The organism is Clostridium sp. 001, assembly GCF_019056555.1.
GTDB classification, from domain to species: Bacteria; Bacillota; Clostridia; order Clostridiales; family Clostridiaceae; genus Clostridium_B; species Clostridium_B ragsdalei.
This window is the reverse complement of record NZ_CP020473.1, coordinates 1,210,387-1,325,729: the sequence shown is the minus strand read 5'-3', so window position 1 is coordinate 1,325,729 and position 115,343 is coordinate 1,210,387. Positions and strand designations below refer to the sequence as shown.

The following is a 115,343-nucleotide window of genomic DNA, read 5'->3' as shown; positions in this document are numbered from 1 at the left end:
GGGGATTAAATGGAAATTATACTGCATCTCAAGCTATACTAAAAGGAATATCAGAAGATGGTGGATTGTTTGTTCCAGACAGCATACCTTTTGTGAATGAAGAAGAATTACAAAAATTTAAAAATATGACTTATAAGGAATTAGCTTTATGCATAATTGGAAAGTTTTTCACTGATTTTACTGAAGATGAGTTGAAGAAGTGCATAGACCTAGCTTATGACAATAAATTTGAATCAGATGAAATAGTACCTGTAAAGAAAGTTGGGGATGTATTTTATTTAGAGTTGTTTCATGGACCAACTTTAGCTTTTAAAGACATGGCATTGTGTCTTCTACCACATCTAATGCAGGCTGCTGCAAAAAAGCAAAATTTGCATAAAAAGATAGTTATACTTACGGCAACTTCTGGAGATACTGGGAAGGCAGCACTAGAGGGTTTTGCAGATGTAGAGGATACAAGAATAGTAGTGTTTTTCCCTGAAAAAGGGGTAAGTGATATACAAAAAAGACAGATGGTTACCCAGGCAGGCAAAAATACTAAAGTTATAGGAATAAAGGGAAACTTTGATGATGCCCAGACTGAAGTTAAGAAAATTTTTAATGATGAAGAATTAAAAAAAGAATTGGATGAAAAGTCTTATATGTTTTCTTCTGCTAATTCCATAAATATAGGAAGGCTTATACCTCAAGTAGTATATTATTTTCATGGATATATGGAACTTTTAAGGAAGGGGCAAATAAAATTAGGAGAAAAGATAAATTTTGTAGTTCCTACAGGTAATTTTGGAAATATACTTGCAGCCTATTATGCAAAAAAAATGGGTTTGCCTATAAATAGACTTTTATGTGCTTCAAATGATAATAAAGTATTATATGACTTTTTAAAAAGTGGAATCTATGATGCTGAGAGAGAGTTTATAGTAACTATATCTCCTTCTATGGATATACTCATATCCAGTAATCTTGAAAGATTCATATATGATATAAGCGGAAATGATTTTTTAGTTGTACAGGGGTTAATGAAAGATTTAAATAAAAATAGAAAGTATAGTGTAAGTGAAAATATGAAAGAAAAATTAAAACTGCTTTATGGTGGATTTGCAAGTGAAGGAGAAACACTTAATTCTATAAGTGATGTTTTCAAAAGTTACCATTACTTAATGGACACACATACTTCAGTGGCTTATTCCGTGTATAGAAAGTATTTGCAGGATACAGGAGATGACACAAAAACCATTATTGTTTCTACTGCAAGTCCTTTTAAATTTACAAAATCCGTAATGAGTGCTTTAGACGATAAATATAAGAATCAAAAAGATTTTGACCTTATAGAAGTAATGAGCAAAACTGCTTCTCTCGAAGTTCCTAAACCTATAGAGAAACTAATGAAAAGTGAAGTTATTCACAGTACTGTATGTGAAAAACAACAGATGAAAGATGAGATTAGAAAATTTTTATTATAATTAAATGTAAATTCTCCCTTCTTTACAAAAAAATTTTTACATATAATAACAAAAAATATACATCAATATAAGTATAATAGTGAGTCGAATATTGAAAATTAAGAGTATAAATATTCGATATATAATGTATGAAAATGCTAGGATGTATTTATAAACAGTAGTATAATATAAAATTAGAAGGTAGTTGAAAATTAGTGTTAAATTATTTTTTGTAGAGAAACTAATAAAATAGTATGAGCAGTTTATATAAATTTATAATACTATAGTATGAGGAGTTGTTGTATATATTCATGAGGAAAAATTTTCTTGTGAATATACAGAAGTTTAGCACTTAAAAAATTTTTAGGACGGTAGTCCTTTGGATTATAAAGTCTTATGAATATTTACAGTAGAAGTAATAGATTCCGATTTTTACTGGAAATTATACGGAAAAAATTTGCATAATAAAAGCATCCTTTTTATAATGGTTTTGCTGAAAACTAAAAATAAAAGGATGCTGATAAAATGAGTAAAAGTTATTTAAAACAATTACTTACTTATATTAATAAAGTATATGATATAGGTGAAAAAATCAATAGTTTAAAAGATAAAAGAGTAAAATCTCCAGTAAAAGTTTCAACAATAGTTTTCGTAGTGTTATTTGGATTCATGCTTCAAATAAGAAGTTTCAATAGATTAGAACATTGGATTGAAAAGAATAAATTTAAAAAAGTGTTACCTAAAAATACTAAAATGCTGCACATTGACGCAGTCAGGCGGTGTTTAAGTAACTTTGATATGGATGGCTTGAAAAACATTCATATCAGCATAATAAAAACAACTATAAAAAACAAAGTATTTCGAAATGGTACTATTGATGGTTTAAAAGTAGCTGCCATAGATGGTGTAGAGTTATTTGAAAGTACTAAAAAATGTTGCAATAAATGCCTTTCTCGAGAGAATAGAGATGGAACTACCCATTATTTTCATAGATCTGTAGTGTGTGCAACAGTAGGATCAGACCCACATATTATTTTAGGTCAAGAGATGCTTGAACCTAAAAAAGATAGTTCAAGTAAAGATGAAGGTGAAATTACGGGTAGTAAACGACTAATTAAGAAGTTATATAAGAAGTATCATCATTTCGCTGACATCATAGTGGCTGATGCTCTTTACTGTAAATCTACTTGGATAAAAGAAGTTCTTTCTATAGGAATGGATGCATTGGTAAGAGTAAAAGATGAAAGGCTGCACATTGTAAAAGATGCATTAGCCCTATTTAAATGCCGGGAGGCAGATAAAGATTGGACTGTAAAGGAAAATGTAAATACCTATAGAAAGATTAAAGCGTGGGATGATGATAATTTTCAAATGTCTGATTCAAGTATAGAAGTAAGATTCATAAAATTTATAGAAGAAATTCATACTGGAGATAAAGCAGAAATTAAAGAAGAATGGATCATAACAACAGATAAATTTATATCAGTAGAAACTTTATGGAAAATAATGCATAAAAGATGGGATATTGAAAATAATGTATTTCATCAGTTGAAAACTGAATGGCATTTAGATCATTGTTTTCTTCACAGTTCTACAGGGGTAGAGACAGTTTTAATGTTTATGATACTAGCATTTAATTTAATGCAGTTATATTTTTTTAGGTGTATCAGAGGTTTTAGGAAGAAAAAAATGCTCCAAATAGATATTATTGAAGATATAAAAGATGAAAGATTTACTATAGAAGATGATTGGGATAATCCACTATTCATAAAGACGTAATTTTAAAATAAAAACTGGAAACTTTGCATTAAGATTTTTAGGGGTAGGGGAGTGTATAACAATTTTTACGATCTACCGGTTTAAGGGCTTACCAGACCTTTAAATAAGTGTAAAAAAATATAATTCCAGTAAAAATAAAATTTTCACTGGAATTTAGGTGCTAAATCTCTGGTGAATATATACTTTTATAGACACAATTATAGAAAGTATTTTTAGCTTAGATATGTATTTTTAATAGGGGAGAGTTTTATGTTGACGTCATTATCAGATGAATATAATCAACTTAAAAGTGAGTATGAAGGTTATCAAAAGATGGCTGAAGGAATTATACAAAAACAAAGCATGAAGATTATAGAGTTAGATAAAAAGCTTGATATGTTGTCTCTGATAGTTGAGATAAGTCAGTATATAAACAAAAGAATAGGTAGAGGAGAAATAGTTTCTATAATAAATGATATAATGATAGGAATTCTAGGGGTAACTTATTCAAGCGTATATCTTTTAGAAAATAGAAAACTTCAATTAAAATCTACAAATTTGCCTAATACAAAGCATCATTTTAGTATTAGCGATTACAATAAAGGAAATATAAGTAGTCTAAATGCTAGTATAGTAAATTGTGTTGATAATATATATATATATGATAATATTCAAATTCACTCTTCCATACTCATGCCTATATATTTAAAAGATAATCTTTTAGGTGTTATTGTAGTTGAGCACCATATATATAACTATTTAAATGATGAACATGTAAAGTTATTAACTGCACTTACCAATCAAATAGCCATATGTATAGAGAATAATAAACTTTATAATAAAATAAAGCAAAATTCTCAAAAGGATTTTTTAACGGGACTATTTAACAGAAATTATTTTTTCTCGGTTATAAAAGAAAAAGTAAAAAACTGCGGTAAAGGTTTTGCTATTGTAATGATTGACATTGACGATTTTAAAAGTTTTAATGATAGATTTGGGCATCAATATGGAGATAGGGTTCTGAGAAAAGTAAGTGACATAATAAAAGATAGTATAAGGGACGAAGATATGGTAGCTAGATATGGAGGAGAAGAGATTATAATATATATGTATAATGTTACAGATTCCATGTCTGTATATGAGAGAATGATAAATATAGGAGATATTATAAAAAAGAAAGCTGTAGAGTACAATGAAGCCTCGTCTTATGTAACGGTTTCAATGGGTATAGCAATATGTACAAATAAGAATAAAGACGTTGAAGGTGCAATAAGAAGGGCTGATATGAACTTGTACAGAGCAAAAAATTCTGGAAAGAATAAAGTGGTTTATTAAATAGACAGAGCTCTTGGCATCAGATGGAGTTTTGACTCCATCTGATGCTTATTAAACAGGCTTTAGTACTTAGAAAGGCGTTATCCTTTAGAGGGAAATCTTCAATGAATTTTAGTAAGGTGGTAGATATGGATACAAATTGGACAGAATCTCAAAGAGAAGCTATTTTTACCCCCAAATGTAATTTGCTAGTATCAGCAGGTGCAGGAACTGGTAAGACAGCAGTGCTAGTGGAGAGAATAATACAGGAAATAACAAGTATTGATGAAGATGTGGATATAGATAAGTTATTAGTTGTTACCTTTACAAATGCAGCAGCTTCTGAAATGAAAGAGAGAATAGCAGAGGCAATTTCTAAACTGTTAGAATCAAATTATGGATCAAAAAATCTTCAAAAACAGCTTACACTCTTAAATCAGGCTAATATAATTACTATACATGCTTTTTGCCTTAAGGTTATAAAAAGTAATTTTCATTTAATAGATTTAGATCCTAATTTTAGAATATGCGACAGTACAGAAGCAGTTCTTTTAAAACAGGATGTACTTGAGGAACTTTTAGATGAGAAATATGATATGGAAAATACAGAATTTTTAAAACTTGTAGACGGTTTTAAAAGTAAAAATGATATTAAACTTAAAGATATGGTACTTTCCCTCTATGAATTTTCAAAAAGTAATCCATGGCCTGAAAAATGGTTAAGAGAAGCGGTAGAAAATTTTAATGTTGAGGAAAACTTTGATTTTGGAAATACCTCATGGGCACAAATGATTATGCACAGCCTAAAGGTAGAAGTTAAGGGATGCAAGGATAGAATAGAAAGAGAACTTACCATAATCCAAAGCGTAGAAGGACTTGAGCACTATGAAGATACTTTTAAAAAAGATTATGAAAATATAAAGGAATTATCGCTTTTAAATTCTTGGGAAGAACTAAAAGAAAAGTTTTTACAATTAAGTTTTGAAAAGCTTTCCACTAAAAAAGTAAAAGATGACGTTAAAGAAGTGAAGGAAAGGGCTAAGAATGTAAGGGATGAAGTTAAAAAGAAGTTAAATAGTATAAAAGAAGATATATTTTCAGGTTCCGATGATATATATAAAAATATGCAGGAAGTATACCCTATGATGGAGTGCCTGGCTTCTCTTGTAATAGAGTTTGATAAAAATTACAGCTTGAAGAAAAGGGAAAGAGGGATACTGGACTTTAGTGATATAGAACATTTTTGCCTTGAAATATTAACAGATAAAGATGAAGAGGGAAATATAGTTCCTTCAGAGGCAGCTTTAGAATATAGAGGATATTTTGAGGAAATATTTATAGATGAATATCAGGATAGCAATGAAGTTCAAGAAGTTATAATGAATATGATAAGCAGAAAATCAAAAGACTCAAATTTGTTTATGGTAGGAGATGTAAAGCAAAGTATATACAGATTTAGACAATCTAAACCTGAACTTTTTTTGCAGAAATATAATAGTTATTCTGAAAAAAAGACGGCTGAAAACAGAAAGATAAAATTATCTGAAAACTTTAGAAGCAGAAAAGAAATAATAGAAGGTACTAACTATTTATTTAAACAAATAATGTGTAGAGAAGTAGGAGAATTAGATTATACGGATGAGGAATGCTTAAAAAGTTCAGCAGATTATGAAAACTCATCTGTAAACTATAGTGGAGATATAGAGCTTAATATAATAGATAAAAAAGAAGAAAGTGAAGAAATTCAAGAAAATGAAGAAGTTTTAGATAATGTTCAGGTAGAAGCACGGCTTGTAGCAGAAAAAATAAGTGAGCTCATAAATGGTAAAGAAGAAGTAGAGCCACTAAAAGTATATGACAAAAATACGAAGTCCTATAGGAATGTAATGTATAAAGACATAGTAATATTAATGCGTGCCACGCAAAATTGGGCTCCTACTTTTGTAGAAGAACTTAATAGTTTAGAAATACCTGTATTTGCAGATATATCTGCCGGATATTTTGAGAATATAGAAGTAAAGACGATAATATCAGTACTTGAAATAATAGATAACCCACTTCAGGATATTCCACTTGTAGCTGTGCTTAGGTCTCCTATAGAATCATTCTCTCCAGAGGAACTTATAGATTTAAGAATGGTAGATAGAAAAATGCATTTTTATGACATATTAAAGACAATTTCGGAAAATGACTGTGAATCAGATATATCATTAAAGCATGTGGGAAATAGATTGAAATATAAAGTAAGTGAATTCTTGAAAAGACTTAATAATTGGAGAAAAAAAGTAAAGTATATGCCAATAGATGAATTTATATGGCATCTTTATACTGAAACGGGCTATTACGGTTTTATAGGGGCTATGCCTGGGGGAATTCAGAGGCAGGCAAACCTAAGGATGTTATTTGAAAGAGCAAAACAGTACGAGAAGAGCAGTTACAAAGGACTTTTTAATTTTATAAATTTTATGAACAAACTTAAAAATAGCAGTGGCGATTTAGGAAGTGCAAAAATACTAGGAGAAGATGAAAATGTAGTCAGGATAATGAGTGTTCACAAAAGCAAAGGACTTGAATTTCCTGTAGTAGTACTTTCAGGTACAGGAAAAAAGTTTAATTTGATGGATATGAATAAAGGGGTACTTTTTCATGAAAAGTTAGGCCTTGGACCGGATTATGTAAATGTAAAAAGGCATATATGTTATCCTACTGTTATGAAACAGGTACTTAGAAAAAAGCTAAAAGTAGAAACTCTTTCAGAGGAAATGAGAATATTATATGTTGCCTTTACCAGAGCAAAAGAAAAACTTATAATAACTGGAATGGTAAATAATATTGAAAAAACAACTCAAAGATGGTGTGAATGTGCTTCTTATAAAGGAGATAAACTTCCTGAGTACTCGCTTATAAGTGCTAGAAACTTTTTGGATTGGATAGGGGCTGCACTGGCTAAACACCCATGTGGAAAGCCTATAAGAGAAATTTCTAAAGGTGAAGATAATTTAAATCTAGTTATAGGGGATAATTCTACATGGAAGGTAAATATTTATAAGAAAGATGATTTTAGAAGTGTATCTCAAGAAAAAGAAGATGTAGATATACTGGGTAAAATTGAAGAACTTAATTTAGCTGAATATGATGGACAATATATGGATAAAGTTGATAGAAGACTTAACTGGAAATATAAATATGAGGAAGCTTGTAAGATACCTGCTAAATTTTCTGTATCAGAGTTAAAGAGAAGATTTGATTTGACTGATATGGAAGATGGCGTGAATTTGATGGAATCGGTACAATTAAAAAAACCACTTTTTTTAAGAGAAAAAAAAGGTATGACAGCTGCTGAAAGGGGAACTCTTTTGCATTTAATCTTGCAGCATATTGACATAAAAAAAGTTAATTCTTACGATGAAATAAAAGAACAGGTAGATAGATTGGTTCAGAGAGAATTTATAAGGGAAGAGGAAGTTAAGTCAATACCCCTAGGTAAAATATTGAAGTTCTTTTATTCTGAAATTGGAAGCAGAATGAAAGAGGCAGAGAATATATATAGGGAAACTCCATTTTATATGGAAATAGAAAGTAATGAATTATATAAAGAGCTTCCAGATAAAATATATAAGGATGAAAAAATAATTATTCAAGGAATAATAGATTGCTATTTTGAAGAAAATGGAGAATTAGTGCTTATAGACTATAAAACAGATTATGTAGATGATATAGATAATATAAAAGATAAATACAAACCCCAAATTTATTATTACGCAAGGGCACTTGAAAAATTAACTGGTAAGCAAGTAAAAAATAAATATCTCTACTTATTTTTCAACAATAGCTTAATTGAAATGTAAATATACGCTTACCTTTTAGAGGTACAGATTATAGTCAAAATAGATGAAATAATCTGCTCTTTACTCATGCTTTAAGATATGAAACAGTAGGCATTCTACATAAAGTTTTAACTTTATTATATAGAAATTCTGACTAAAAAATAAACTTATGCGTAGAAATATTTTACAATAAACAAGTACATTTAAATATTTTGTATATAAGTCTTAGTAGAAAATTTATGAAAAAGCTTAGGACTTTTGAATTGTCTGAGGTACGAGTTTTCAAAAGTCCTTAGGTTTTTGTGAATTTTTTGCTTAGACTTATCAAAATATTTAACAGTACTTGTGGTTGTAAAAATATTCGGAGCATAAGTTTATTTTTCGTCTAGGAGCTCTATGTGATTATAATTTAAACTTTTGAACCATTTCATTTAAGTTTTGAGCCATCTCTGCTTGACTTTGTGCTGTAAGAGAAATCTGATTTATACCTATTGAGGATTCACGAGTACCTTTTTCTATAGAATCAGTGCTATTAGATGTTTTTAATATATTTTCTGTCATGCTTTGAATGGCAGTGCTTACTTGATCCGTGGTTGCGCTTAATTGTTCTGACATTGCAGCTACCCTTTCAGATATAGAACTTATAAATTCAGAGTCCTTATAATATTCATTACTCATTTCTTCAAAATTTTTAAATTCTGGAGCTATATTACTTTGTACAAAGTCCAATATATCATTGCTGTTATTTGAAAGATTTTTAAAAGCATATTGAACTTTAGAAATTGTATCTTTAATATTTGCCACTGCTTTTGAGGATTGTTCAGCCAACTTTTTAACTTCTTCTGAAACTACGACAAATCCTTTTCCCTGTTCTCCAGCTCTTGCTGCTTCAATAGCTGCATTAAGTGCTAGAAGATTAGTTTGCTCTGCAATTGCAGCGATGGTATCTGCCATGTTATTAATGTTTTCTACTACTTTTCCATCTTCAATGGCTTTAATTATATTTCCTTGTTTTTCATGATATATATTATTTATTTCTATTAAGGAGTCATTTATATGTTTTTTGAATTTAGCAGCTTTATCTTTTGAATTAATAGAAGCTTTACTGCTGTCATCAGCATTTTTTGCTAATTCATTTACACTAGAACCTACTTCCTGAACTGAGGCACTTATTTCTTCACAAGAAGCACTATTTTCTTCAAGTTCATTTAGTATATTTTTTGTATCATTTTCTATACTTTCAAATTTTGCTGTTATTTCTTGTACTGATGCTGAAAGCTCTTCACTTGAGGCACCCATTTCTTCAGAATTGTTTGTGATTTTTAATATAAGATCTTTTACATTTCTTTGAGCTTTATCAAGTTCATTAATAGCTTGTCCAAACTCATCTTTTCTTTTTAAATTGTACACATGTGATAAATCATAATTACAAAGATTTTTGCCTAGAGTTACTATTTTGGATAATGGATCATTTATGTATTTAGCTGTAAATAGACCTATCAATATGGACAATATAAAGCCTATTAAAGATAATGTGATACTTAATATATTTACATAGTTAGATACATTATTGTTATTAACGCTTGTAATCCTTGAGGTTTCGACAGTACTCTTTATAAGGCTGTCAACGCCTTTAAAAGTATTTGTTTCAAGAGTAGACATTTTTTCAACTCCTGATTCAGCATGAGTATAATCTGAGTTAACTGCAAAATTAGTTGCAATTTCAGTAACACTCATATATTGTTTAACTTGATTTTGAACAGAGGACCATTCTTTCTTTTCTGAAGATGTTAAAGACAATTTATTATATTCCTGTATATGTTGATTTATAGTATTTTTAGCTTTTTTCATATCGCTAATTGCAGAGCTTTTTTGATTAGCATTTGTTTCATAAACTAATTTTGTAAGATCTGCACTCATCTTTGTTAAATTTTGTTTTGTATCAGTAAGAAGGTAAATACTTTTAAAATTTTTATCATACATATCTTGACCTTTTGTATTGATTAATTTAATGCTGGATGTTCCTACCATGCCAACTATGAAAATAAACATGGAAATGATTATAAAAGATATAATTAGTCTGGATTTTACATTTAATTTTTGTAAAGTGTTCATTTCTTATCTTCCCTTCTAAGTTACAATAAATTATTGTGTTATATTTTGTTGAGTATATTTTCCAACATGAAACTTAAAATAAACTTAAAGTGAAGATAAATTTTATAAATATAATTTAAATATAAGTATTAACACTTTTTGATATTGTTAATACTATAGTAATATGATATTAAATTGATGTGGAGGGTCAAATTTGGAGGATAATAATAAGTTTGAGATTACTATGGAAGTAATAGAAGAATGTTTACAGGAATGTTTGGAAAATAGTAAAGAAAACAAAGAAAATCAAAAATCAAGTCCTGTTAGTACCAAATAGCAGGACTTGATTTAAATATTAATTAATAGAATATTTTTTTTCTAATTTTCTAAAGGCCATAACTAAAACTGAGGTTAAAATAAGATATAGTATAGCAGCTATTATAAAAGGAGTAATTGTAAAATCACGAGTAACTACTTCTTTTGCTGCCCTTAGAAGATCTCCCACACCTATAGTTGCAACTAAAGCAGAATCTTTTATTAAATTGATACTTTCGTTACAAACAGGAGGAATTACATTTCTAATGGCTTGGGGAATTATTATCTTTATCATAGTTTGACAGTAATTCATACCTAGAACTTTAGAAGCTTCAAATTGTCCTTTGTCTATTGATTCAATGCCTGACCTAAAAATTTCTGCCAGATATGCGGCATAATTTATAGTAAAAGCAATGCTTGCAGCTGCTAAGGGAGATAACCTTATGCCAATTACAGGAAGACCAAAATAGGTGAAAAACAATTGTAAAAGTAAAGGTGTTCCCCTAAAAGCCCAGGTGTATAAGCTGAGTATAGCCTTTATGGGTTTGATTTTAGATATTTTCCCTAGAGCTACTAGGCATCCTAAGGGTATAGAAAAAATAGCCGTTATAAAAAATAGTTGTATAGTTATTAAGCTTCCACTTAGTATAAATCCTGTAATGTCCATGATATCAGACATATAAATCACATCCTAACCAATTATTTTGCAATTATATCTTTACCAAACCATTTTTGAGATATTTTATTTGCTGTTCCATCTTTTTTCATTGAATCCAGTGCCTCATCAAGTTTATTTTTAAAACTTTCATCTGTTTTTCTTATACCAACACCGTAGTCTTCTTTGCCGAAGTTATCTTCAAGTATTTTGTATAAACCAGGTTTCTTTTGCAAATAGTATCTTCCAACTACTTCATCTACAACAACTGCATCTATACGACCTTGGTTTAAATCAAGTAATGCTTCTGTATTATTAGAATATTTTCTAATATTCTTTAGAGATTTTGCTGTAGCAGCGTCTGAATTCAATGCAGTTTCACTGCTGCTCCCCATTTGAAGTCCTACTATTTTACCTGATAAATCTTTTTTATTTTTTATGTTAGAATCGTTTTTTACTACAATTATCTGTTTGTTTTGAAGATATACTTTTGAAAATGCTATTTGCTTTTTTCTTTTATCAGTTATAGTCAAACCATTCCATATAACATCTATGTCTTTGTTATTTAAGCTAAGTATAATGCCATCCCATTCTACTGGTTTAAAAACTACCTTTACTCCCATTTTTTGTGCAGCTGCTTTGGCCATATCTATATCAAATCCTACGATTTGACCTTTTTCATCTCTAAAGCCCATTGGAGGAAAACTATCATCTAAGCCAACTACAAACTGACCTTTTGATTTTATATCATCCCAGGATTTATCGCTTGATTTCTGACCTTGTCCACATCCTGTAAGCATTATTCCAAGCAAAAATATTACCAAAGTTAAAATTCCTAATTTCTTTTTCATTTCACAGACCTCCCAATTTATATTAAATTAATTATAATAAATATTATAGTTTACCGTGCTAAATTTGTAAACTAGTAAATTAATTATAGCTATAAAATATTACGTTTAATAATGATGCTGTAATTGTATTGGAAGTAGTGTTGTCATTAATGAGAAACGTTAGTTTACAAATGGAGGCATACAGATATTTCTGTTAAGTTATTTTGATTTATTGCATGGTATTGGTACGTCATTTAATTGGAAGTAGTCTTCGCCCCATTTACAAAGAGATTTTACTATAGGAACAAATGTCTTACCGAGTTCAGTAAGTGAGTATTCTGTCTTAGGAGGAACCACAGGATAAAGAACACGATTGATAATGCCGTCGTTCTTCAGTTCTTTTAACTGGTGACTGAGCATTTTTGGTGTTGCCTGTGGAATACACTTCTGAATTTCATTGTACCTTAACGTCTTATCAATCAGTTCATATATGATAATGGCTTTATATTTTCCTCCAACAATATCCATTGCCGCTTCTACTGCGCAGTTATAACTTTCTAATTTAGCTTTATCCATCTTATATCTCCTTACTATCCAATAGTATAGTATTAAACCAAAAGTATAGTATATAACAAAAAAGTGCATTATTGCTAAGTTGATCATTTACGATATAATTATAGTTAAACCAAGAAAGGGTGTCAATTCATTGAGAATATGACTATTTGAAGATTAAAAATATAATCTATAGCAGCATGCTGTCTGTACTGACAGTATGGGCATATAGAATAAGGAGGAAAAAATGAAAGTTTTATTATTGAATGGTAGCTCAAGATCTAATGGATGTACTTATACAGCATTAGCAGAAATTACAAAGGTTTTGAGAGAAGAACAAATTGAATGCGAGATTGTCCATATTGGTAATCAGCCAATTCGTGACTGCATTGGCTGCAATAAATGCCAGGAATTACACAATTCTTGTGTATTTGATGATGATGGGATCAATGAGTTATTGAAGAAGGCAGAAGATGCAGATGGCTTCATATTCGGTACACCGGTCTATTTTGCGCATCCTAGCGGACGATTGTTGTCGGTTTTAGATCGATTATTTTATGCTGGATCATCTGTATTTAGACACAAACCAGCTGCTGCTATTTCATCAGCAAGACGTGCTGGAACTACAGCGTCTATAGATGTACTGAACAAGTACTTTACCATTGCAGAGATGCCGGTTGTGTCATCTACTTATTGGAATATGGTGCATGGCTTTACTCCTGAAGATGTGAAGAAAGATTTAGAAGGATTACAGACCATGCGTAACATTGGAAGAAACATGGCATGGCTTCTTAAGTGTATTCAACTTGGTAAGGAACAAGGTATTAACATTCCTACAACAGAAAAATCTGCTTGCACAAATTTCATCCGTTAGTGTTTTTATAAATTTCAATTTATAGTGGGGTATTGAGTATTATCTCAATACAAGAAGTATAATTAAAACTCTCTTTGTACTATAGAATAATCTTTGTTGAGCCGGGTAACACTAGCTCAACAAAATAGTTACTAAAGTAATATTAGCTCAATGGTTAATTTCCCTTCTATAAAATTTAGTAGTGTAATCAATAAAACGCTGAGTTGCTTTGGTAACATAAATCTTTTTGCTATAGGCAATGGAGACTTCCCGTTTTGGCATGGGGCAGTTAAGTTTATAAAAGCGAAGATTTTCTGCATTAGGGGAACACTTGACAAGGGTATCTGAAATAAAAACGGCTCCAAGCCCCTTTGAAGCAAATTCAAAGGAAGTCATCTGTTGATTAAATGACATCTTTACTAATGGTTCAATATGATAATAATTAAAAATTGCCTTTGATCTTCCGAAAATTTCATTTGTTGGCTCTAGCAAAAGAAAAGGAAAATTCCCCATATTATATAGGTCAATGGCTGGTTGATTCTGAGAAAGATGTTTGTTTGCTCTGATTTCTTCGGATGTCATGCCGCAAGCAAAAATTTTCCTATCTATAGAAAGATTCAGAGGTATGCCAAGTAAAACTTGGTTTGTAAATAAAGGAATGGATTGAAAGATTTTTTCTTCAAACCAATTAGTGTCTAAAATTAAATCAATGCTTCCATCTGCTAGCATACTTTTAAGTACTGGAAGAGATGCTTCTTTTGCAGCAATTTCAATTCCTGGATATTGATTAAAAAAACCAACAATAAGTTCAGGAAGTAAGTAGGTCATAGATATAATAGCACCACCAATTGTAACTTTTCCAACTTTGACTTCATTTAAGTTTTGAAAGTAATCAGTGCATTCTTGTTCCATTGATATAATTTTTTCCACTTTCTGCATATATATGCGCCCTGCATCAGTTAACTTAAGTGGTGATGTTTTTCGCTGAAATAAAGGTTGGCCAATTTCTTGTTCCAGTTTACGAATTGCAATACTTAAGGCTGGTTGCGTCATATGTAAATTTTTTGATGCCTTTGAGAAGCTTCCACACTTATAGACTTCATAAACATAATTCATGATTTGAAACAATTTCTTCACCTCTACATAAATCAAATTTATATATTAATTAAAATACATAAATTTGATTATATATCAAAAAAATGATAATATCAATTTATTAGTAAAATTTATGAGGAGATTGAAAAATTGGATGATAACAAAATTAAGATACCAAGGCATATTGCTATAATTTGTGATGGAAATGGTAGATGGGCTAAAAAGAAAGGTTTTCCTCGAACTTTTGGTCATAGAGCTGGTACAAAGCCAATTGAAAGTATTACAAAAAAATGCTTCGAACTGGGAGTTGAAGTACTTACTTTCTATGTTTTTTCTACTGAGAATTGGAGTCGTTCTGATGAAAAAGTAAATTTCTTAATGAAGATTTTTGGGGAATTTTTTATAAAATTACGTAGTAAAGCTGGAGAAAATATTAGGGTAAAGCATATTGGTACTACAAATAATCTTTCTTCTGAATTAATAAATGAAATTAGAAAGACAGAAAACTTAACAGAAAATAATTCAGGTATGATATTAAATATTGCGTTAAATTATGGAGGACGTTCGGAAATAGCAAATGCTGCAAAAAATATGATGTATGATATAGATGGTGGAAACCTTAATGCTTATAAAATAAACGAGGAGTTAATTAGCAATTATATGTTTGCTTCAGGATTGCCTGATGTTGATTTAATTATTAGAACAAGTGGAGAAATGAGGATAAGTAATTTTTTGTTATGGCAGTCTGCTAAGGCGAAGTTGTGGTTTACGAATGACCCTTGACCAGATTTTAAATATGAACATTTAGAAAATGCAATTAAATACTATAATGCAATAAATTCATAGTATTATTAAAGAAACTTTTTTAGGAGTTCGCTTATAGTACATTATCAACACTATTCTTTAACATAGCCTAATTAAAAACATAAGCAGATTTCTAAGCATCAGATGGAGTTTTGACCCTACCTGATGCTTAGAAATCTTTTTATTGTTTTTTCCTTTTGTCAAAAGTATCAATTTTTTCTTCAAGAGAATTTAAAAAATTTTTCAAGAAAGACTTTTCTGTATCGGAAGCATCCTTTAAAATATCATTAACAATGTCATCAAAATTATTATGAATTTTTTTATGGTACATATTGGCTGTTTCACCTTTTGGTGTTAAACGGAGATTCAACCTTGAAGAATTACGAGGATCAACTTCTTTAATTATCATACCCTTTTTTTGAAGTCTCATGATTATTTGGGAAACTGCTCCTTTTGTCACTCCCAGTTTTTCTGCAAGACCACTAACATGAATACCTTCATTTTCTTTTATAGCTCTGATCATATGAATTTCAGCGTAAAAAAGAGGAGTATCTGTTCCATAATAATTAGTTTGTTTATCAAGCTCAGAAAGTTTTACACCTAATCTTAAAAGCATGTAGCTAATTTCTAACTTATTATCAAAATTAAAATTCATCATATTATTAGGGTATAGCATATAAACACTTTTGTCAATATAGGGGTTAATACGAAAGAGAAATTTCAAGTAAAAAAGTTAAGTATTGCTTGACAATAGAGTATAGGTGCTATACACTATCTGTATAGAAAATATGAAACTTCAATTTGTTTAATAAATAATCGAGAAATGAAAAGATGAGGGGGGTGGGTTTTATTATATTTAATAAGAAATTTCTTATATAAGGCGTATAGCACCTATACTTATAAATAATGAAAATTAAGTTTTGAATCTTGGATACTTTAACAGCAAATTGAAGCAACAATATATTTTTAAATATAGCGTATAGTATATATACACTTAAGAAAGGATATGATATTTTGAATTTGAATAATGAAAAACTTAAAATGATGCGTGATGAGAAAATCTCTAAAGTATTATTGAAAATGGGTATACCTACCATGATAGGCATGATGGTTTCTGCACTTTACAATGTTGTGGAAGCTTACTTTGTGGGTGGCCTTGGAACCAGCCAGATGGGGGCAGTGTCCATTACATTTCCTATTGCGCAGGTCATAGTAGGACTTGGTATGACATTTGGTAATGGCGCTGCATCTTATATTTCCAGGCTTCTTGGGGAGGAAAATGAAACTAAGGCAAATGAAACAGCTTCTACTGCACTGCTTTCTAGTTTAATTGTTGGTATCATTTCCATAGCTGTATCTCTGTGTTTTCTTGATAATATATTGATAGGTCTTGGAGCTACAAAAACAATATTACCCTATGCAAGAGAATTTGCAGTTATATACATTACAGGTTCAATTTTAAATATATTTAGTGTAACTATGAATAATATTGTAACATCTGAAGGAATGGCAAAACTAACAATGACTTCTATGCTGCTCAGTGGTATTTTTAATATTATATTAAACCCAATCTTAATCTATTCTTTAGGTTTTGGAATCAAGGGGTCAGCTATCTCAACTGTTATATCACAAGCTTTAGCTTCTATTTTATATATCTGGTATATGTTAAGTAAAAAAGGCAGTCTCAGGTTTTCTATATACAACTTTAGATTTGATGGTACAATTTTTACTCAAATTTTTAAAGTAGGAATTCCAATTTTGGTTTATCAACTTCTGTCAAGTGCTTCAATGGGGCTTTCTAATACTGCTGCAAGCAGTTATGGTGATTCAGCGGTAGCAGCCATCGGAGTGGTAACTCGTATTATGGCACTTGGAAGCTATGTTGTGTTTGGATTTATGAAGGGCTATCAGCCGGTTGCAGGATACAATTATGGTGCAAAAAACTATGATAGGTTAAATGAATCCACAAAAGTATCACTTAAGTGGGCAACGATATTCTGTGCTGCAATTGCACTTATTCTGATTATGGTTCCTGATCAGATCGTGTCGCTGTTTTCTAAAAATGATGCAGTGCTCATTAATATAGGAGGCAGGGCACTTAGGGCAAATGGAATTATATTTATTTTGTTTGGATTTGAACAGGTATATATGTGCTTATTCCTTGCTCTTGGAATGGGAAAAGAAGGCGGAATTCTCAGTATTAGCCGTCAAGGAATGTTTTTTATCCCGGCTATTTTGGTTATGCCGCAATTTTTGGGGATCGAAGGCGTAATTTGGGCACAGCCTACAGCAGATTTACTAACTGTTATTTTAACAGCACTATTTATGCTTGGGGTAAACAAAAAATTGAATAATTTTATGAATCAAAAAGAATATTTAAATTAGTGTACAAAATTTAAATTTATTTTAATTACAAATTGAAAGTTGTAATTTGGACTACAAGAAATGCTGTGTATTTAGTGAAATTAGCTGGAATTAGAATAAAAGAAATCAATGAGGTTAGGAAACGTTTTTTAGTACCATTTTTTAAATTTGCTTGACATGGAAAGTTAGGGGTTGTACAATTTTGAATTGTCGTTATCAATTTAGATGAGGTGTTTATATGAAGTATATTTGGCAATTTGGAATTATTATGACAGTTACCTTTATTGGAGAAGTATTAAAATATATCATTCCTTTACCTATTCCTGCAAGTATATATGGTTTGATTCTTATGCTTTTTGCATTAAAGAAAAATATAATTCCCATTGAAGAAGTAAAAGAAACTGGAAATTTTTTGATAGAAATTATGCCGCTAATGTTTATACCTGCCGCGGCTGGTTTATTAGTTTCATGGAAAGCACTAAAGGATATATGTATTCCAGTTATCCTGAGTACGATATTAATTACAGTAATTGTGATGGTAATCGCAGGAAAAGTTACACAGCTTATGATTAGAGTTGAGAGAAGGAGGAAAAGTTGAAAGAATTATTATGCAATTCGGCATTTTTTGGAGTATTGGTTAGTATTATTGGATATGAAATAGGATTATTTCTTTATCAAAAGTTTCGTAAGGCAATTTTAAATCCATTGCTTATTTCGATTGTATTTGTAATGGCTATTTTAGTTATTTTTAATGTAGATTATAAAAGTTATAATGATGAAGCAAAATATTTGAGTTATTTGTTAACTCCTGCTACGGTATGTCTGGCAATACCACTATATCAACAACTTGAATTACTAAAAAGCAATATAAAAGCTATTATGGTAGGAGTTTTATCAGGAGTAATATCAAGTCTTGGGAGTATATATTTGTTTTCCACTCTTTTCCGATTTACACATGAACAGTATGTAACATTATTACCAAAGTCTATTACTACTGCAATTGGTATGGGAATTTCAGAGGAGTTAGGTGGAAATGTAACAATTACAGTAGCAGTTATTATTATTACAGGAATATTTGGAAGCATGCTTGCTGAAGTGGTTTGCAAGATATTTCGCATTAATGAACCAATTGCCAAAGGAATTGCTATTGGAACTGCTTCTCACGCTATTGGAACATCAAAAGCAATGGAAATGGGAAAAGTTGAAGGAGCTATGAGTAGTGTGGCTATAGTAGTATCTGGTTTGCTAACAGTAATTGGTGCATCAATATTTGCTAATTTCATGTAGAGATGATACTTATAGAATAATAACTAAATTATGAGAATGTCAAAGATATCTTTAAAGATGATATTTACGAAATAGTTCAAAAGATTCTAATGCTCATGGAAGAAGTTTGTTTTCTATATAAATTTTGCCATCATATTATATGTAAGTTTATTTTTTACTTAGAATAACTGCGTAGGATTTCTAAGTAAAAAATAAACTTATACTCAACAATAAATTGTATTAAGGTTAAGAATTGAGAGTGGAAAGTATTGAATGAGAATCATCTATAGCTATTAATTCTTAACTCAAGTTTCAATTTTCAACTCTCAACTCAAAAAGCTTTGATTATATTAAGTAAAAATTTTATATGTGCGAAAGTTGAGTCCTTAATTATTCTGTATAAGCTTATTTTCCTTTTATAAGAGCTGTAGTGTTATTTACAAAGAGCCTTACTAGCGGCAGTTATATCGCTTTTGCCTAAGATGGCAGATATAACTGAAATACCGTCAACTCCAGTTGACAATACCTCTTTAAAGTTAGTTTCATTAACGCCACCTATGGCAACAGCAGGTATATTTATACTGTTGTATATTTTACGGAGACCTTCTATACCTATAGGAGTGTCTATATCTTTTTTAGTTCCTGTGAAAAAAATTGTACCTATTCCAATGTAATCTGCACCCTTTTTTTCTGCCTCTAAGGCTTCATTCACATTGCCTGCAGATATTCCAATTATTTTATCCTTACCTAATATTTTTCTAGCTGTGTTTATAGTCATATCGCTCTGACCAAGGTGAACTCCATCTGCATCTACAGCTTGGGCTATATCAAGTCTGTCATTTATCAAAAAAGGAACTTTATAGTGATCAGTTACTTTTTTTACTTCCTTAGCAATTTCGTAAAATTCTCTTGTGGAGGCATCTTTTTCTCTAAGCTGAACCATGGTTACCCCACCTAAAATTGCTTCTTCTACAGCTTGCTGCAGGGGCTTGTCTTTTAAAAAACTTCTATTTGTAACAAGATATAAACTATAATCTATTTCCAAATTATTTTACCACCTTTCTTTAATTTTTCTTCGCTTAATTCATATATGGAATCTATTAGCTTAACTCTAAAAGTTCCAGGAGCTTTTGCTGCTTTGTAGGCTTCTTCACCAGCTATATTCATTGAAAGTATGGCACTTACAGTAGCTATAAATTTATCCTCAGAGGCACCTATGGCAGCACCACATAATGCTCCAAGCATACAGCCTGCACCAGTTATTTTAGTTAACATTTCCACCCCGTTTTGAATTACAACACTATTTTTACCGTCTGTTATAAAATCTTCTTTGCCAGTTGCAGCAACTACACAGTTGTACTTTTTGGCTAAAGCTACAGCTGAATCCAAGGCTCCTTCTCCATTATCTAAGGAATCTACTCCTCTTACGTTAGAAGATTGTCCTGCAAGAAATTTAATTTCACCTACATTTCCTTTTATAACATCTACTTTACCAACTTGCATAATTCTATTTATAACTTGAGCTTTCCTTGGTATAGCAGCACAAGCTACAGGGTCAAGTATTACAGGTATATTGTGGATTTTTGCAGAGGTACTTGCTAGGATTACTGCAGCTTCCTGTTCTTTTGTGAGGGTTCCTAAATTTATATATAGGGCAGAAGATATTTTTACAAAATCAAAAACTTCATCATAAGCTTCACACATGGCAGGAGAAGCTCCATAAGATAATAGAATGTTTGCACAGTCATTTATAGTGACACTGTTTGTAATACAATCTACAAGAGGTACTTTATTTCTTACCTGTGTTAATACTTTTGACACACTGTCTAAGTTTAAATTATCCATTTTTCATACTCCTTTATATTAGAAATCTGTTTATTTGAAATCTACATCAGCTTTTTTATATAATTCAATGAAATGTCCCACGGGACCAACGCCACTTCCTATGGAAAAGGAATTTTCTATAGCCTTAGTTATATATTGCTTTGCAAGATATACGGATTTGTCAGTACTTTCACCTTTAGCCAAGAAGGAGGCTATGGCAGAAGATAAGGTACATCCTGTTCCATGAGTGTTTTTAGTATCTATTCTATGACCGTCTATGTTTAATATTTTGTTTTCATAAAGAAGAACGTCGTTGGCATCATTGCATCTGTGGCCTCCTTTTACAAGCACGTTTTTAGCACCTAGCTCTTTTATGCTAAAAGCTGCTTTTTCCATGTCGCTGCTATTTTTTATTTTCATTTCTGTCAGAACTTCAGCTTCTGGAATATTTGGAGTTACGACGTCTGCAATGCTTGTCAGATCTTTTATAGCTGTTTGTGCTTCAGGTTTTAAGAGAAAGTAACCACTTTTTGATACCATTACAGGATCAATTACTATGTTTTTAGCTTTGTATTCTATTAAAAGCCTCTTTATTACAGATATGGTTTTGCTGTTTGAAACCATACCAATTTTTACTGCATCTACTTGTATGTCATCAAATATAGATCTTATTTGTGCTTCTACAATTTCAGGAGTTACATCCATTACGTCCTGTACTCCTATGCTATTTTGAGCTGTAACAGCAGTTATGACACTCATACCATATACGCCAAGGGCACTCATGGTTTTTAAATCAGCTTGTATACCAGCTCCACCACAGCTGTCAGAACCTGCAATTGTTAATACCTTTTTCATTTTTACCCCCCTAATTTAGTAACTTTAAAATTAATATCAATTGAATTTTACTTAGTGGGAGTATTACAGTAGGCAGCCATCAGGTCAAAATAAAAGGTATATGCAGAAAAGCATATACCTTTAAAATCAAAAATATGTAAGTTGCTTCCCTACGCCAGTTTTATCTGGATCAGGTTCAAAGGGTTAGAGAAAGATCTCTTCTCAGCCTTGCAGCACCCCCACAAAAGTATTAAGTTTTATACATTAATTTTACTACAGTGATAAAAATTTGCAATATGAAATTTTAATATTTACTTCATTGACTAAGTTTCCCCATATGTACATAAATGGAATGTGGGAGGGTGTTAGCAATAGCAGCCGAATAAAAGTTTTTGCAGTACGTGTGATATAATGGCATTAATTGAAGATTTTTGTTACAAAACAAATTAATAAAAATGATAGGATGTGTTGATATGGAAAAGAAAAGAATTTTAGTCCCATTAGATGAAACAGAGAGAAGTATGCATTCACTTGACTGTTTAAAAAAATTGTTTTCCAGAGATGAAGTACAGTTAACTCTTATGTATGTATCTGAAATAGTTATAGTAAATGAAACGGGTGTATCAAATAGCATGGTAGATATGGCAAGGAAAAAAGGTGAAAACATCTTAGATAGAGCTGAAAGAAAGATTCAAGAATATAAACCTGAAAAATATTGTGTTTTTGGACGTGTAGCAGATGAAATACTGAAAAAGGCAAATTGTGATGAATTTGATATGATAATTATGACTAAATCTAATAAAAAGGGTTTGGCTAGAATGATCGGATCTGTAACAAGTAAAGTATTAAAAAATTCACAGGTTTTAGTTATGATTGTTCCAGAATAAAAATGGTTTAAAATAGCCATAATGTTGTACAAGCATTATGGCTATTTTTATCTGCATATTAAAATATTTGTCTGGGACTTGGAATTATAGGTGATTTTATTTAGAATATTTTTATTGATTTTTTCACATACTTTAATGAGCATCCTATGAATTGTTTGAGGTATAAGTTGAGTTTTGTTTAGAAACTCTATATCAGGAAGGTGTGTAATTAATGTTTGTTCCACATAGAGTTATTTTTGAAAAAGGTACCCTAGAATATTCTCTGGGAAATGAGATATATAATAGATTTAAAAATGATGACAAGGTGGAGATAATAAAATTGTCTTCAAATAGAGTTATGTCAGCTGTGCCAGGAAAAGATATATATGAAAAGTACAGGGAAGGTAAAAAAACTTTAGTTGTGGGTGTAAAAAAAAGCTTGAAATTTCAAAGTTGTAAGCCTTCGGCACATTATCAACTGCCCTTAGTTAGTGGATGTATTGGACAGTGTGAGTACTGCTATTTAAATACACAATTAGGGGAAAAACCTTTTGTGAGAGTTCATGTCAATGTTGATGACATCTTAAAACAGGCTCAAAAATATATAGATGAAAGAAATCCTGAAATAACTGTATTTGAAGGTGCTGCAACCTCCGATCCAGTTCCTGTGGAGCCGTATACCAATTCACTTAAAAAGAGTATAGAATACTTTGGAGATCAAAAGCTTGCAAGATTTAGATTCGTAACAAAGTACAATGATATAGATGGATTTTTAAACATAAATCATAATGGTCATACGGAAATAAGATTTAGTTTAAATACAGATAAGATAATAAAACAATATGAGCATTATACAGCTTCAATGGAAAAAAGAATACAATCTGCTTTTAAACTTGCTGAAGCAGGTTACCCTATAGGTTTTATAATAGCACCTGTATTCATATATGAAAATTGGAAGCAGGAATATGAAAAAGTTTTAGACATGTTATATGATAGAATGCCTAAAAATTTAAAGAATCCTATTGGATTTGAAGTCATATCGCATAGATATACAACTAAAGCTAAAAATATCATACTACAGGTATTTCCTAAAACGACGCTGCCAATGGAGGATAGTGAAAGAAAATTCAAGTATGGTCAATTTGGATACGGTAAATTTTTGTACACGAAAGAGCAAATGGAAGAAATTAAAACCTTTTTTGAAAGAGAACTTTCAAGTAGATTCTCAAAAGAAAATATAAAATACATTATATAAACGGGAGAATTTTAATCATGCAGGAATTAGAAAATGTAGTTAAAATAGAGGATGCAGAAGTTAGATATGATAAAAAAGTTGTATTAAGAAATATTAATATGGATATAAAAAGAGGAGAGATAGTTGGACTTTTAGGACCTTCTGGTTCAGGAAAGACCACTATTGTAAAATCTATTATTGGAATGAAAGAATTATCTAAAGGATTTATTGAAGTACTTGGTGAAAAAATGCCGTCTCTTGGTGTAACTTCAAGAATAGGATATATGGCACAAAGTGATGCACTGTATGATGATTTAAGTGCAATTGATAATATATTGTTTTTTGGAGAACTCTACAATATTAAAAAAAGTATTATAAGAAAAAGAGCTAAGGATGTTTTAAAACTTGTTAATTTGGAAGAGCAGTATAAGTATCCAGTTAAAAACTTTTCAGGTGGAATGAAGAGGAGATTATCATTGGCTATAGCACTAGTACACAGACCTAGATTGCTCATTTTAGATGAACCTACAGTTGGCATAGATCCTGTTCTTAGGAAAAAATTCTGGGATGAATTTTATAAAATAAAACGAGATAAGGGAACTATAATTATAACTACACATGTAATGGATGAAGCATATAAGTGTGATAGACTTTTTCTAATAAGAAATGGAATTGTAATAGCAGAAGGAAGTCCAGATAAAGTAATAAAAAGTTCTGGTGGAAAAACTATTGAAGATGCTTTTCTATACTTTAGTTCTTTAAAGGAAGAGGTGTAGATATATGAATACTTTTTCTGTAGCAAAAAGAGTTATAAAACAAATCTTAGGAGATAGACGATCTCTTGCATTATTATTTGTGGCACCAATATTTGTTCTGTATTTGCTAAGTATAATGTTGAATTCAGGTATAGATAAGTCCAATTTAGAAGGAATAAATTTACCACAAACACTTATGGAATCACTTAAAAATGAGACAAATATAGTGGAGGTTAAAGATGAAAATAAGGCTCTTGACAGAGTAAAAAATAATGTTATAGATGGACTAGTTAAATTTGAAAATGATAAAATTATAGTGACTGTTGAAGGAAGTGATATGGCAGTTTCAAATTCAGTTAAAAAAGCAGTTTCAAAAGCTTTTAACGAATATATGCATACTAGTATTGCATCAAATCCAATGCTGAAGCAGCTGGGTTTTAGAATGATTGATAGTGAGTATAAATATATAAACGGTTCTGAGAATATGACAACTTTTGATACGGTTGCTCCGCTGATGATGGGATTTTTTATATTCTTTTTTGTATTTCTTATGGCAGGGGTATCTTTCTTAAGGGAAAGAATTAGCGGTACATTGGATAGACTTATGGCAACACCTGTTAAGAGAATAGAAATTGTATTAGGATACTTTTTAGGGTTTGGTATATTTGTTATGTTTCAAACTCTAGTGATTCAACTGTTTATGGTATATGGTCTTGGCATTATCATAAAAGGAAGTCCAATTTTAGTTTTACTTGTAAATGTGCTGCTGGCAGCAGGATCATTGACTCTTGGAACTTTACTTTCTGCATTTGCTAAAAATGAATTTCAATTATTTCAATTTATTCCTATAGTCATAGTACCTCAAATATTGTTTTGTGGATTATTTCCCCTTAGAGAAACGCCAATATGGGTAAATATACTTTCTAAAATATTTCCACTAACATATGGTGCAGATGCCCTAAAGGGAATTGTGCTTAGAGGGTATGGACTTTCGAAAGTTTATATGGATATCTTAATACTTTTGGGTTATGCACTATTGTTTATAGTATTAAACTCATTGGCACTAAAAAAATACAGACGGTTATAAAGAAATTGCTCTACTTAAATTTATTATGTTAGCATCAGGTACATAGTCTTCTATTATTTTTCTTGCTATATTAAACCAGCTTAAACAGCTGTCAAGGACTATGGAGTCACTTGTTACAATTCTGCCCATTTTGGAGAGAAGAGGGTCTGCATTTGGTATTAATTCTATTTCAACAGGAATATTCCATTTAATTGAATGTTCAAGTATAAAATTTTTAAGTCTGCCCGAATTTGAAACTCCAGAATCAAGAAAAAATTTAACCTTTGGTATACCTAAAGTAATAAATTCCTGGCCAATTAAATTTAAGGCTAGGTGGGTTTTATCTACAATACTATAAGTTCCCCTAAGTCCTGCTATATCCCTTATGGTACTATCACTGCATAATATTAATATTCCTTTTGAAAGGGCAACTTCTAAAGTTATTATAAGGTTAAATCCGTCTATGTATATGCAGTCCTCAGATATGCATGAAAAAGGCAGACATTTTGATTTCCTTTTTTCGCAGCTTACTTTAGAAGAGGTTGAACGCTGAAGAGCATTTCTCTGTCTTAGTGAAAACTGGTAATGATTACCTACCATCTCTATAATTGAATGCATTTTGTAACCTCTATCAAGTAACCAGGATACTTCTACCTGTGCTTTTTGAAGTTTCAAAACGGATTCTTTTGAAAACCATCTATTGTCACTGGGATCACTTCCTCTCCTAACTGTTCTCAAATTATAGTTCATTTTTAAAACCTCCTTTTGAGATTAATCTTCATAAAATCTTCATAAAATTAATAGGCAATTCTTAAAAAATATCTTGTAAAATCAAATTGAAAGTTAAGAATTACAGATAATTTATTTATGTGTATAAATTAGAATTTAATTCAAAAATTTGTATGCATTCAGTACAGGAGGATTATAATGGAAGATATACATATGAGCAGATATTACAGAAACATGACACTTGCAGCAATGTTAATTAGCATATTGTGGGTTATTTTAGTAAATACCCAGCCATTTTCAGATTTTGCATACTACAATAGGATTGCAAATCAAGTGGCAAGTGGAGGTCAATGGGGAGATACTTATACCTCTGTCGGGTATTCCATTGTTCTTGGATTTATATATAAAATCTTTGGGAACAACTTAGCTTCAGCAAAAGTTTTTAATTTGGTTTTGACATTTTTAAATTATGGAATGTTTTATATTATACTACAAAAAGCAAATTTAAATGAGAAAAGGCGTAAAATTATTTATGGGTTATTTGTATTTTTCCCAAGCAATATTTTCTATAACAGTGTTTTGGCAACGGAAATATTATTTACCACTATATTACTTTTTATAACACTAATATATTTTCACGATATTAAGTACAAATATGTAATAATTGGTGTTTTAACAGCTGCTGATGCTATGGTAAAACCATTTTTTATGGTGTTCTTTTTTGCTATATTCATATTGGAGATATGTTTAAGGATGAAATTTAAAGATGTTTTAAAACATACAGCTGTAGTACTCATAGTTAGCTGTGTTTCTATATCTCCATGGATATATAGAAATACTAAGTTAATTGGTGAGTTTACATCTATATCAAACAACTCTGGAATAGTACTTTATATAAATAACAATTCTCAAAATAAATCTGGTGTTTGGATGGATGCTAAAAATGTTGAGAATTCTATTGTCAATACTAAAGAATACATAAATGCAAATGCTACAGAAAAAAATAAAATGCTGTCTAAAGCAGCTAAAAAATGGATATTAAGTCATCCATTATCCTTTGTAAAGTTAGGTTTTACAAGATTATTTAAGACCTATCTTGATGGAGGTGATTTATTTTACAGTTTAAATGGAACAAATTTAAATTTGTTCTTTAAAATATTATTTGCAGTTTATACTTATATAGCAAGGTATGTAATATTTATTCCCGCAATAATTTTAATGCCTTTGTACAGTGTAAAAGTAATTAGAAATTTGATTAAAAAAAGAGAAATTGATTCATACTCTCTATATAATTTAATTTGCTTTTACATGTTTTCTTGTGTTTACTTTATAACAGAGGGACAGCCGCGTTATTCATTTCCATCTATATTTATAGTTGTTTATTTTTTCTCATATTTTGGTGAGAAAATAAGTATGCCATTTGTTAAAAAAAGTAAAAGATTAGGCAAATAAAGTGTTGTATAATAAAGTGATTCTTAGGTTCAGATGGAGTTAACTTTATAAGGATGACTTTTCTTTAGCTGGACTTTAAAAGAACTTATCCAGGCGCGGAGCAGTGCTTATCCCCTACTTTGGTATAAGAATTCTTATATAATGATGATACTGTGAAAGAGTGTATATTAAGCTTTAGAGTGATTGAGAAAGGTGTTTCTTGATAGTATAGTAGCAACATCAAAGGATAAATTGCAGGCTAAAGATAATAAGATAAAAAAGTTCTATGAGGAAATTAAAAGAAGATAAGAAAGATTTAATTGTTCAGTTGGTTGATATGGAAAAATTGAAAGATGAAAATAAAAGAATAAAGAAACATCTAGATAAAGTTAAAAATATAAAATAAAGTTAAAATTATATTATAATGTGATAAAAATAAACTATTTAAATGTTATAATATTTAAACAGAAGTTTAGCACTTAAAAAACTTTTAGGACGGTAATCCTTTGGATTATAAAGTCTTATGAATATTTACAGTAGAAGTAATAGATTCCGATTTTTACTGGGAATTATACGGAAAAAATTTGCATAATAAGAGCATCCTTTTTATAATGGTTTTGCTGAAAACTAAAAATAAAAGGATGCTGATAAAATGAGTAAAAGTTATTTAAAACAATTACTTACTTATATTAATAAAGTATATTATATAGGTGAAAAAATCAATAGTTTAAAAGATAAAAGAGTAAAATCTCCAGTAAAAGTTTCAACAATAGTTTTCGTAGTGTTATTTGGATTCATGCTTCAAATAAGAAGTTTCAATAGATTAGAACATTGGATTGAAAAGAATAAATTTAAAAAAGTGTTACCTAAAAATACTAGAATACTGCACATTGACGCAGTCAGGCGGTGTTTAAGTAACTTTGATATGGATGGCTTAAAAGTAGCTGCCATAGATGGTGTAGAATTATTTGAAAGTACTAAAAAATGTTGCAATAAATGCCTTTCTCGAAAGAATAAAGATGAAACTACCCATTATTTCCATAGATCTGTAGTGTGTACAAGAGTAGGATCAGACCCACATATTATTTTAGGTCAAGAGATGCTTGAACCTAAAAAGGATAGTTCCAGTAAAGATGAAGGTGAAATTACGGGTAGTAAACGACTAATTAAGAAGTTATATAAGAAGTATCATCATTTTGCTGACATCATAGTGGCTGATGCTCTTTACTGTAAATCTACCTGGATAAAAGAAGTTCTTTCTATAGTGATGGATGCATTGATAAGAGTAAAAGATGAAAGATTTACTATAGAAGATGATTGGGATAATCCTTTATTTACAAAAGTATAATTTCAAAATAAAACTGGAAATTTTTTATTAAGATTTTTGGGATAAAGGGTACGTATATCTGTTTTTAAGACCTAACATTCTGGTGACTTACCAATTATTTAAGTAAATGTAAGAGAATACAATTCCAGTAAAAATAAATTTTTTACTGGAATTTAGGCGCTAAATCTCTGATATTTAAATAGTTTATTTTACATATAAATGGATATAATATTAATAAATCATTCTTATATCGATATTTAATGCGATGAAATAAATGGTAACCATTTATAAAAATTATGTAGAATTTATTGCAATAGAAATTTTATGTGTTAAAATTAATTAAAGAAACGTTTTAGTTAAAAAATCATATACTAGAAATAGGTGTTGATATGGGAGTGGAGAACTTATTACAAAAATCAGAGGATAATTTTAAAACTGCGAGCTGGGCAGAAAGTAATAACTTTTACGATGCTGCAGTTAGTAGATATTATTATTCTCTTTATGAAAAGATAATTTATATTTCAAAGAAAAAAGGATTTTATACAGAACCACCAAAGGGTCAGGATTCACACGTTTTTATTATTAATCAATTCACTAATAATTTATCAAGTACTCTTCCATCACAAGATACAGCAAAATTGTCTTCTATGTTTAGGTTAAAAAAAAGTAGAGCAAAGGCAGATTATCGTGAATATAAGATAAATAGCAAAAATGAATTTAATTTAGTATTTAAGTTTTTTTTTAATTCAATTAACGAAGTTTTAGATAATTTAATATAAAGGGGGCATAACTATGGAGACTAGATCCCATGAAGATTTAATAAAAGTTTTTATTAAATCAATTAAGCAGAAATATTCAAATATTATAATTGATTATGATTATGATGAAGATGAAGATATATATGATATTTGGCATAATAATGAGACATTACAGTTTGAAAACGAATCATTTTTGGATTTTGTTGGATCTAAAATGAAGGAGATTTTCTATAATAATGACATGTTCAATTTTTCTTTTGGATATGATTATTTTAAAGCAAAAAGTTTAGAACCTAGTTATAAATTACAAAGGGACACAATAGTAAACGCTGATTCTATCATTATAAATAGTAAGTTGATGTCAGATATAAACAGATTTTCTTATAGTATTAATTTAGAAAAAGATACTATATCAAATATAAGACCAAAGTTTATGTTTACTAGCAGTAAAGGACTTAGTACATTTGAATTTTATAGTGAAGATCAAAATACTGTACTTCATGAGTCAACTCTGCTGTTGACTCATGTTAATAAAGAAGATCAAGAAATGGGGTTAGCAGCATAATGGACAAGAATAAACAGCCTGGAATAAGATTTGATGACATTATATTAGTTAAGGAGAATTTCTGGAGAGATTATAATGTTCCCCAAGATTCAAAAGTAGATTTTCAAATCGGAACAGGATGGAATATGAATGGTAATAGCTATTCTGTTGAACTTTCTTCAACTTTAAGACTTATTAGTGACGATAAAGAAGTGTTGAAGTTAGAAAATACATTTGTTGGAGCATTCTCAGTAATAGAAGGCAGTGAAAACATGGATATTGAAGATTACATAAGGAATAATTCTGCAGCACTTATGTTTCCATATATAAGGGAGCATATATCAACAATGACTCAAAAATCTGGAATAAAACCAATATTATTACCACCAATAAATATCTTAGCACTTATACAGCATAATTAAAAATAAGAAAGTATATCAGTTTATGATGTACTTTTTTGTTTAATAAAAATAATATAGTTAAGGCTTCTTCTAAACAAGGTGCTTCTGAATGCATTGATTTGAGATTGACTTTAACAAGGAAAATTCATACTCAAGTATGTCTTTAAGCAATAGAAAATACTTAAAATAGTCGCTAAAGCACATTTCTAAGTTTATAGATAGTCCCTCTATGTTACACTAAGGAATGTGGTTAACGCGAAATGCAGAATGCAATATTCTTTTTGTAAATTATCAGCGTATTATACATAGAAAATAGTATAAAAAGAAAGGAAGCGAATTTTAGTGAAGGTTGAGTACTTAATATGCACTTTCCCACTAAAGATAATTTATGGATAGTACTATACTAGTAGTGGATGATGATAATGATATTTTAGATATAATAGAAATTTATCTAAAAAATGCTGAATTTAATGTTATCACTGCGGAAGATGGCTTGATAGCAATGGACAAGCTTGAAAAAAATAATATAGATTTAATAATACTTGATATAATGATGCCCAATCTTGATGGTATACATGCATGTCTTGAAATTAGAAAAAAAGAAAAGATACCTATAATAATGCTTTCAGCTAAAGATGATTCAAGCAGTAAGATATTAGGATTAAATGTTGGAGCAGATGACTATGTTGCTAAGCCATTCAATCCGCTGGAATTAGTTGCCAGAGTCAAATCACAAATTAGAAGGTATTCTGAATTCAATATGGAAAGATCACAGTGTAAAGAAGAAATTGTTATAGATGATATGATAATAAATATTGCATCTAGAGAAGTATTTATTGGAGAAAAGTTAATAGAACTTACACCAATTGAATTTTCAATTCTAGAAGTACTTGCAAGAAATAGGGGAAGGGTTTTAAGTACGGAAAGTATTTATGAAAGTGTTTGGAAAGAACCTTTTTACAATGCCAAAAACACAGTTGCAGTACATATAAGAAATATAAGAGAAAAGATAGAGATAAATTCAAAGGATCCCAAATACATAAAAGTTGTTTGGGGGGTAGGTTATAAAATTGATAAATAAGATAAAGAAGATTGCATTTAAGAGCATATCAAGGGAATTTTTGATTATAAATATACTTAGTTTTGTCACACTTATAATTGGTATAAGCGGTGCCCTTAGTGTTATAATGCAGGATACAAATAATCCTCAAAATATTGTAAATGCATCAAATGACATTTATGTTCAGGTAAATAGGTATGTGCAATCTACAAATACTGAAGTTCAAAGTTATATAAATAATTTGGCTGATGAGAACAATGTAAATATAGCTATTACTGATATCAAAGGTCGCATAATTTTTAAATCAAGTGAAGTAGAAGTCAAGTATATTGATCTGGATAATATAAAAAATATTATACTTAATACCACTCCAAGGGATGGAGATGTAGTATATCAGGTGTATAATATAAATATATCAGGTAATAAATACATACTTGTTACATGGAAAAGCACAGGTATGTATCATAATATTTTTAGATATACGTCAATGATACTAATTCCAATAATTATTTCACTTGGAATTGTATATTTGGTTTCATATAGAAAAACCAGGTATATAAAGTACATCTGTAAGGGAATAGTGAAAATCTCCCATGAGGATTTAAATTATAAGTTGGATAAAAAAGGTATAGATGAGCTCGGAACTTTGGCAGATGAGATAAATAACATGTCACTTAATTTAAATAATATGATAAATCGTGAAAAGTCTGTCCAAAACTTTAAAGATGAGCTTATAACCAACATATCACATGATTTGAGGACACCTCTTACCTCATTAATGGGGTATTTGTATTTGATAAATGATAAGAATGTTTCTATAGAAGATAAGGAAGTATACAGCAAAAAATCTATGGAGAGAGCGGAAAAGCTAAAAGTTTTAATAGAGAACTTATTTGAATACTCAAAACTGGAAAGTGGAGCAATAAATCTTGAAATACATAATGTAAATATAATTGAAATTGTAGAACAAATCATAGGGGAACTTTCTATAATTGCAAGCAGGTATCAAATAAGTTTTGTAAAAAAATATAGTATTACAAAGTTGAACTTAAATATTGACCCATATCTCATCAGCAGGGTATTTCAAAATATTTTATCGAATGCTATAAAGTATAGTGTAAAAAGTAGTGAAGTCTATATAGATATTGTCAATAATGTAAATGATACTATAATTAGTTTTCAAAACTTATCAAGTAGAGAGTTGTCCACTGAAGATATGAATAAAATATTTGACAGATTCTATATGGGGGATAAGTCTAGAAACTCTCATAAAAACAACTCTGGATTGGGGCTTGCTATAGTTAAAAATATTATGGATTTGCATGGTGGAGAAGTTTGGGCCGAAGGTAATGATAATATTTTTAAAATTTATATTAAGTTAAAAAATAATTCATCTAAATTTACTGTTGGCAGTGGCACCTATGGTATAAATGAGCAAAAAAAGACAGGATTTACATGAAAGGTTAATATATAATATAGGAAAAGGTTTAAGGAGGTAGGTATTCTAAAATGAATTACAATGCTTGTATTAGGAAGTCTATTGAATATATAGAGCATAATTTAAATAGTAAAATAGAACTTGAAGATATTGCTCACAAAGTCTTCCTGTCAAAATATCATTTTCATAGAATTTTTCATTCTGTTGTTGGAGAACCTGTAGCTGAATATATAAGAAGGAGAAGGCTTAAAGAGGCTGCAAATGAGCTTTTAAATACAGACAATAAAATTGTAGATATAGCATTAAAGTATCAGTTTAGTTCTCAGGAATCTTTTACAAAGGCCTTCAAAAAACTTTATGGAATGCCTCCAAGAGAATTCAGAAGAAATAGAACTGCAAGTAGTATTTCTATGGCAGCTTAATATTTATACGATGCCAAGAACTTTATTTATTAAGACAATATTTTTATGAGGTGATTTGAATAATGAGTTATGTACCAGTAGTAATTGATCATACAAATGCAGGAGAACGTTCTTACGATATATTTTCAAGGCTTTTAAAAGATAGGATAGTAATGTTAAATGGTCAGGTAACAGATGAAGCTGCAAGTTCAATTGTGGCACAGCTTTTATTTTTGGAATCAGACAATCCTGACAGTGATATCAATTTTTATATAAATAGTCCAGGAGGATCTATTACGGCGGGAATGGCAATATATGATACGATGCAGTATATAAGATCAGATGTATCCACAATATGTGTTGGTATGGCTGCTAGCATGGGTTCATTTTTGCTTGCAGCAGGGGCAAAAGGAAAGAGATTTGCTCTGCCAAACAGTGAAATTTTAATACATCAACCTTCTGTATACGGTGGAATGCAGGGTCAGGCCACAGATATAGAAATTCACACAAAATGGCTTTTAGGAATAAAGAAGAAGATGAATAGATTATACAGTGAAATGACAGGTAAACCTATTGAAAAGATAGAAAAGGATGTTGAGAGAGATTATTTTATGTCAGCTAAAGAAGCTTTAGATTATGGATTAGTGGATAAAATCCTTTCAAAATAATTTTTTAAACAGCAGCTGCATAATGAAGGAAACTTCATTATGCAGCTGCTGTTTTTTATTTGGACATATATTTATGTTATATATATGTCCAAATAAAATATACCTTGACAGGTGAGGTATACTTTTATATAATGTAACTAAATTATTAAAGTAATTTAGTTTACAATTTAATATGCTGTAAGGAGTGAGTAGATGTCTATAACTTCAGATGTTATAAGGGGGCATACAGAAACCATAATTTTGGCGCACTTAGTTGAAAAGGACAGTTATGGTTATGAAATCAATAAATTTATAAAAGAAAAGACAGATAATAAATATGAACTTAAAGAAGCAACTCTTTATTCCGCTTTTAGAAGGCTGGAAAAAGCTTCTCTTATAACTTCTTATTGGGGAGATCAAAATACAGGAGCAAGAAGGAGATACTATTCTATAACAGAATTGGGAAAAGAAGTACTAAAGCAAAATAGGCTAGATTGGAATGAATCAAAGGAATTAATAGATAAGTTAATTAATGGAGGTAATTAAAATGCATGAAAGATTGAGAAAAAGTGTAGAAGAATTATTTGAAAATGCACCTAAAACTCATAGAGCAACAGAGCTTAAGGAAGAGCTTTTAGCTAACCTTATAGATAAATATGATGATTTGGTGTCTTCAGGAAAAGATGAAGAAGAAGCCTTTAAAATAGCTATTTCAAGTATAGGTGATGTGGATGAACTCTTAGAAGGGTTAAAAGATAAAAATATGTTTGATTATAATGAAGAGCAAAAATATCGCAGGAAAAATGCACTTGTATTGTCTGTATCTGTAGGGTTATATATTATGAGCATAGTGATTTTAATGATTCTAAATCAAGTCTTTATGGTAAATGATGTTGTATCTGTAAGTATTATGCTTACAATAGATGCTATTGCAACATGTCTTATAGTTTACAATCATGCTTCAAAGCCTAAATACGTAAAAGGAGACGATACTATCGTGGAAGAATTTAAGCAGTGGAAATCTTCAAATGACAGCCAAATGGAAATTATTAAATCAGTTAAATCTATAGCATGGCTAATTATAGTTGCCCTATATTTTATATTGAGTTTTGTTTTTGATGCTTGGGGATATTCCTGGGTTATATTTATAATAGGTGCTGCCGTAGAAAAAATTATAACTTTGAGCTTTAAATTGAAGGAGTAGGAATATGAATAGAAATAAAAGCTTAATAAAAGTATTAATTGTAATGTGGGCTGTCATTGCAGCAGCAGGCCTATTTTTCTTAATATATGGATTTTCTCACGGAGAGGGTTTCCCAATATTTGAATATGGAAATAGAATAACAGGTGCTAGGTATGTTGTACAGAAAAGTGAAAGCACATCTGTAAATAACTGTGATAAGATAAGCTTGAGATTTTTTAGAGGAGATGTGATTGTACAGGCAACAGATGAATCAAACTTAAAAGTTGTACAAAGTGCATCTAGAAAGTTAAAAGATGGAGATAAGTTTGTAATAGAAAAACAGGGAAATGACATTGAAATTAGAAGGAGAGATGAAAATAAAGTTTTTCACAATAAATTTGTCAATATATTCGATGGATTTAATAGGAATGAAAAAATAGAATTATATATACCTAAAAGTTATGTTAGGAATTTAGATATAAGTACAACTTCAGGGGATATATTATTTAACTCTGATATGAAATTGAATGATATAAATTGTATACAAAGTTCTGGAGACTTTAGGATGAATAATAGTATTACTGCAAATAATGTTGGTATAAAAACAAATTCGGGAGATATAGATATAACTAGTCTAGATTCTAAATATTACAATATACAAGTTTCATCAGGAGATATATCTGTAAAGTCTATTTCGGGTTCAGGAGATGCTAAAGCCATATCAGGTGATATAAAAATGAATTACAAGTCCATTGATGAGTATGCTAAGGCAAGTTCTACTTCTGGAGATGTGAAGATGGTACTCCCCCAAAATTTGAGTTTTAAATTTGAAGCAAAGTGTACTTCTGGAGATATAAAGGGAGATTTTCCATTAACCTATGAAAATAATAGAAAAAGCAAGGCATCTGCACAAGTAGGAAATGGTCCATATAAGACAATAAATGTAAGTACAGTATCGGGTGATATAGATATTTCAAGCAAGTGATGAATATGAAGAATAAAGAATAAAGAAAAGGATCAAATAAGATATTGGGGGTGGAAAGGCTTGGATATTAGTGATTTCACAAAATTTGCAAATATATTTGAATATAATATATATATTTTTGCAATTGGATTTATGTTTCTATGTGAATTTATAATATGGATATTTGCTTCAAGTGGAAATAAAAAAATAGGAAAAAATCTGATAGAGGTTCAATTTGGTTAATAGTTCTAGGATATTGGTTAAGTATTTATGTAAGCTATTATTTTACAGGCTCAGAAGTAAGTGAATTTATAAGAAACCTTGCATTTCCACACATATTTTATTATATGGGCATTTTCTTAATAATAGCAGGCACTATAATTAGGGCTTATTCTGTGTGGACATTAAAAAAAGCATTTACATTATCAGTACAAACAACATCTGACCAACATTTAATACAGAAAGGATTTTATCGATATGTAAGAAATCCTGCTTATACAGGAAGTATACTAAGTCTTTTGGAAATAGCATTTTCATTGAGAAATATATTGGCACTTCTAGTTGTTTTGGCCATTTGTGTATTATGTTATGGGATTAGAATAAAAGTTGAAGAAAAGGCATTAAGGGAACAATTTAAAGAGGAATTTGAAGTTTACTGTAAGTGTACGTATTGCTTATTTCCATTTGTGTGGTAAGATATGAGGACTTGATTAGTTTACAAAAATTGTTTCGCAAACTGATTAAGTCCTCTAAGTGTATTATCAGTACAGGTAACTTTTTAGTATTAGAATGAGTATATGCTTTGAATAAGTCTGAAACAATCATTTACTTAATACATTAAAGTAAATAGGAAGGAATTCATTTTCCGTATTTGATTTTTCAATTAATACAGGATTATTAATTGATTCATAAATTAGTTTAATTGTCTTAGAAAGATCAGTGTCCTCTACTCCAAAAATAATATTGGATTCACAAGATGGCTGTATAATTATTTTTATTTTAACATTTTGGTTAGATAAATTTTGAAAAATCCTATGGATAATTTGCCTAAATTTATTTATATTTCTTATAATTATTCCGACTAAAGATATATTATGATTTATAGTTATGGAACCTGGATTAAGCTGAGTTTCTATTTTACTAATAAAAGAACTTTCACATTTACGTAATTGGAAATCTGGTACAATTAATGATACAGAATCTGAATTAAAAGATAAATGTTCTATAGAAATATTATTAGTGTTTATAATGGAAAATAGATTATGCAAACCATCATTTATCAAATTGAGCTTTTCCAATGTTACTATTGAAAAATTTTCTTTGCCGGATATTCCAGCAATAGTATTTTTATAATCTTCATCGGGTAAATTATCAGATATAAGAGTACCAATGTCCTCTGGATTATTGGTGTTTCTTATATTTATTGGAATTTTACTTTCCTCAGCTGGAATAATTGAATCTTCATTAAGAACATTTGCTCCCATATGAGAAAGATTTTTTATTTCTTTATATGTCATGTTTCTTATATTTTTAGGGTCTTTTACAATCTTTGGATTTGCCATTAACACGCCGGATACATCAGTCCAGTTTTCATATATAGAAGCATTCATAACACTTGATATTATGGAACCAGTTATGTCTGATCCTCCTCTTGGAAAAGTTTTAATCGATCCATCTTTATTAGAACCATAAAAACCGGGTATTACAGCTTTTTCTATATGGGAAAGTTTACTCAAAATTAACATTTTAGTAGCTTCTTTATCTAACTGGCCATTTTGTTTAAATGAGATTATATCTGAAGGATCTATAAACGTAAAATTCATAAATTTTGAAAAAATTAAACCATTCAGATATTCTCCACGGCTTAAAATATAGTCCTTAGAGGCACCGTTAAAAAAATCATTTTTTATACCATATAAGAATTTTTTTATATCTAAATCTAATTTTAAATTATTACATATAGAAACATATTTTCCTTCGATTATATTGAAATAATTTTCAAATAGATTTTTATTGTCAACACAACAATAGCATTTATATAGAAGATCTGTGACTTTATAATCTTTTTCAAAAGTTTTTCCTGGAGCAGAAACTATGATATATCGTCTCCTTTTATCTTGCAAAACGATTTCCTTTACTTTTTTAAATTGTTTATCATTAGCTAGTGAGCTTCCTCCAAATTTAGCAACTATTAATTTATTCATTTTTAAGGTCTCCTATGAATTATAATTTATTAAATCAGATTTTTTTATTATAGCTTTATTATATTATAGTTTAGAATTTTACACTTTTTATTGCTTTTAATGCTAGAAATATTGCTAAAAATGCTTTTGAATAAAGTACTATAATATTTTATGCAATTTAAAGGCAGAAGGTATCTGTAAAAATTCAATTGGTTATTTTCATTTATATTGTAAAATGTTATCAATTACAACATTTTACAGTATGTGCGCGCTTTTTAGGTAAGAATGATTATTTTATATTTGTTAATAGAATATGATATTGTGAAAAGGTATACAAGGACTTTATAAAATTTTGTTAATAATTTGACAAGATTTACTTTATAATTTTATGAAATTATTATTAATCTAGAGGCATATTTAAAAAATATGAATTACAAACTATAAATAATGTGTCTTAAAGTGGTTTTATATTAGTAAAAATGATATAATCATATAAAAATTGAAGACAATATGCATTTAACTAAAAATGCAATAATTATTGATTTTTAGAATTACTAAATATGAAATCAACTTTAAGGGGGTAAAGGTATGATTTCCATTGATATTATGCTATTTATTGATAATGATAATATTCTAAGACATGTGAAATTTGGAGATTTAACGAGAACAGATAAGAGAATATATATTTTAAAAAAATATATAGGAAATGAAATCACTAGTTTTTTAGATATAGATTTGAAAATAGATAGTGGTTATATAAAATGGGGGGAGTTATTTCTTAGATATTTTAAAACTGAGAATTTTACAGGCAAAGGATACATTTTATACATAACTCAGGCAGAAAGTGATGAAGATCTATATAGGGCGGCTTTTGACTGCTTATCAGAAGGAATGCAGATATATGATAAAAATGCACATCTTGTATTTTGCAATAAATTTAATGAGAAAATTGAAAAGATGGATAGAAGAAATATAATTGGAAAGCATTTATTGGATATTTATAGTTTAGAGGAAGATTATAGTACGATTTTAAATACAATGAAAAAGGGAGAAGCTATAGTAGATAGATGTGATAATTTTAAGAATAATAAAGGTGAAATAATTTCAACGATGAATTCAGGTTATCCTTTATTTTTAGGAAGTAATTTAATTGGAGCTGTTGGGTTAGTACAAGATGTGTCAGTTTTTCAAAAGTATAGGGAGAAAGCTGCAATTTTTAAGAATTTTATAGATACTAAAAAAAGTAATCAATATTTAAAGTCCCCAAAAAAGTACTATGCATTAAAATATTATAATTTTGATGATATAATTGGAAAAGATGAAAATTTTCTTAGAGCAATTAATTTAGCATGTAATGTTGCTGAAAGAGATTGCTCTGTACTTATATATGGGGAGACTGGTACTGGCAAGGAATTATTTGCACAGAGCATTCATTCTGCTAGTAAAAGAAAATATAAGGAATTCATTGCAGTAAATTGTGCGGCTATCCCTGAAAATTTAGTAGAGGGTATATTGTTTGGTACGGAAAAGGGAGCCTTTACTGGAAGTTATGATAAGAAGGGACTATTTGAACAGGCTGAGGGCGGTACATTATTTTTAGATGAGATTAATTCAATGAGTCTTCAAATGCAGTCTAAACTTCTTAGGGTTTTGCAGGAGAAAAGTTTTAGAAGGGTAGGAGGAAGCAAAGATATTGAAAGTAATGTAAGGATCATTTCATCTACCAATGAAAAACCATTTTCATTGATTAAAAATGGCAAGATGAGAAGTGATTTATATTATAGAATAAGTACAATAACAATTAACATTCCTCCACTTCGGGAAAGAAAAAAAGATATTGAACTATTGGCACAATTATTTATGAAAAAATTATGCCGTAATTATTCAAAAAATATAAATGTAATGTCGGAGGAAGTTATCAAGGTATTTAAAGAATATGATTGGCCGGGAAACGTAAGGGAGCTGCAGCATTGTATTGAATATATATTTAACACTATAACTCAGGATACTATATATATAAGTGATTTACCTCAATATATGAAAAAGAAAGCTAGCAGGAACTGCAAAAAAGGTTTGCAGCATAAAACACTGGAACAGATACTTAATGAATATGAAAGAGAAGTAATAAAAACTGCTCTTAGAAAAAATAAGAATAATGTTACAAATACAGCAAAATGCCTGGGAATGAAGAGGCAAAGCCTGCAATATAGAATGAAAAAATATGGATTATAGATGCATAATGATTTTGCACTTTTGCAAAATCATTATGCATCTTTTTTAAAATTCTAGGATATGAAAATGCAATAAGTTAGAATAAAACCTGATATTTTCAGCATTTTTAATATATTCACGCAATACTGAAGTTGGCATGGCTTTTGCTATAAATTATTTTATTAATTAGATACAAAATATAAAATAAGGCAGGTGTTGGATTATGTTATTATCGAGTTTTGACAATGTAGTTATCATTCTATGCTCAATTTTACTAATTTTTATTGGTTGGTATTTTTCAAGGGCAGTAAAAGACATGGAAAGTTTTTATTTAGGTAATAGAAGTCTTCCATGGTCACTGACTGTTGGAGCACTGGTTGCAACTTGGTATGGTGGAGTTGGAACAATTGGAACAGTTGAATATTCAGCAATGTATGGATTATCTGTTTGGGTTATTTGGTGTGTTACCTCCCATTTAGGGCGTATGCCATTGGCGCTTTGGGTAGGACCTAAAATACATATTAGAACAGACATTACAGTTCCTGATTTACTGGAGAGTGCATATGGCAAGGGAGTTGCAGTCCTTGGTGCTATATTAATGCTTACGTACTGCACTCAAATAGGTCAGTTAACATCATTTGGGTTTATAGGAAAGGTTGCCTGGGGAATTAATAATTTTACGGCAGGTATAGTATGTATTGTAATGGTTATTGTAATTGCAGTTTTAGGGGGACTTATGGGAGTTGCAGTTACTGATATGTTAATGTTTTGGTGTATGTGTTTTGGACTTACAATGGTACTGCCTGGACAATGGGATAGTGTTGGCGGATGGGCTGGACTTCAGCATGCATTATCTAAAACTCCAGCGTTAATGGATCCATTAGGTGGACTTACGCCTATGAAAGCTTTAATGCTCTGTGTACTTTCATTTGGAGTTTATGCCGATCCAACATTTTACCAAAGATTTTCTGCATCAGATTCACCAAAATCAGGAAGACGTGCACTTCTATCATGCTTTGTTTTGTGGGTTTGTTTTGATATTGTATTAACTCTTACAGGACTCATTGTTAAGGTAAGGTATCCAAATATGGTACCTGGAGAAGGATATATAAAACTTGTATTAGGAAGTTTACCTCAAGGAGTAAGGGCATTATTCATAATCGGCCTTGCAGGTTCAATAATTTCTGCACTGGATGGATATTACCTTTCAGGTGGAGCAACTCTTGCAAATGATATATACGGTAGAATTAAAGGAAATGTTACGCAGGACAAACTGGTTCTACTTACAAGAATAGGTATAATAATAGAATCAGTAGCAGCATTATCAATTGCATTTAAATTTACTACAGCACAAGATGCGTTTATATTTGTAAGCAGTATCTGGATGGCAGCAGGATTTGTCCCAATAGTTGGTGGACTTGTTTGGAAAGGTAAGAAAACGGCATTAGGAGGTTATCTTGGGATACTTGTAGGGGGATTTGCATTTGCATATTTTAAGTTATTTCCTATTAAGGCTTTCAATGTGGAAGCACTTGTTGTTGCACTGCCATTGTCTTTAATAGCATGGATTTTAGGCAATAAGTTTGGTAAGTCTATTCCTGAAAAAGTAGCTAAGGAGGTAGTATAATGTCAAAGAAAAATGATAAACTTGAAATTTCCTGGTTTGGAATTGATGGGTTTCTTGTATTGCTTTATTTTATAGTAGTAGGGGTAATTTATTATGCAATTTCAGCTCATAATGACTTTATAGTGGGAAGGTTAATTCCCTATGGGATTATGATTGCTGTAACTTTAATTTTTATAAATTATCTTGGAATAATATTTAAATTTTCTAGAAAGTCTAAAGGCAATAAGGAAAAATAAATTTTTATTAGGAGTAGATATTATGGATATAAGAGCATTCCCTATTAAAGTTGAAAAACAAGAAGCAGAGAAAAGAGCTCAAGCTATGGGAGGAGTTTTATGGAAAGTTATATTTTTAAATAAAAAGCTTTCTGAGGTTAGAAAACATTTTGTTGAATTTAAACTTGTGACCCTTGAAATTATCCATAAACCAACAGTTATTGAAAGAATGGTATCAAAAAAAGCTCATGAAAAAAAACAAACAATTACTTTGCTTGCCAATGGATCAACAGGATCTGTTTCATGGGTAGATAGTATGCCTGACATAATTGAATTAAAGGAAGTTGATAGTAATGCTATTCAACTGTCTGATAAAGATGATGATTATCTTATATTAAAAGCAAGAAAGCTTGCATTAAAAGTTGTGCACAGGCATGTCGGAGGAATACCAGAATTCAAAGTTTTAAAAATAGAAAGTGTTTTTAGACCATATTGGGTTGCTCTTTATGGTGATGTGGCAGAAGGCAATAAGGTTCGATATATGCCTATTGCAGCTGATGGATGTGGATCACATAGGAGTATGTAACTAAGATGAAGAGGTGATACTATTGGAATATGAAGATGAGAAAGACTGTATTCAATATGCAAAAAAGTTAAAGCAGGTAGTTATAGGATGTAAAGATATTACTCTTGAGGAGTTTATAGCAATATCAAGGTATAAGGCAACAGTTATATTATCAGATGCTTTTAGAGAAAGAGTTACTAAATCGAGAGGACTGGTAGAGAAATTTTTAAAGGAGAAAAGAGTTATATATGGTTTAACTACAGGATTTGGTGATAACTGTGATAAGATTATTGAGCCTGAAGATGCAATTATTCTTCAGAAAAATATACTGAGATCCCATGCTTGTTCAATAGGGGAAGCATTAGAAGGGGAGTGTGTTAGGGCAATTCTATTAATGATGATTTTGAATATGGGACAAGGTTATTCAGGAGTAAAACTGGATACTATTGAAACTATAGCTAGCATTTTAAATAGTAATATAGTTCCATTTGCGCCCTGTCATGGGTCAGTAGGATATCTTTCAGTAGAAGCACATATCAGCTTAGTTCTTATAGGTGAAGGTAAGGCTTTTTATAATGGCAAACTAATAGATGGTTATGAGGCATTACAATTGGAAGGGATAAAACCAGTTGAATTAGGTTGTAAGGAAGGACTTGCTTTGGTTTCCGGAACTACTTCGGTTACTGCCCTAGCTGCATTGGCAATATACGATGGAATAAAGGCTGCAAAAACTGCAGATATTATCGGAGCAATAAGCCTTGAGGCTTTAAGGGGAACTACAAGAGCATTTGACCCTAGACTGCAGTCTGTAAGACCCCATGAGGAACAGAACATGACAGCTAGAAATATTCTAAGGATACTTAAAGACAGTGAAATTGCCATAAAATATAAAGATTATAGACTTCAGGATGCGCTTTCTTTAAGATGTATACCTCAGCTGCATGGAGCAGCTAAAAAAACTCTAAAAGATGCTGCAAAAACAATAATTACTGAAATCAATTCCTGCTGTGATAATCCTGTTATATATCCAATTAAAGATGATGGTGTTGCACTTATGGGTTGTAATGCAGATGGATCATATGTTGGAATTGAAGCAGATTCCTCATGCATTGCTATGACAAGCATTGCCAAAATGTCAGAAAGAAGAATAGATAGGCTTGTAAATCATCATATAAGCGAATTGCCGGCATTTTTAATTGAGAAGACTGGACTTAATAATGGTTTTATGATTCCACAATATACGGCTGCAGGACTTTTAGGGGAGATGCGTATATTGTCAACACCAGCAAGTATTGATAACACTCCAACATGTGCAAATCAAGAAGATTATGTGAGCATGGGTTACAATGCTTCAAGGAAAGCGTATAAGTGTGTGGGATTATTGGAAAACATATTATCCATTGAGTTATTAAATGCACTTCAAGCTGTTGAGTTTCTAAAACCACTAAAGATGTCTACGGCAACAAAATCGGTGTATGATTTGATTAGAAAAGTTGTTCCTAAGATAGAAGATGATGAGCATTTATATCCTTATATTGAGTATATAAATAATCAAATACATGAAGGCAATATTTTAGAAGAAGTTGAAGATGTAATAGGTGTTTTGGAAATTTAAAATGTAGGCCTTAATATAATAAGGGCATGAAAGTGAGCAGGAAACTTTCATGCCCTTATTATATTATAAGAAAAATGTTATAATCCAGAAAGGGATGTATATGAAAAGGCAGTATCAAATAGAATTATAAAAAGATCTCGTTTTAAAAGTTAATTTTATATACTATAATGAACTTTGTATAAGAATTGGATTTATGTTTTGAAAAACAAGGTGGAAAGTAAAACTAATTTAAAAATTTTTTGTAGGAGAAATTTAATGGAAAAAAACTTTAAAGCTATGGTAACTATTTTTATAGGATATTTCTTATTGTCACTGTTTTCTAATACATTATCACCTTTTATAACAACTATAAAAAGTACATATAATGTGTCATCATATGTCATTGCATTTATACCATCAGTAGTATACTGTGCCGCACTTATAACAAATATTGTAGGGGCAAAACTTATGCCGCGGCTGGGAATTAAAAATGGACTGTATCTGGGAATTGTATTTGAAATTTTTGCAAGTCTTATAATTGTATTTTCCAAATCATTTTATGTTATTTTAACTGGATATTTTATGGCAGGATTGGCAACCGGGATGGCATGCTTGTATTTGAGTACGATGCTTTCACTTCTTCCACAAAAATATCAAAAATTTAGTTTTGCAAATGCATGCTTTGGATTAGGTGGAATTTTAATTTTGCCAATAGACAGATTTATATTAAAGATGGGTATAAAATTTAATTACACATATATTATTCATATATTACTTATATCTTTTTATATTATTCTTGTGTTAAAAATGGATAGAAGGACATTTTATAAAAGTAATTCTAAATGTAACACTTCTTTTTCTATATTAAAAAATCCTATGATTTTATTGCTTTGTATTGCAGTATTCTTCTATGTCGGAGCGGAGATCTCAACTACAAATTGGACAGGAACTTTTCTTGAAAAATATTATGGAATTAGCAAAATTGAAGTACCAAATATACTTTTAAGTTTTTGGATTTTGTTTACTATAGGAAGGAGTTTAGGAGATAAATTCTTAGAAAGAGTTGGACAACTTAGATTTCTTTCCATATCACCTTTAATATCAATTTTTGGAATTATTATTTTACTATTTGGAAAAAGTAAGCTTCAAGCTTTAACAGGATTTGCAATTATAGGGATATCAATATCAATTATGTATCCTGCACTTCAAGGATATATTGTGCAGCATGTTACTGAAAAAAATATACCTTCTGCATCTGCTGTTACTATGATTTTCAATAACTTGGGAGCTACATTTTTAACCTATGTAATAGGTTTTGCAGGTGGTATAAAAATAACTTATGTATTTATAATACAAATATTGTTTTACATATACATAGCATTAATTTCTGTGTACTATAGAATTTTTAAACCTGGTAAAGTTTAGGTTTTGAAAAAACATTGCATTTTAGATGATTTTTGCTATTATGTTAATAGAGATAAAAACACAGTTTTGGTTGGTAGTCCAAAACTTGGCTTGTACTTTATAAGTTAGCAGTAACCTGCCCTCCTGGGGTTGTCCATTCTCTAGATTTTTTATTTGTTAAACAGGAGGAATATAAAATGACAGCTAATATTAAGCTAACAGTATTTTTTGAAGAGCCATTTTGGGTTGGCGTGTTTAAAAGGTGGGATTCTGATACAATATATCTTTCAAGGGTTGTATTTGGTGCTGAACCAAAAGACTATGAAGTATACGACTATATACTAAAAAATTTTAATGATTTAAAGTTTAGTAAACCGTTGGATATCAATTATTCTGATAAAAGCATTGATAAAAAGATAAATCCTAAAAGACTTCAGAGAAAAATTAAAAAAGAGACTAAAGACAATGGTATAGGTACAAAAGCCCAAATTGCCATGAAGCAGCAATATGAAGATTTTAAACTAAAAATAAAAAAGGTTTCAAGAGAAAAAAAGGAAGAAGAAAAAGAGAAAAAATTTAAATTAAGGCAGCAGAAAAAATTAATGAAGCACAGGGGACATTAACTAGCATTGCCCAGCCTTTAATGCGTTTTAGAGGTTTTTAAAATTATTTTACTGCTATTTGATGCTGTTGAAATAGTATCTACAGAAAGGGTTTGAGCTATTAAAACCCTTTTTTTATAATCATAATGGAAAGTAAGCTTGACATTATAAAAAAACAGTAATATTCTAATATTACAAAGTCACTTCCCATTATGATTGGAGGAATGTAACAGCTAATAAAACTTTATAGAAGCTTATATAATATTCTTCAATTTATACAATGTTTGTACTATAGTAAATTCAAGAGGTGATTATATGAAATATTATTCTATTGGTAAGTTTTCAAAATTAATAGGTAAAAACCCGCAAACATTAAGAGAATGGGATAAAAAAAGTATATTAAAACCACATCATGTTGCTCCAACAGGGTATAGATATTATTCACAAGAGCAACTTAATCATTTTTTAGGTATAAAAGGTATTGAAACTAAAACTAAAAAAGTAATTGGATATTGTAGAGTTAGTTCCCACAAATAGAAAATCTATGTAATAAATATGGAACTACTATTGAAATCATAGACAATACTGAAAAAACGGAGGAACAGGAATTAGTCGAAGATTTAATTCAAATTGTTACAGCTTTTAGTTGTAGATTGCAAGGCAAAAGAACGAATAAAGCAAAGAAGATGATTAAGGAGTTGTTAGAGAATGATTCTGGGGAAGAAGGTTAGAATATTTCCAACTAAAGAGCAAGAACAAAAATTATGGCAATCTGTTGGTACTGCAAGATTTATTTATAATTGGACACTTGCAAGGCAAGAGGATAATTATAAAAATGGTGGAAAATTTATATCAGATAATGATTTGAGAAAAAAAATAACAATACTCAAACAAGATAGTCTAAGTTGGCTAAATGAAGTATCTAACAATGTGGCTAAACAAGCTGTTAAAGATGGTTGCGATGCTTATAAGAAGTTTTTCAAAAAGTTAGCTGATAAGCCAAGGTTTAAGAGTAGAAAAAAATCTAAGCCATCTTTTTATAATGATACATTAAAGCTTAAAGTTAAAGAAAATTCGGTGTTAATTGAAAAGGTTGGTTGGATAGATATAAAGAAAAATACAATGCCTATGAACTGTAAATATACTAATCCGAGAATAAGTTTTGATGGAAAGTATTGGCTCATATCAGTAGGTATAGAAAAAGAAAATCCAATAGTAGAATTAACAAATGAAAGTATTGGTATTGATGTTGGGGTAAAGGATTTAGCTATATGTTCTAACGGAATGACTTTTAAAAATATCAATAAGACAAAAGTTGTAAAGCAACTTGAAAAAAGGCTACGTAGATTACAACGTAGGGTATCTCGCAAATATCTAAAAAATAAAGAAGGGAGTAAGTTTGTCAAAACAGGTAATATTATAAAAATCGAAAAGCAGATTAAATTACTTCATAGAAAATTAGCAAATATAAGAAGTAATCATATTCACCAAGCAACGAATAAGATAGTGAAAACCAAGCCATCGAGAGTTGTTATGGAAACACTTAATATTAAAGGAATGATGAAGAACCGATATTTAGCAAAAGCAATAGCAAAACAATGTTTGTATGAGTTTAAAAGACAAATGCAATATAAATGTGAGTTCAATGGTATTGAATTTGTAGAAGCAGACAAATGGTATCCTTCATCAAAAACTTGTAGTGAGTGTGGACATATAAAGTCAAAGCTTTTACTATCTGAAAGGACATATATATGTGAGGAATGTGGTTGTGTTATAGATAGAGATTATAATGCAAGTATCAATCTATCAAGATATGAATTAGTAGGCTAATCACTTAAAAGATACTACTAATATGTACCATGCGTTGTATGGGAATTTAAGCCCTCGGACTATTATATCAAACCAAAGTAGCTTTATAGTAAAATGGGATAGGCTGAACAGGGAATTAAACAAGCTTTATAGAGTTCTATAATGTTTTGGCAACGGCATTAATTTGAAAAACAGGCTTGAAGAAATTAGAAAACAACATGGTATCACACAAGAAGAGCTAGCACAAAAATTGGAAGTATCAAGACAAACAATTGGATCACTTGAAAATGGACGTTATAATCCATCTATATTGCTAGCTTTTAAGATTTCTAAATTTTTTAATGTGAGCATTGAAGAAATATTTATTTATGAGGAGAGTTCAGAAAATGAAAACTTTTAATTATGTATTTATTGTGGCAGTAGTTGTAATGTTACTTAGTTCAGCAGTTGGTATGTTTTTTGTAGGTGGATATACGTCTAAAACTATACCTTTAATTCTTATGGCAATGGCTGTGGCTTCAGTTATTAGTAACATACATTATAAATTTATTTTGAAACAAAAAGATAAAGATGAGCGAAATATTGCCATTGAAAACAGAGCTAAGGCAAAAGCTTTTGATGTTATGGAAATAGTATTTGGCATTCTTGTAATTGCATATGTTTTTTTTAGAGCTAATTTATTTATAATTTTTCTTGTGATTGCAGCATATTTGGTTATTTTTGCAGTCTATATGGTATGCTTTTCTAAATATCACAAGGAAATGTAAAAAGTAACAGATAGTGAAAGTAAAAACTTATTAACAATGAATAATAAGATGGTAACTTTGATTAAACTAACTAGTAACATATATAGATACAGGCTTATTTTGATAAACAGAGTTCTTGGCATCAGATGGAGTTTTGACTCAACCTGATGTTTAGAAATCGTTATCCAGGGACGTAGCTGCCCTTTACTCTCACTTGGATAAGTGAGAGTATTAGAGCAGGTAGTCATCGGATAAAAAGCTTGAAAGATTAAAGGGATAAAAAGCATTTGTGAGGGGATGAGTGAAGGTTGAAAAAAATTGAAAGTGAAATGAACAAAAAAAAGTGGCTGATACTGATTACAGTTGTTTCTGCTACATTTATGTCAACACTTGATGGCAGCATTGTAAATGTAGCACTGCCGGATATGGCATCTAAATTAAATGTAGGAATGTCAGGTATTACATGGGTTGTTACCAGTTTTTTAATAACTGTTGCAGCAACTATTTTAATATTTGGAAGGCTTGGAGATATGATAGGAAAGACAAAAGTTTTTAAATTTGGAATCGTCATTTTTACCATAGGTTCGCTGCTGTGCGGGCTTACAAGTTCACTGCCATTACTTGTAACAGCAAGAGTTATACAAGCAGTAGGAGCATCAGCTACGATGGCTACTAATCAGGGAATCATAACTCACGTTTTTCCGGCTAACGAGAGGGGGAGGGCACTTGGAGTTTTAGGTACATTTGTGGCATTGGGTTCTATGGCAGGTCCTCCAATTGGGGGAATTATTGTTTCTGCTATAAGCTGGGAATATATATTTTTAATAAACATACCAATAGGAATAATTGTATTTATACTTACATTGAAGATATTTCCTAAAGTCCATACTACTTCTGATGAAAAACTAGATATAAAAGGAGCTTTACTATTTGTAGTAGCTACAGTTTCGCTGTTTGGAGCATTGGGACAAGGCCAGGTAAAGGGATATGACAATGCATTTATAATTTCAGCTTTTGTAATTTCATTTATAACTTTCGTATTGTTCATTATAGTAGAACATAAAATAAGCATGCCGATTTTGCAATTGAGTATTTTTAAAAACAGTTTATTTTCAATAAGTATAATATGTGCTTTTATTTCATTTATTGCAATTAGTGCATCCAATATAATACTGCCTTTTTATTTTCAGGATACATTGAAATTTTCGCCGGCAGCATCTGGAATGCTCATGATGGTATCTCCTATTGTTTTGTCTGTAGTGGCTCCCTTTAGTGGATACATGTCAGATAAAATTGGATCTGAAATACTTACCTTGTTTGGGCTTAGTTTTACAAGTTTGGGGTTGTTTTTCATATCCAGTTTAAATGAAAGGTCTTCTGTAATTTTGATTATAGCTTATATAGTAATTATGACTCTAGGAAATGGAATGTTTCAATCTCCTAACAATTCGCTAGTTATGTCTACTGTTAGTAGAGATAAGCTTGGAATAGCAGGAAGTGTAAATGCCCTTATTAGAAACTTAGGATTTGTTCTAGGTACATCTCTTTCCACTTTATTACTTTACAACAGAATGAGTTACAAAATCGGGTACAGAGTGGTGGATTACATAAAAGGCAGAGATGATGTTTTTATTTATGGCATGAGATCAGTGTATATAAGCGTTGGCATTATGTGTTTATTTGGAGTTTTGATAACCGCATTAAGACTTTACTATAGTAAAAAATTAAGGGGATTATATATGAAAGGGTGATTTTGTATGAGTTATAGAGTTTTGATTACGGAAAATATATATGAAGAAGGCAAAGAATATCTTAGAAGTCGTGGGTATGAATTAAAAATGGCTTCTGATATTTCAGAAAATGTTTTGGTAGAGGAAGTAAAAGATTGCGATGCAATATTAGTTAGGATGGCAAATATTACTGAAAAAATTATGAAATCAGGAACAAAGTTGAAAGTCATATCTAAGTTTGGTGTTGGAGTAGATAATATAGATGTTGAAGCTGCATCAAGTCTTGGAATAAGAGTTACCAATTCTCCTGAATCCAATAAAAACAGTGTTGCTGAGTATACTATGGGACTTATATTAGTACTTGCAAAAAAACTACTTATTTATGATAGAGAACTTAGAGATGGAAATTTTGAAATAAGAAAAAGTTTTGGAATGGATCTTGAAGGTAAAACCCTTGGAATTATAGGTGTTGGTAATATCGGAAAACTTGTTGCTTTAAAGGCCTCAAAAGGGTTTGGCATGAAAGTTATAGGATTCAAGCGAAATATAACTTCAAGTCAAATAGATAATATAAAACTTACTGGAGATTTAGATTATGTACTTAAAAATTCTGACTTTTTAAGCTTGCATGTTCCACTTACAGAGAAAACAAAAGGTATGATAGGAAAAAGGGAGCTGTCTCTTATGAAATCTAGAGCTTTTCTTATAAATACGGCACGGGGAGAAGTGGTTGATGAAGATGCCTTGCTTGAGGTGCTTTTGAAAAATAAAATTGCTGGAGCTGCCATTGATGTATTTAAAGGAGAAGAACCATCAAAAGATAATCCCCTTTTTAAACTTGAAAATGTAATTGTAACGCCTCATACTGCAGCACATACAGAAGAAGCAGGTATAAGAATGTCTGTTCATCCCGCCATTGGTATAGATGAAGTATTAAGTGGCAGAGAGCCTTCTTGGTCAGTGAATTAAGTTTGATGTTAAAAAAGTTTAGATAAATGCTTGACCTTGGGTAGTATTTATGGTATTATAATTTCGTTGCTTGCCGAAGTGGTGGAATTGGCAGACGCAACGGATTCAAAATCCGTCGTTGGTGACAACATGCGGGTTCGACTCCCGCCTCCGGCACCATGAATATCAACATTTAAGAGCATTTTGGAATTTATTCCAAAATGCTCTTTTTGGGTTTATGTCCTCCAAATGTCCTCCAAAAAAATATCACAAATTAAAACAGATTAAAACAAAATAGCAAAAACCTGTATGTAGTTTAAAAGAAATATTATGCTATAATAATAGAAAGTATAAATTTTGGGACCGAAGGAATGGTAAAATATGACTAAACAATTAGAATATAAATCTACAATAAAATCGATGCCTTACCTTTATATAGAAACAAAAAAGGCTGCAAGCCTTATTTTAAAAGGATTTAATGATTTTCAAATAAAAAATATGTCCATTAAAGAAAATATTTTTCAGATGAAATCTGAAGCACGAAAAAAGGAAATTGCGTCAATAACATTAAAAAGATTAAAGAGTTTAGATGAATTCCTACTTGATAAATTAGTGAATGGGGATTTAGAAACGAGTAAGCAAATTGTGATTTATATGATTATGAAAACTGATAGGTTATTTTTTGAGTTTATGAGCGAAGTTTATAGGGATAAAAATATCTTGAGGGAAAAATATATTATAGATAGTGACTTTAATGTTTACTTCCAAAGAAAATGCGAACAAAGTGATACTGTAGCATCATGGAAGGAATATACCTTTTATAAAATTAAACAGGTGTTTATTAGAATCCTTTTTGAAGCAGGATTCATTAAAAATCAAAAGGGTGATAAGGAAATAACTATACCAATAGTAGACTGTGACTTAGCACAACATTTAAAAGAAATAGGTGACGGTATATACTTAGAAGTGATGTTAGGACATAAGTCATAAGTAGAAGTTATATGAAAAACTTGTAAATGATAATGAGGCTAGACTAAGTTGTTAAAATGCCTAGAGGAGAGTTAAAAATGAAAACAATATATCAAAGATTAGATGAAATAATACCTAAGATTACAGATAAATCCTTTAGGGAAAGCATGGGACTAGGTAATGAAATGGGTTATTATATATTTGATTATGAACCTAAGTATGAACTTTTGGTAAGAGATCATATTGAGTTCATAAAACAAAAGATTAGTGATGAATACTCTGATATTAATATAAAAGAATTTGATTTATATGAAATAATACTAGATATAATGGATAAAAAAGGATATTTGCAAAAAAACATTGAAATGGAGAAGAAAAAAGGCAGCAAATATGTTTTTAATGCTATTAGAAAATCACTTAGATTGACTCTTAAAAATGATATGGTTTTGGATTATATAGTAAATAGAGTTGAACCTAATGATATTGTGTTTATAACTGGTGTTGGCAAAGCATGGCCAATTATGCGTTCACATACAGTATTGAATAATTTACATAATGCAATTGATCAAGTGCCTGTAGTTATGTTTTTCCCAGGGGAATATGATGGCTTAGAATTGATTTTATTTAATGAGATCAAAGATGATAATTATTATAGGGCATTTCAATTAATAGATAAATATTAAAGACTGAGATACGGAGGGGTTTAAGCATGGAACTTAAGAAGATGTTCTTAAAGGATATAGAAAGGGATATAAAAGGAGTTATTAAAGTAGGACAGGATGATGACTCCGATATTTTTCAAGAACTAGATGAATATGTAGTTACAAATGAATTACTAGGACATTTTGGTGACTTTTTTGAAGCATATAAAAAGGGTATATTAGATCATACAGATAAAATGGGAGTTTGGATATCAGGTTTCTTTGGTTCTGGTAAATCACATTTTCTAAAAATATTATCATATTTGCTTGAGAACAGGGTGGTAAATGGAAAAAAGTCTATTGAATACTTTGATAATAAAGTTTACGATCCAATGGTTGTGGCAGATATGAAACAGGCAGGGGATATTACAGCAGATGTTATTTTATTTAATATTGATTCAAAGAGTGAATCAGATTCTAAGGCAGACAAAGATTCCATATTAAAAGTATTTAATAAGGTGTTTAATGAAATGCAAGGCTTTTGTGGTTCTATACCATGGGTAGCAGATTTAGAAAGACAAATGGTTAAAGATGAAGTGTATGAGGATTTTAAGGCAGAGTTTGAAAAGATATCAGGGAGCATTTGGGAAGATGCAAGAGAAGATTTTTTCTATGAGGAAGACTCTATTGTAGATGCATTATCTAAAACTACTAAAATGAGTGAAGAAACAGCAAGAGATTGGTACAATAAAGCAGAAGAAAATTATAGTTTAAGTATAGAGAAGTTTGCTCAAAGGGTTAAAGAGTATATTGAAACAAAAGGTAAAAATCATCATGTACTTTTTTTAGTGGATGAGATTGGACAATACATAGGCAGCGATTCTCAGTTAATGCTAAATTTGCAAACAGTCGTTGAAGATTTAGGAACATACTGTGGTGGTAAAGCATGGGTTATCGTTACTAGTCAGCAAGATATAGACTCTGTAACAAAGGTAAAAGGAAACGATTTTAGTAAAATTCAAGGCAGATTTAATACTAGATTGTCACTATCATCTGCAAATGTAGATGAAGTAATTAAAAAGCGTATACTACAAAAAAAACCAGGAGCAGCAGATTCATTGAAATTGCTGTATGAAGATAAGTGTTCTATATTAAAGAATTTAATAACCTTTTCAAATGATACGGCAGAAATGAAAGTATATGAAAACGAAAATGATTTTGCCGAAGTGTATCCATTTATACCTTATCAGTTTAATTTACTTCAATCGGTATTTACAGGAATTAGAATACATGGTGCATCTGGTAAGCATTTAGCTGAAGGTGAAAGATCACTACTTAGCGCATTTCAAGAGTCATCAATTAAATATGAAAATGAAGAAATGGGCGTATTAATACCATTTTCAGCATTTTATGATACTATAGAATCATTTTTAGATGCTAATATAAAAACGGTCATAATTCATGCAAAAAATAACTCGAAACTTAACGAGGAAGATGTAGAAGTATTAAAACTTTTATTTATGATTAAGTATGTAAAAGAAATACCTTCAAATCTTGAAAATATATCTACATTATTAGTTAAGCATATAGATGATGATAAATTAGAGATTAAAAAGAAAGTAGAGGAGTCATTAAAGAAATTAGTAAGACAAACCCTTATTCAAAAAAATGGAGAAGAATATATATTCCTAACTCACGAAGAGCAGGATGTTAATAGGGAAATTAAGAATATAACAATTGATATGGGAGAAGTCATACAAAAAGTTGGTGGAACAATATTTGAAGAAATTTATACTGAAAAGAAATATAGGTATTCTTCAAAATATGATTTCCCATATAATGCAATGATAGATGACATACCAAGAGGACAGCAAAATAATGAAATTGGGTTAAAAGTAATTACACCTTATTTTGAAACAGGTGTAGATCTTACCCATCAAGAATTAAAATTGATGTCTGCAAGAGAGAATAATGTAATTATAAAATTACCAAATGATACAACATTCCTAGAAGAAATGGAAGAAATATTAAAAATTCAAGCATATCTAAGAGTAAAAAGTGGTACTGCATCAACACAGGTCATAGAGGATATAAAAACTAGAAAATCAAGAGAAGTTTCTGAAAGAAAAGATAGAGTTAAAAATCTATTAATTGAAGGGTTAAAAACTGCTGAAATATTTGCAAATTCGGAGCTTTTGGATATTAAAGAAAAGAACCCAGTTGAACGTATAAATGATGCATTTAAGACATTAATAGATACGCTATATAGCAAACTGAATTACATTAAAGAATATATAGATAGTTCAAGAGAATTACAAGATATTCTATTAAACAATAATGTTCAGGGAAGTTTTATTGAAGAAAAAAATAAGTTAGCAATAGATGAAGTAAATAGCTATATTGAAAGAAATACATCAAGAAACATTCCTATTACGATGAAAGGGATTATAGGATTATATTCAAAAGCCCCCTATGGATGGGTAGAACTTGATATTGCAGCAATAATAATAAAATTATTTAAGGCTCAGGAAATAAAGATAGAATATAATAGTCAATATTTAACTACTGATGATAGGGATGTAGTAAAATATTTAACAAAGAGAGATTATTTGGATAAAGTATTAGTCAAGAAGAGAGCAAAAACTCCAGTAAAATATATAACTAATGTTAAAGAATTATGTAAGGAATTATTTAATTATTCTGCTGTGCCGGCTGATGAAGATGGACTTATGAATAGATTTAAAGACTTAACACAGGGAGAAATAGCAAGTATAAGAGAACTTCTAGTGTATTATAAGCAAGCAAATTATCCAGGCAAAAATATACTTGATGAAGGGAAGAAAATTTTTGATGAAGCAATAAGTATAAAAGATACTATGGAGTTTTATGAAAAATGTTATGAGTTAAAGGATGATTTTTTAGATTATGCAGACTATTCTGAGGATGTAAAAAAATTCTTTAAGAATCAAAAGAAATTCTTTGATGATGCTTTAGAAAAGATTGAAATCTATAATAAAAATAAGACCTATGTTTTAGATGATCAGGCTATAGATTTAATACAAAAGATTAAAGACATAATTAAAAGTAAAGAACCATATTCTAAGATACCTCAGTTGCCAGGACTAATTGAAGAATTTTCAAATAGATTTACTGATTTACTAGAAGTAGAATGTGAGCCAGTAAGAAAGGTAATTCAATCAGACTGCGAGAAAGTATTAAATGAGCTTAGTTTATATGAATTTAAAGATGAATTAAGTGCCAAGTTTCAAAAGAGATTTGATGATTTGATTGGTAGATTAGATAGAGCTAACAATTTCTATGAAGCAATAGCAATGAAAGAAGAAAGTGATAGATTAAAAATGCGTTCTTTTGAAGAAATATCAAGAGAAGTAGAAAGAAGAAAGCCGCCAGTAGTGTCAAATCCAGAACTAGTTATAGGTGGCGGTACTGATATAATAAGGGGAGAAAAGCCTCCAGTATATAAGACAAAGAAAACAAAGAATATAAGTATAGCAAATATACTTCATGGTGCCAAAACTATAGAAACCGAAGCTGATATTGACGAATTATTGAAGGATATAAAAGCAAAGTTAAAGCAAGAATTAAATGAAGATACCAGAATAAAACTTGTTTAAATAGTATTTTATACAAAATATATTGAAATTTTATTTTGTATAGATATATGAAGGGAAGATACTTATGGATAAATCTGCAATTAAGAACTTTGCAGTTAATGCAAGGGTTAAATTAAAAGAGCAAATAGAACAAAAGGCATATACTTTTGGCATAACAAAGAATGAAATAAAAAATGTAGAAACTTTTGAAGATGCATTTGAGGTGAATGGCAATAAGTATGACAAAAGATTACTTAAACATAGAGAAAGTTTAATTAAAAAGATAAATGAAAAAGGTTTTGATCAAGTTATTGAAGAAGTTGCTTATACCTGGTTTAATAGATTAATTGCTATTAGATTTATGGAAGTAAATGAATATTTGCCTAGCGGCGTAAGAGTTTTATCATCTACTGATAGTAATAAAGCAGAACCTGATATCATTCGTGAAGCAGCAAACTTAGATTTTGAAAATTTAAATGTAGATTTAATTTATAAATTGCAGGATGAAAATAATACAGAAGAATTATTTAAGTATTTACTTATAAAACAGTGTAATGAACTTGGGAAAATAATGCCATTAGTATTTGAAAAAATAGAAGATTATACAGAATTGTTATTACCAGATAATTTACTACAAGAGGGGTCCATAATAAGAGATTTAGTAACATCAATTAATGAAGAAGATTTTAAAGAACAAGTAGAAATTATAGGATGGTTATATCAGTATTACATTTCTGAAAAGAAAGATGAAGTATTTGCAGATTTAAAGAAAAATAAGAAGATAACGAAAGAAAATATACCAGCAGCCACACAACTGTTTACGCCTGATTGGATAGTAAAGTACATGGTGGAAAATTCGTTAGGTAGGTTATGGCTAGAAAGTCATCCAAATGATGAATTAAAGGCTAAGTGGAAGTACTATTTAGAAGAAGCAGAGCAAGAACCAGAAGTTATGAAACAGTTACAGGTTATAAGAGATGAAAATAAAGGTTTAAAACCTGAAGATATAAAATTCCTAGATCCATGTATGGGGTCGGGTCATATTCTTGTTTATGCATTTGACGTATTATATGACATTTATAAATCAGCAGGATATTCAGAAAGAGAAATTCCTAAACTCATACTAGAAAAGAACCTTTATGGGTTAGATATAGACGGTAGGGCAGCGCAATTATCATATTTTGCTGTTATGATGAAGGCCAGAAGTTATAGTAGAAGAATATTTAGGAAAAAAATAGACTTAAATGTGTGCTCTATTCAAGAGAGTAATGGATTTCCTAAAGAAGCCATAGATTTTTTTGCAAGTGGTAATGAACCGTTAAAAGAAGATGTAGAGTATTTAATAAATGTATTTGATGATGCAAAAGAATATGGTTCTATATTAGAAGTTAAAGAAATTGATTTTGATGCAATTGAGAGAAGAATAGATGAAATAAGAAATAGCGGTACCAATGATTTATTTGAATTGCAGCATAAGAATATTATTTTGACCAAATTACCTGATTTAGTTAAACAGGGTAAGATATTAAGTCAAAAGTATGATGTGGTATGTACGAATCCACCCTACATGGGAAATATAGGAATGAATGAAAAATTATCTCTTTATATAGAATCATACTATTCTGATTATAAAACTGATATGTTTAGTGTTTTTATAAGAAGGTCATTTGATTTAAGTAAAAACTATATATCAATGATTACTCAGCCTAATTGGTTATCTATCAAATCATTTTATAAACTAAGAGAATTTGTTTTAACAAAATCTAATGTTGTTAATATGCTTCATATGGGTAGAGGCATATTTGGAGTAGATTTCGGTTCTGCAAGTTTTACCCTGCGCAAAGGTAGTGTTAATAATTATAAATCTGATTTCTTTAGGCTTTTTGAAAAAACTTTTAAATATATAAATCCAGATGATATTAGGAATATTTTCTTTGAAGCAAAAAATAATAGTGATTATATGATAGATTTTACTAGTTACTATAATAAGAATGAAGAGACTGCTGAAGAAAACAATATTGAGGATGATAATGAATGTAGATTAACTAGATTAAGGTATTCATTTAAGCAAGAAAATTTTATGAAGATCTCAAATTATCCATTTATTTATTGGATAAGTAGTGAAATGCTTATGATATTCAGCGGACAAACTGAACTTGGGAAAATTGTTAATTGTAAAAAAGGTCTGAGTACATCAGATGATAAGAGATTTTTAAAACTTTGGTTTGAAGTAAATGAGCAAGATACGTCATTAAGAAAACTTGATAAATGTAAGAAGTGGTATCCAATCAATAAGGGTGGAAGTTATAGAAAATGGTATGGTAATAGACAATATGTAGTGAATTGGGGTAATAATGGTTTAACTTTGAAAAAGTTTAAGAAATCAGTTATAAGAAATGAAAAATTTTATTTTAACCCTGGGATAACCTGGACTTATGTTCCAAATGGCAGACTTCAATTAAGGTTTTTTGAAGAGCAATTTATTTTCGCAGCCGTTGGACCATCAATTTTTGGGGAAAATCTATTATATATATTAGGTTTATTAAACAGTAAAGTAGGTCAAACATTTATAAATTTTATAAGTGGTCAAACAATAACTTATGAAGTTGGAGAGGTTTCAAAAATACCAGTAATGTTGACAAATGAAGAGGATAAATTAAGTGTAATTAATAATTTAGTATCAGATTGTATAGATATATCTAAGAAAGAATGGAACTTGTATGAAACATCATGGGACTTTATGAAGCATCCTTTTATGCAATTTAGAAAACAGCAAAACCTGATTCAAGAAGTTTTTGCTTTATATAGTAATATTGAGAGTAATCAATTTGAAAAATTAAGGCACAATGAAGAACAATTAAATAAGATATTTATAGGAATATATAGAATCGAAGATGAACTGAATTATAAAGTATTAGACAAGGATGTAACTATTAGAAAGGCAGATAAAGTTCGAGATGTTAAATCATTTATCTCTTATGCTGTAGGATGTATGTTTGGTAGATATTCACTAGATGAAGAAGGCTTAATTTATGCTGGTGGAGAGTGGTCAGATAAATGGAAAATGGAAAGTGAAAAATGGAAAATTAAAAAATCAATAAAAGATGATGAAAATATAATAGAGGATATTTGGGTTGATGTTACTTTTCCACCTGATGCTGACAATGTAATTCCAATCACTGATGATGAATATTTTGAAGATGATATAGTAAGTCGCTTTGTAGAGTTTGTTAAAATAACTTTTAGTGAAGAAACCTTAGAAGAAAACTTGGATTATATTGCAGATACTATAGGTAAAAAAGGAAATGAAACCTCAAGACAAGCAATAAGAAGGTATTTCTTAAAAGACTTTTATAAGGATCATCTTAAAACTTATCAAAAGAGACCAATCTATTGGCTATTCGATTCAGGTAAAAATGATGGATTCAAAGCTTTAATTTACATGCATAGATATGATGTTGGTACTGTAGCAAGAGTTAGAACAGATTATTTACACTTGCTTCAAAGAAAATATGAGGCTGAAGTAAATAGATTAGATATGATTATGGAAAATTCTACTTCAACTAGAGAAAAGAATGAAGCAAGAAAGAAAAAGGAAAAAATACAAAAACAAATAATTGAATGTATTCAATATGATCAAGTTATTGCCCACGTAGCAAATCAGAAGATAAGTATAGATCTTGATGATGGTGTTAAAGTAAATTATGCTAAATTTCAGGGGGTAGAAGTACCGCAAGGAGAAGGTAAAAAGCCGTTAAAGGCTAATTTATTGGCTAAAATCTAATTAATAGGTTCAGCATTATTTTAGTGCTGAATTTATTTGTTAAAATAAGGGGGGCGTGTGGTGATAAAAAATGTGATAGTAGAAACTAAGCCAAGAAAAATAGTTTGGATTACTACAAAAGATGATTGGGAACAGTTATTCTTAATAGTTAAATATAACTGTTGGATATTAGGGGGATATTATAATTTAATAGTAGGTATAGATGATAAAGGCGAAATTTGTGAAAGTGATAAGAAATTAATAAGTTCATATGATCCAGATATAATTATTTTGCCTAAAGGAATGGAAGAAATAGATTTTAATATTAGCAATATAAATCCATATGATATTGTTGAATGGGATTATCTAAGGGAATACATTGATTACTATGATGGTGGAATTGGTAATTTTGAATGCAAGAGGGTAAGTAAAAAATTATTAAAAAATATTAATCCAAGACTAAAAGAAGAGAAAGTTCTCGTATATCCGTCAGAAGAGTTAAATCAAGAACAAAATAAGTATGCTTATTTTGTATGTGGTGATGTATTTGAGTATGGGCATATTGATGATGAAGAATTATCATATAGAGAAGAATTTTTAATAGATGCCTTAAAAGATGAATTGTATTATAATAATTTTGAAATTTTAAGTAGAGAAAAGTTAAAGGAAAGTTATGAGACTTCAATCAAAGATAATAACAAATTTCCAAATGAAAATATTGCTTTGTCATTATTAAAAAATATACAGACACAATTTAGAATACCGAGTATAAGAACTTTTATCAACACCACAATATCATATGGACATAGTTATGCCGGATATAATGAGCATAAAAAAGGTTTGAAAATTATAGTTTCTGATACTTTTGGATTTGATGAAGCGTTATTATTCTGGAATTTAAGAGCAAATGGTGAATATGTTCATTGGATTAGCAATAATGACCTTAAAAATAATATAAGTGATTTGTCAGAAGTATTAATAAAATTAGTAACTAATGTAGAATATGAAACTTTTAGAAAAAACATAACTATTTTTAGAAATAACAATAATCTAGATTTAAGAGAACTATTAAATAATTTGAAACAAGCAAATATTGAGTTTATGCTTAACGAGTATGATGACTTTAATGAATTTGAGTATGAGTTACCTTTTATAGAAGAGAGCCATAATATTATATCAAAAAATAAGAATAATTACGAAATTGTAATTAATGGAGAAGAATATGCAGGAACTTGCATAGTAAAGATTAAATCAAGTGATTTTATATTTCCATATAATAAGAATATAGATAAAATGTTAAGCAATGACGTAATAGAATGTTATAAGGACGATTACACATCACCTCATGAAGTAAGATTTCTAAGGATTACAAAAGATAATTGTATAAATTTACAGTATTGTGGTGGGGGAACAGTATACAATTTTAATGATATATATCTGAAAAAGTGCTTTGATACTATACTTAATGATGCTGGGTACTCGAATTTAGAATTAAGTTCAACAGGAAGATATCATAAAAAATATATCCAGCTATCTGGTGGATTTACACAAGCATTAAAATATCTTACTACAGAACCATACAAAAAATTATTTAGTACACTTAGTGATAATAAGGCACAGCAAAAGCCAGGATGGATTTTGAAAGAAATTGATAGAAGAGTTTTAAATATGTTTGAAATATTTAAGTTGTTTAAGATAGAGGAGCCTAAAAATTATAGGGAACTTTATAAAAAAATTGACTATATTCCAAAAGAAATAAAGGAATTACAACAAAAATCTATATTACAAAGAGGATTTTATTTGACATGTGATTACTGTTCATTTAATAATTGGTGTTTCGTGGAAGAAGTTGGGCAGACATTTAGGTGTAAAAGATGTAATGAAGAGCAAGTATATGATATAAATCCATTATGGCTCTATAAATTAAATGAAGTTGTATATCAAGGTTTAGTGTCAGATATGGAAGTGCCATTTTTAACAATTAATTATTTAGAAAAAATAAGTAAGAAAAAATTTGATTGGGTATTTGACTCAGATATAGTAAATAAGTCTACTGGACAGAAAAACAATTTAGACATAATATGTGTTATTGATGGAAAGTTATGTTTGGGAGAAGTTAAGAAACCAGATTACATAGAGAAAGAACAGTTTGATTTTTATAGAACACTATGCAAAAAGGTTAAAATTGATATTATTATATTTGCTACAATGAGTAATTTGTGGAATAATGCTACACAACAATTAATAGATGGATTAAAAAGTGAATTTGATGGAGAAGTAATGATTCTAACTAACAAAGAATTAGTAACTTTCATATAAAATATATTTGAACAACTTGGAGAAATATGAATTTGAAAAAGATAAAAATGAAAGAAGGGATAATGTGAAAAACAGATGGAGTCTTTGTGTTAAAAATTTTGGGAAGATAGAAAGTGCTGAGATTGAAGTAAGTCCACTTATGATTTTTATTGGAGATAACAACTCAGGTAAGAGTTATCTCATGAGCTTATTGTGGGGGCTTATCAATGAAGGTAGCATATTAGTTAACGATAAAAATGCGTATCAATTAGAGTCATATAAATTATGCTGTGAGTGGTATAAATCATTAAATATCGAACAGAACATAATTATAGATAAGACAAGTCAACAATTATTAGTAAACTGGTTTAATGAAATTTTAGATATGAATAAGGTTAAGATTATAAAAAGTATATTTAATAAAAATATTCCAATAGAAGAAATTTGCATAAAGTATAAATATATTGAAGATATTTGTATTGACAAAGCAGATCTTGATTTAGATAAAAATCATGGCTATATTGGAATGGACAATACTGAAATGATATGGTACAGTTTATCAAGAATTTGTTATTTTCTATTAATTGAACCATACAAGTCATGGGAATATAAAAATATACAGGAACCTATTTTTTTACCTGCTTCAAGAACAGGTTTTGCATTGACATATAAAATATTACTTGATAATTTGATGGATACAGGATTTTCATCTGGTTTTGCAAAAAAGACCTCTCAAAGCACTTTTACTATGCCAATAATAAGTTTTTTAAGAAACTGGTTGAAATTAGATAAGGAGAAGAGTATAGAGTTTAAATCTATTGTTTCTTTTATTGAAAGAGAGATAATTAAAGGAAATATAGCAAAAGATAATGCTCCTGTAGAAAATATATCATATATCCCAGAAAACTCAAAGGAAGAGTTACCTTTATATTTAACATCTTCCTTAGTAACTGAAACTACACCATTGGTACTTTTTCTCACCTACTTAAAAGAGTATCGAACTTTAATAATAGAAGAACCAGAAGCACACCTGCATTTAAAAGCTCAAATTGCTATGGCTAGAGTAGTTGTAAGACTTGTAAATTCAGGTTTAAATGTGTGGCTTACAACTCACAGCGATACTTTTATGCAGCAGATAAATAATTTATTGAAGTTAAATGTTCATAAGGATAAAGCAGAACTTCTAAAGAAGTTAAATTTAGAAAAACAAGATTGTTTAGATATATCTAATGTTAGAGTGTATGAGTTTAATACTAGTGAAGGTAAAACTACTGTAACTGCAATTAAGAATAGTGAAACAGGCTTCCCACTTCCAACCTTTAATGATGTTATAAGTAAACTTACGGATGAAGTTATGATCTTAGAGGATGAAGAAGATGATTAATATGGATTTTGAAGAAAGATTACAGTTATTGGATTTAAAGAACAAAGTAATAGTTTCTTCTGAAAAATTAATTCTTGAGGAAAAAATAGAAGATGGCAAGGCTAATTTAGTTTGTGATTTAACCAATCATTCTATTGCTTTCCTTAATGCAGATAAAAACATAGTAGGCTACTTTAAAAATCATAAATGTGCTGATGCAATTATATTTCAGAAAATTGATAATAATGATTGGAAGTTAATTATTATTGAGTTTAAGAAAACTTTATCTATAAAGAATTTAACTAAGAGCATTGAGCAGTTTAAAGGAACAGTTCATAATGCTCTTGCTTTAGCGGGGATTTTAGGCATTGAAGAGTTTAAATGTATAGAAGTATACAGTGCTTATCGTAATGAAAAAATTTCATCTGACAAAAGTGAGAATGTTGTAATTCAAAAGAATGTTAATATTAGAAAGTTAATTAAACAGTGGGAACAGCAGCAGGTGAATTTTGATTTCATTAATTCCAATGTGTATTATGGGAGAATAGAACTTGACGATTTAGGTGCAGGATGCATCCGAATTTAAAGGAAGTTGGTAGAATATGAATTTAAAAGAGATAAAAAATGTACTAACAGAAACGTTTAATAAGGAACTTGACTGCGGAAAAAAGAGGCATATAGTTTTCTGGTATGATGAAGAAGGCGAATTTGCTGAAGATATAGATGAATTAAGCCCCGATAATGTAAGGGTTTTAAAGCTTACTGAAAATAATAGTTATGCAATAAAATATCAAATTGAAAAGGTTGATAAGGTATCACATTTTCTTATTTATGCTAATATGCAAAAACCATCACCAAGGGAAAATTATCTCTTAGATATTTTAAAATATAGTACTGAGTTTTCTACAGATAAAACTACTGCTATCATGAGAGAACTTGGAGTAAATGATGATAGCTTAAAAGGTGTTTTTAAGAGGTATCTAAAGTTCTTTAATAATAAAGAAAGATATGCAAGTTTTATGAAATATGAAATAGAAAATTATACAGAAGAAAAAATTGATATAGCAGTGCTTTCTGTATTGTGTAAATTAGATGTTTGTGACATTGAATCGGTGATAAAAGCATTGTTTGCAGAAGAATTAAAAGATAACAATAAATACTTAGAGGCTATAGAAAAGTTTGGTGACGTAAAAGCATTTTGGAGATTAGTTGAGAAATATTATGGATTTAATTTAGAGGACAAAAACTTAGAAAAATTAATATTATTTTTTATGGTTACAAATTTGAGTTATACACTAGATGAAGCTATACCAAGAACTTGGCAAAAATATGTATCTTCTAAAAAATCAGATTGTATAGTATTCATGAGCCACTTTATGAGTCATTCTGTAGATTCAAAAATATATAATGCATTTGCAAATAAATTCGAAGATAAATTAAATATACAGCTGTATATAAAAGAATGGGATATTGATAACTACATAAAATGTGATGTATTTAAGGCCTTTGATAAGGCAATTATAAGTAAATTAGTAGAACAACTGTTAGATGATATTGGTGAATATGATAAATATACCGAAGTAATATCAGCGAGAAGAACAACGCACTTTTTCAATGATTTTGCACAGGAATATGAAGCTATAAATGCTGCTGTGGAATTATTTAAAGTTAAAAAGAACATAGGTGAATTTATAAGACAATATAAAGTCCAAGAGTTTTTTGAAAAGTATACAAATAAGTATTATGTAATAGATAAGGCATATAGAAGATTTTATGCAGCCTTTGACAAATTGGAAGATAAGGAAGCATTGGTTGAATTAAGGGAGAAAGTAGAGAATACTTATGTAAATTGGTTCGTAGATGAATTATCAGTTAAATGGTCTAATGCAATTAGTGATGAATTACAAGATAATTGGAATATACCAGTTATTACTCAACAAAATGATTTCTACAATACTTTTATAAAACAACATGTAATTAAAGGAGAAAGAGTATTTGTAGTTGTATCAGATGCTTTAAGATATGAGGCTGCAAAAGAATTTAGTGATATGTTAAATATTGAAAGAAAAGGCTTTACGGAAATATATGCTATGCAGGGGATAATACCTTCTTATACAAAATTGGGCATGGCAAGTTTACTTCCTAATGATAAGATTGCAATAGATGATAAAGCAGAAATAATAGTAGATGATATTAATTCTGCTGGAACAGATAATAGAGAAAAAGTTTTATTAAAATACTCTGAGAGCAGTGTTGCTATTCAATATAAAGATTTAATAGAAATGTCAAGAAGCGAATTTAGGAAAACTTTTAATGGAAAGAAATTAATATATATATACCATAATTCTATAGATGCAATAGGAGATCATGCAGCAACAGAAAGAGAAGTATTTAATGCTGTGGATGAGACTTTTAAGGAGTTAAAAACTTTAATAAATGACTTGATTAATAATGTTAGTGCTTCAAATATATATATTACTTCAGATCATGGATTCATATATAAGCGCGGCTTAATAACTGAAAGTGATAAGACATCTAAAAATGCAGAAGATGCAGCAGTTGAAAAGCGAAGATTTATAATCAGTGATAAAAAACAAAACATGGAAGGGACAATTTGCTTTTCTATGGATTATATATTGGGGAAAGACAGCGGTAAGTATGTTACTGTTCCTAGAGGCTCAAATAGATTTAAGGTTCAAGGAGAAGGAGCAAACTTTGTTCATGGAGGAGCAGCATTACAGGAAATTGTAGTTCCAGTTATAAAGTTTAAAAATGATCGAAGTAAGAATGGAAAATCAGATACAAGAAAAGTAGAAGTTAAACTTACCAATATCTCAAGAAAAATTACTAGTGTTATAACTTACTTAGAGTTTTTCCAAACTGAGAAGGTAGAGGATAAAAAGATACCATTAAGATTAAAAATTTATTTTACTGATGAAGAAGGAAATAGAATTAGTAATGAAAACATGATTATTGCTGATAGTAAATCGACTAAACCTGAGGACAGAAGTTATAAAGAGAAGTTTACATTGAAAAGCATGCCGTATGATAAGAAAAAGAAGTATTACTTAATAATGGAAGATGAGGAAGAAGCGGTAGAGAATATATACGAGAAGATACCATTTATTATTGACATTGCGATATCTGATGATTTTGAATTTTAAAATTTGAATAGGGGAAAAGGTATGGATGAATTAAGTAAAAAACTTAATACCTATTTTCAAGGTAGAGTTGTTAGAAAAGATTTAACTAAAAAAATAAAAGAAGGAGCAAATGTCCCAGTTTATGTATTAGAATATTTGCTTGGAATGTACTGTGCTACATATGATGAAGATAGCATAAATGATGGTGTAGAGAGAGTTAAAAAAATACTTGCAGATAACTTTGTAAGGCCGGATGAAGCAGAAAAAATAAAGTCAAAAATAAAAGAGTTAGGTAGATATACTGTAATTGATAAAGTAAGCGTAAAGCTAAACGAAAAGAAGGATGTTTACGAAGCAGAATTTTCTAACCTTGGTTTAAAAGGTGTAGTAATATCATCACATTATGTTAGAGAATTTGAAAAACTATTATCAGGTGGAATTTGGAATATAGTTAAAATATCTTACTTTTATGATGAAACTGCTAGGGATGTAAGCCCATTTAATATTGATAGTCTAACGCCCATTCAAATGCCTAATTTGGATATTGACGAAATAATGGAAGGCAGAAAGAATTTTACTAAAGAAGAGTGGATAGACATTTTAATAAGAAGTATAGGTATGGAGCCTACACAATTAGACTATAATGTAAAATGGCACATGCTAGAGCGAATGGTTCCACTTGTTGAAAATAATTATAATTTATGTGAACTTGGACCACGTGGAACAGGTAAATCTCATATTTACAAGGAAATATCTCCAAATTCAATATTGATTTCTGGAGGACAAACTACAGTTGCCAATCTTTTTTATAACATGGCTTCAAGAAAAATTGGACTTGTTGGAATGTGGGATGCTGTTGCTTTTGATGAAGTTGCAGGAATTACATTTAAAGACAATGATGGAATACAGATAATGAAAGATTACATGGCTTCAGGATCTTTTGCTAGAGGAAGAGAGGAAAAGAATGCATCTGCTTCAATGATTTTTGTAGGTAATATAAATCAAAGTGTAGAAGTGCTTTTAAAAACATCTCACTTATTTGAACCATTTCCAGAGGCTATGGCAAATGATTCTGCTTTCTTTGATAGAATGCATTATTATTTACCAGGCTGGGAAGTTCCCAAGATGCGTCCGGAATTTTTAACGGATGAATATGGATATATAACTGATTATTTATCAGAATGGTGTAGAGAAATGAGAAAGCATTCATTTACTGATGCTTTTGATAAGTATTTTAAATTAGGAAATAATCTAAATCAAAGAGATGTAATAGCAGTAAGAAAAACAGTTTCTGGCTTGACTAAACTTATATATCCAAATGGAGAATATAATAAGGACGATATTGCTGAAATATTAAGATATGCTCTCGTAGGTAGACGCCGAGTAAAGGAACAATTAAAAAAGATTGGTGGAATGGAGTTTTATGATGTTAATTTTTCTTATATAGATAATGAAACAATGGAAGAGGAATTTGTATCTGTTCCAGAACAAGGGGGAGGCAAGATTATTCCAGAAGGTATAGGTAAGGCAGGACATCTATATACAATTGGAAGAGGAAGATCTGGAATGATTGGAGCATATAAGATAGAAACGAAAGTTGTAAATGGTTCAGGCAAATTTGAAAAAACTGGACTTGGCTCAGATAGAGAGGCAAAGGAAGCCATTGAAACAGCTTTTAGATTTTTTAAAGCAAATTCTAAGAATATTAGTGGCACAATAAGTACTGGAACAAAAGATTATTTGATGCATGTTCAAGATATTCATGGAGTTGGTCTTACAAGTGAACTGGCTTTAACAGCATTTATTGCCCTGTGTTCTGCTGCAATGAATAGACCGGCTCAAAGTCAGATAGTTGTTTTAGGATCTATGAGTATAGGTGGAACTATAAGTAAGGTGGAAGAACTAGCAAATGTGCTGCAGGTATGCTTTGATTCCGGTGCAAAGAAAATATTAATTCCGATGTCATCAGCAGTGGATATTGGAATTGTGCCGCCAGAGTTATTTGCTAAATTTCAAATATCATTTTATCAGACTCCAGAGGATGCAGTGTTTAAGGCATTAGGAGTGGAATAATTTAAAACTTGACTGTTAAAGATGCAGTCAGGTTTATTTTATATCCATTGGTATTAAATATAAATGTTTTAAACTTTGAAAATAGCATAATATATTTATTAAAATAGGATAAATTCATCCTATTTTGTGATAATATAAATATATGAGGTAGGAGGAATATTAATGTTAGTAAATACCCAAAAAATAATTTCAATGTCAGAAGCTAATCAAAATTTTTCTAAAGTAGCTAAACTTGTTGATGAAAGTAAATCTGTAGTAATAATGAAAAATAATAAACCTAAATATGTTCTTTTAGATTTTGATGAATTTAGCAAAGAAGCATCTTCAGAAGAAGAAAACTTAGATAAAATTGCTGATAAAATTTTAAAAGAAAATATGTATGCATTTAAGGAGTTAGCAGATAGATGAAGTATATTTCAGTTGAATATATATTAAAATTGCATGAAAAAATGATAAATACTACAGGAGGATCGGGATTAGGGATATAAATCTTTTAAAATCTGCAATAGAAAACTCAAAGGTAACATTTGATGGCCAAGATTTATATCCTGAAATTCAAGATAAATGTGCTAATATATGTTTTAACATAATAAATAATCATCCTTTTGTAGATTGCAATAAAAGAACAGGATTATATGTAATGTTAATATTTCTTGAATATAACAAAATAAAAATAAAATTTACTCAAGGAGAACTCATTGACATGGGATTAGATATAGCAAAAGGAGAACTTAAACAAGAAGGCATTGTACTATGGATAAAATCCCATTTGGTGTAATGGTAAGTTTTATGAAGCTGTGGCCAAGCTTTAAATCTTCTCGCACTCAGAATTAAAGCATGTCCACAGCAATTAATTTTAATGGTATGCTCCGCCCCAAAACCCAGGAAGTAATTCTTCGAAGTTCTATAATAGGCTCCTTTCAGTCGAAGGGAAGCTTTGGACTAGCTGTTATTATTCACTACGTTCAAAAAATAGCTAGTCCAAAGGCAAACATAATATTCTATTTAGTAAACCACATCATAAAAAATAGATTCCGCTCTTGTAATAACATATGTAATACTAATTTTATAAATTATAAGTATGATGCGTAAAAATAAGTTTCAATTTATTAAAATGACTTAACTTAGATATAATCCATAATTACATATAGTCATTAGTTATAAAAGTAAAATAAATTAATTGGCATATTTTTATATATGAGATTTTGAAAATGCTTTTGAAAGTTTTTTGTTAGTATTTAGCCATTTAATTATATTTAAAATAATGTTAGAATTTATAACATTATTTATTGTAAAAACATCAATTTTGGATATAAGAGTATCTAAGGAGAGGATTTTTATGAAAACTATATATGATAGATTAAAAGAGGCAAGAAAAAATATCGGTTTGTCCTAGGAATATGTTGCAAAGTAAGGTATTAAATGTTTAAGAATTTTAATCTTTTATCATATTTTTATTCACCAGAGACTTTTGATAATAAGTTATTAGAAGTGTATTTTTCTGGAGAAAAGCCTTCTTACCCATAGATCCCTTTAAAATTTTAGATGAATTAAGTGTTGTTTATCAATTGCTTATATCAATATAGTATTAGTAACCCAGATTGTAAAAGTATCATAAAAATAAATTTTAGTGTATTAAAATTACTCGAATTAAATATGTATTTCATGTTATAAAAGAGATTAAGTTCTAATAGGAATATAGCTATTAGTGTATATATTTCATATCCCATATATCAGGGAACTTTAACTGCCACCCAAAAAAGGACAGGTTTCTATCTAGTATTTCTAAGCTTCTATAAGTCCCTCCTTTATCCGGACCTTCTAAAAGCAAAGAAATACACGATTTTAACTAGCTCTTTATTTGGGTACCCGGCAGTTGAATGATGTTATATATAAATAGTTAGAAACCAGTACGCCTATGCTGAGTACTGGTTTTATAATAAAATCACTAATCTTTAGGTTTTATTCCTTATTAATATCTTCAATATATTTAACAAGTTCGCCTATTCTTGTATTTGGTTTTTACACAAATCTATACCCATTCCCTTCAACTATATTTTTTATATTTAATTTAGGTGGAACTTTAGAATAATCAATTAAAGTTTTTCCTCTTGTCCCTTGATAATTCTACAATTTTTCTTTTTACTGCCATTGTAAGCCACCTTTCAGATATGGAATAGCTCCATATTTTCCTTGTAAGTATCCTTTTTCAATTGCAGCATCTTTTCTAACTGGAAAATCATCTAGTGAATATAAGTCTGTACTATTATCTTCTTTCTTTTCAGTAAACCATATTTGATCTCTTCTAAAAATCTCCTGATCTAAAAGATTGGTATCATAAGTTGAAAAAATAAGTTGGGCATCTTTTGTGTTTATTTCTTTATCGTGAAATAGTTCTACTAAGAACCTTGTTAGTTTAGAGTGTAATTTTATATCAAGTTCATCTACCACAAGCGTTGCTCCTGTATCTAATACTTCAATCCACGGACCAAGGAGTCCAAAAAGTTTTTTAGTTCCATCTGATTCCTCATCCAAATCAAATTCTACCAGTTCTTCTGAGTTATTCATTTTATGAAGAGTACTAATGTTAGAAAGTTTATTTGAACTATCCAAAAGCTTGGATTTTGCATCTTTATTTAAATATTTTAATATTGGATCATCCTTTGCATCTACTTCAATTTCTGTGAATTTTATATCTTCAATATCACTAACTACGTTTTTTAATAGGGATTTAACCCTCCTATTAATAGATTCATTTGATTTCATTAAATTCATTGTTAATTCTTGTAGATCACTGTGATGAATAAGAACAATTAAATTGTCATTAAGCCATTTAAATGGTATTTGAGCTTTATCATATTCCCATAAGCTTGCAACTGCAATAAAAAGTTTATTTGGTGAATTAAATTTATCTTTTATTGCAGTTTGTTTTTCTATATCATTAGTAAACTTATAATTATTAGTATTTTTTCTTTCAAAAATTATTGTCTGCCTTCCATTTGGATAATAATAAAGATACTCATCAATGATTTTTTCATCTGTAGCTGAAAAACCATAAGCATACTTTATACCTTCTGTCTTAAATATAATATCAAACTTACTTGGACTATCAAGGCATGAGCTATCAAGTTTAAATGGTTCAACTTCAATTTTTTTACCTTGCTGCATTTCATGTGATTTCCCTAAAAAATCAGTTAAAAAACTTATTGCTTTTATCACATTTGTTTTTCCTGATGCATTAGCTCCATATATAGATGCTATTTTTAATCCATTTAGGTTTTTATCTGCATTTTTAATAATATTGTTTTCGTGTGAGGTGTCTTTTGAAGCTAACATACTAAGCGTTACTTTATCCTTTATAGAGAGGAAATTCTGAGCACTAAATTCTATTAACATATTATTATCCTCCAGTATTTTCTTTCAGTTGTTTGGTATGCTTTTTATATAATATTATGTATAATTATATTATATTCATAAATATGTGACGAAACCACAAAATTTATAAATAAAACATTAAAATATATAGATTTATTTTATAAACTTATATACAAGACGTTGTATGGTCACTATATTTATATTAAGATAAACTTTTAATTCTTTAAATAAATATGTTGATTATAAGCCACAATAATTTGAGCTTAATTTTAAATAATTCCTATTCCATTTTTATCTAAAAGATATATTCTCTAAAAAAAATAAAAACCCTTTAATAAATGAATATTATGATGAATTAGAACCACGTGTGTACTGATAGAGAGCCATTAGATAAAATTCGAAAGTATCCGATTAAAATTATAGCAGTAGCCAGGGCTTTTATTTGAGTGTAGGAAAGACTAAAGCTTGGTCACTGTTTCAGATCAATAAATAATTAAACTTAAAAGAAGAACCGAATGCGTTCAGTTCTTCTAAGTATAGACTGCAGGTATCTCTTATAATTTTAAGAATACTGTATTCTTAGCTAAATCTTTCTTATATCATCCCAAATTAAAGAGTGGCAAAATAATCCCTATCAAACTTATCCAAATAATATTTCCTATCTCCATAATTATTTATTACATATTCTATATAATCACACACTTTAATATAATCTGATTCATATAAGTTTCTGCCTTCTTTTATTGTCTTAAATTGAAGTGTAATTGGTGCTTTCATTAAATTTATAGTATCAATATTTTCTATTTTAAGTACATCTGTAATATCACAGGCAAAATTCATTTCCTCTAAATCATTTATATCTTTATCAAAAAGTATAGCAAAATCAATGTCACTATCTTCTCTTTGATATTCAGTCCCATAAGAACCTACTATCCATACTGCTAAAATATCAGATTGCTGACTAAAATATTTTTTTAAGTTCTCTATTTTATTTTCTATATTTAGCACATTAGTACCTCCGGTTTTTAAGTTGTTTTTCTAAACTCAATTAGAAATTAATATTTTTAACTATAGTTTTAATGAAAACTTCAAAGTCCTTCAAATTATTTTGTGTTATTTCATAGATTATTTCATTGTTAACGTCAAAATACATATGAACAATTCTATTTCTGAATTTTGCCATAGCAAAGTAAGTATTTATATATTTCTTTTCAATAATGCCTTGGTTTGCAAGTATCTCAAAACTTTCCCTATTAGTTTCTGGCCTTCCCCATCTATTTCTAGCTATTATATGATTGCTTATATCAAGCATTGCTTCAATTGTTACTTGTAATAGGTACTTAGCACTATCTACATTCCTAAAATCTTCTATGAATATATCCTTATCAATCTTTTGTAATTTGTTTAATTTTTCTAGATTACTCTGCATAAACATTATCTTTTGCTTTATTTTAGGTAAATCGATATTGTTAATCATAAATTATCCCCCTATGTATCTCATTTAAATAAGTACACAAATTAAGATTACTTTTTTTAGTATATCTCAAAATGTATTTTTATTTTAAAATATACAAATATGTATCTAGGCTTCTATTTACTGCTGCAGCAACAATACCTATGAAATCCTCTAAATTATTTTCAACACTTGCTTTTTCAAGAGCACTCATATATTCATTTCTGTCTTCTATTCTTATAACAGTGATTGGATACCCACACCTCATAAGAATTAGATTCATAAGTAATCTACCACACCTGCCATTTCCATCTATGAAAGGATGTATAAAAGTAAATTTATGATGAAATTCTGCTGCAAGCTTTATAGGATGCAATTTATTTTTATTTTCGTTATACCACTTGATTAAGTCTTCCATTTCTTGTGGAACTAAGAAGTGCTCTGGAGGTCTATGTTTGCTGCCGCTTATGAGTAGATTCACATTTCTATATCTTCCTGCATTTTTATTGTTTATAGTTTTAAGAATAATGCAATGTAAGTTTTTTACAATGCTTTCGGTAATATCTATATTTTTATCAACTATATCTTCAATGTAGTCCATAGCTTCTTTGTGATTAATTACTTCAAGGTGTTCTCTAAGAGTTTTTCCTTTTCCAATAGTGATTCCATCTTCCAAAATAACTTTAGTTTCCGTAATTGTAAGGGTATTTCCTTCAATAGCATTTGAGTTATATGTAAGTTCCACATCAAAATACTCTTTCAAATTTTTAATAGCAGTTTTATCAAATGGTCTTTTACTATCAAGTATTTTTTTCTTTTTATCTATCTCTTTAAGCATAATATCCCCTTACAAATGAAATTGTTATTTGTAAAATACTCTTAAGCGTATTATACCATACAAAATTTATATTTATGGTAAAATATGAATATCTCGTAATTAGTATTATCAACTTTACTGAATTTATTTAACAAGTACTAAAAAATTTTTTTTATAACTATATATATTATATCTACTTTCCTTATTTACTAATTTATATAGAAATGATTAGGCTAGTATAAATAATTGAAATTTATGATGATGGAACTGAGGACAATATAACTGAGAATGATTCGGCGTCATAACTTGAAAAGATGAAATTAAAGGAGTAATTGAGAGGAATGTTAAAAGATAAAAAGAAAAATATATAAATATAAATTAACGTAATTAGAGTATTTAGCATATTCCTTCTTAAAAATTAATTCTAGAGACCTGTTTCTGGCAGCTTGTTGAAATAATGATTGCTAAAATATGTTATGAGTTTGGTTATTATAAATTGTAATACTATAGTGGTATCATATATGAAATTCAAATAATGGTTTATGGTTGATACTGTATGTAGTAAAATGTTTACATAAAGAACTATTGTTAATTTACAATGGAGTTTAAAAAGAGCAATTGAAAGTATATAGGTTGTATTGTTACGCTTGAAACTTCTAATGTGAAATAATTAAATATGTACACATTAGTTAATAAAAACTATATTATCAAAATACAATTAAATAAACTCCGATCCATATTTAACCTTAGGCTAAAGGATAATAGGTTAAGGCTAATATAGACGTTTAGGGTGTGAAAAGTAATTTTTATGCCTGCTATTTTGCAAAGGAGTTCATATTCATAGAGGTAAACTATGCCTATTATGAGTATGAATTTTTTATATTATCAAAATATTTTAAACTTTTATTTTATACACAAAATATATAAGCATATTATTACTCAAGGTATTTTTAAGGATACATAGAAATTTGAGTGATAATGATTTTAGGCTCTACCACACCCTGAAATAAAAGGGGTGAGAGTTATGATTACGTCTATTTATAAAGAAAAAGGAGTGAAATTATTAATGGAAAAAAAGGTATTAACTGTATGTCCTTATTGCGGTGCTGGATGCCAACTGTATCTAATTGTTAAAGATGGACAAATAGTAAGAGCAGAACCTGCTAATGGAAGAACAAATGAAGGAACTCTTTGTCTTAAAGGACGCTATGGCTGGGATTATCTAAATGATCCTCAACTTCTAACTCCACGTATAAAAAAACCTATGTTAAGGAAAAATGGTAAATTAGTAGAAGTAACTTGGGATGAGGCTATTAAGTTTACGTCAGAAAAATTAACAGAAATAAAAAATAAGTATGGTGCTGATTCTATAATGACTACAGGATGTTCTAGAGGTCCTGGAAATGAGACAAATTATGTAATGCAAAAATTTGCACGTGCTGCAATAGGTACAAACAATGTGGATAACTGTGCTAGAGTTTGTCATGGCCCTTCAGTAGCAGGATTAGCTACAGTACTTGGAAATGGAGCCATGTCAAATACTATCCCTGAAATTGAAAATGCAGATTTACTTCTTATATTTGGATATAATCCAGCAGAATCTCATCCTATAGTTGCTAGAAGAATAGTTAAAGCAAAAGAAAAAGGAGCAAAAATTATAGTTGTAGATCCTAGGGTCACAGAAAGTGTGAGAATATCTGATCTTTGGCTTCCATTAAAAGGTGGTACAAATATGGCGCTTGTAAATGCATTTGCCAATGTACTCCTTAATGAAAACTTGTATAATAAGGAATATGTTGCCAATTATACTGAAAATTTTGAAGAGTATAAGTCAATTATACAAAAGTATGATCCAGAATATGCAGGAAGAATAACAAAAGTCCCTGCTGAAGACATAAAAAAAGCCATGAGAATGTATGCTAACGCAAAAAATCCAATGATTCTTTATGGTATGGGAGTATGTCAATTTGGTCAAGCTGTAGATGTAGTTAAAGGCTTAGCTGGCTTAGCTTTAATGACAGGAAACTACGGTAGGCCTAGTGTTGGCATAGGTCCTGTAAGAGGACAAAATAATGTTCAGGGTGCTTGTGATATGGGTGCTATTCCTAATTGTTATCCTGGATATCAAAAGGTTACGGATAAAGATGCTAGAGAAAAATTTGAGAAAGCTTGGGGAGTAGAACTTCCTGATAAAGTCGGATATCATTTAACAGAAGTGCCTAGACTTGTTTTAAAAGAAAATAAACTAAAAGCTTATTATATAATGGGAGAGGATTGTGTTCAAAGTGATCCAAATGCAAATGATGTAAGAAAAGCTTTAGATAAATTAGAACTTGTAATAGTTCAAGATATATTTATGAATAAAACAACTTTACATGCTGATGTAATACTTCCGGCCACTGCCTGGGGAGAACATGAAGGTGTATACAGTTCCGCTGATAGAGGTTTCCAAAGATTCCGAAAAGCTGTTGAACCAAAGGGAGATATTAAACCAGATTGGCAGATAATTTGTGAGTTAGCTACTGCTATGGGATATCCTATGCATTATAATAATACAGAAGAAATATGGGATGAAATGAGAAGTCTCACTCCAAAATTTGCAGGTGCTAGCTATGAAAGAATGGAAAAGTTAGGAGGAATAATTTGGCCTTGTCCTTCTGAAGATCATCCTGGAACTCCTGTGCTTTATGAAGGAAATATTTTTAGTACACCAAGTAAAAAAGGTATTTTATTTGCTGCGGAATGGAGACCTACACAAGAATCTCCAGATAAAGAATATCCATTAAGCTTATGTACAGTTAGAGAAATAGGTCACTATTCTGTAAGAACAATGACTGGTAATTGTCGTGCTCTTAAGGCACTTGAAGATGAACCAGGTAAAATTCAAATGAGTTTGGAAGATGCTGAAGAACTTGATATAAATGATGGAGATCTAGTACAAGTAAGTTCAAGAAGAGGTTCTGTAATGTCAAGAGCCTTAGTTACAGATAGAGTTCGTAAGGGTAATACTTATATGACTTATCAATGGTGGATTGGAGCTTGTAATAACCTTACGGTTGATAACTTAGATCCTATATCAAAAACACCTGAATATAAATATTGTGCAGTTAAAGTGGAGGCAATAAAGGATCAAGATAAAGCTGAAAAATGTTTATCAGAAACATACAATGAATTACGTAAAAAAATGGGAGTAAAAAATATATATTAAGAAAGGAATAAATATAATGAATACTTTTGTTGTTGCGGATCCCAATAAATGTATAGGATGTAGAACCTGTGAGATAGCTTGTGTAGTAGCTCATTCTGACAAAGATATATTTACATCAGAAAGCTCTGAAATTGAATTTTATCCACGTTTAAGTGTTGTAAAAACAGCTAAAGTTAGTGCACCAATTCAATGTAGACAGTGTGAAGATGCTCCTTGTGCTAATGTATGTCCAAATAAGTGTATTACGAATAAAAACGGAGTTGTCTTTATAAATAGAAGCACTTGTATAGGTTGTAAAACTTGTCTTATGGCATGTCCTGTAGGTGCTATTGACTTAGTTCCTGAATTTAATGACGGAAAAAAGGTAGTACAACATGGCTTAAAAGTTACAGATGATGGCAAGTTATGTTTTAAGTACAAAATAGTAGGCAATAAGTGTGATTTATGTAATGGCAGAGAAAATGGACCAGCTTGTGTAGAAGTTTGCCCAACTAATGCATTTAATATAGTTAAATCTGATGAGCTTCATGAATCTATTAAAGAAAAAAGAAAGCAGAGTGCATTAGGATTAACTAATATAGGTTGATCCGTAAATTTTGTGATTAAAAAAGTATTCCACTGTTTATATTAGTATGGGGGCTCCTTTGTACTACAAAGTAACTGGGATTAATTAACGTCTAATAAGTTGGACATGTTGAAAATTAACTTTCCATATAGTACATCTCAAAAACGGAGGTTTTTGAGATGTACTTTTATATAGAAAGTATGCTTACTCAAGGTGTCATAAATCCCTTAGTTTACATCATTTACTCACTATATGTTGTTTAGCAGGTCCTCTATTTTTAAGCGATTCTGTTTTTACTGCGGGATTAAACAATGAAAAAATGGCACGTATAAACTAAGGTTATTTACTATGGAATTTGTACAGTAAGTTGTAAAAGATTCATTTCCAATTTTGTAGAGTTTTACTGATTTTATGATGAAAGATTACTATTTAATTTATTTTATCTCCATAATTATAATAGTCATCTACTCTCATAGATCTATAACCTAAATATGAAAAATTTCCACTATCTAAATTAAATTTCCATGAGTGTATATAAAACATAAAAGTTTTTGCATTATCATAAAGAGATGTCTCAAACATATTATCTTTTGTTTGATTAAAGAAAAGACTTCTAGAATTACTTGTTAAAACCTCATCAGAATCATTATTATTAGGATCTAGGAATTTTGCTTGATTAAGTTTTCCATTTTTTATATAATACACTTTTAAATAAGAAGCATTCGTGCATTCAGGTATCCCTATTAAAAGAAAATCTGGATTTCCAGTCTGAGAATTTTGGTGAACTCTGACTAACTTTCTACTTAAATTCATCCTAATTTTATTATCCTCTGAATAAAAACCATTAATAATATTATCGCTGCTAATATTATCATATATATCAGGTGTGTTTTCACCCTGTTTTGCCACTGCTATTTTAAAATGACCTTTAACTATCGTATCTCCTTCTGATGCGCCAGCCCATGGTAAAGACCAATCATCGTCTGAGTTAAATGATGCAGTTTTTGTTTGCATATCATCACTATATATAAATACAGAATAATTTTGATTGTTATTGTCTTTCATATTAAGTTCATAAACACTTTTGCTTTTTATTATATCTAGCTCACTTATGGTGCCTTTTAATATGCCTTCACACATGTTATTTATTGCTCCAGTACCGCCAAGCAAAATTAAATTTTTATATTCAGTAGTATCTAAATACTTTTTCTGGCTTGATATATTCTGCCCATCTGTAAGTATTATAGGTGCATTTTTTTGTGCAGCTATAGCACTTCCGGATAACGCATCAGGAAAGTTTTTTCCACTCGTAATCACTGCTGTATCTGAAGCCATATTAAAATATTTGCTTATATCTAACGACGTATCATATCTAGTAGATCCGCCTATTCTAATTATATTGCTGGCTCCCAATTGTAGAGAGGTGTTTTCTATTTCAGATATTATGTTATTACTTAAAGAGCCTTCTCCACCTATTAAATAAACGTGAGATGGTTGAATATCCTTGATTTTTTGTTTAATTTCATTAGATAAATTTGATGAATTACTCATTAAAATAGGATATCCTTTTGAAGCTGCAATACTTGAAACGCTGAGGGCATCTGCAAAGCCATAGCCATTAGTTATTACTACAGGTGTTCCTTTTTGGACGTTTAATGTATCAACTATTTTTTTATTGGTATCAAATCTATCCGTTCCTCCCAATCTTGTAATATTTTTACAACCTAGATTTTTAATGTAATTTACATATTGTTCACTTACAGAAGCACTTTGTCCTAATATATATACATTTCCATCATAATTAAAATGATTTTTTAAGTATTCTATAGAATCCATGCTGTTTGTAACTTCTTTATCAACTAATAGTATAGGAGCATTTAATTTTTTAGAAAGAACACTTCCTGCAAGTGCATCAGGGAAGTTATTACCACTAGCTATAATCACATTGTTAACCTTGCCGTTATCAAATTTGTCACATATATTTATGCAAGTTTCATATCTAGTATTACCGTATATTCTAGTAACATCATATTTTGTTGATGAATCTGCTGCAAGTACATTATGAAAAGAAAATAGACATAAAAAACCTACCGCAGCTGCAACCACTTTTTTAAATTTTTTATACATCTTAAGTTCCCCCTATTATATTAAGATGTTGTAAATATTCTATAAGTGTAAATATTTTTCCTGCATTATGGTATAAAGTAAATGTATCACAAAGTATAATTCATGATATAAGTTGAGATTATTAAATGATGTTCTAATATATAATGGGTGATTTTAGTATCAATAGATAAGGTGTTTCCTTCAATAGCATTTGAATTATATGTAAGTTATAGATCAAAAATGAATATAATAGTGGATTTTAAATTTGAAATGTAGTATATTAATAAGTTGTACATATTAAATATAACAGCAGGGAGATAGAGATGGTTACATTAATATACAAATTTGATGAATGTATTCTTTCATATATAGCAAATAATATGCATAATCAAATTTTAGATAAGATTATGATTGCATTTACTTCGCTTGGCAACACAGGGCTTATATGGATTGCAATTTCCTTAGCACTTATAGTAAGTAAGAAATATAGAAAAGTTGGAATTATGGTTTTAACAGCTATTATAATAGGATCAGTATTTGGTGAAGGATTGATAAAACATATTGTTAAACGTACAAGGCCTTTTTATCTTGACCCAACTATAAAACTTTTAGTTGCAAAACCAGCTTCCTATTCATTTCCATCAGGACATACTACAGCATCTTTTGCAGCGGCTAGTATATTATCAAGGTATTTCAAAAAATATGCGCCAGTATTTTTTACTGTAGCAATTTTAATAGCTTTTTCAAGAATATATTTATATGTGCATTATCCTACAGATGTGCTTGCTGGAATAGTGTTAGGACTTGTATCTGGGAAAATAACAATATATTTATTTAAGAGAATTAGATCATATTTATTAAAAGAGCTCAAGTCTAGTATATAGACTTGAGCTTTTTAAAATAGCTGAATTTTTTCTTGCTTTAGAATATTTACGTTCATTTCTTTTTTTAATGTCTCAAATCTTCATACCATCCAAATGCACCTATTACTTTTGCAGGTATTGGATTTGATGATTTTATAATTAGAGTGTAGTTTCCACCTGGACGTTCTATAAATTTACCGTCTTCCTCACCTACTAATGTTGTGTTTGGGGGCACTATTCTTTTATATACATTTACCCCATTTTTGAAAACTATATTGGTAAATTTCGCAAAGTAGATATTTACTTTGTTTTTAGGAAGTGGTTTTAAAGCTGTATTGCTTGGAGAAACATTATGGGATATACTCCCATTTGGGGGAACATCAGTATTAAGCCATATTTCAGCAGTTAAATAGTCATCAGAAAAATTTGAGATAGTAAATACATTCGCAAATAAATTAACACCAGAATTATGAGGATTTACTAAGCCAAACCAGGCATTTGAACAACTATCTACCTGAATAGGCTTTGTTTGTCCAACAAAATATTTTCCCTGCATTGATTTAAATAAAGGAACGGGATTGCTAACGACTTCTTTTATTTTAGTATTTTTCATGTCTAAGATATAATTGCTGTTTTTTTGTGACATAAATCACATCTCCTAATAATGATTTTACATATATCTTAATACAGTTTAGCCCTCAACATATAATATTCTATAGATGTTGATAGGTGATAATGACAAGAAAATATATATTTTTTAATGAACTTCAAAACCGATTTTTAAACCATATGCTCTTTTAATGGAGTAGTAGCATTTGAATCTAATTTTTTGCAGATCTTTTCGTAAACCAATAAACCATTTAAAAGAAGTAGTGCACTGGTAATGAAAAATACATACTTCATACCAAAGTATGAAGCTATTTGTCCACCAAGTAAAGAACCGGAAAAGGTACCTAAATAAAATGCGCTCATGTTAAAACCAAACATCCTTCCAGTAAGGTTTTCTGGTGTTATTTTCTTTAACAATGTATTAATTGATGGTGCTAGTCCTGCTGTTACAAAACCTAGTGAAAATCGTAATATGATAAGTTGCCAAGAATTTTTTACAAAAGCTTGAGGTATGAATATTAAACCAGCTATAATAAGTGATGCAAGCATAACTTTTTGAGGTCCAATTTTGTCTGATAGTTTTCCAAGCCTTGGAGCGGAAATAATGCTAGCAAGACCAGAAGCAGAAAATGCCATTCCAGAAATTAAGGCAATATGGACTGAGCTGCGAGATAACTGGGATATATATACTGTTATTATTGGTTCTATAGAATAAAAAGCAAGCTGCAAAATAAAAGAAGTAGCAAATAAAACAATAATTAAGTTACAATCAGGAAGTTGTTCCCAGACTTCTTTTGTACTGAGCACTTTTTTATTAGATTTTATAAAGTCTTCTTTTACAAATATTAAGGTTAAAATAAAAACAATTAGCATAAGGATACCAGTAAAGAAAAAAGTAAATTGCAGTCCTAAAATTTCATCAAGATATCCTCCAATAAGTGGTCCAAGTAGTGAACCAGAAATAGAAGCTGTGGACAGCACACCTAATGCCCAACCAGAATGTTCTTTTTCAGTTTGAGTTGCAATTAATGTCATACAAGCTGTACTGTAACCTGCTACAACTCCTTGGAGCATTCTTAAACCAATAAGTTGATATATATTTTGTGCAAGTCCCATAGTTGAAATTACAATAGACATTCCAATACTTGCACGTAAGAGCATTGGTTTTCTACCAATTTTATCAGCTGCATATCCCCAAATTGGTGAAAATATTGCTAAAACTACAAAAGTAACTCCAAAAGCAACTCCAGATATTTGTTCAATAGTAGAGATGTCATGAATACCAAGTTGTTTGATGTAAAGGGGCATTATTGGGGCTATTTGGCTTAGTCCCAAGGCAGTTACAAATGCTCCTAACCAACATACAATTAGGTTTCTTTCCCAAATTTTCAATGATGTCAAGCCTTCTTTCACAATTACCAACATTAGTTATATGATATATCATACTGCTCAATTTTGAAAGAATAAATTTGAATCACATTTAAATAAATTAACAGTTTTATTTGATGGATCATAAGTTAATATATATGTAACTTTTTGCAGTAATATGTAGAGCAAAATAGATGTATTTGAAAGAAATATAGTGTAGATAATTGTGCGACTTGTTTCTAAGTAAAAAGCTTAGACTAATTAGCTGATTAAATTCAGAAATTAGAACTGTTATTACGAGAAATCAAATGATAGAGTAACGCCTTGAAGGGTTTCCACTAATACTCCGATTAGCGTCTTAATAAGTAAATATTAAGAGGTTGAAAGCTCGGTGAAGACGACTGAGAGCCACTGTAAGTAGATGAAATAATCCCTACACGAAATGCGAACTAGAGGTAGTCGAGTGGTGATAGGACGGGTGTCTATAAAATATCTATGGTTAGGATGTTGCTTAGCAACTGACAAAGTTGGGAATGTACAGGTCTAAACTACAAATATCTAGAAATGGATATAACACATATGTGTGGTAAGTGTGGATGAGTAAAATTAGTTACTATGAAAATCCATATAGTGTTATAGGCATTATCAAACTTACAGGCTTATACCAACAACCTAAGGATATATGTAAAGATAATAATAACGGAACAAGGAAAGCTTAGAATATGGAGGTTTTACTACCTATGAAGTAGTGGTAAGGAAAAGAGTATATCTATAACTTATCTTAATCTAAGTGATGGTGGTGGCATGAAGCAAAGATAACTATCGTAATGATAGATTAGTAATAGCCACTAGACAATTTGTTATATGAAAATTAAATACTGAATAAAACCAAGGTTCGAGTAAGACTAAGAGATGTTAAATCCGTTAAAGGAGAAAACAGACTTGGAGGAAAGCTTAAAATTAGAGAAAAGACAGTTACTAAGAAATAATGAATATTACACAATTCAAGGCACATTTGACAATCTGTATAATCAATCTTGTAACAATAAAAAGTTTACAGACCTAATGCAGTATATAACCTCTAAGAATAATATCTTACTGGCATATAGAAATATCAAGAAAAACAAAGGTTCAACAACATTTGGAACTGACAATCTTGATATAAGCTACTTCAAGGATATGAAAACAGACAAATTTGTTACACGTATCCGAAATAAACTAGCAGACTATATACCAAAAAGTATAAGACGTGTGGAAATTCCTAAACCAAATGGTAAAACTAGACCACTAGGAATACCATGTATCGAAGATAGAATTATCCAACAATGTATTAAACAAGTGTTAGAGCCTATATGTGAAGCCAAATTCCATAAACATAGTTATGGTTTTAGACCTAATCGGTCAACAAGCCATGCAATAGCAAGAAGCATGTATCTAATGAATATAAATAAACTACACTACGTAGTAGATATAGACATCAAAGGTTTCTTCGATAACGTCAATCATAGTAAATTAAAAAAACAAATGTGGAATTTAGGAATTCAAGATAAAAACTTGCTTAGCATAATTGGAAAAATACTAAAATCAGAAATACAAGGAATAGGAATACCAACAAAGGGTACACCACAAGGTGGCATAATTAGTCCATTGTTATCAAATATAGTTCTTAATGAACTGGATTGGTGGATTAGTTCACAATGGGAAACTTTTGAAACAAAACATAGTTACACACAAAATAACAAAGATAAAGCATTAAAGAAAACAAATCTCAAGGAAATATTCTTAGTAAGATATGCAGATGATTTTAAAATTTTTTGTAGAGACTATAAAACTGCACAGAAAATCTATAATGCTACAAAAATATGGTTAAAAGAGAGATTGGATTTAGATATAAGTCCTGATAAATCTAAGATAACCAACTTAAGAAAGAATTACACAGAGTTCTTAGGATTTAAACTAACACTAAAACCCAAGAGAGGTAAATATGTATGTCAAAGTAGAATGTGTGATAAAGCTAAAAAGAATACTGTTGACAAGCTAAAGAAGCAAATTAAGAAAATCCAAAAGCATTGCAATGGTATAGAAGTAAATAAATTGAATTCAATGATATTAGGAAGTCACAATTATTATAATAGTGCTACAAATGTATCATTAGACTTTAGAGAAATAAATTTCTTAGTTATAAAAACCTTGGAAATACGTTTAAGGAGTTATATATCAGATAAACCTAAGTTTTCGAAAACCTATGAACGGTTATATGGAAACTACAATGGAAAAATCAGAACGATTCATGATGTTACGATATTTCCAATCTATGGTTGTAAAACAAAACCACCTATGAGTTTTAGTCAAGATATCTGTAATTATACAAAACTTGGCAGAGAAAAAATCCATAAAAATCTTAGAGGCTATAAACACTTAATTAACCACCTACTAAGAACAACAAATGGAAATAAAACTGCTGAATTTGACGATAATAGAATATCTTTGATTGCTGGACAACAGGGTAAATGTTATATTACAGGGTTAGACTTGGAAATAGATAACATGGAATGTCATCATAAAAAACAAAAATGTGATGGTGGAACAAATGAATATAAAAATCTTGTTTGGATATGTGGAGAAGCCCACAAGCTTATTCATAGTACTAAACAAGATACTATAAACAAATATCTAGGTTTATTGTCCCTTGATGAAAAAGGGTTAAATCGTGTCAATTCTTTAAGAAAGTTAGTAGGAAATTCAGTTATTTTTAATTAGAAAGTAATAAATTGTTGGGGCGCCGTATGAGTTCGAAAGTCTCAAGTACGGTGTTAACTGGGGGAAAAGGTGGAGATAACATCAAAGTTTTACCTATCAGAACAAATAGTGTTTATAGTATTTTATGTACTACTTTTATATAAAAATATAGCTTAAACTACTATATAAATAGTTTGAATAATTAAAGTGAGTATAGTAGAAACTATGATTGAAATAAATCATAGGAGGATATATAACGGTATGGAAGTAGTAAAGGTAAAGACAGAAGATAATAAAGAGAGATACTTTGTAGCAGATAATAATGGTTTACCAATAGAACCAATATTAAAGTTTATAAGATTTAAGGATAATACCAATTATGCACGAAATACACTTAGAATGTATTGCCAACATTTGAAACTGTATTTTGAGTATTTAGAACAAAGAAAATTGGATTTTCAAGCTGTTACTATAGATGATTTGGCGTTGTTTGTGAATTGGTTGCAAAATCCTTATAAGAGCTTAAAAGTAATACCGACTAATAAGGTTGATTCAGCAAGAAGTCCAAGAACCATAAATATTGTAGTAAATAGTGTTTTGATGTTTTACGACTATATTTTAAGGCATGAAGAGTATAGCAATAATATTTCAGATAGGCTTAAAAAATTTGTTTCTACTCCAAGTAGAAACTTCAAAGGATTTTTATATGGCATAGCCTATAAACAAAAGAAAATTACAAGTAATATATTAAAACTTAAAGTTCCAAAATCTAAACCTAAAACTTTAACTAAAGAAGAAATAGCGATACTTATAAATACTTGCAATAACTTTAGAGATAAATTTTTATTATCACTCTTATATGAGACAGGATTACGAATAGGTGAAGCCTTATCATTATGGATTGAAGATGTTGATATAAGTGATATGGTTATTGATTTAAAAGACCGAGGGCAACTTGAGAATAATGCTGAGATTAAAACTGTGTCAAGTCCTCGTAGAATAGATATATCACAGAATTTAGCAGATATGTTTATGGAATATATAGCTGAATATCATACTGAAGAAGTTGAAACCAATCATATTTTTATAAGAATTAGTGGAAACAACAAGAATAAAGCTATGAATTATATTGATGTAGACAATTTATTTAGAACATTGAAAAAGAAAACTGGGATATATGTTACACCACATATGCTTAGGCATAGTTCATTAACAGTACTTAGAATGGCAGGATGGCAACCAGAGTTACTTAGAATAAGAGCTGGTCATAAAAATATTTATACTACTATGAATACTTATATTCATCCCTCAGATGAAGAAATAACGGAAGAGTTTGAAAAAACTCAACCTAATTTAAATTTAGATATTTATAATGAGGGGGATGAATAAGTGGATAATTTTCAGATAATAAAAAGCAATCATCAAAATAAGTATGATGAAATTGTTGAGTACCTAAAACAAGATAATGGATATTGGTTAGAAAATGATAAATGGGATTTAGAAGAAGAGTTTTTTGTTGGTAAAAAATCTGAAAATGTTAGATATTTAGATTTTTCAAGTATTAAAAATAAAACATTAATGAATGAAGTAAAATACTACTTTATATACTCATTTAAAAATAAACTTATATCCCATCACCATATGAGAAATTTAAATCCAGTGATAAAGATATTTTCTGTTTTTTATACTGAACAATCACTATTTGGTGCAAATAAAGAAAAGTTAAAAAGAAAATGGATATTATTTTTAAACTCAAAGAATTTAAAGACTAATAAATTTGGAAATAAATATGTTGGATTTATAGAATATTTAATAGACTTCATTAAAGATTTCTATGATGATAGAGAAGAAACTGAAAAAGATATATGGTATTCAAAAAATATAAAAGGTGCTAAAATCCCTGCAAGTGGAGCTAATAACGGAATAAATAATCAACTTAATTTTAAAGATATTCCTATTTACTATAGAAAAACTGTAAAAGATTATTTTAAGACCATTATAACTAAAAAGAGTTGGAATCATTGTTATCAAATTTTAAACAATTTAAATTATTTCTTTGAAAAGTTTTATTCTCAAGACTATACTGATGGCTTTATTAAAAATTTATCAAGAAATGATATAGAAAATTACTTATATTGGTTAGGTAATGATTATAAAGATAAAAACCCAACTTATAGATGTAAGTTTGTATCTTATATTAGAACTTTCTTAGAATACATTCAAATGGCTCAATATGATAAAGCACCTAAAAAAGATGTATCATTTTTAATTTTTCAAGATGATATTCCTAAAAGAGAATTAAATAAAGATGAAGTTAAAAAGGCTAAGTTTGTTCCAGAGCCTATCTTAAAGCAATTAGACAATAATATTATGGATTTAGATAGACCACAATATATTCCCATTTATATTCTTCTAAGAGAAACAGGATGGCGTGGTACAGATATATTAAATCTTAGATATGACAATTGCTTAGAACAAATTTGGAATGGCAAGGAGAAAAATTATAACTATTATCTCTGTGGTGAAATAACAAAAACAGGCATAGCACAACTTAAAATTCCTATAAGGACTAAAGTTGCTGAAATGGTTCAAAAAGCTATTGATAAAACTAAAGAACTTAGTACAGAAGAAAATAATCCTAAAAAATATTTATTCAATACCTATGAAGGTAAATTAAAGGGAAAACCATTGAACAAAGCATCTTTACTAAACACTATAAAAAGACTTATTGAACAAAAAGATATAAGAGATGTTAATGATGAGTTATATCATTTTAGATTACATTCCTTAAGGCATACAAGAGCTAAAGAGTACGTGGAACAAGGTATGGGAATTAGTATCATACAACAAATATTAGGTCATCAGAGTCTTCAGATGACTGTTCATTATGCAACTGTTACAGAAAATACACTCTACGAAAAATGGAAGAATACTGAGAATTTAGATTTATTTAGAGTAAATACTGAAACTAATAATCTTGAACATATAGACTTAAACTCCGACGATGGTGAGAATCTTATAAGATATGAATATGTTAAAAAGAATTTAGATGCTGTTAGAGTACCTTTTGGCGTATGTTTTAAGCCTTCTAAATTACCTTGCAGACAACAAATGAATCATTGTTTAACTTGTGCAAGTTTCTGTACTACAGTTGAGAACATACCTGAATATGAGGAAGAGATTGACCATGTTAAATCTCAAATAGAAATAAGTAATAGATGTGGTAGAGAGTTATGGGCTGAGAAGAACAAAACTTATTTAAAACTACTAGAGGATACACTCGAAAGAGTTAAGGAACAGAAAATCGTTCATAAGAACGGTAAGTCAAGGGAGGAAGCTTAGAATGGGGAGTACAAATGGATTAAAAAAATATGCTAAAAATAAAACTAAGATAACATTAGAAAAATTAGACAAAGCCATTCGAGAACTTTCCTTGAAAGGCGAAAAAATTAACTTTAATAGTGTTTGCAATCTAAGTGGTGTATCTAAAACTTTTCTTTATAATAATGCTCAAATTAAGCAAAGAATCGAAGAACTTAGAGATAAACAAACAGAAAAAGTTATAAAACAAAAACTTAAATATGATAAAACTGATAAGTCAAAAGACATTATTATAATGGCTAAAGATAAAAAGATTAAAGAACTTCAAGAAGAAAATGGAAAATTAAAAGAGCAATTAGAGATTCTTAGAGGAAAATTATATGATAAATTATAGACTACATTGTTTATATGTAATCAATGTATAAATTAAAGAAAATCAATCAGTGTAGCATATGCTACACGAGATATGAAAAGGAGATTAAAAATGAGTAATGCTTCTGTTCGTACTAGCTATCAACTGAGGAAAGTATCTAGAGATCAGTTAAAGGGTAACTGGGGTAAGTGTATTTTGGTGTGCCTTGTGTATTCACTAATTATTATTGGCATAAATTTTATACCACATGCAGGTATCATTATTTCTTTTTTGATTGTTGGACCACTTACACTTGGTGTTGTAGGATGCTTTATAAAACTTGTAAAATCCGAGAAGTTTCAAGTGGAGGATTTGTTCGATGGGTTTAAAAATCTAGGTTCTGCAATAATACTATATATTGTTATGAGTATATTTATTTTTTTATGGTCACTGCTGCTTATTATACCGGGATTAATAGCATCATTGAGGTACTCTATGGCTATGTATGTTCTTAGTGAAAGCCCAGATATGCCCGTACTTGAGGCACTTGATGAAAGCAAGAAAATGATGTATGGACACAAATGGCAGTTATTTTGCTTATTGATCAGCTTTTTAGGATGGATAATACTTTCAGTTGTTACTTTTGGCATAGGATTTATTTTTGTATGTCCTTATATTCAGGCGGCTACTGCAAACTTCTATCAGGATGTAAAGCTTGTACCAATATTGAATAACCAGGAATAGTAATTTCTTTAATTTATTGATCAGGGCTAGTACTATGCTAGTCCTAATCATATAATTATTTACTTTTTACTATTATTTTTTTCAATGATGTTATAGGACTTGTAAAAATCATTACCATTATTAACATCAGCAATTAACTGTGATAGACCTTTTTGACCTACAATAGATAACCATCTATGTACTTCATGTTTTGCCAAAGTGTAATTTAATACTCTTGTCTCTAAATCGGCTGCATAAAATTGTGTAGACGAATTTAAAGTTTTCATATCAGGTACTTTTGTACCGTTTTGAGTTTCCTTTATCCATTGTTCTTCAGAATATTTAGGCCTATTATCTACTTGCATTGCCATTCCCTCATCAAACCACACAGGTATTTTGGTACTTTTACTTTTATTAATCCTGTAGGCTAACTCACTGTGAGTGAGTTCATGAGAAATTACATTAGTATTTAATCCCTCTGGTCCCAGAATTATGTAGCTGCCTAGCATAGTTTTTTGTGTAGCTCCTGTTTTATTTTCAACACCAAATTTTTTTAAGGCTGCTGAATCTTTGCTAATTATAAAGACAGGTTTGGCATTGAAACTTCCATATAAATTGGCCACAATGTTTTTAGATTTGGAAATGGTACTCAATACATTATTTATATCTTTATCAGAAGTATTTGGCTGTACATAAATGTTTTTGGATACCTCTTTAAAATTTGACAAACTTACTGTATAGCAATTTAATGCATGAACAGTTGATTTATTTAATGCTATAAAAAATAAAGCAAAAATTATCATAAATACTATAGAACTCTTAATAATAGTTTTTTTCATAAAATCCCCTCCAAAGTGATATATTTCTAACTTATGTTATAAATATATCACTTACATTTTGTACTGTCAATAACAAGACTCAGTTCATTATTAACTTCAATTGTGATTAGAAAAGTTATAATTGTGCAATCATAAGATAAAAAAATATGTTGTATAAGTAATTGAGTTTTCTACCAAAATATATATGAATGATATATCTAATCAGGAGGTATAGAATGAAAAATTCAAAAATAACTAAAGTAAGAAAAGATAAAAATGGAAAAATTACAGATGTATTACTTGAAAATGGAGAAGTGCTTCCTTTAAATCACGCTATAATGATGGCAAGGGAACACATAATTGAAGGTGTTGGTGTATTTAAAGGTAAAGATGGAGGAGAATATTTAGTAGCTGACCCTGATGTTATGGATGTTGAAAATTTAAAGGATTTACCAAGATTTTAACTTGATTATGGTTTAAGTCTAGTTGCTAAGATTTCTATATTCTATAAATAAGATAAAAAAACATTAAAATCAATGCACTCTTCTTTTATCAAAAAAAGAAGAGTGCATAAGAACTTTTGTTTATTCAATTTGCCATGGATTTTCTTTGCCTTCCATGAATAAAACACAACTTAAAATAGAATGTTCTACCATGTCACTTACAGCTTGATCTGTATAAAACGCTGTGTGAGGTGTAACAATTACATTTGGAAAAGACTTTAAAATTGCCATTTCCCTTTTATCTAGTATCTCACATTTTAAATCGTTATAGCAAAGTCCGAATTCATTTTCAATAACGTCTATAGCTGCACCACCAATTTTTTTATTTTCAATGGCGTCTATGAGATCTTCAGTATTGATAAGTGAGCCTCGGGCTATATTGATAATAAATGTACCATCTTTCATAAGTGCTATGGAATCCTTATTTATCATGTGATAATTGTCATCTGTTGCAGGTGCATGCATTGTAATAATGTCACTGTTTTTAAAGAGATCTTCTAGTGTAACATATGTAACATACTTCTTTATTTCTTCATTTTCGTATAAATCATAAGCCAATATTTTGCAGCCGAATCCACTTAAACGACTTATAACTGCACGGCCAATTCTTCCTGTACCAATAACACCTACAGTTAAATTGTGAAGCTCTTTACCTTGAACACCTTTTAAAGAATAATCCTGTACATTACTTCGTTCCATAATAGCTTTCATTTTTCTTATAGCCATAAGAATCATCATAATTGTATAATCGGCTACACTATTTGGTGAATAGTTTACATTGCCTATATGGACACCTAGCTCTTTCGCCTTTTTTATGTCTATATGGTCATATCCTATTGTTCTTGTGGATATAAATTTTACTCCAATTTCATGAAATTTTTCTACTAATTTATCTGAAATTTTAGTTGTGATAATGCTGATGCAGTCAAATCCTTTGGCCAAGTCTGCATTTTCCATAGTTGGTGGATCATCACACAATACAACCTCCACGTCGTATTTTTCACTGAATTTTTTGAAATATTCAGTTTCATCTTGTCTATGACTATATGCCAAAACTTTCATTGTATTCTAGCTCCCCCTTTTTATGAATAATATTTACTACATATAATTTTATAGTAACAGGAGATATAATTCAATGTTACCTTTGTATTTACTATATTTGATTGATATTCAATTTGTTTAGAGATATGATACTTGTAATGATATTAGGCATTTTCAAAGAAATAACAAGTCAGTATGCTAGCCTATTTTTTATCATACTGCGTCGGTAGAACCCTTAGATAGGATTCACTATCTGTGGAACCTGCCTCCTTGTCTGATAAACAAAGTTCTTGGCACTTGATGCTTAGAAATTGTTATCCAGGGACATAGCCGCTCTTTACTCACACTTGGAAAAGTGTGAGTATTAGAGCGGGTTAGTCATCGGATAAAAAATATTCTTCGTATCTTTGACTTGTTATTTTCTTTCAAATGCCTTAAGTTATTAGTTTGGAGGGATGAATATGATAAAAGAACTAGTTTTAAAAAATAGATCCTGTAGAAGATTCTATCAGGATGAAAAAATAACTGTGGAAACTTTAAAGGAGTTAGTAAACCTTGCTAGATTGTCAGCATCAGGTTCAAATTTGCAGCCACTAAAATATGTTATATCAAATACCAAAGATAATAATGAAAAAATATTTAAGACTTTGGGTTGGGCAGGGTACTTAAAGGATTGGAATGGACCTGAAGAAGGAGAAAAACCAAGTGGTTACATTGTTATACTTAATGACACGTCTATTAGTAAAAGTCCATCATTTGATCCTGGAATAGCAGCTCAAACTATTTTACTGGGAGCTGTAGAAAAAGGATTTGGCGGATGTATGCTTGGAAATGTGAATAAAAAAGAATTAAAGTTAAGTCTTAATTTGGATGAAAAATATGAAATTATATTGGTAGTAGCTCTTGGAAAGCCAAAGGAACAAGTGGTTATAGAAGCTATGGATTCAAATAATGATGTGAAGTACTGGAGAGATGAGAATAAGGTTCACCATGTACCAAAAAGAAGTTTAGAAGATATAATCTTAGACATTTAGATATTTCTAGGTTGAAAGTTCACTTATACAATATCATATAATGACAAATTCCATCACTATAAAAACTTTTAATAAGTCTAAAGCTTGGCATTTTGAAAAACTAAAGGAACTTAGATAAACTCGTACCTCAAACATATCTAAGTTCCTAAGGTTTTCTAAAATACCAAGCTAAGACTTATTTAAAAAAGTTTTTAAATGTAATTTCAATTTTGGCATTATATTTCATGTATAAGTTAAAATTTCAAGCTAGAATACCCTGTACAGTGTTACTATTAAAACTCAACTTATACTCCGGATATCTTTTACAACTTTCAGTTCATTAAATATTTTGATAAGTCTAAGTAAAAAATTCTAAAAAGCTAAGAGCTTTTGAAAACTCGTACCTCAGACAATTCAAAAGTTCTAAGTTTTTACGAATTTTTTTCTAAGACTTATATACAAAATATTAAAAAAACTTCATTATTGTAAAGATATTCCTGCATATAAGTTGAGTTTTAAGTTAGAAAATATACAGTAAAGTATATTTTCATATATATTTGTCCGATGGCTACCTACTGTAACACTCCCACTTCTATCAAAGAGGGAGATAACAGTAGCTACGCCCTTGGATAATTCATCTAAGCTTAGTGGGAGAAACAAAACTCTAAAGAGAAAGTGACTATAACAAAATCAAAGATTTGGAATATCTGCTTTTCCCACTAAGCAAGATTCATTGATTTTTAGAAGTAACATCGTACGAAACTTTCTAGTAAGAATTTATTATGTGTTAAATTTTTGCTTTTTATATCTAAAATGGAATATAGGATAAAAAGTGATGAAAGTTAGTATAAATTATGTATGCAAAAATTGGCATAAAGACTGCAGGTAGCAAATTTGCTATTTTTATTTTAGTTATGTTAAGCATATTTAGGGCAAGTCCAATAATGAGAAGGCTGCCTATTCCAGTCATATCAGCAATAACTGAGCTCGTCAGAACACTTTTTAAAAATACTGCTCCAAGGGTTATAGCACCCTGGTATACAAGTACACTTATAGATGAAATCATTACACCAATGCCTAGAGAAGAGGAAAAAATAATTGCGGAAACTCCATCTATTACAGATTTTGCAAAAAGTGTTTTGTAATTTCCATCAAGACCTGCTTCTAGAGATCCGACTATTGCCATGGCCCCAACACAAAATAAAAGGCTTGAAGTTACGAACCCTTCTGATATCTTTCCACCTTTAGTTTTAAATTTACTTTCTATTAAATTTCCTAGACTTGTTATATGTTTATCTATATCTATTAGTTCTCCTAAAATTGTACCTATTACTATGGATATTATTAGAGTAAGTACATTATTTGTCTTTAAGGAACCTGAAATTCCAATGTATAGAACACATAGAGCAAGTCCACTAAAAACGCTTTCCTTAACTTTTTCTGGTATACCATTTTTTAAAAATATTCCAATTATACTTCCTATTATTATGGAAATAAAGTTTACTATAACTGCTATCATGTTTATCAAACCACCCATTTTTCTTATCTACATAGAGATATTATATACTTTTATAATAGGCATTGTAAACAAAATTTTATAGCCATATTTTCATAAAGTGCATTTTAGATGCCCAATCTTTTACGTAAGTTATGTTTAAGGCATTAAAAGTATGCTGGGATATGAGTGGCCGACCGTTACGGAAAGAAGTGATGATGGCAGAATGAGCTATTGTACCTTTACTATTTCGATAAAATATTAGATCGCCTATCTCAAGAGAAGAAATAGAAGGCACTTCTCTTCCTTTTATGCCGTAGGAATTTTTTTCAGCGTTAATTTTTAAATACCAGTAAAGAGAACCTGCCACGGTCCAGGAAACTGACCATTTATTAGTTCTAATGTTATACCACCAGGTGTTTTTACCTGAAAAGACCATAGGCGCTCCTCCTGCATGCAAGCACTGTGAAGTGAAATTTGTGCAGTCGCCGCCGATAGTTTGGTATATGGAAAAATATTTGTAGTTTGGATTGGGGGTGAGGGCGTACTTTATTGCATAATTTATAGCTGAAGTTCTAGAGTAGGATGAAGTATCTCTATAACTCATAATTTCTCCTATAAAATTAATCACAGTATATTTTATGTATAAATCTTAGGCAAGTGCGTAAAATAACAAATCTAATTTTTACTTTGCAATTCTATAGGATATAATAATTATAGAGTTGTAAAGGATAAAAAAGGAGAGGTGATAGACCAACATGAACATTTCATTTTTAGGAGGAGCTAGAGAAGTAGGTGGAAGTTGTATCCTTTTGAACATATATAATAAAAATATACTTCTTGATTGCGGCATAAGACAGAGTTCCTCTAAAGATACCCTACCGGATTTTAAATCAATTCAAGATCAGGGAGGAGTAGATGTTATAATTGTAAGTCATGCTCATATGGATCACATAGGTTCTCTGCCTATAATAAGTAAGGAATATCCAGGGGCTAGAATATATACAACTAGGATGACAAAGGATTTAATGAAAGTACTTTTGTATGATAGTTTAAAAATAATGAAAAATAGGGAAGGAGAGATTCCGCTTTATGCTGAAGGAGACGTTATAAGCATGTTAAATCGTGTATTTCCTATAAATTATATGGTGGAATTTTCTATATTTGAAAATATAAAACTTACTTTTTATACAGCAGGACATATAGCAGGAGCTGCTTGTATTTATATTACAACTCCAGAGGGATCATTATTTTATTCTGGAGATTTCTCAATATTTTCACAAAAAACTGTGGAAGGGTTGAAAGTTCCAAAACTAAGGCCAGATGCAGCAATCTTCGAATCCACTTATGGAGATAGACTTCATTCAAATAGAGAAGTGGAAGAGGAAAAACTCATTAATATAATAAGTGACTGTATAGAAAAAAAGGGGAAAATGCTTATTCCTGCTTTTGCTCTTGGAAGGGCTCAGGAAGTGCTTCTTATTATAAAAAAAGCAGTAAATAAAAATATATTAAAAGATATTAAAGTTTATGTGGATGGTATGATAAAGGATATAAACAGGACCTACAAATTAAATCCGCTGTACCTTAAAAATTCTTTAGGAAAAAAGATACTCAGAGGAATTGAACCTTTTTATGATGACAATATAATTGCAGTAGATAATAATAAACTTAGAGAAGAGATATTAAAAGACGATAGGCCTTGTGTAATAGTGTCAAGTTCAGGAATGCTTACTGGAGGGTACAGTCAATATTATGCAGAAAAAATAGCCCCTATGGAAAATGGGTACATAGTTATAACGGGATATCAGGACGAGGAATCCCCGGGAAGAAAATTACTAAATCTTTTAGATGAAGAAGAGGACAAAAAACTTTACATAAATGAAAAAACTGTTCCTGTAAATTGCAAGGTAGAAAAAGTAGGACTTTCCGCCCACAGTGATAAATATGAAATAAAATCTCTTATAGATTTTTTAACACCTAAAAATATATTTCTAGTTCATGGAAATGAAGAGGTAGTGGAAAACTTGTCAAAAGAGCTTTCAAAAGATGTAAGAGGAAGGGTATATGCACCTAGGTGCAGCGAAGTTTATGAAATAAATATAAAAAATCCAAGAAAACAGTGGAAAAAAAGTATTGATAAAGTTATGAACTGTTGTGAAGAAATGGATGAAAATAATGTAAAAAGGTTATGGGAGTTCGTACTTTATAATTACGGTGAAAGACTTTTTACATTAGAAGAACTTATATTTATATGGAAGGGAAATAACAAGAGCAAAAATGCTTTAGAAGATTTTCAAAGAATTATAGTAGAATGTCCTTATTTTGAAAGTGACACAAGGAGATTGTTTCTATTTAAAATCAATCCTGAGGATAAGGTCTCTCAGAATTTAAAAAATAATGAGATCAAATTAAATGAATTAAAAGAAGCTGCAGATAAATATTTTAATAAATTTAATACAAAGAAAATTAGTTTTATATGTGACCAGAAAAAGGTGATTTTAAATTTTGATTTTCCAGCTGTAGTTGATAAGAGTATATACGAGGAGATAAAAAAATTTGAAGAAGAGGTTAAGTGGAAGGTAGAAATAAATAATGCTGTAAATATAAATGCAGTTTCCGAAGTTGTAAGGATAAATTTACAGGATGTATCTATTAAAAAAATATCTTATAGATTAGGAGAAAATCAGGTTGTAGTTATGCTGAATTCTAAATGTAATGTGGAAAAAGAAAAATTATCTGAAATTGAAAACATTACAGGACTTCAAGTATTAGTACAATCTCCAGGAATAGATCTAAAAGATAGTACGATTATTAAAGCTGAAGATGAGTGCGAAATGATGGAACAAAATAAAGCTTTAAATATAATAGATGAAACTTTTGAAAGAGAACAGTTTAGGCCTTACAAAAAAAGTGTAAAGTCGAATCCTAAGGGAAGATATATAGAACTTACATTTATAAGCCCTGTAATTGGTAAAAAGTATAAAAAAAACATAGAGGAATTAGTTCGCCTTACAGGGTGGAATATGAAAGTAGCAAATAGTGCAAATCAAAATGAAATATTGCAAATTGCATCTATACTTTGTAAAAGTAAAGGGATAGATTTGAAGAAAAATCCGTCTTTTAATAGCAGTGATTTAAGTGTGGAATTAAAATTAGAAGATGATAATGTAGAAAATATGGAGGATGTAAAGAAAGAATTTGAGTATAAAACTGGATGCACGTTAAAATGGTAGAGATCAGGCCCCATAAGGGGGCTTGTTTTTTTAACACTATTTACAATAAAAGTATGATGTATTATAATTAAAATAACCCCTATAGGGGGATAAGGAGATGTTTATATGGAAAAACACAATCATCCAAATAATAAAGCAGTTGTAAATAGATTATCCAGGATAATTGGACATCTGGAGGCTGTAAAGCGTATGGTAGAAGAAGGAAGGGACTGTAGTGAAGTCATTATTCAAATATCTGCAGTAAGATCTGCACTCAATAATACAGGAAAAGTAATATTGAAAGATCATATCAATCATTGTGTGAAGGATGCAGTTGAAAAAAATGATAAAGAGGTCTTAGATAATTTGAATAATGCCATTGATAAATTTTGGGAATAATTTTTAAATTAGGAGTGTTATAAATGAGGAATACTAAATTATATCCAATATTTCAAGCTCTTTTTTCTGCACTACTTTTTGGAGCCAGTGCACCTATTTCAAAAATCCTTCTTGGACAAATAGATCCAGTTCCTTTGGCTGCTCTTTTATATATTGGAAGCGGTGCAGGGCTTTTAACATTTCAGACGTTAGAAAAAATTTTATACAAAAAAAATATAGACGAAGCAGGGTTAACTAGAAAAGACTTCCCATGGCTTTTAGGAGCTGTTATTTTTGGAGGAATTTTAGGACCTATAATTCAAATGATAAGTCTAAAAGTAACTCCAGCAGCTACTGCATCATTGCTTTTGAATTTTGAAGGTGTAGCTACTACAATTATTGCAGCACTGTTTTTTAAGGAGAATATCGGCAGGAGAGTTGGTGCGGCTATAGTATGTATACTCTCCGCTAGCGTGATTTTATCCTGGAACTTTGCAGGTCAGTGGGGAATATCTTTAGGGGCCTTAGGAATAATACTGGCTTGCGTATGTTGGGGAATAGATAATAATTTTACAAGAAATATATCTGCTAAAAATCCTTATACAATAGTTATAGTAAAAGGATTGGGAGCAGGGACATTTTCATTAATTTTGTCAATGATTTTAGGAAGTCATTTGCCAGACTTTAAAATAGTTCTTATGGCACTGTTGCTTGGATTTTTAAGCTATGGATTTAGTACGGTTTTGTTTGTATTTGCAATGAGAAATTTAGGTAGTGCTAGAACCAGTGCATTTTTCAGTGCAGCACCTTTTATAAGCACTATATTATCTTTTATTTTGCTAGGAGAAGTTCCAGGTGTTACTTTTGCACTTGCACTTCCTCTTATGATTGCAGGAACGGTTCTTATTATAAGGGAAAATCACAGTCATATGCATGTTCATTTATATATGGCCCATGAACACAGACATTGTCATACAGATGGACATCACAATCATCATCATCCTGGTATACCTGATAGTGTGTATCACACTCACTATCACGTTCATGAGAGAATGGAACATTGTCATCCTCATACTCCAGACTTGCATCATAGACATGCCCATTAAAGAATAGAGTTTCTAAACGAAAAATCAACGTATACTCCAAATATTTTTTACAACCTTCAGCTCGTTAAATATTTTGATAAGGCTAAGTAAAAAATTTAAAAAAATACTGAGAACTTTTGAAAACTCGTACCTCAAACAATTCAAAAGTTCTAGATTTTTTAAAAATTTTTTACTAAGTCTTATAAACAAAATATTTAAAAGAGCTTCATTGTTGTAAAAATATGCTTGCGTATAAGTTGATTTTTAAGTTAGAAACATATATCTGTAAAGTTTCCAATTGAAGTTTAAACTTATACATAAAATATAATGACAAAATTGAAAGCACATTTAAAAACTTTAGACTTATTAAAGTTTTTAACGTGATGAAATTTGTCATTATATGATTTAGTATAAGTGAACTTTCAATCTGGAAACTCTATATTTATTTCAGGTAATTTCTAATTTTGATTATTTTTCCGTCTTTTATATATACCCTTGGAACTCTTCTACTTATGGAGCAGAGTATTTCATAACTTATAGTTCCAATTGTTTTAGCTATATCTTCTGCATCAAATTTTAATCCGTTTTTTTCACCCATGAGTATTACCTCATCGCCTACATTTACTTCACCTACATCTGTAACATCTATCATGCACTGATCCATACAGATGTTGCCAACTACTGGTGCAAATTTACCATTGACTATTACTTTTGCCTTTCCTGAAAGCATTCTAGTATAGCCATCTGCATATCCTATTGGAAGTGTAGCTATTACACTTTTTCTTTCAGATTTGAACTTTCTTCCATAGCCAACGTATTTCCCGGCTTCTAATGTCTTTACGTAAGCTACTTTAGCTTTCAAACTCATTACAGGTTTTATGCTTAGATCATTTCTATCTACGTCATCTGAAGGGTAGTATCCATAAATTATTATTCCTGGTCTAACTGAATCACAATAGGTATCAGGCAATTCCATTATAGCTGCACTATTTGCGATATCTCTTATGTTTATTTTTATGTTTCTATTTATGAGCTCATTGTAAAATGTTTTGTACTTTTTAAATTGTTCATGTGAATATGTTTTGTCTTTTTCATCTGAAGTGGAAAAATGAGAAAATAAGCTTTGTATTTCTATATTGGGAAGCTTGCTTATGTTGTATATTTCTTCTATGCTATTTTCATTTGGCTGAAATCCTATTCTTCCCATTCCAGTATCTACTGCAACGTGTATTTTTGCAGTTTTCCATTTACTTTTAGCTACCTTTGATAATTTACTTGCATATTCATAAGAAGGCACCACTGGCTCTACGTCATAATCTATTATGTCATTCAAAAAAGTATCTGGTACTATGCCAAGTATCATTATGGGAGCTTTAATTCCATTTTCTCTAAGTTCTATTGCTTCATCTAACTCAGATACGGCCAATCTATTTACTCCATTTTCTAATAAAACCTGTGATACTTCTAAAGCTCCATGACCATAGGCATTAGCTTTAACAACACCTATCAGTCCTTTATTGTTGCCAACTTTCAGCTTTATTTGACGTATATTATATACAAGATTGTCTAAATTAATTTCTTCCCATACAGGTCTGTAATCTTTAAACAAAACACATTCTCCTTTCGATATTGATAGATATTATCCTATCAATAATAATGCATAATTAAAAATTAAGAGTTAAGAATTAATAGTTATAGATGATTATTAATTCTTAACTTAGAATATAATTTTCAATTAATAAAAATCTATTGATGTCTATGAATGTAACTTCAAATTAGAAATTCCACAAAAATTAGAGTGAATATTGAATTACTTTATCCAATAGTTGAGAAAAGGATATATCAACTCCACCAGCACTCTTAGGAAATAGGCTATTTTTTGTAAGGCCTGGTAAAGTGTTTAGTTCAAGCACATAAGGAATACCATTTTCAACTATCATATCTACCCTTGCATAGCTTTTGCATTTGAGAACTTCCCAGCATTGAACACATATTTTTTCAACTTTTTCTTGAAGAGATTTTTCAAGTTCTACAACTATTTCATCAGAACCACCATCTGCATATTTTGCAGTGTAGTCAAAGAATTCTGCATTAGGTTTTATTGCAATTACAGGAAGAGTTTTACCTTTTAACATACAGCATGTTATTTCATCTCCCTGTATATATTTCTCAATAACAACTTCAGTGTCATAATCTAGAGCTAACTTTACATTATTTTCAATATCTTCTTTTTTCTTAACTATATTAGTAGCAACACTTGAACCACCACAGTTAGGCTTTACAACTACAGGATAGCCTATCTCATCCAATTTATCATAATCAATTTCTTCTATAGATTTAACACAAATCCATTTGGCAGTATTTATATCTGCAGATTTTAACACTTTTTTACTCATATCTTTGTCCATGCAAATGGCACTTGTCAAAGGTCCGCATCCTGAGTAAGGTATATCCATGGTTTCAAGTACTGATTGTATAGTACCATCTTCACCAAATTTACCATGAAGTGCAATAAAGGCAAAATCTATATCTTTTACTTTTTCAAGTACATCTCTCTTTTTATCTATGACAATGGGTACAACCTCATATTTATTTTTATCTAAGCAGTTTACTATTTCTTTACCTGAATTTAGTGAAACCTCTCTTTCAGAAGATATTCCACCCATTATAACTCCTATTTTCATGTTAATTCCTCCACTGAACTTGTTATTTAATATTTTTCAATTACTATGTCTAATATTTATTTTATACATTTTCCATATAAAATAAAGAACCACAGGATAACTAGTTTATCCTAAATGTGGCTTTATGGTTAAGGAAAAATATTAAGTTAAAAGTAAAGTAAAAAATCTTTAAGAACAGAAAATGTTGTTGTTGACATCTTTAAATTTCGCTGTTATAATGTAAATCACAAGTTAACAAAATTTAATATTAACTTATCAAGAGAGGTGGAGGGACTGGCCCTATGAAGCCCGGCAACCAATACTATTTTTAATAGTATAGTGGTGCTAATTCCTGCAGCATAAGCTGGAAGATGAGAGGATCATTGAGATTTTTAGCTCGAGGTTGTTCCTCGAGCTTTATTTGGTTTTAAATTGAAAATATGATATGAAAATTTTATATTTCAGCTTAATGCTTAGAAATTGTCTATTATTTTATAATTGGAGGGAATCAAAATGAAAAAATTAATTACAGTTATTTTATCGTTAACATTGATCTTGGCATTAGCTGGATGTGGTGCGCAAAGCAGTACAAGTTCTTCAAGCAGTAGTAAAGGTGATGACAAAAAAGTAATAAAAGTAGGGGCATCTCCACAGCCTCATGCTGAAATACTAGAAAAGGTAAAGCCTATACTAAAGAAACAAGGATACGATTTACAAATAGTTCAGTTTACAGACTATGTAACTCCTAATAAGGCTTTGGATTCAGGAGATATAGATGCAAACTTTTTTCAACATATTCCATATTTAAATGAATTCAATAAAAAGAACAATACAAATTTAGATTATGTAGCAAAAGTACATCTTGAACCTATGGGGGTTTATTCCAATAAAATTAAGAGTTTAAAAGATTTGAAAAATGGTGCTGAAATTGCAATACCAAACGATCCTACAAATGGTGCAAGAGCATTAAAATTATTGGCTCATGAAGGAATTATAAAAGTAAAGAGCGGAGATCTTATTTCAAAGTTAGATATAACTGAAAACAAGAAAAACTTAAAATTCCAGGAGCTTGATGCACCACAACTTCCAAGAACTTTAACAGAAGTAGATGCGGCAGTTATAAATACAAACTATGCACTTCAGGCAAAGCTAAATCCACTTAAAGATGCTATTGCCATAGAATCTAAGGATTCACCTTATGCTAATATAATTGCTGTTAAAAAGGAAAATAAAGACAAACCTTATATTAAGGCATTGGCAAAAGCCGTTAATGATCCATCAATTAAGAAGTTTATACAGGAAAAATATAATGGAAACATAATTCCAGCATTTTAGGGGATAGAGTTTCAAAACGAAAAATAAGCTTATACTCCGAATGTTTTTACAACCTTATATTTAAATGGGCTTCATTATTGTAAAAATGTTTCTGTGCATAAGTTTATTTTTAGTTATAAATAATACATATTTTAATTAATAGTTAATAATGAAGAATTAATAGTTAATGTGGATTTTTTTCCGTTACACTACAAAAAATCTTTGATTAAGCTTTTCATGGCTCTCGTTTAGCTAAAGCGAAACATTGCTGGTTAATATAGATTTAAAGATTTTTTGCGATAGCTAAAAATCATCCTTTACTATTAATTTTTCATTATTAATTCTTAACTTGTGAAACTTTGTTTCGCAATTCTTTTAAATTATTCACCTGTAAGCTTTACATGTTCCTCTTCAACCTTAGAAAGTGCATTAAATATCTTTGCAATGTTTTCTTCATGGATTTCTTTTTCATACTTTTTATAATACGCTACAGCATGCTTTTCTCTTTGACAAGCTGCAGCAAGCAAATTTTCATCGGTATTATATTTTGAATAATCCATATCCTTAAGTACTGGCATTTCTTTAATGCCGGCTATTTTCTTATGAATTCTAGCATGCATATATTCTATGCTTGATAAAGACTTAAACATACTTTTTACATTTTTATCTTTTGCCATATATGAAGCTTTCTTATAAAAATCTCCATTAAAAACTTCCAATTTAACTGCATGATCTATTATTTTCAAGGAATTTTGATTCAATTTATTTCTATCATATTTTATTTTTTGTCCATTTTCTATTAAATATTCAATTGGCGCTCCGCAAAATGGGCAATACATTATTTTTTCTTTACTATTTGAATTTATAAATGCTTCTTTATTAAAATTATAATTTTTTTCATTTATTTCCATACCACAAACAATACAAGTCATTTTAACCATAATAAACATCCTTTCTAACTTTCTTATATAAACAGTATTCATCATTCCCTTACATATTAGTTTTGCACCATAATAATTTACTATTCTGCATTATCAGATAAATACATTATACTATAATTATTTGTTATCAAGTTAATTATATAATTGTTGGTATTACTATAAACCTGATTCTTTGAATTCACTTTCTGCTTTATCAGTTAATTTGTGAAGAGGCTTTTTTAAAACAGAAATAATCAAAAATGCACCTGCAAAAGCTATTAAAGTGAGAAAATCCTTATACACATTACTCCAAATAGGTCCTGCTATAGCTTCTCTGAATCCATTTATAGCATATGTAAAAGGCCAAAGAGGTTCTAGTACTCCAAATATCTGAGGTAAGGTTTTTACAGGATAAAGTCCTCCTGCCCCTGCTATTTGAAAGACCATTATTACAACTGCAACGGCTTTTCCAATGTTACCCATAATAGATACCAATGTAACTACAATAATAGTGAAAGTAAAGCTGCAGGTAAGTGCAAATCCTATCATAAGCCATGAATTTTCAGGATTTATTCCTACTATATATATGTCTCCTAAAGTTATAATGGTAGTTTGTATAATTGATATTACCAAAAACAGAAGCAATTTCGAAAAATATTTATGTGACAATTTCACCTTTTCTCCACTTTCGAGATCTTTACATTTTAGTGTTAGTATGGAGCATAGTAGCAAAACTCCCACCCATATTGCAAGAGTAGTGTAAAAAGGTGTTATTCCATATCCAAAAAGACCTGAATTATATAGTTCAACATTTTTTACTTCAATAGGTGATGATATAAGATTTGATATTTTATTAGGATCCTTTTCCATTATATTTATTATTGAAGTTAAGTTTTCATCGTTTAAATCCTTCATTTTATCGCTTAATTTGTTCAAGTTATTTTGAATATCTATTAATTTTTTATTTAACCTGTCTCTTTGATTAACTAAATTTTTACTGCTTGATATTCCTGAGTTTGCCACAAGATTTAATTCAGGTACTAATTGCCCGGTTGCGCTAAGTACTGAATCAATACTATCTAAATTGGATGTCAATGCGTCTGATAATAAATTCATGGATTCATATGTTCCTGAATAAAACATATCTGATATATTGCTTATATCTTCCGATAATTCACTACTTAATGATGAAGATTCATATATAACTTGATTAATGCTATCTTGTGAAGAATTGCTATTTATTAAATCTTTTAACTCCGCTAAATAAATGTTTTCAGTATTTAACGAACTTCTCAGTGATTTCAATGAATTTATAAGATCACTTGTTATATTAGTATTTGTAATTTCATTTATCTCATTTAGAATTTTAATATCCATATCTACTTTGTCAATTAAAGAATTATTTAAAGTAGTCATATTTCCTATAATACTTGCGGCTGAGCTTTTACCAGCATCGGTATTATTTATATTTTGTAGGTTGTTAAGTAAAAGTTGAATTTGATTTTCTTTTGATTCAATTTCATTTATATCTTTATTCAAATCATTTTGTGTAGAATTCAGAGATTGTTTGGTAGATAAAGTAAGTGTTCTGCTCTGTGCTGTAATATTATGGAGACTGCTTATCTCTTTGGATAACTTTGGTAAATCTGTTTGAACTCCACTTAGATATTGCTGAAGACTTTTGGAGTTGGAATTTTCTTGTGATATATGATTTTTTATATCATTTACAGTGGATACGGCTTCGGGTAATGTATCCTTTAACTGTAAAATTTCAGGCTTGTCTGTTTCAAGCTTTCTACCTGTAGAGTTTAGTAGTTTGAGAGCTTCTTTGTTTACTGATTTTGTAAGAGAGCTTTTTATAGTATCTGCTAAGGAAGTTTTAGCTGAATCCGTAATTTTAGTTGCTATTCCATTTAGCTTTTCATTGGATTTATAGATTATATTAGGCTTTTCAGGGGATGCTGTAATTAAAGTTGAAAGCTTGCTGGAAAAGTCAGCAGGTATCTCTATAAGTGAATAATATTTTCCTGAATTAAGGTTATAATTTCCCTGCCAGTCATCTATAAAGATCCAATTTATAGAATTGTTTTTCTTTAAATTTTTAACTATTTCATCTCCAACATTTATATTTTTACCATTAATAGTTGTACCACTGTCATTGTTTACTACACCTATAGGCATTCTATTTGTATTGGCATAAGGATTCCATGAGGCTTTAATGCTAATCCAGGCATAGGGAGATGGCAGGATACACAATAATAAAATTAAGGCAAGTACTGATGGAGTTTTTATTATATTTTTAAAATCTCTTTTTAATAGTTTGAATACTACCTTCAATATAGTCCCTCCTAAAATTAATATTGTCTTAGGCATTTTCAAAGAAATAACTAGTCAGTATGCTAGGATATTTTTTATCATACTGTGTCGGTAGAACCCTTAGATAGGATTCACTATCTGCGGAACCTGCTTCCTTGTCTGATAAAAAATATCCGTCGCATCTTTGACTTGTTATTTTCTTTCAAATGCCTTAATCTCCCATACCAGATTGTGTAAGCTTGGTTCTAAATTTATAGATTTTATCTTGCAAATGTTTCTTTAAAAATATACCAAATAGTATAAAGCACATTGAAATTAAAAGCATAAATGTAAAATCCATAGCTACAGTACTTATGAGAGGTCCTGCGATGGCTTCTCTGAATCCGCTTACTGAATAGGTAAATGGAAACAAAGGCTGTATTATTCTAAAAATAAGTGGATCAAGTTGTATAGGATAAGTGGCTCCACTTCCTGATATCTGAGTTATAAGCAAAACAATGGATATAGCCTTCCCTAAGTTCCCAAACGTGGAAACAAGAGTGTATGTTATTACAGTAAAAGTAAAAGATGAAACTAGTGCTACCATTACCATTAAAAATGCATTTACCATTTGGACATTTAGCAAAAGTTTGTCCCCAACAGCAACTATAAATCCTTGTGCTAAAGCAAAAACTATAAAAGTACTCATTTTACCAAGATATCTTTCTTTCAAGTTCAAACCTTCATCACCTTTAAATCTGTCTGCATCCGTTTTAAAAATGGATACAAGAATAATAGAACCAATCCAGATGGAAAGTGTAGTATAAGCTGGAGCCATGGAGGAGCCAAAGTTTGAAATAGTGTATATATTCTGTTCCTTGATATTAAATGGACTTGACGCGACATTCCCCATAAAGTTGGGGTTATTTTGCAATATGGTGATTATCTGTATTATGTCATTATTAGTTACTAGTTTAAGTTTATTTGCCAAATCGTTAATAATACCCTTGAATTCAAGTAATCTATTGTTTAGTTTACTGGATGAATTTGCTGTCAGCTCACTCCCGTTTATTAACACATCTAAGGAATTATCTCCATGGGAAGTAAGATCCTGCATAGATTTTAAAACAGAAGAAGCTTTATCTGTGGACTCAACAAGTTCAGCTGCTGTGGAATTCAAGCTTTTTCTTACCTGTCCATTGTATTCATTGGTTTCGTCTATTAATTGCTGATTTAAATTTGCAGTGTCATTTGTTACTGAATTAATCAAATCTTTATTTATTTTATTTGAACTTTCAAGCTGTTTTTCAATATCGTTTATTTTGTTTTTCTCTGTATTTAATGAATCCCTAGTATTTTTTAATGAATTTATAAGTCTTGATGTATTGTCATCGTTCTTAAAATCATTAAATTTTTGAAGAATGTTAATGGTGGAATTGATTTTATTGTATAAGATATTTATCTCATAATTGATTTTAGTTACAGTGGTATCTATATTTGAGTACTTCAAATTTGAGGCTGCTGAATTAAAATTTAATATCAAATTTTGAATTCTATACACATCAGTCTTTGAGGTGTTTAAATTAATTGTAATGTTATCAAAGGTATTATTCATGGAAGACTGAAGGGATAGTATAGATGAGTTGTTGGTTTCATTACCATTTTCTAAGGTAGATATTCTTGAATTTATCATAGGAATAACTGATTTAATCTGAGAAAGCGTTGAATTCAAATCATTTGAATCATCACTTATGCCTCCAAGAACATCTGTTATAACATCCATATTGTCACTTAATTTTATTATTGCATCCTTCAAATTTATAATGTTTTGTTCATCATTTTCTGCGTTTTTACCAAGAATGTTCAAAGAAGAAAATATAGTTTGATTTACTGTATATATAAAGCTTGATTTTATTTGTTCTGCCAGTGTATTTCTAGCTGCATCAGTTATTTTAAGAGCTACTGGACTATTTTTTGTATTCACTTTATAAATGATTTGAGTTTTTTTAGGAGCATCTGATGTTATGCTGGTAATGTTCTTTGAGAAATCTTCTGGAATTTTTATCACCGCATAGTATGTACCATCTATAATACCCATATCTGCATTTTTAGCGTTTACAAATTTCCATCCTATTTTATGGTTATCTTTTAATTTTTCTACAATTTCATTTCCTGTATTTAAATTTTTCCCTTTCAAGTTCGTACCCTTGTCCTCATTAACTATGGCTACAGGAATGCTGCTTGTATTTCCATAAGGATCCCAACATGCTTTTATATTGACCCATGCATAGAGAGATGGAAGTATGCATACACCTGCAACAATCAACATTGTCATTTTATTTTTAACAATACTTTTCATATCTCTTTTAAAAACTTCTATAATATTTCTTAGCATATATGAATCCTCCTATTATAAATATCTAAAATAAATATATGGAAAATTGTTTTCAATAATGAAATAATATAATATTTTAGTATTAACTGACTAGTCAGTATTATTGAAACATTTTTTTTAATATATGTCAATAACTTATTTATAATATTATTCTTTATTTATTAGTAAAATTGTGCAAGAATATATTTGAGGTGAAACTTGTTATGTTTTCGGAACTGAAGATAAATAAAGAGAAACTTGTATATATACAGCTAAAAGATTATATTAAAGATATGATACTGAAGGGCATGCTTAGAAGCGGAGAAAAACTTCCTTCCACAAGAGAGATGGCTTCAATGCTAAAAATAAGCAGAAATAGCGTAATGTATGCTTATGAATTTTTGCAAGATGAAGGATTTGTATACATAAAAAAAGGAAGAGGTACCTTTGTATCGGATGTAAAAGTAGATTTTCAGGAAAAGTGGAGTATAGATTGGGAAGATAAAATAAATCAATATGGAAAACTTTCCGAAAGATTAGATATAATAAAACATGAAGCAAAATGGGAAAAAGGAATGATATCCTTTAAAAGTATAGCTCCTGATGAAAAACTTTTTAATGTAGATGAATTTAAAAAAGCTTTTTTAAATCGTATGTCTATAGAAGGAGAAAAAGTGTTGAATTATGGGTATGCTAAAGGTTATAGACCTCTTATTCAATATTTACTTAAATATATGGAAAGTAAAGGAGTTTGTACAAAGGAAAAGGATATACTTATAACAAATGGATTTACAGAAGGATTTGATTTGATATTATCTTGCCTTACGGACAGGGGAGATAATATACTGTGTGAAAATCCAACCCATAATACTGCAATTAAAATTATGAAATTACATGGACTCAATATAACTGGAGTGAAAGTTGAAAAAGATGGAGTATGTTTAAAGGATCTTAGTGAAGAGCTCGGTAAAAATAAATTTAAGATATCATATTTTATTCCATCCTATCAAAATCCTACAGGTATTGTCATGCCTCCTGAAAATAGGGTAAAATTGTATAATATACTTAAAAGTTATAATGTACCTATAATTGAAGATGGATTTAATGAAGAGCTTAGGTATTCAGGAACTCATGTATCACCTATAGCTGCTTTTAGCGGCAGTGGAAATAGTATCCTATATATAGGAAGCTTTTCAAAGGTATTATTCCCTGGAATAAGGATAGGATGGATACTCGCGGATAAAGTGCTTATAAACTATTTAGAGAGTTGTAAAAGGGCTAGGAATATTCACACTTCTTCTTTAGATCAGGCAATTTTTTATGATTACTTAAATCAGGGAAATTTTGAAAAGTACATAAAGAAAGCTCGAAGAGTATATAAGGAGAAATATGAATTTACCTTAAAGTGTGCAAGAGAGTATATTCCTTGCGAAGAGATATTGGGTGAGGGTGGTATGCATATATTTATAAAGCTAAAGAATATAAGCTCCAGAAAGCTTTTAGAAAGGTGCTGTAATAGAGGAGTAATATTTACTCCTGGTGATGTATTTTATGTAAATGATGAGGGATATGATACCTTTAGGCTTGGATTTTCAAGGGTCAGTGAAGAAGATATAAAAAAAGGAATTATGATAATAGGCCAGGAGGCTAAAAAAATAGGAGGATGGACTTGATGAAAAAAATATCGGAAAAAACACTGTATAAAGGAAAGTGGATTCAATTACAGGAAATAACTTATAAGGGAAAAAATAATGAGGACTTAAAGTGGGAAAGAATAAAGAGAACTAATACCACAAATACAGTAGTAATAATTAGCAAGCTTGTACCATCTAATAAGTATATATTTATCAAACAATACAGAGCTGCTATAGATAAATACGTTATTGGATTTCCAGCAGGTCTTGTGGAAGGGGATAATATAGGCGAAAATGCACTACGAGAATTGGAGGAGGAAACTGGATATAAGGGAGAAGTAAAGTCAATGAGCCCTTTGCTTTATTCAAATCCTGCACTTTTAACAGATAAAGTTACATTAGCAAGGGTTGATATATATGAAGATTTAATTGAAAATCAAATTCCTATACAGAAATTGGAGCCAGAGGAAGATATACAGGTAATTGCACTTCACAGAGAAGAACTTAAAGATTTTCTAATTAAAGAACAGGCAAGTGGAACTGCTATAGGAATGGGTGTATGGTATGTTTTTTATGGATTAAACTAACAAGAATGTTTTTGTATTTAGTTGAATAATAATTGTTAGTATGATATATTTTTAACAAGGAAGTAGGAAAATTAAAAAATTAGAATTGAAGGTGTATTTATGGAGGATTGGCTTTTTAAAAAAGATGAATACGTTCCCAAAGAAGATAAAGACAAATTTATAGATAAAAGTATATTTTCTATATTACATCTATTATCTCTTATTAAAAGGAACAATAAAGTAAATAATAGCTTTATGTACAATTTAAATCCTATGTTAAAACTTTCCTTTACTATCCTAAATATATTATTTTTATCATTGTCTAAAAATTTTACCTATATAATGCTTGTAGATGTTTATTTTCTACTAATTCTAAGTTTTTTAGATGTTCAAGATATAAAAAGAATACTGCTTTTAAGTATTTCTATTCCATTTTTTACATTTATAATGCTCATACCTTCCATACTTATGGGGAATATTAGAAATAGTGAAATGCTTTTACTAAAAGTAGCTGGTACTATAATTTCAATAAATGTTTTATCTTACACAACTAAATGGCATGATATAACTAAGGCACTAAAAATGTTTTTTATACCAGACATATTTATTTTGGTATTTGACATAACTTTAAAATATATTTATATATTAGGTGAATTTTCTTTGGACATGTTTTATGCACTAAAGCTTAGATCTATAGGAAGAAATAGTAAAAAATATTCTTCTATTTCAAAGATAATTGGCAGTTTATTTTTAAAATCAAAAGAAATGGGAGATGAAATGTATTGCGCTATGGAATGCAGGGGATTTACAGGAGAGTATGTGTCTCACAAAAAATTTAAATTTAAGTTTTTTGATCTAATATATTTAATAGTTAATGTATTTATCATAACTATGTATTTTTACATATCTAGGGTGGGATTAAGATGATAAAAATTGAGGACGCTTTTTTTAAATATAAAAATAATGAAGTATTAAAAGATATAAATGTAACTATAGAACAAGGAGAATCCATAGCACTTATAGGTGCAAATGGAAGCGGTAAATCTACCTTCTTAAAATTATTAAATGGAGTGGTATTTCCCACAAAAGGAAATTACTATTTTGGTGATGTGAAAATATGCAAAAATGAATTGGAAAGAGGTAATTTCTCAAAGAAGTTCCATAAAAAAGTAGGATTTGTATTCCAAAACTCCGACGCACAACTTTTTTGCTCTAGTGTATACGAGGAAGTTGCTTTTGGACCAAGGCAAATGGGAATGGATGAAGATGAAGTAAATAAAAGGGTAAATGACTGTCTAGAACTTTTAAATGTGAAAGATTTAGAAAACAGGGAGCCCTATAACATAAGTGGGGGAGAAAAAAAGAGAGTGGCTATAGCTGCTGTACTTGCTCTCAATCCTGAAGTTCTGGTTTTAGATGAACCTATGAGTGGAATAGACCCTAAGGGAAAGAAATTCTTAAATGATCTTTTTATCAAATTAAATAAAGCAGGGAAAACTATAATATGTTCAACACATGATTTTGAATATGTTAATGGACTTTTTAAACGAGTTCTTGTATTTTCTGAAGATCATCATATAATAAGGGATGACTCTTACAACAAAGTAATGGAAGATACTGAATTTTTAGTAAAATATAATATCAAATAATGCTATTAACTGTAATACTTTAGAATTACATGAAATTTTTATTTGTTTTATGTAATATATTGGACATTTCAAGTTGACATAAAACTCTAATTATAATAAACTTAGAGTATAAATTAAATAGAAGACTCAGGTGCCTTTATAGGTGAAAAGGGAATGCGGTTAAACTCCGCAGCAGCCCCCGCTACTGTATTTGATGATGAACTTTAGTTACCACTCTTAAAAGAGGAAGGTTAAAGTAAATATGAATCATAAGCCAGGAGACCTGCCTGATTGTTATTATATGCTTTCGGAGGGAGAGAAACTTTTAGTGTGTTTAACCTCAGCTTAAGTTGAGGTTTTTATGTTAAAGGCAGTTAGCTTTCTAAAGCTTACTGCCTTTTGGTTTTAATATAGATATGTGTGTATTAATTAAAAGTAAACTTTTTATTATATTTAGGAAGTTTTGGGAGGAGTAATTGTTATGGCAAAAATTATGATTCAGGGAACTGGTTCTTCTGTAGGAAAAAGTATAATTGTTTCAGCCCTTTGTAGAATATTTAAACAAGATGGTTATTCAGTGTGTCCTTTTAAATCTCAAAATATGTCATTGAATTCCTATATAACATTAGATGGCAAAGAAATGGGACGGGCTCAGGTACTTCAGGCTTATGCAGCTGGATTGCAGCCGGAAGCATATATGAACCCTATATTGTTAAAACCAACTTCAGATAAGAAATGCCAAATCATAGTTAACGGAAAAGTGTATGGCAACA

Annotated in this window: 98 protein-coding genes, 1 tRNA gene, 1 pseudogene and 4 riboswitches (2 of these 104 only partly in view); of the genes and pseudogenes, 73 read left to right on the top strand and 27 right to left on the bottom strand. The window is 29.8% G+C overall.

Annotated elements, in window-relative coordinates:
• From thrC to addA, 4 genes are all read left to right on the top strand, one after another.
• Positions 1–1,463, top strand: partial view of a threonine synthase gene (gene thrC / locus B5S50_RS05935; protein WP_065077836.1) — the 3' portion only. Its footprint begins 28 nt before the window's first position; only the last 1,463 of its 1,491 coding nucleotides appear in the window; its start codon lies off the left edge, out of view; its stop codon occupies positions 1,461–1,463.
• Positions 1,464–1,967: 504 nt separating this feature from the next.
• Positions 1,968–3,221, top strand: a complete 1,254-nt coding sequence (locus B5S50_RS21515) for a transposase (RefSeq protein ID WP_254306610.1) — start codon at positions 1,968–1,970, stop codon at positions 3,219–3,221.
• Between the two features lie 249 nt (positions 3,222–3,470).
• On the top strand, positions 3,471–4,535 hold the full coding sequence (locus tag B5S50_RS05925) for a sensor domain-containing diguanylate cyclase (RefSeq protein ID WP_065077837.1): 1,065 nt from the start codon (positions 3,471–3,473) through the stop codon (positions 4,533–4,535).
• A 104-nt stretch (positions 4,536–4,639) separates the two neighbouring features.
• The gene (gene addA, locus B5S50_RS05920; RefSeq protein ID WP_242872105.1) at positions 4,640–8,362 is read left to right on the top strand and encodes a helicase-exonuclease AddAB subunit AddA; all 3,723 of its coding nucleotides are present in this window, start codon (positions 4,640–4,642) and stop codon (positions 8,360–8,362) included.
• 381 nt (positions 8,363–8,743) lie between these two features.
• On the opposite strand, the gene B5S50_RS05915 is transcribed toward addA, so the two are convergent.
• Complete coding sequence (locus tag B5S50_RS05915; RefSeq protein WP_065077838.1) at positions 8,744–10,456, bottom strand: methyl-accepting chemotaxis protein; 1,713 nt, start codon at positions 10,454–10,456, stop codon at positions 8,744–8,746.
• A gap of 193 nt (positions 10,457–10,649) precedes the next feature.
• Between B5S50_RS05915 and B5S50_RS21795 the strand changes: the two genes are divergently transcribed.
• Entirely contained in the window at positions 10,650–10,772 is a 123-nt protein-coding gene (locus tag B5S50_RS21795; protein WP_275507572.1) for a hypothetical protein, read from the top strand.
• A gap of 18 nt (positions 10,773–10,790) precedes the next feature.
• Here the strand turns inward: B5S50_RS21795 and B5S50_RS05910 are convergent, their stop codons facing one another.
• The 3 genes from B5S50_RS05910 to B5S50_RS05900 form a co-directional block, all read right to left on the bottom strand.
• Positions 10,791–11,429, bottom strand: a complete 639-nt coding sequence (locus tag B5S50_RS05910) for an amino acid ABC transporter permease (RefSeq protein ID WP_065077839.1) — start codon at positions 11,427–11,429, stop codon at positions 10,791–10,793.
• Between the two features lie 20 nt (positions 11,430–11,449).
• A complete protein-coding gene (locus B5S50_RS05905; RefSeq protein WP_065077840.1) occupies positions 11,450–12,256 on the bottom strand; it encodes an amino acid ABC transporter substrate-binding protein in 807 nt (268 codons plus the stop codon).
• Positions 12,257–12,454: 198 nt separating this feature from the next.
• Positions 12,455–12,811, bottom strand: a complete 357-nt coding sequence (locus B5S50_RS05900; RefSeq protein ID WP_065077841.1) for a helix-turn-helix domain-containing protein — start codon at positions 12,809–12,811, stop codon at positions 12,455–12,457.
• A 223-nt stretch (positions 12,812–13,034) separates the two neighbouring features.
• On the opposite strand from B5S50_RS05900, the gene B5S50_RS05895 reads away from it, so the two are divergent.
• Entirely contained in the window at positions 13,035–13,661 is a 627-nt protein-coding gene (locus tag B5S50_RS05895; RefSeq protein ID WP_065077842.1) for a flavodoxin family protein, read from the top strand.
• A gap of 147 nt (positions 13,662–13,808) precedes the next feature.
• On the opposite strand, the gene B5S50_RS05890 is transcribed toward B5S50_RS05895, so the two are convergent.
• A complete protein-coding gene (locus tag B5S50_RS05890; protein WP_254306719.1) occupies positions 13,809–14,777 on the bottom strand; it encodes a LysR family transcriptional regulator in 969 nt (322 codons plus the stop codon).
• Positions 14,778–14,885: 108 nt separating this feature from the next.
• On the opposite strand from B5S50_RS05890, the gene uppS reads away from it, so the two are divergent.
• Positions 14,886–15,518, top strand: a complete 633-nt coding sequence (gene uppS / locus B5S50_RS05885) for a polyprenyl diphosphate synthase (protein WP_242872106.1) — start codon at positions 14,886–14,888, stop codon at positions 15,516–15,518.
• A gap of 202 nt (positions 15,519–15,720) precedes the next feature.
• On the opposite strand, the gene B5S50_RS05880 is transcribed toward uppS, so the two are convergent.
• Complete coding sequence (locus B5S50_RS05880) at positions 15,721–16,155, bottom strand: MarR family winged helix-turn-helix transcriptional regulator (protein ID WP_242825683.1); 435 nt, start codon at positions 16,153–16,155, stop codon at positions 15,721–15,723.
• 398 nt (positions 16,156–16,553) lie between these two features.
• Between B5S50_RS05880 and B5S50_RS05875 the strand changes: the two genes are divergently transcribed.
• The 3 genes from B5S50_RS05875 to B5S50_RS05865 all read left to right on the top strand — a co-directional run bounded on the left by B5S50_RS05875 (position 16,554) and on the right by B5S50_RS05865 (position 19,190).
• Complete coding sequence (locus tag B5S50_RS05875) at positions 16,554–17,924, top strand: MATE family efflux transporter (RefSeq protein WP_217303348.1); 1,371 nt, start codon at positions 16,554–16,556, stop codon at positions 17,922–17,924.
• 217 nt (positions 17,925–18,141) lie between these two features.
• Positions 18,142–18,501 carry a CidA/LrgA family protein gene (locus B5S50_RS05870; protein WP_217303347.1) on the top strand — a complete coding sequence of 120 codons (360 nt, stop codon included), beginning with the start codon at positions 18,142–18,144 and terminating at the stop codon, positions 18,499–18,501.
• Positions 18,498–19,190: an LrgB family protein gene (locus B5S50_RS05865; protein ID WP_217303346.1), complete on the top strand. Its 693-nt coding sequence runs from the start codon at positions 18,498–18,500 to the stop codon at positions 19,188–19,190. The genes B5S50_RS05870 and B5S50_RS05865 overlap by 4 nt, the downstream gene beginning before the upstream one ends.
• 412 nt (positions 19,191–19,602) lie before the next feature.
• Here B5S50_RS05865 and thiE read toward each other — a convergent pair whose 3' ends face one another.
• The 3 genes from thiE to thiD are packed head-to-tail and all read right to left on the bottom strand — an operon-like array spanning position 19,603 to position 21,848.
• The gene (thiE, locus tag B5S50_RS05860; protein WP_217303345.1) at positions 19,603–20,214 is read right to left on the bottom strand and encodes a thiamine phosphate synthase; all 612 of its coding nucleotides are present in this window, start codon (positions 20,212–20,214) and stop codon (positions 19,603–19,605) included.
• On the bottom strand, positions 20,205–21,014 hold the full coding sequence (gene thiM, locus B5S50_RS05855) for a hydroxyethylthiazole kinase (protein ID WP_217303344.1): 810 nt from the start codon (positions 21,012–21,014) through the stop codon (positions 20,205–20,207). The genes thiE and thiM overlap by 10 nt, the downstream gene beginning before the upstream one ends.
• Before the next feature lie 30 nt (positions 21,015–21,044).
• Positions 21,045–21,848 (bottom strand): bifunctional hydroxymethylpyrimidine kinase/phosphomethylpyrimidine kinase, encoded by an 804-nt coding sequence (gene thiD, locus B5S50_RS05850; protein WP_063600094.1) that lies wholly within the window; start codon positions 21,846–21,848, stop codon positions 21,045–21,047.
• A gap of 128 nt (positions 21,849–21,976) precedes the next feature.
• Positions 21,977–22,078, bottom strand: a riboswitch (TPP riboswitch).
• Positions 22,079–22,300: 222 nt separating this feature from the next.
• Between thiD and B5S50_RS05845 the strand changes: the two genes are divergently transcribed.
• The 4 genes from B5S50_RS05845 (at position 22,301) to B5S50_RS05830 (ending at position 25,769) form a co-directional block, all read left to right on the top strand.
• Positions 22,301–22,714, top strand: coding sequence for a universal stress protein (locus B5S50_RS05845; protein ID WP_013239932.1), 414 nt, complete (start codon positions 22,301–22,303; stop codon positions 22,712–22,714).
• A 211-nt stretch (positions 22,715–22,925) separates the two neighbouring features.
• Positions 22,926–23,948, top strand: a complete 1,023-nt coding sequence (splB, locus tag B5S50_RS05840; protein ID WP_217303343.1) for a spore photoproduct lyase — start codon at positions 22,926–22,928, stop codon at positions 23,946–23,948.
• 17 nt (positions 23,949–23,965) lie between these two features.
• On the top strand, positions 23,966–24,703 hold the full coding sequence (locus B5S50_RS05835) for an ABC transporter ATP-binding protein (protein ID WP_217303342.1): 738 nt from the start codon (positions 23,966–23,968) through the stop codon (positions 24,701–24,703).
• A gap of 4 nt (positions 24,704–24,707) precedes the next feature.
• Positions 24,708–25,769, top strand: a complete 1,062-nt coding sequence (locus B5S50_RS05830; RefSeq protein WP_217303341.1) for an ABC transporter permease — start codon at positions 24,708–24,710, stop codon at positions 25,767–25,769.
• On the opposite strand, the gene B5S50_RS05825 is transcribed toward B5S50_RS05830, so the two are convergent.
• Positions 25,764–26,498 (bottom strand): DUF434 domain-containing protein, encoded by a 735-nt coding sequence (locus B5S50_RS05825; protein ID WP_013239928.1) that lies wholly within the window; start codon positions 26,496–26,498, stop codon positions 25,764–25,766. The genes B5S50_RS05830 and B5S50_RS05825 overlap by 6 nt on opposite strands.
• Before the next feature lie 177 nt (positions 26,499–26,675).
• Here B5S50_RS05825 and B5S50_RS05820 point away from each other — a divergent pair, with 177 nt between their 5' ends.
• The 14 genes from B5S50_RS05820 (at position 26,676) to B5S50_RS05755 (ending at position 37,326) form a co-directional block, all read left to right on the top strand.
• The gene (locus tag B5S50_RS05820; protein ID WP_217303340.1) at positions 26,676–27,929 is read left to right on the top strand and encodes a hypothetical protein; all 1,254 of its coding nucleotides are present in this window, start codon (positions 26,676–26,678) and stop codon (positions 27,927–27,929) included.
• Between the two features lie 631 nt (positions 27,930–28,560).
• A complete protein-coding gene (locus B5S50_RS05815; protein WP_254306718.1) occupies positions 28,561–29,256 on the top strand; it encodes a hypothetical protein in 696 nt (231 codons plus the stop codon).
• A gap of 374 nt (positions 29,257–29,630) precedes the next feature.
• On the top strand, positions 29,631–30,014 hold the full coding sequence (locus B5S50_RS05810) for a HEPN domain-containing protein (protein WP_217303339.1): 384 nt from the start codon (positions 29,631–29,633) through the stop codon (positions 30,012–30,014).
• 13 nt (positions 30,015–30,027) lie between these two features.
• On the top strand, positions 30,028–30,558 hold the full coding sequence (locus B5S50_RS05805) for a hypothetical protein (RefSeq protein WP_217303338.1): 531 nt from the start codon (positions 30,028–30,030) through the stop codon (positions 30,556–30,558).
• Complete coding sequence (locus B5S50_RS05800; protein WP_217303337.1) at positions 30,558–30,959, top strand: protein-export chaperone SecB; 402 nt, start codon at positions 30,558–30,560, stop codon at positions 30,957–30,959. The genes B5S50_RS05805 and B5S50_RS05800 overlap by 1 nt, the downstream gene beginning before the upstream one ends.
• Positions 30,960–31,326: 367 nt before the next feature.
• Positions 31,327–32,019 (top strand): response regulator transcription factor, encoded by a 693-nt coding sequence (locus B5S50_RS05795; RefSeq protein ID WP_217303336.1) that lies wholly within the window; start codon positions 31,327–31,329, stop codon positions 32,017–32,019.
• Positions 32,009–33,457 (top strand): cell wall metabolism sensor histidine kinase WalK, encoded by a 1,449-nt coding sequence (locus tag B5S50_RS05790; protein ID WP_217303335.1) that lies wholly within the window; start codon positions 32,009–32,011, stop codon positions 33,455–33,457. The genes B5S50_RS05795 and B5S50_RS05790 overlap by 11 nt, the downstream gene beginning before the upstream one ends.
• A gap of 50 nt (positions 33,458–33,507) precedes the next feature.
• Positions 33,508–33,858 carry a helix-turn-helix transcriptional regulator gene (locus B5S50_RS05785; protein ID WP_217303334.1) on the top strand — a complete coding sequence of 117 codons (351 nt, stop codon included), beginning with the start codon at positions 33,508–33,510 and terminating at the stop codon, positions 33,856–33,858.
• Positions 33,859–33,920: 62 nt separating this feature from the next.
• The gene (gene clpP / locus B5S50_RS05780; RefSeq protein ID WP_013239923.1) at positions 33,921–34,505 is read left to right on the top strand and encodes an ATP-dependent Clp endopeptidase proteolytic subunit ClpP; all 585 of its coding nucleotides are present in this window, start codon (positions 33,921–33,923) and stop codon (positions 34,503–34,505) included.
• A gap of 192 nt (positions 34,506–34,697) precedes the next feature.
• Positions 34,698–35,030 carry a PadR family transcriptional regulator gene (locus B5S50_RS05775; RefSeq protein WP_217303333.1) on the top strand — a complete coding sequence of 111 codons (333 nt, stop codon included), beginning with the start codon at positions 34,698–34,700 and terminating at the stop codon, positions 35,028–35,030.
• A 1-nt stretch (position 35,031) separates the two neighbouring features.
• The gene (locus tag B5S50_RS05770) at positions 35,032–35,688 is read left to right on the top strand and encodes a permease prefix domain 1-containing protein (RefSeq protein WP_217303332.1); all 657 of its coding nucleotides are present in this window, start codon (positions 35,032–35,034) and stop codon (positions 35,686–35,688) included.
• Between the two features lie 4 nt (positions 35,689–35,692).
• The gene (locus B5S50_RS05765; protein WP_217303331.1) at positions 35,693–36,652 is read left to right on the top strand and encodes a DUF4097 domain-containing protein; all 960 of its coding nucleotides are present in this window, start codon (positions 35,693–35,695) and stop codon (positions 36,650–36,652) included.
• 60 nt (positions 36,653–36,712) lie between these two features.
• Positions 36,713–36,874, top strand: a complete 162-nt coding sequence (locus B5S50_RS05760; protein WP_217303330.1) for a hypothetical protein — start codon at positions 36,713–36,715, stop codon at positions 36,872–36,874.
• Entirely contained in the window at positions 36,865–37,326 is a 462-nt protein-coding gene (locus B5S50_RS05755; protein ID WP_217303773.1) for an isoprenylcysteine carboxylmethyltransferase family protein, read from the top strand. Before B5S50_RS05760 ends, B5S50_RS05755 begins: the two co-directional genes overlap by 10 nt.
• Before the next feature lie 126 nt (positions 37,327–37,452).
• On the opposite strand, the gene B5S50_RS05750 is transcribed toward B5S50_RS05755, so the two are convergent.
• Positions 37,453–38,835: an aspartate kinase gene (locus tag B5S50_RS05750; protein WP_217303329.1), complete on the bottom strand. Its 1,383-nt coding sequence runs from the start codon at positions 38,833–38,835 to the stop codon at positions 37,453–37,455.
• A 567-nt stretch (positions 38,836–39,402) separates the two neighbouring features.
• Between B5S50_RS05750 and B5S50_RS05745 the strand changes: the two genes are divergently transcribed.
• The 25 genes and pseudogenes from B5S50_RS05745 to B5S50_RS05625 all read left to right on the top strand — a co-directional run bounded on the left by B5S50_RS05745 (position 39,403) and on the right by B5S50_RS05625 (position 70,907).
• The gene (locus tag B5S50_RS05745; protein WP_217303328.1) at positions 39,403–41,046 is read left to right on the top strand and encodes a sigma-54-dependent Fis family transcriptional regulator; all 1,644 of its coding nucleotides are present in this window, start codon (positions 39,403–39,405) and stop codon (positions 41,044–41,046) included.
• Positions 41,047–41,248: 202 nt separating this feature from the next.
• Positions 41,249–42,652 (top strand): sodium:solute symporter family protein, encoded by a 1,404-nt coding sequence (locus B5S50_RS05740; RefSeq protein ID WP_013239916.1) that lies wholly within the window; start codon positions 41,249–41,251, stop codon positions 42,650–42,652.
• A complete protein-coding gene (locus B5S50_RS05735) occupies positions 42,652–42,888 on the top strand; it encodes a hypothetical protein (RefSeq protein ID WP_013239915.1) in 237 nt (78 codons plus the stop codon). Before B5S50_RS05740 ends, B5S50_RS05735 begins: the two co-directional genes overlap by 1 nt.
• Before the next feature lie 22 nt (positions 42,889–42,910).
• Entirely contained in the window at positions 42,911–43,453 is a 543-nt protein-coding gene (locus B5S50_RS05730; protein ID WP_013239914.1) for a hypothetical protein, read from the top strand.
• 22 nt (positions 43,454–43,475) lie between these two features.
• Complete coding sequence (hutH, locus tag B5S50_RS05725; protein ID WP_013239913.1) at positions 43,476–45,047, top strand: histidine ammonia-lyase; 1,572 nt, start codon at positions 43,476–43,478, stop codon at positions 45,045–45,047.
• A 255-nt stretch (positions 45,048–45,302) separates the two neighbouring features.
• Positions 45,303–46,451: a sugar MFS transporter gene (locus B5S50_RS05720; protein ID WP_217303327.1), complete on the top strand. Its 1,149-nt coding sequence runs from the start codon at positions 45,303–45,305 to the stop codon at positions 46,449–46,451.
• Positions 46,452–46,627: 176 nt separating this feature from the next.
• Complete coding sequence (locus B5S50_RS05715; protein ID WP_013239911.1) at positions 46,628–47,053, top strand: YjdF family protein; 426 nt, start codon at positions 46,628–46,630, stop codon at positions 47,051–47,053.
• A gap of 294 nt (positions 47,054–47,347) precedes the next feature.
• Positions 47,348–47,763, top strand: a pseudogene (locus B5S50_RS05710) (MerR family transcriptional regulator).
• Positions 47,741–48,862 carry an RNA-guided endonuclease TnpB family protein gene (locus B5S50_RS05705; RefSeq protein ID WP_217303326.1) on the top strand — a complete coding sequence of 374 codons (1,122 nt, stop codon included), beginning with the start codon at positions 47,741–47,743 and terminating at the stop codon, positions 48,860–48,862. Before B5S50_RS05710 ends, B5S50_RS05705 begins: the two are co-directional and overlap by 23 nt.
• 163 nt (positions 48,863–49,025) lie before the next feature.
• Positions 49,026–49,241: a helix-turn-helix transcriptional regulator gene (locus B5S50_RS05700; protein WP_063554045.1), complete on the top strand. Its 216-nt coding sequence runs from the start codon at positions 49,026–49,028 to the stop codon at positions 49,239–49,241.
• A complete protein-coding gene (locus B5S50_RS05695; protein WP_254306717.1) occupies positions 49,228–49,608 on the top strand; it encodes a hypothetical protein in 381 nt (126 codons plus the stop codon). The genes B5S50_RS05700 and B5S50_RS05695 overlap by 14 nt, the downstream gene beginning before the upstream one ends.
• 287 nt (positions 49,609–49,895) lie before the next feature.
• Complete coding sequence (locus B5S50_RS05690; protein WP_217303325.1) at positions 49,896–51,338, top strand: MFS transporter; 1,443 nt, start codon at positions 49,896–49,898, stop codon at positions 51,336–51,338.
• A 6-nt stretch (positions 51,339–51,344) separates the two neighbouring features.
• A complete protein-coding gene (locus B5S50_RS05685) occupies positions 51,345–52,286 on the top strand; it encodes a hydroxyacid dehydrogenase (protein WP_217303324.1) in 942 nt (313 codons plus the stop codon).
• A gap of 72 nt (positions 52,287–52,358) precedes the next feature.
• A tRNA-Leu gene (locus B5S50_RS05680) sits at positions 52,359–52,445 on the top strand.
• Between the two features lie 201 nt (positions 52,446–52,646).
• A complete protein-coding gene (locus B5S50_RS05675) occupies positions 52,647–53,255 on the top strand; it encodes a DUF1819 family protein (protein ID WP_217303323.1) in 609 nt (202 codons plus the stop codon).
• A gap of 77 nt (positions 53,256–53,332) precedes the next feature.
• A complete protein-coding gene (locus B5S50_RS05670) occupies positions 53,333–53,917 on the top strand; it encodes a DUF1788 domain-containing protein (protein ID WP_217303322.1) in 585 nt (194 codons plus the stop codon).
• Between the two features lie 26 nt (positions 53,918–53,943).
• Entirely contained in the window at positions 53,944–57,510 is a 3,567-nt protein-coding gene (gene brxC, locus B5S50_RS05665) for a BREX system P-loop protein BrxC (protein WP_217303321.1), read from the top strand.
• 64 nt (positions 57,511–57,574) lie between these two features.
• On the top strand, positions 57,575–61,273 hold the full coding sequence (gene pglX / locus B5S50_RS05660) for a BREX-1 system adenine-specific DNA-methyltransferase PglX (protein WP_217303320.1): 3,699 nt from the start codon (positions 57,575–57,577) through the stop codon (positions 61,271–61,273).
• Positions 61,274–61,333: 60 nt separating this feature from the next.
• On the top strand, positions 61,334–63,571 hold the full coding sequence (locus tag B5S50_RS05655) for a hypothetical protein (protein WP_217303319.1): 2,238 nt from the start codon (positions 61,334–61,336) through the stop codon (positions 63,569–63,571).
• A gap of 64 nt (positions 63,572–63,635) precedes the next feature.
• The gene (locus tag B5S50_RS05650) at positions 63,636–64,934 is read left to right on the top strand and encodes an AAA family ATPase (RefSeq protein WP_217303318.1); all 1,299 of its coding nucleotides are present in this window, start codon (positions 63,636–63,638) and stop codon (positions 64,932–64,934) included.
• On the top strand, positions 64,927–65,499 hold the full coding sequence (locus B5S50_RS05645; protein ID WP_217303317.1) for a hypothetical protein: 573 nt from the start codon (positions 64,927–64,929) through the stop codon (positions 65,497–65,499). The genes B5S50_RS05650 and B5S50_RS05645 overlap by 8 nt, the downstream gene beginning before the upstream one ends.
• A 16-nt stretch (positions 65,500–65,515) precedes the next feature.
• Positions 65,516–68,077, top strand: a complete 2,562-nt coding sequence (gene pglZ, locus B5S50_RS05640; protein ID WP_217303316.1) for a BREX-1 system phosphatase PglZ type A — start codon at positions 65,516–65,518, stop codon at positions 68,075–68,077.
• Between the two features lie 21 nt (positions 68,078–68,098).
• Positions 68,099–70,129 carry a protease Lon-related BREX system protein BrxL gene (gene brxL / locus B5S50_RS05635; protein ID WP_217303315.1) on the top strand — a complete coding sequence of 677 codons (2,031 nt, stop codon included), beginning with the start codon at positions 68,099–68,101 and terminating at the stop codon, positions 70,127–70,129.
• A 162-nt stretch (positions 70,130–70,291) separates the two neighbouring features.
• Positions 70,292–70,537 carry a type II toxin-antitoxin system Phd/YefM family antitoxin gene (locus B5S50_RS05630; RefSeq protein ID WP_013239895.1) on the top strand — a complete coding sequence of 82 codons (246 nt, stop codon included), beginning with the start codon at positions 70,292–70,294 and terminating at the stop codon, positions 70,535–70,537.
• A gap of 61 nt (positions 70,538–70,598) precedes the next feature.
• A complete protein-coding gene (locus B5S50_RS05625; protein WP_368041503.1) occupies positions 70,599–70,907 on the top strand; it encodes a type II toxin-antitoxin system death-on-curing family toxin in 309 nt (102 codons plus the stop codon).
• A gap of 1,364 nt (positions 70,908–72,271) precedes the next feature.
• Here the strand turns inward: B5S50_RS05625 and B5S50_RS05620 are convergent.
• From B5S50_RS05620 to B5S50_RS05605, 4 genes are all read right to left on the bottom strand, one after another.
• Complete coding sequence (locus tag B5S50_RS05620) at positions 72,272–73,525, bottom strand: ATP/GTP-binding protein (RefSeq protein ID WP_217303314.1); 1,254 nt, start codon at positions 73,523–73,525, stop codon at positions 72,272–72,274.
• Between the two features lie 588 nt (positions 73,526–74,113).
• Positions 74,114–74,512 (bottom strand): nucleotidyltransferase domain-containing protein, encoded by a 399-nt coding sequence (locus B5S50_RS05615; RefSeq protein ID WP_065076768.1) that lies wholly within the window; start codon positions 74,510–74,512, stop codon positions 74,114–74,116.
• Between the two features lie 40 nt (positions 74,513–74,552).
• Positions 74,553–74,981 (bottom strand): DUF86 domain-containing protein, encoded by a 429-nt coding sequence (locus tag B5S50_RS05610; RefSeq protein ID WP_217303313.1) that lies wholly within the window; start codon positions 74,979–74,981, stop codon positions 74,553–74,555.
• A 79-nt stretch (positions 74,982–75,060) separates the two neighbouring features.
• A complete protein-coding gene (locus tag B5S50_RS05605) occupies positions 75,061–75,795 on the bottom strand; it encodes a Fic family protein (RefSeq protein ID WP_217303312.1) in 735 nt (244 codons plus the stop codon).
• Positions 75,796–76,489: 694 nt separating this feature from the next.
• A riboswitch (molybdenum cofactor riboswitch) is annotated at positions 76,490–76,621 on the top strand.
• A 219-nt stretch (positions 76,622–76,840) separates the two neighbouring features.
• Here B5S50_RS05605 and fdhF point away from each other — a divergent pair.
• Both fdhF and B5S50_RS05595 read left to right on the top strand, forming a co-directional pair.
• Complete coding sequence (gene fdhF / locus B5S50_RS05600) at positions 76,841–78,982, top strand: formate dehydrogenase subunit alpha (RefSeq protein WP_217303771.1); 2,142 nt, start codon at positions 76,841–76,843, stop codon at positions 78,980–78,982.
• Between the two features lie 16 nt (positions 78,983–78,998).
• Positions 78,999–79,568, top strand: coding sequence for a 4Fe-4S dicluster domain-containing protein (locus B5S50_RS05595; RefSeq protein WP_217303311.1), 570 nt, complete (start codon positions 78,999–79,001; stop codon positions 79,566–79,568).
• A gap of 408 nt (positions 79,569–79,976) precedes the next feature.
• On the opposite strand, the gene B5S50_RS05590 is transcribed toward B5S50_RS05595, so the two are convergent.
• Positions 79,977–81,674: a cell wall-binding repeat-containing protein gene (locus tag B5S50_RS05590; RefSeq protein WP_217303310.1), complete on the bottom strand. Its 1,698-nt coding sequence runs from the start codon at positions 81,672–81,674 to the stop codon at positions 79,977–79,979.
• 302 nt (positions 81,675–81,976) lie between these two features.
• Between B5S50_RS05590 and B5S50_RS05585 the strand changes: the two genes are divergently transcribed.
• Positions 81,977–82,537 (top strand): phosphatase PAP2 family protein, encoded by a 561-nt coding sequence (locus B5S50_RS05585; protein WP_217303309.1) that lies wholly within the window; start codon positions 81,977–81,979, stop codon positions 82,535–82,537.
• Positions 82,538–82,601: 64 nt separating this feature from the next.
• On the opposite strand, the gene B5S50_RS05580 is transcribed toward B5S50_RS05585, so the two are convergent.
• Positions 82,602–83,162: a DUF6143 family protein gene (locus B5S50_RS05580; protein ID WP_217303308.1), complete on the bottom strand. Its 561-nt coding sequence runs from the start codon at positions 83,160–83,162 to the stop codon at positions 82,602–82,604.
• Positions 83,163–83,296: 134 nt separating this feature from the next.
• Entirely contained in the window at positions 83,297–84,517 is a 1,221-nt protein-coding gene (locus B5S50_RS05575; RefSeq protein WP_217303307.1) for a multidrug efflux MFS transporter, read from the bottom strand.
• Positions 84,518–85,089: 572 nt separating this feature from the next.
• Here B5S50_RS05575 and B5S50_RS21790 point away from each other — a divergent pair.
• From B5S50_RS21790 to B5S50_RS05550, 6 genes are all read left to right on the top strand, one after another.
• On the top strand, positions 85,090–85,212 hold the full coding sequence (locus B5S50_RS21790; protein WP_302180668.1) for a hypothetical protein: 123 nt from the start codon (positions 85,090–85,092) through the stop codon (positions 85,210–85,212).
• A gap of 223 nt (positions 85,213–85,435) precedes the next feature.
• Entirely contained in the window at positions 85,436–87,253 is a 1,818-nt protein-coding gene (gene ltrA, locus B5S50_RS05570; RefSeq protein ID WP_254306596.1) for a group II intron reverse transcriptase/maturase, read from the top strand.
• A 240-nt stretch (positions 87,254–87,493) separates the two neighbouring features.
• Positions 87,494–88,621: a tyrosine-type recombinase/integrase gene (locus B5S50_RS05565; protein WP_217303306.1), complete on the top strand. Its 1,128-nt coding sequence runs from the start codon at positions 87,494–87,496 to the stop codon at positions 88,619–88,621.
• Complete coding sequence (locus tag B5S50_RS05560) at positions 88,622–90,574, top strand: tyrosine-type recombinase/integrase (protein WP_217303305.1); 1,953 nt, start codon at positions 88,622–88,624, stop codon at positions 90,572–90,574.
• A 1-nt stretch (position 90,575) separates the two neighbouring features.
• Entirely contained in the window at positions 90,576–90,947 is a 372-nt protein-coding gene (locus B5S50_RS05555) for a DUF6262 family protein (RefSeq protein WP_217303304.1), read from the top strand.
• 90 nt (positions 90,948–91,037) lie between these two features.
• A complete protein-coding gene (locus B5S50_RS05550) occupies positions 91,038–91,649 on the top strand; it encodes a DUF975 family protein (RefSeq protein WP_217303303.1) in 612 nt (203 codons plus the stop codon).
• A gap of 59 nt (positions 91,650–91,708) precedes the next feature.
• Here B5S50_RS05550 and B5S50_RS05545 read toward each other — a convergent pair whose 3' ends face one another.
• Positions 91,709–92,467: a hypothetical protein gene (locus tag B5S50_RS05545; protein ID WP_217303302.1), complete on the bottom strand. Its 759-nt coding sequence runs from the start codon at positions 92,465–92,467 to the stop codon at positions 91,709–91,711.
• A gap of 215 nt (positions 92,468–92,682) precedes the next feature.
• Between B5S50_RS05545 and B5S50_RS05540 the strand changes: the two genes are divergently transcribed.
• Entirely contained in the window at positions 92,683–92,910 is a 228-nt protein-coding gene (locus B5S50_RS05540) for a DUF3892 domain-containing protein (protein ID WP_065076724.1), read from the top strand.
• A 120-nt stretch (positions 92,911–93,030) separates the two neighbouring features.
• Here B5S50_RS05540 and B5S50_RS05535 read toward each other — a convergent pair whose 3' ends face one another.
• Positions 93,031–94,011 carry a D-isomer specific 2-hydroxyacid dehydrogenase family protein gene (locus B5S50_RS05535; RefSeq protein ID WP_065076723.1) on the bottom strand — a complete coding sequence of 327 codons (981 nt, stop codon included), beginning with the start codon at positions 94,009–94,011 and terminating at the stop codon, positions 93,031–93,033.
• A gap of 440 nt (positions 94,012–94,451) precedes the next feature.
• Here B5S50_RS05535 and B5S50_RS05530 point away from each other — a divergent pair, with 440 nt between their 5' ends.
• Positions 94,452–95,024 carry a nitroreductase family protein gene (locus B5S50_RS05530; RefSeq protein WP_065076722.1) on the top strand — a complete coding sequence of 191 codons (573 nt, stop codon included), beginning with the start codon at positions 94,452–94,454 and terminating at the stop codon, positions 95,022–95,024.
• A 787-nt stretch (positions 95,025–95,811) separates the two neighbouring features.
• On the opposite strand, the gene B5S50_RS05525 is transcribed toward B5S50_RS05530, so the two are convergent.
• Together B5S50_RS05525 and B5S50_RS05520 are read right to left on the bottom strand one after the other, a co-directional pair.
• Positions 95,812–96,522 (bottom strand): DUF554 domain-containing protein, encoded by a 711-nt coding sequence (locus B5S50_RS05525; RefSeq protein WP_217303301.1) that lies wholly within the window; start codon positions 96,520–96,522, stop codon positions 95,812–95,814.
• 76 nt (positions 96,523–96,598) lie between these two features.
• Entirely contained in the window at positions 96,599–97,105 is a 507-nt protein-coding gene (locus B5S50_RS05520) for an amidase domain-containing protein (protein ID WP_217303300.1), read from the bottom strand.
• A gap of 151 nt (positions 97,106–97,256) precedes the next feature.
• Between B5S50_RS05520 and B5S50_RS05515 the strand changes: the two genes are divergently transcribed.
• The 3 genes from B5S50_RS05515 to B5S50_RS05505 all read left to right on the top strand — a co-directional run bounded on the left by B5S50_RS05515 (position 97,257) and on the right by B5S50_RS05505 (position 101,197).
• Positions 97,257–99,734 (top strand): MBL fold metallo-hydrolase, encoded by a 2,478-nt coding sequence (locus tag B5S50_RS05515; protein ID WP_065076720.1) that lies wholly within the window; start codon positions 97,257–97,259, stop codon positions 99,732–99,734.
• Between the two features lie 105 nt (positions 99,735–99,839).
• Positions 99,840–100,112 (top strand): metal-sensing transcriptional repressor, encoded by a 273-nt coding sequence (locus B5S50_RS05510; RefSeq protein WP_065076719.1) that lies wholly within the window; start codon positions 99,840–99,842, stop codon positions 100,110–100,112.
• A gap of 23 nt (positions 100,113–100,135) precedes the next feature.
• Positions 100,136–101,197 (top strand): DMT family transporter, encoded by a 1,062-nt coding sequence (locus B5S50_RS05505; protein ID WP_065076718.1) that lies wholly within the window; start codon positions 100,136–100,138, stop codon positions 101,195–101,197.
• 421 nt (positions 101,198–101,618) lie between these two features.
• Here B5S50_RS05505 and alr read toward each other — a convergent pair whose 3' ends face one another.
• A complete protein-coding gene (alr, locus tag B5S50_RS05500) occupies positions 101,619–102,785 on the bottom strand; it encodes an alanine racemase (RefSeq protein ID WP_217303299.1) in 1,167 nt (388 codons plus the stop codon).
• Between the two features lie 184 nt (positions 102,786–102,969).
• Positions 102,970–103,860, bottom strand: a complete 891-nt coding sequence (locus B5S50_RS05495) for a D-alanine--D-alanine ligase (protein ID WP_065076716.1) — start codon at positions 103,858–103,860, stop codon at positions 102,970–102,972.
• A gap of 249 nt (positions 103,861–104,109) precedes the next feature.
• Positions 104,110–104,217, top strand: a riboswitch (SAM riboswitch).
• Between the two features lie 135 nt (positions 104,218–104,352).
• On the opposite strand from B5S50_RS05495, the gene B5S50_RS05490 reads away from it, so the two are divergent.
• Positions 104,353–105,174, top strand: coding sequence for a MetQ/NlpA family ABC transporter substrate-binding protein (locus tag B5S50_RS05490; protein ID WP_217303298.1), 822 nt, complete (start codon positions 104,353–104,355; stop codon positions 105,172–105,174).
• A gap of 359 nt (positions 105,175–105,533) precedes the next feature.
• On the opposite strand, the gene B5S50_RS05485 is transcribed toward B5S50_RS05490, so the two are convergent.
• From B5S50_RS05485 to B5S50_RS05475, 3 genes are all read right to left on the bottom strand, one after another.
• Entirely contained in the window at positions 105,534–106,094 is a 561-nt protein-coding gene (locus B5S50_RS05485; protein WP_065076714.1) for a ferritin family protein, read from the bottom strand.
• Between the two features lie 156 nt (positions 106,095–106,250).
• On the bottom strand, positions 106,251–108,410 hold the full coding sequence (locus B5S50_RS05480) for a YhgE/Pip domain-containing protein (RefSeq protein WP_065076713.1): 2,160 nt from the start codon (positions 108,408–108,410) through the stop codon (positions 106,251–106,253).
• A 190-nt stretch (positions 108,411–108,600) separates the two neighbouring features.
• Positions 108,601–110,763 carry a YhgE/Pip domain-containing protein gene (locus B5S50_RS05475; protein ID WP_065076712.1) on the bottom strand — a complete coding sequence of 721 codons (2,163 nt, stop codon included), beginning with the start codon at positions 110,761–110,763 and terminating at the stop codon, positions 108,601–108,603.
• A gap of 203 nt (positions 110,764–110,966) precedes the next feature.
• Between B5S50_RS05475 and B5S50_RS05470 the strand changes: the two genes are divergently transcribed.
• From B5S50_RS05470 to B5S50_RS05450, 5 genes are all read left to right on the top strand, one after another.
• On the top strand, positions 110,967–112,415 hold the full coding sequence (locus B5S50_RS05470; RefSeq protein ID WP_217303297.1) for a PLP-dependent aminotransferase family protein: 1,449 nt from the start codon (positions 110,967–110,969) through the stop codon (positions 112,413–112,415).
• Positions 112,415–112,963 carry an NUDIX hydrolase gene (locus tag B5S50_RS05465; RefSeq protein ID WP_065076710.1) on the top strand — a complete coding sequence of 183 codons (549 nt, stop codon included), beginning with the start codon at positions 112,415–112,417 and terminating at the stop codon, positions 112,961–112,963. The genes B5S50_RS05470 and B5S50_RS05465 overlap by 1 nt, the downstream gene beginning before the upstream one ends.
• A gap of 99 nt (positions 112,964–113,062) precedes the next feature.
• Positions 113,063–113,869 carry an energy-coupling factor transporter transmembrane protein EcfT gene (locus tag B5S50_RS05460; protein ID WP_065076709.1) on the top strand — a complete coding sequence of 269 codons (807 nt, stop codon included), beginning with the start codon at positions 113,063–113,065 and terminating at the stop codon, positions 113,867–113,869.
• A complete protein-coding gene (locus B5S50_RS05455; RefSeq protein ID WP_065076708.1) occupies positions 113,866–114,591 on the top strand; it encodes an energy-coupling factor ABC transporter ATP-binding protein in 726 nt (241 codons plus the stop codon). The genes B5S50_RS05460 and B5S50_RS05455 overlap by 4 nt, the downstream gene beginning before the upstream one ends.
• 111 nt (positions 114,592–114,702) lie before the next feature.
• Positions 114,703–114,876, top strand: a riboswitch (cobalamin riboswitch).
• 175 nt (positions 114,877–115,051) lie between these two features.
• Positions 115,052–115,343: the beginning of a cobyric acid synthase gene (locus B5S50_RS05450; RefSeq protein WP_217303296.1), read on the top strand. 1,226 nt of this gene lie beyond the right edge of the window; only the first 292 of its 1,518 coding nucleotides appear in the window; it begins with the start codon at positions 115,052–115,054; its stop codon lies beyond the right edge, outside the window.

Coding starts and splice junctions, on each gene's coding strand:
- B5S50_RS21515 (WP_254306610.1), top strand. CDS start 1,968: ATGAGTAAAAGTTATTTAAAACAATTACTTACTTATATTAATAAAGTA.
- B5S50_RS05925 (WP_065077837.1), top strand. CDS start 3,471: ATGTTGACGTCATTATCAGATGAATATAATCAACTTAAAAGTGAGTAT.
- addA (WP_242872105.1), top strand. CDS start 4,640: ATGAATTTTAGTAAGGTGGTAGATATGGATACAAATTGGACAGAATCT.
- B5S50_RS05915 (WP_065077838.1), bottom strand. CDS start 10,456: ATGAACACTTTACAAAAATTAAATGTAAAATCCAGACTAATTATATCT.
- B5S50_RS05910 (WP_065077839.1), bottom strand. CDS start 11,429: ATGTCTGATATCATGGACATTACAGGATTTATACTAAGTGGAAGCTTA.
- B5S50_RS05905 (WP_065077840.1), bottom strand. CDS start 12,256: ATGAAAAAGAAATTAGGAATTTTAACTTTGGTAATATTTTTGCTTGGA.
- B5S50_RS05900 (WP_065077841.1), bottom strand. CDS start 12,811: ATGGATAAAGCTAAATTAGAAAGTTATAACTGCGCAGTAGAAGCGGCA.
- B5S50_RS05895 (WP_065077842.1), top strand. CDS start 13,035: ATGAAAGTTTTATTATTGAATGGTAGCTCAAGATCTAATGGATGTACT.
- B5S50_RS05880 (WP_242825683.1), bottom strand. CDS start 16,155: ATGCTTTTAAGATTAGGTGTAAAACTTTCTGAGCTTGATAAACAAACT.
- B5S50_RS05870 (WP_217303347.1), top strand. CDS start 18,142: ATGAAGTATATTTGGCAATTTGGAATTATTATGACAGTTACCTTTATT.
- thiM (WP_217303344.1), bottom strand. CDS start 21,014: ATGGATAATTTAAACTTAGACAGTGTGTCAAAAGTATTAACACAGGTA.
- thiD (WP_063600094.1), bottom strand. CDS start 21,848: ATGAAAAAGGTATTAACAATTGCAGGTTCTGACAGCTGTGGTGGAGCT.
- B5S50_RS05845 (WP_013239932.1), top strand. CDS start 22,301: ATGGAAAAGAAAAGAATTTTAGTCCCATTAGATGAAACAGAGAGAAGT.
- splB (WP_217303343.1), top strand. CDS start 22,926: ATGTTTGTTCCACATAGAGTTATTTTTGAAAAAGGTACCCTAGAATAT.
- B5S50_RS05835 (WP_217303342.1), top strand. CDS start 23,966: ATGCAGGAATTAGAAAATGTAGTTAAAATAGAGGATGCAGAAGTTAGA.
- B5S50_RS05830 (WP_217303341.1), top strand. CDS start 24,708: ATGAATACTTTTTCTGTAGCAAAAAGAGTTATAAAACAAATCTTAGGA.
- B5S50_RS05825 (WP_013239928.1), bottom strand. CDS start 26,498: ATGAACTATAATTTGAGAACAGTTAGGAGAGGAAGTGATCCCAGTGAC.
- B5S50_RS05820 (WP_217303340.1), top strand. CDS start 26,676: ATGGAAGATATACATATGAGCAGATATTACAGAAACATGACACTTGCA.
- B5S50_RS05815 (WP_254306718.1), top strand. CDS start 28,561: ATGAGTAAAAGTTATTTAAAACAATTACTTACTTATATTAATAAAGTA.
- B5S50_RS05805 (WP_217303338.1), top strand. CDS start 30,028: ATGGAGACTAGATCCCATGAAGATTTAATAAAAGTTTTTATTAAATCA.
- B5S50_RS05800 (WP_217303337.1), top strand. CDS start 30,558: ATGGACAAGAATAAACAGCCTGGAATAAGATTTGATGACATTATATTA.
- B5S50_RS05795 (WP_217303336.1), top strand. CDS start 31,327: ATGGATAGTACTATACTAGTAGTGGATGATGATAATGATATTTTAGAT.
- B5S50_RS05785 (WP_217303334.1), top strand. CDS start 33,508: ATGAATTACAATGCTTGTATTAGGAAGTCTATTGAATATATAGAGCAT.
- clpP (WP_013239923.1), top strand. CDS start 33,921: ATGAGTTATGTACCAGTAGTAATTGATCATACAAATGCAGGAGAACGT.
- B5S50_RS05775 (WP_217303333.1), top strand. CDS start 34,698: ATGTCTATAACTTCAGATGTTATAAGGGGGCATACAGAAACCATAATT.
- B5S50_RS05770 (WP_217303332.1), top strand. CDS start 35,032: ATGCATGAAAGATTGAGAAAAAGTGTAGAAGAATTATTTGAAAATGCA.
- B5S50_RS05765 (WP_217303331.1), top strand. CDS start 35,693: ATGAATAGAAATAAAAGCTTAATAAAAGTATTAATTGTAATGTGGGCT.
- B5S50_RS05750 (WP_217303329.1), bottom strand. CDS start 38,835: ATGAATAAATTAATAGTTGCTAAATTTGGAGGAAGCTCACTAGCTAAT.
- B5S50_RS05745 (WP_217303328.1), top strand. CDS start 39,403: ATGATTTCCATTGATATTATGCTATTTATTGATAATGATAATATTCTA.
- B5S50_RS05740 (WP_013239916.1), top strand. CDS start 41,249: ATGTTATTATCGAGTTTTGACAATGTAGTTATCATTCTATGCTCAATT.
- B5S50_RS05735 (WP_013239915.1), top strand. CDS start 42,652: ATGTCAAAGAAAAATGATAAACTTGAAATTTCCTGGTTTGGAATTGAT.
- B5S50_RS05730 (WP_013239914.1), top strand. CDS start 42,911: ATGGATATAAGAGCATTCCCTATTAAAGTTGAAAAACAAGAAGCAGAG.
- B5S50_RS05720 (WP_217303327.1), top strand. CDS start 45,303: ATGGAAAAAAACTTTAAAGCTATGGTAACTATTTTTATAGGATATTTC.
- B5S50_RS05715 (WP_013239911.1), top strand. CDS start 46,628: ATGACAGCTAATATTAAGCTAACAGTATTTTTTGAAGAGCCATTTTGG.
- B5S50_RS05705 (WP_217303326.1), top strand. CDS start 47,741: ATGATTCTGGGGAAGAAGGTTAGAATATTTCCAACTAAAGAGCAAGAA.
- B5S50_RS05695 (WP_254306717.1), top strand. CDS start 49,228: ATGAAAACTTTTAATTATGTATTTATTGTGGCAGTAGTTGTAATGTTA.
- B5S50_RS05685 (WP_217303324.1), top strand. CDS start 51,345: ATGAGTTATAGAGTTTTGATTACGGAAAATATATATGAAGAAGGCAAA.
- B5S50_RS05675 (WP_217303323.1), top strand. CDS start 52,647: ATGACTAAACAATTAGAATATAAATCTACAATAAAATCGATGCCTTAC.
- B5S50_RS05670 (WP_217303322.1), top strand. CDS start 53,333: ATGAAAACAATATATCAAAGATTAGATGAAATAATACCTAAGATTACA.
- brxC (WP_217303321.1), top strand. CDS start 53,944: ATGGAACTTAAGAAGATGTTCTTAAAGGATATAGAAAGGGATATAAAA.
- pglX (WP_217303320.1), top strand. CDS start 57,575: ATGGATAAATCTGCAATTAAGAACTTTGCAGTTAATGCAAGGGTTAAA.
- B5S50_RS05645 (WP_217303317.1), top strand. CDS start 64,927: ATGATTAATATGGATTTTGAAGAAAGATTACAGTTATTGGATTTAAAG.
- pglZ (WP_217303316.1), top strand. CDS start 65,516: ATGAATTTAAAAGAGATAAAAAATGTACTAACAGAAACGTTTAATAAG.
- brxL (WP_217303315.1), top strand. CDS start 68,099: ATGGATGAATTAAGTAAAAAACTTAATACCTATTTTCAAGGTAGAGTT.
- B5S50_RS05630 (WP_013239895.1), top strand. CDS start 70,292: ATGTTAGTAAATACCCAAAAAATAATTTCAATGTCAGAAGCTAATCAA.
- B5S50_RS05620 (WP_217303314.1), bottom strand. CDS start 73,525: ATGTTAATAGAATTTAGTGCTCAGAATTTCCTCTCTATAAAGGATAAA.
- B5S50_RS05610 (WP_217303313.1), bottom strand. CDS start 74,981: ATGATTAACAATATCGATTTACCTAAAATAAAGCAAAAGATAATGTTT.
- B5S50_RS05605 (WP_217303312.1), bottom strand. CDS start 75,795: ATGCTTAAAGAGATAGATAAAAAGAAAAAAATACTTGATAGTAAAAGA.
- fdhF (WP_217303771.1), top strand. CDS start 76,841: ATGGAAAAAAAGGTATTAACTGTATGTCCTTATTGCGGTGCTGGATGC.
- B5S50_RS05595 (WP_217303311.1), top strand. CDS start 78,999: ATGAATACTTTTGTTGTTGCGGATCCCAATAAATGTATAGGATGTAGA.
- B5S50_RS05590 (WP_217303310.1), bottom strand. CDS start 81,674: ATGTATAAAAAATTTAAAAAAGTGGTTGCAGCTGCGGTAGGTTTTTTA.
- B5S50_RS05585 (WP_217303309.1), top strand. CDS start 81,977: ATGGTTACATTAATATACAAATTTGATGAATGTATTCTTTCATATATA.
- B5S50_RS05580 (WP_217303308.1), bottom strand. CDS start 83,162: ATGTCACAAAAAAACAGCAATTATATCTTAGACATGAAAAATACTAAA.
- B5S50_RS21790 (WP_302180668.1), top strand. CDS start 85,090: ATGAGTAAAATTAGTTACTATGAAAATCCATATAGTGTTATAGGCATT.
- B5S50_RS05565 (WP_217303306.1), top strand. CDS start 87,494: ATGGAAGTAGTAAAGGTAAAGACAGAAGATAATAAAGAGAGATACTTT.
- B5S50_RS05555 (WP_217303304.1), top strand. CDS start 90,576: ATGGGGAGTACAAATGGATTAAAAAAATATGCTAAAAATAAAACTAAG.
- B5S50_RS05550 (WP_217303303.1), top strand. CDS start 91,038: ATGAGTAATGCTTCTGTTCGTACTAGCTATCAACTGAGGAAAGTATCT.
- B5S50_RS05545 (WP_217303302.1), bottom strand. CDS start 92,467: ATGAAAAAAACTATTATTAAGAGTTCTATAGTATTTATGATAATTTTT.
- B5S50_RS05540 (WP_065076724.1), top strand. CDS start 92,683: ATGAAAAATTCAAAAATAACTAAAGTAAGAAAAGATAAAAATGGAAAA.
- B5S50_RS05535 (WP_065076723.1), bottom strand. CDS start 94,011: ATGAAAGTTTTGGCATATAGTCATAGACAAGATGAAACTGAATATTTC.
- B5S50_RS05530 (WP_065076722.1), top strand. CDS start 94,452: ATGATAAAAGAACTAGTTTTAAAAAATAGATCCTGTAGAAGATTCTAT.
- B5S50_RS05525 (WP_217303301.1), bottom strand. CDS start 96,522: ATGATAGCAGTTATAGTAAACTTTATTTCCATAATAATAGGAAGTATA.
- B5S50_RS05520 (WP_217303300.1), bottom strand. CDS start 97,105: ATGAGTTATAGAGATACTTCATCCTACTCTAGAACTTCAGCTATAAAT.
- B5S50_RS05515 (WP_065076720.1), top strand. CDS start 97,257: ATGAACATTTCATTTTTAGGAGGAGCTAGAGAAGTAGGTGGAAGTTGT.
- B5S50_RS05510 (WP_065076719.1), top strand. CDS start 99,840: ATGGAAAAACACAATCATCCAAATAATAAAGCAGTTGTAAATAGATTA.
- B5S50_RS05505 (WP_065076718.1), top strand. CDS start 100,136: ATGAGGAATACTAAATTATATCCAATATTTCAAGCTCTTTTTTCTGCA.
- B5S50_RS05495 (WP_065076716.1), bottom strand. CDS start 103,860: ATGAAAATAGGAGTTATAATGGGTGGAATATCTTCTGAAAGAGAGGTT.
- B5S50_RS05490 (WP_217303298.1), top strand. CDS start 104,353: ATGAAAAAATTAATTACAGTTATTTTATCGTTAACATTGATCTTGGCA.
- B5S50_RS05485 (WP_065076714.1), bottom strand. CDS start 106,094: ATGGTTAAAATGACTTGTATTGTTTGTGGTATGGAAATAAATGAAAAA.
- B5S50_RS05475 (WP_065076712.1), bottom strand. CDS start 110,763: ATGCTAAGAAATATTATAGAAGTTTTTAAAAGAGATATGAAAAGTATT.
- B5S50_RS05470 (WP_217303297.1), top strand. CDS start 110,967: ATGTTTTCGGAACTGAAGATAAATAAAGAGAAACTTGTATATATACAG.
- B5S50_RS05465 (WP_065076710.1), top strand. CDS start 112,415: ATGAAAAAAATATCGGAAAAAACACTGTATAAAGGAAAGTGGATTCAA.
- B5S50_RS05460 (WP_065076709.1), top strand. CDS start 113,063: ATGGAGGATTGGCTTTTTAAAAAAGATGAATACGTTCCCAAAGAAGAT.
- B5S50_RS05455 (WP_065076708.1), top strand. CDS start 113,866: ATGATAAAAATTGAGGACGCTTTTTTTAAATATAAAAATAATGAAGTA.